Annotated in this window: 105 protein-coding genes, 4 tRNA genes and 2 pseudogenes (1 of these 111 only partly in view); 58 read left to right on the top strand and 53 right to left on the bottom strand. The window is 58.9% G+C overall.

Annotated features, from left to right (window positions below; genetic code table 11):
• Window positions 1-800: the 5' portion of an MFS transporter gene (locus tag ACVWYU_RS10390; RefSeq protein WP_457372644.1), read on the bottom strand. 439 nt of this gene lie to the left of the window's left edge; only the first 800 of its 1239 coding nucleotides appear in the window; it begins with the start codon at window positions 798-800; its stop codon lies beyond the left edge, outside the window.
• 361 nt (window positions 801-1161) lie between these two features.
• Between ACVWYU_RS10390 and ACVWYU_RS10385 the strand changes: the two genes are divergently transcribed.
• The 3 genes from ACVWYU_RS10385 to ACVWYU_RS10375 all read left to right on the top strand — a co-directional run bounded on the left by ACVWYU_RS10385 (window position 1162) and on the right by ACVWYU_RS10375 (window position 3863).
• Complete coding sequence (locus ACVWYU_RS10385; protein WP_247254660.1) at window positions 1162-2598, top strand: cytochrome ubiquinol oxidase subunit I; 1437 nt, start codon at window positions 1162-1164, stop codon at window positions 2596-2598.
• Between the two features lie 3 nt (window positions 2599-2601).
• Window positions 2602-3609, top strand: a complete 1008-nt coding sequence (gene cydB, locus ACVWYU_RS10380) for a cytochrome d ubiquinol oxidase subunit II (RefSeq protein ID WP_247254661.1) — start codon at window positions 2602-2604, stop codon at window positions 3607-3609.
• Window positions 3610-3695: 86 nt separating this feature from the next.
• Entirely contained in the window at window positions 3696-3863 is a 168-nt protein-coding gene (locus tag ACVWYU_RS10375) for a DUF2474 domain-containing protein (protein ID WP_090325347.1), read from the top strand.
• A 75-nt stretch (window positions 3864-3938) separates the two neighbouring features.
• Here ACVWYU_RS10375 and ACVWYU_RS10370 read toward each other — a convergent pair whose 3' ends face one another.
• Both ACVWYU_RS10370 and ACVWYU_RS10365 read right to left on the bottom strand, forming a co-directional pair.
• A complete protein-coding gene (locus ACVWYU_RS10370; protein ID WP_457372643.1) occupies window positions 3939-5063 on the bottom strand; it encodes a methyltransferase in 1125 nt (374 codons plus the stop codon).
• 162 nt (window positions 5064-5225) lie between these two features.
• Entirely contained in the window at window positions 5226-5957 is a 732-nt protein-coding gene (locus tag ACVWYU_RS10365; RefSeq protein ID WP_457372642.1) for a helix-turn-helix transcriptional regulator, read from the bottom strand.
• A 355-nt stretch (window positions 5958-6312) separates the two neighbouring features.
• Here ACVWYU_RS10365 and ACVWYU_RS10360 point away from each other — a divergent pair, with 355 nt between their 5' ends.
• A complete protein-coding gene (locus ACVWYU_RS10360; protein ID WP_457372641.1) occupies window positions 6313-7089 on the top strand; it encodes a ferredoxin--NADP reductase in 777 nt (258 codons plus the stop codon).
• A 45-nt stretch (window positions 7090-7134) separates the two neighbouring features.
• Here the strand turns inward: ACVWYU_RS10360 and mscL are convergent, their stop codons facing one another.
• Window positions 7135-7548 carry a large-conductance mechanosensitive channel protein MscL gene (mscL, locus tag ACVWYU_RS10355; protein ID WP_090325334.1) on the bottom strand — a complete coding sequence of 138 codons (414 nt, stop codon included), beginning with the start codon at window positions 7546-7548 and terminating at the stop codon, window positions 7135-7137.
• A 595-nt stretch (window positions 7549-8143) separates the two neighbouring features.
• On the opposite strand from mscL, the gene radA reads away from it, so the two are divergent.
• Window positions 8144-9511 (top strand): DNA repair protein RadA, encoded by a 1368-nt coding sequence (gene radA / locus ACVWYU_RS10350; protein WP_247254665.1) that lies wholly within the window; start codon window positions 8144-8146, stop codon window positions 9509-9511.
• Between the two features lie 55 nt (window positions 9512-9566).
• Here radA and ACVWYU_RS10345 read toward each other — a convergent pair whose 3' ends face one another.
• On the bottom strand, window positions 9567-9935 hold the full coding sequence (locus tag ACVWYU_RS10345; RefSeq protein WP_457372640.1) for a PilZ domain-containing protein: 369 nt from the start codon (window positions 9933-9935) through the stop codon (window positions 9567-9569).
• Window positions 9936-10093: 158 nt separating this feature from the next.
• Between ACVWYU_RS10345 and ACVWYU_RS10340 the strand changes: the two genes are divergently transcribed.
• From ACVWYU_RS10340 to yjiA, 3 genes are all read left to right on the top strand, one after another.
• Window positions 10094-12160 (top strand): carbon starvation CstA family protein, encoded by a 2067-nt coding sequence (locus ACVWYU_RS10340; protein ID WP_457372639.1) that lies wholly within the window; start codon window positions 10094-10096, stop codon window positions 12158-12160.
• 14 nt (window positions 12161-12174) lie between these two features.
• Window positions 12175-12372 (top strand): YbdD/YjiX family protein, encoded by a 198-nt coding sequence (locus ACVWYU_RS10335; protein WP_007937254.1) that lies wholly within the window; start codon window positions 12175-12177, stop codon window positions 12370-12372.
• A gap of 162 nt (window positions 12373-12534) precedes the next feature.
• Window positions 12535-13506 carry a GTPase gene (yjiA, locus tag ACVWYU_RS10330; protein WP_457372638.1) on the top strand — a complete coding sequence of 324 codons (972 nt, stop codon included), beginning with the start codon at window positions 12535-12537 and terminating at the stop codon, window positions 13504-13506.
• A gap of 95 nt (window positions 13507-13601) precedes the next feature.
• On the opposite strand, the gene ACVWYU_RS10325 is transcribed toward yjiA, so the two are convergent.
• From ACVWYU_RS10325 to ACVWYU_RS10300, 6 genes and pseudogenes are all read right to left on the bottom strand, one after another.
• Entirely contained in the window at window positions 13602-14309 is a 708-nt protein-coding gene (locus ACVWYU_RS10325; RefSeq protein ID WP_457372637.1) for a GntR family transcriptional regulator, read from the bottom strand.
• A 25-nt stretch (window positions 14310-14334) separates the two neighbouring features.
• The gene (locus ACVWYU_RS10320) at window positions 14335-15039 is read right to left on the bottom strand and encodes a FadR/GntR family transcriptional regulator (protein WP_457372636.1); all 705 of its coding nucleotides are present in this window, start codon (window positions 15037-15039) and stop codon (window positions 14335-14337) included.
• A gap of 119 nt (window positions 15040-15158) precedes the next feature.
• Window positions 15159-16419 (bottom strand): annotated as a pseudogene (locus ACVWYU_RS10315) (C4-dicarboxylate transporter DctA); the annotation flags it as partial.
• A 323-nt stretch (window positions 16420-16742) separates the two neighbouring features.
• Window positions 16743-17306 carry a hypothetical protein gene (locus tag ACVWYU_RS10310; RefSeq protein WP_247254671.1) on the bottom strand — a complete coding sequence of 188 codons (564 nt, stop codon included), beginning with the start codon at window positions 17304-17306 and terminating at the stop codon, window positions 16743-16745.
• Between the two features lie 226 nt (window positions 17307-17532).
• A complete protein-coding gene (gene glyA, locus ACVWYU_RS10305) occupies window positions 17533-18786 on the bottom strand; it encodes a serine hydroxymethyltransferase (protein ID WP_090325318.1) in 1254 nt (417 codons plus the stop codon).
• 240 nt (window positions 18787-19026) lie between these two features.
• On the bottom strand, window positions 19027-22875 hold the full coding sequence (locus ACVWYU_RS10300; protein WP_457372635.1) for a sensor domain-containing protein: 3849 nt from the start codon (window positions 22873-22875) through the stop codon (window positions 19027-19029).
• Window positions 22876-23161: 286 nt separating this feature from the next.
• Here ACVWYU_RS10300 and ettA point away from each other — a divergent pair, with 286 nt between their 5' ends.
• Together ettA and gdhA are read left to right on the top strand one after the other, a co-directional pair.
• The gene (gene ettA, locus ACVWYU_RS10295) at window positions 23162-24826 is read left to right on the top strand and encodes an energy-dependent translational throttle protein EttA (RefSeq protein ID WP_047533499.1); all 1665 of its coding nucleotides are present in this window, start codon (window positions 23162-23164) and stop codon (window positions 24824-24826) included.
• A 372-nt stretch (window positions 24827-25198) separates the two neighbouring features.
• Window positions 25199-26536, top strand: a complete 1338-nt coding sequence (gene gdhA, locus ACVWYU_RS10290; RefSeq protein ID WP_248915576.1) for an NADP-specific glutamate dehydrogenase — start codon at window positions 25199-25201, stop codon at window positions 26534-26536.
• Here the strand turns inward: gdhA and ACVWYU_RS10285 are convergent.
• From ACVWYU_RS10285 to ACVWYU_RS10275, 3 genes are all read right to left on the bottom strand, one after another.
• Window positions 26533-27027: a GreA/GreB family elongation factor gene (locus ACVWYU_RS10285; protein ID WP_457372634.1), complete on the bottom strand. Its 495-nt coding sequence runs from the start codon at window positions 27025-27027 to the stop codon at window positions 26533-26535. The two genes, gdhA and ACVWYU_RS10285, sit on opposite strands and share 4 nt — an antisense overlap.
• 134 nt (window positions 27028-27161) lie before the next feature.
• Window positions 27162-29015 (bottom strand): Lnb N-terminal periplasmic domain-containing protein, encoded by a 1854-nt coding sequence (locus ACVWYU_RS10280; RefSeq protein WP_457372633.1) that lies wholly within the window; start codon window positions 29013-29015, stop codon window positions 27162-27164.
• Window positions 29016-29109: 94 nt separating this feature from the next.
• Complete coding sequence (locus tag ACVWYU_RS10275) at window positions 29110-29598, bottom strand: DUF3015 domain-containing protein (RefSeq protein WP_090325302.1); 489 nt, start codon at window positions 29596-29598, stop codon at window positions 29110-29112.
• Between the two features lie 279 nt (window positions 29599-29877).
• Here ACVWYU_RS10275 and ACVWYU_RS10270 point away from each other — a divergent pair, with 279 nt between their 5' ends.
• Window positions 29878-32316 carry a Lon protease family protein gene (locus ACVWYU_RS10270; protein ID WP_247254675.1) on the top strand — a complete coding sequence of 813 codons (2439 nt, stop codon included), beginning with the start codon at window positions 29878-29880 and terminating at the stop codon, window positions 32314-32316.
• Between the two features lie 319 nt (window positions 32317-32635).
• A complete protein-coding gene (locus ACVWYU_RS10265; RefSeq protein WP_047533476.1) occupies window positions 32636-32977 on the top strand; it encodes a PA4575 family protein in 342 nt (113 codons plus the stop codon).
• A gap of 3 nt (window positions 32978-32980) precedes the next feature.
• Here the strand turns inward: ACVWYU_RS10265 and ACVWYU_RS10260 are convergent, their stop codons facing one another.
• Window positions 32981-34810 carry a hypothetical protein gene (locus ACVWYU_RS10260; RefSeq protein WP_457372632.1) on the bottom strand — a complete coding sequence of 610 codons (1830 nt, stop codon included), beginning with the start codon at window positions 34808-34810 and terminating at the stop codon, window positions 32981-32983.
• A 170-nt stretch (window positions 34811-34980) separates the two neighbouring features.
• Here ACVWYU_RS10260 and ACVWYU_RS10255 point away from each other — a divergent pair, with 170 nt between their 5' ends.
• The 3 genes from ACVWYU_RS10255 to ACVWYU_RS10245 all read left to right on the top strand — a co-directional run bounded on the left by ACVWYU_RS10255 (window position 34981) and on the right by ACVWYU_RS10245 (window position 36642).
• Window positions 34981-35469, top strand: a complete 489-nt coding sequence (locus tag ACVWYU_RS10255) for a TIGR00645 family protein (protein ID WP_090325297.1) — start codon at window positions 34981-34983, stop codon at window positions 35467-35469.
• Window positions 35470-35591: 122 nt separating this feature from the next.
• A complete protein-coding gene (locus tag ACVWYU_RS10250) occupies window positions 35592-35903 on the top strand; it encodes a DUF6482 family protein (RefSeq protein WP_090325295.1) in 312 nt (103 codons plus the stop codon).
• 121 nt (window positions 35904-36024) lie between these two features.
• Entirely contained in the window at window positions 36025-36642 is a 618-nt protein-coding gene (locus ACVWYU_RS10245) for an FKBP-type peptidyl-prolyl cis-trans isomerase (protein WP_090325294.1), read from the top strand.
• A 129-nt stretch (window positions 36643-36771) separates the two neighbouring features.
• On the opposite strand, the gene ACVWYU_RS10240 is transcribed toward ACVWYU_RS10245, so the two are convergent.
• The 3 genes from ACVWYU_RS10240 to ACVWYU_RS10230 form a co-directional block, all read right to left on the bottom strand.
• A complete protein-coding gene (locus tag ACVWYU_RS10240) occupies window positions 36772-37029 on the bottom strand; it encodes a PA4570 family protein (protein WP_090325293.1) in 258 nt (85 codons plus the stop codon).
• 197 nt (window positions 37030-37226) lie between these two features.
• Window positions 37227-37568, bottom strand: coding sequence for a zinc ribbon domain-containing protein YjdM (locus tag ACVWYU_RS10235; RefSeq protein WP_090325292.1), 342 nt, complete (start codon window positions 37566-37568; stop codon window positions 37227-37229).
• Window positions 37569-37771: 203 nt separating this feature from the next.
• Window positions 37772-38740: a polyprenyl synthetase family protein gene (locus ACVWYU_RS10230; protein ID WP_090325291.1), complete on the bottom strand. Its 969-nt coding sequence runs from the start codon at window positions 38738-38740 to the stop codon at window positions 37772-37774.
• A 240-nt stretch (window positions 38741-38980) separates the two neighbouring features.
• Here ACVWYU_RS10230 and rplU point away from each other — a divergent pair, with 240 nt between their 5' ends.
• The 5 genes from rplU to ACVWYU_RS10205 all read left to right on the top strand — a co-directional run bounded on the left by rplU (window position 38981) and on the right by ACVWYU_RS10205 (window position 42737).
• Window positions 38981-39295 (top strand): 50S ribosomal protein L21, encoded by a 315-nt coding sequence (gene rplU, locus ACVWYU_RS10225; protein ID WP_007950961.1) that lies wholly within the window; start codon window positions 38981-38983, stop codon window positions 39293-39295.
• Between the two features lie 35 nt (window positions 39296-39330).
• Window positions 39331-39588, top strand: a complete 258-nt coding sequence (gene rpmA / locus ACVWYU_RS10220; RefSeq protein ID WP_003281574.1) for a 50S ribosomal protein L27 — start codon at window positions 39331-39333, stop codon at window positions 39586-39588.
• A 195-nt stretch (window positions 39589-39783) separates the two neighbouring features.
• Complete coding sequence (gene cgtA / locus ACVWYU_RS10215; protein WP_077047081.1) at window positions 39784-41007, top strand: Obg family GTPase CgtA; 1224 nt, start codon at window positions 39784-39786, stop codon at window positions 41005-41007.
• Window positions 41008-41141: 134 nt separating this feature from the next.
• The gene (gene proB / locus ACVWYU_RS10210) at window positions 41142-42260 is read left to right on the top strand and encodes a glutamate 5-kinase (RefSeq protein ID WP_090325289.1); all 1119 of its coding nucleotides are present in this window, start codon (window positions 41142-41144) and stop codon (window positions 42258-42260) included.
• 12 nt (window positions 42261-42272) lie between these two features.
• Window positions 42273-42737, top strand: coding sequence for a CreA family protein (locus ACVWYU_RS10205; protein WP_008022496.1), 465 nt, complete (start codon window positions 42273-42275; stop codon window positions 42735-42737).
• Window positions 42738-42861: 124 nt separating this feature from the next.
• Here ACVWYU_RS10205 and rpsT read toward each other — a convergent pair whose 3' ends face one another.
• Window positions 42862-43140, bottom strand: coding sequence for a 30S ribosomal protein S20 (gene rpsT, locus ACVWYU_RS10200; protein WP_007970922.1), 279 nt, complete (start codon window positions 43138-43140; stop codon window positions 42862-42864).
• Between the two features lie 252 nt (window positions 43141-43392).
• Between rpsT and murJ the strand changes: the two genes are divergently transcribed.
• Window positions 43393-44931 (top strand): murein biosynthesis integral membrane protein MurJ, encoded by a 1539-nt coding sequence (gene murJ, locus ACVWYU_RS10195; protein ID WP_457372631.1) that lies wholly within the window; start codon window positions 43393-43395, stop codon window positions 44929-44931.
• Here murJ and ACVWYU_RS10190 read toward each other — a convergent pair.
• A complete protein-coding gene (locus tag ACVWYU_RS10190) occupies window positions 44878-45144 on the bottom strand; it encodes a hypothetical protein (protein ID WP_457372713.1) in 267 nt (88 codons plus the stop codon). The two genes, murJ and ACVWYU_RS10190, sit on opposite strands and share 54 nt — an antisense overlap.
• Here ACVWYU_RS10190 and ribF point away from each other — a divergent pair.
• The 5 genes from ribF (at window position 45061) to ispH (ending at window position 50886) form a co-directional block, all read left to right on the top strand.
• Window positions 45061-46011 (top strand): bifunctional riboflavin kinase/FAD synthetase, encoded by a 951-nt coding sequence (ribF, locus tag ACVWYU_RS10185; protein ID WP_008058292.1) that lies wholly within the window; start codon window positions 45061-45063, stop codon window positions 46009-46011. The genes ACVWYU_RS10190 and ribF overlap by 84 nt on opposite strands.
• A complete protein-coding gene (gene ileS, locus ACVWYU_RS10180) occupies window positions 46012-48843 on the top strand; it encodes an isoleucine--tRNA ligase (protein ID WP_457372630.1) in 2832 nt (943 codons plus the stop codon).
• Complete coding sequence (gene lspA, locus ACVWYU_RS10175; RefSeq protein ID WP_090325278.1) at window positions 48836-49348, top strand: signal peptidase II; 513 nt, start codon at window positions 48836-48838, stop codon at window positions 49346-49348. Before ileS ends, lspA begins: the two co-directional genes overlap by 8 nt.
• Before the next feature lie 7 nt (window positions 49349-49355).
• Window positions 49356-49793, top strand: a complete 438-nt coding sequence (gene fkpB / locus ACVWYU_RS10170; RefSeq protein ID WP_174552507.1) for an FKBP-type peptidyl-prolyl cis-trans isomerase — start codon at window positions 49356-49358, stop codon at window positions 49791-49793.
• A gap of 145 nt (window positions 49794-49938) precedes the next feature.
• On the top strand, window positions 49939-50886 hold the full coding sequence (gene ispH / locus ACVWYU_RS10165) for a 4-hydroxy-3-methylbut-2-enyl diphosphate reductase (RefSeq protein ID WP_090325275.1): 948 nt from the start codon (window positions 49939-49941) through the stop codon (window positions 50884-50886).
• Here ispH and ACVWYU_RS10160 read toward each other — a convergent pair.
• The gene (locus ACVWYU_RS10160) at window positions 50855-51406 is read right to left on the bottom strand and encodes a GspH/FimT family pseudopilin (protein WP_457372629.1); all 552 of its coding nucleotides are present in this window, start codon (window positions 51404-51406) and stop codon (window positions 50855-50857) included. The two genes, ispH and ACVWYU_RS10160, sit on opposite strands and share 32 nt — an antisense overlap.
• 130 nt (window positions 51407-51536) lie before the next feature.
• Here ACVWYU_RS10160 and ACVWYU_RS10155 point away from each other — a divergent pair, with 130 nt between their 5' ends.
• From ACVWYU_RS10155 to thiO, 7 genes are read left to right on the top strand one after another with little or no spacing between them, the layout of a single operon-like run.
• Window positions 51537-52010 (top strand): GspH/FimT family pseudopilin, encoded by a 474-nt coding sequence (locus ACVWYU_RS10155; protein ID WP_090325271.1) that lies wholly within the window; start codon window positions 51537-51539, stop codon window positions 52008-52010.
• Window positions 52007-52456, top strand: a complete 450-nt coding sequence (pilV, locus tag ACVWYU_RS10150) for a type IV pilus modification protein PilV (protein ID WP_390957305.1) — start codon at window positions 52007-52009, stop codon at window positions 52454-52456. Before ACVWYU_RS10155 ends, pilV begins: the two co-directional genes overlap by 4 nt.
• The gene (locus ACVWYU_RS10145; RefSeq protein WP_457372628.1) at window positions 52453-53166 is read left to right on the top strand and encodes a prepilin-type N-terminal cleavage/methylation domain-containing protein; all 714 of its coding nucleotides are present in this window, start codon (window positions 52453-52455) and stop codon (window positions 53164-53166) included. The genes pilV and ACVWYU_RS10145 overlap by 4 nt, the downstream gene beginning before the upstream one ends.
• An 11-nt stretch (window positions 53167-53177) precedes the next feature.
• Window positions 53178-53657 (top strand): pilus assembly PilX family protein, encoded by a 480-nt coding sequence (locus ACVWYU_RS10140; protein WP_457372627.1) that lies wholly within the window; start codon window positions 53178-53180, stop codon window positions 53655-53657.
• Window positions 53644-54060: a hypothetical protein gene (locus ACVWYU_RS10135; RefSeq protein WP_457372626.1), complete on the top strand. Its 417-nt coding sequence runs from the start codon at window positions 53644-53646 to the stop codon at window positions 54058-54060. Before ACVWYU_RS10140 ends, ACVWYU_RS10135 begins: the two co-directional genes overlap by 14 nt.
• Before the next feature lie 14 nt (window positions 54061-54074).
• Window positions 54075-54476 carry a type IV pilin protein gene (locus ACVWYU_RS10130; protein WP_457372625.1) on the top strand — a complete coding sequence of 134 codons (402 nt, stop codon included), beginning with the start codon at window positions 54075-54077 and terminating at the stop codon, window positions 54474-54476.
• 57 nt (window positions 54477-54533) lie between these two features.
• Complete coding sequence (thiO, locus tag ACVWYU_RS10125) at window positions 54534-55634, top strand: glycine oxidase ThiO (RefSeq protein ID WP_457372624.1); 1101 nt, start codon at window positions 54534-54536, stop codon at window positions 55632-55634.
• Between the two features lie 18 nt (window positions 55635-55652).
• On the opposite strand, the gene ACVWYU_RS10120 is transcribed toward thiO, so the two are convergent.
• From ACVWYU_RS10120 to ACVWYU_RS10105, 4 genes are all read right to left on the bottom strand, one after another.
• A complete protein-coding gene (locus ACVWYU_RS10120) occupies window positions 55653-56990 on the bottom strand; it encodes a sigma-54-dependent transcriptional regulator (RefSeq protein ID WP_457372623.1) in 1338 nt (445 codons plus the stop codon).
• Entirely contained in the window at window positions 56987-58576 is a 1590-nt protein-coding gene (locus ACVWYU_RS10115) for an ATP-binding protein (RefSeq protein WP_457372622.1), read from the bottom strand. The genes ACVWYU_RS10120 and ACVWYU_RS10115 overlap by 4 nt, the downstream gene beginning before the upstream one ends.
• The gene (locus ACVWYU_RS10110) at window positions 58566-58799 is read right to left on the bottom strand and encodes a PP0621 family protein (protein ID WP_090325254.1); all 234 of its coding nucleotides are present in this window, start codon (window positions 58797-58799) and stop codon (window positions 58566-58568) included. Before ACVWYU_RS10110 ends, ACVWYU_RS10115 begins: the two co-directional genes overlap by 11 nt.
• A 135-nt stretch (window positions 58800-58934) precedes the next feature.
• Window positions 58935-59957: an outer membrane protein assembly factor BamD gene (locus ACVWYU_RS10105; RefSeq protein WP_390957298.1), complete on the bottom strand. Its 1023-nt coding sequence runs from the start codon at window positions 59955-59957 to the stop codon at window positions 58935-58937.
• A gap of 151 nt (window positions 59958-60108) precedes the next feature.
• Here ACVWYU_RS10105 and rluD point away from each other — a divergent pair, with 151 nt between their 5' ends.
• From rluD to ACVWYU_RS10060, 9 genes and pseudogenes are all read left to right on the top strand, one after another.
• Window positions 60109-61071, top strand: a complete 963-nt coding sequence (gene rluD, locus ACVWYU_RS10100; protein WP_090325250.1) for a 23S rRNA pseudouridine(1911/1915/1917) synthase RluD — start codon at window positions 60109-60111, stop codon at window positions 61069-61071.
• The gene (gene pgeF, locus ACVWYU_RS10095; RefSeq protein WP_090325248.1) at window positions 61068-61787 is read left to right on the top strand and encodes a peptidoglycan editing factor PgeF; all 720 of its coding nucleotides are present in this window, start codon (window positions 61068-61070) and stop codon (window positions 61785-61787) included. Before rluD ends, pgeF begins: the two co-directional genes overlap by 4 nt.
• A gap of 179 nt (window positions 61788-61966) precedes the next feature.
• Window positions 61967-64531, top strand: coding sequence for an ATP-dependent chaperone ClpB (gene clpB, locus ACVWYU_RS10090; RefSeq protein ID WP_090325246.1), 2565 nt, complete (start codon window positions 61967-61969; stop codon window positions 64529-64531).
• 401 nt (window positions 64532-64932) lie between these two features.
• Window positions 64933-65008, top strand: a tRNA-Asn gene (locus tag ACVWYU_RS10085).
• 9 nt (window positions 65009-65017) lie between these two features.
• Window positions 65018-65094, top strand: a tRNA-Pro gene (locus ACVWYU_RS10080).
• A gap of 5 nt (window positions 65095-65099) precedes the next feature.
• Window positions 65100-65175 (top strand) — tRNA-Lys (locus tag ACVWYU_RS10075).
• Between the two features lie 95 nt (window positions 65176-65270).
• Window positions 65271-65347, top strand: a tRNA-Pro gene (locus tag ACVWYU_RS10070).
• A gap of 145 nt (window positions 65348-65492) precedes the next feature.
• Window positions 65493-66263 (top strand): annotated as a pseudogene (locus ACVWYU_RS10065) (MCP four helix bundle domain-containing protein); the annotation flags it as partial.
• Window positions 66255-67118: a methyl-accepting chemotaxis protein gene (locus ACVWYU_RS10060; protein WP_457372711.1), complete on the top strand. Its 864-nt coding sequence runs from the start codon at window positions 66255-66257 to the stop codon at window positions 67116-67118. The pseudogene ACVWYU_RS10065 and the gene ACVWYU_RS10060, both read left to right, overlap by 9 nt.
• Before the next feature lie 119 nt (window positions 67119-67237).
• Here ACVWYU_RS10060 and ACVWYU_RS10055 read toward each other — a convergent pair whose 3' ends face one another.
• The 4 genes from ACVWYU_RS10055 to ACVWYU_RS10040 are packed head-to-tail and all read right to left on the bottom strand — an operon-like array spanning window position 67238 to window position 69975.
• Window positions 67238-68536: an NAD(P)/FAD-dependent oxidoreductase gene (locus ACVWYU_RS10055; RefSeq protein ID WP_247254691.1), complete on the bottom strand. Its 1299-nt coding sequence runs from the start codon at window positions 68534-68536 to the stop codon at window positions 67238-67240.
• Window positions 68537-68596: 60 nt separating this feature from the next.
• Entirely contained in the window at window positions 68597-68770 is a 174-nt protein-coding gene (locus ACVWYU_RS10050; RefSeq protein ID WP_047533382.1) for a DUF3094 family protein, read from the bottom strand.
• Between the two features lie 54 nt (window positions 68771-68824).
• Window positions 68825-69352, bottom strand: coding sequence for an MOSC domain-containing protein (locus ACVWYU_RS10045; RefSeq protein WP_457372621.1), 528 nt, complete (start codon window positions 69350-69352; stop codon window positions 68825-68827).
• Window positions 69349-69975: a DUF1780 domain-containing protein gene (locus ACVWYU_RS10040; RefSeq protein WP_090325235.1), complete on the bottom strand. Its 627-nt coding sequence runs from the start codon at window positions 69973-69975 to the stop codon at window positions 69349-69351. Before ACVWYU_RS10040 ends, ACVWYU_RS10045 begins: the two co-directional genes overlap by 4 nt.
• Before the next feature lie 127 nt (window positions 69976-70102).
• On the opposite strand from ACVWYU_RS10040, the gene ACVWYU_RS10035 reads away from it, so the two are divergent.
• From ACVWYU_RS10035 to ACVWYU_RS10025, 3 genes are all read left to right on the top strand, one after another.
• The gene (locus ACVWYU_RS10035) at window positions 70103-70570 is read left to right on the top strand and encodes an FAD/FMN-containing dehydrogenase (RefSeq protein ID WP_457372620.1); all 468 of its coding nucleotides are present in this window, start codon (window positions 70103-70105) and stop codon (window positions 70568-70570) included.
• On the top strand, window positions 70567-71256 hold the full coding sequence (locus ACVWYU_RS10030) for an energy-coupling factor ABC transporter permease (protein WP_247254694.1): 690 nt from the start codon (window positions 70567-70569) through the stop codon (window positions 71254-71256). Before ACVWYU_RS10035 ends, ACVWYU_RS10030 begins: the two co-directional genes overlap by 4 nt.
• 63 nt (window positions 71257-71319) lie before the next feature.
• Window positions 71320-71535, top strand: coding sequence for a hypothetical protein (locus ACVWYU_RS10025; RefSeq protein ID WP_047533370.1), 216 nt, complete (start codon window positions 71320-71322; stop codon window positions 71533-71535).
• A gap of 9 nt (window positions 71536-71544) precedes the next feature.
• Here ACVWYU_RS10025 and yacG read toward each other — a convergent pair whose 3' ends face one another.
• Genes yacG through ACVWYU_RS10005 form a run of 4 tightly spaced genes read right to left on the bottom strand, consistent with a single transcriptional unit; the run spans window position 71545 to window position 74453 of the window.
• Window positions 71545-71745, bottom strand: coding sequence for a DNA gyrase inhibitor YacG (yacG, locus tag ACVWYU_RS10020; RefSeq protein ID WP_008058361.1), 201 nt, complete (start codon window positions 71743-71745; stop codon window positions 71545-71547).
• Complete coding sequence (coaE, locus tag ACVWYU_RS10015; RefSeq protein WP_248915557.1) at window positions 71742-72365, bottom strand: dephospho-CoA kinase; 624 nt, start codon at window positions 72363-72365, stop codon at window positions 71742-71744. The genes yacG and coaE overlap by 4 nt, the downstream gene beginning before the upstream one ends.
• Window positions 72362-73234, bottom strand: a complete 873-nt coding sequence (locus ACVWYU_RS10010) for a prepilin peptidase (protein WP_457372619.1) — start codon at window positions 73232-73234, stop codon at window positions 72362-72364. Before ACVWYU_RS10010 ends, coaE begins: the two co-directional genes overlap by 4 nt.
• Window position 73235: 1 nt before the next feature.
• The gene (locus ACVWYU_RS10005) at window positions 73236-74453 is read right to left on the bottom strand and encodes a type II secretion system F family protein (protein ID WP_457372618.1); all 1218 of its coding nucleotides are present in this window, start codon (window positions 74451-74453) and stop codon (window positions 73236-73238) included.
• A 420-nt stretch (window positions 74454-74873) separates the two neighbouring features.
• On the opposite strand from ACVWYU_RS10005, the gene ACVWYU_RS10000 reads away from it, so the two are divergent.
• Both ACVWYU_RS10000 and ACVWYU_RS09995 read left to right on the top strand, forming a co-directional pair.
• Entirely contained in the window at window positions 74874-75293 is a 420-nt protein-coding gene (locus ACVWYU_RS10000) for a pilin (protein ID WP_457372617.1), read from the top strand.
• Window positions 75294-75601: 308 nt separating this feature from the next.
• Complete coding sequence (locus ACVWYU_RS09995; RefSeq protein ID WP_090325225.1) at window positions 75602-75955, top strand: BON domain-containing protein; 354 nt, start codon at window positions 75602-75604, stop codon at window positions 75953-75955.
• Between the two features lie 189 nt (window positions 75956-76144).
• Here the strand turns inward: ACVWYU_RS09995 and ACVWYU_RS09990 are convergent, their stop codons facing one another.
• The 15 genes from ACVWYU_RS09990 to dksA form a co-directional block, all read right to left on the bottom strand.
• On the bottom strand, window positions 76145-79099 hold the full coding sequence (locus ACVWYU_RS09990; protein ID WP_457372616.1) for a DUF748 domain-containing protein: 2955 nt from the start codon (window positions 79097-79099) through the stop codon (window positions 76145-76147).
• A gap of 93 nt (window positions 79100-79192) precedes the next feature.
• Window positions 79193-80209 carry a class I SAM-dependent rRNA methyltransferase gene (locus ACVWYU_RS09985; protein ID WP_090325220.1) on the bottom strand — a complete coding sequence of 339 codons (1017 nt, stop codon included), beginning with the start codon at window positions 80207-80209 and terminating at the stop codon, window positions 79193-79195.
• A gap of 82 nt (window positions 80210-80291) precedes the next feature.
• Complete coding sequence (locus ACVWYU_RS09980) at window positions 80292-81164, bottom strand: oxygenase MpaB family protein (RefSeq protein WP_457372615.1); 873 nt, start codon at window positions 81162-81164, stop codon at window positions 80292-80294.
• 54 nt (window positions 81165-81218) lie between these two features.
• Window positions 81219-83156, bottom strand: a complete 1938-nt coding sequence (acs, locus tag ACVWYU_RS09975; protein ID WP_457372614.1) for an acetate--CoA ligase — start codon at window positions 83154-83156, stop codon at window positions 81219-81221.
• Between the two features lie 207 nt (window positions 83157-83363).
• Window positions 83364-85028, bottom strand: coding sequence for a glucose-6-phosphate isomerase (gene pgi, locus ACVWYU_RS09970; RefSeq protein ID WP_247254703.1), 1665 nt, complete (start codon window positions 85026-85028; stop codon window positions 83364-83366).
• Between the two features lie 244 nt (window positions 85029-85272).
• Window positions 85273-85653: an aspartate 1-decarboxylase gene (gene panD, locus ACVWYU_RS09965; protein WP_008153310.1), complete on the bottom strand. Its 381-nt coding sequence runs from the start codon at window positions 85651-85653 to the stop codon at window positions 85273-85275.
• Between the two features lie 133 nt (window positions 85654-85786).
• Window positions 85787-86647, bottom strand: a complete 861-nt coding sequence (panC, locus tag ACVWYU_RS09960) for a pantoate--beta-alanine ligase (RefSeq protein ID WP_247254704.1) — start codon at window positions 86645-86647, stop codon at window positions 85787-85789.
• The gene (panB, locus tag ACVWYU_RS09955) at window positions 86644-87444 is read right to left on the bottom strand and encodes a 3-methyl-2-oxobutanoate hydroxymethyltransferase (RefSeq protein ID WP_247254705.1); all 801 of its coding nucleotides are present in this window, start codon (window positions 87442-87444) and stop codon (window positions 86644-86646) included. Before panB ends, panC begins: the two co-directional genes overlap by 4 nt.
• Before the next feature lie 298 nt (window positions 87445-87742).
• Window positions 87743-88228, bottom strand: a complete 486-nt coding sequence (gene folK, locus ACVWYU_RS09950; RefSeq protein ID WP_090325203.1) for a 2-amino-4-hydroxy-6-hydroxymethyldihydropteridine diphosphokinase — start codon at window positions 88226-88228, stop codon at window positions 87743-87745.
• A gap of 3 nt (window positions 88229-88231) precedes the next feature.
• Window positions 88232-89632, bottom strand: coding sequence for a polynucleotide adenylyltransferase PcnB (locus ACVWYU_RS09945; protein WP_162493940.1), 1401 nt, complete (start codon window positions 89630-89632; stop codon window positions 88232-88234).
• Window positions 89633-90341: 709 nt separating this feature from the next.
• Window positions 90342-91778 carry a sigma-54-dependent transcriptional regulator gene (locus tag ACVWYU_RS09940; protein WP_090325198.1) on the bottom strand — a complete coding sequence of 479 codons (1437 nt, stop codon included), beginning with the start codon at window positions 91776-91778 and terminating at the stop codon, window positions 90342-90344.
• Window positions 91779-91800: 22 nt separating this feature from the next.
• The gene (locus ACVWYU_RS09935; protein WP_162493939.1) at window positions 91801-94755 is read right to left on the bottom strand and encodes a sensor histidine kinase; all 2955 of its coding nucleotides are present in this window, start codon (window positions 94753-94755) and stop codon (window positions 91801-91803) included.
• Window positions 94739-94915: a hypothetical protein gene (locus ACVWYU_RS09930; protein ID WP_003176118.1), complete on the bottom strand. Its 177-nt coding sequence runs from the start codon at window positions 94913-94915 to the stop codon at window positions 94739-94741. The genes ACVWYU_RS09935 and ACVWYU_RS09930 overlap by 17 nt, the downstream gene beginning before the upstream one ends.
• A 77-nt stretch (window positions 94916-94992) precedes the next feature.
• Entirely contained in the window at window positions 94993-95889 is an 897-nt protein-coding gene (gene gluQRS, locus ACVWYU_RS09925) for a tRNA glutamyl-Q(34) synthetase GluQRS (protein ID WP_457372613.1), read from the bottom strand.
• Between the two features lie 192 nt (window positions 95890-96081).
• A complete protein-coding gene (gene dksA, locus ACVWYU_RS09920; RefSeq protein WP_390957286.1) occupies window positions 96082-96525 on the bottom strand; it encodes an RNA polymerase-binding protein DksA in 444 nt (147 codons plus the stop codon).
• A 334-nt stretch (window positions 96526-96859) separates the two neighbouring features.
• Here dksA and ACVWYU_RS09915 point away from each other — a divergent pair, with 334 nt between their 5' ends.
• On the top strand, window positions 96860-98032 hold the full coding sequence (locus tag ACVWYU_RS09915; RefSeq protein ID WP_457372612.1) for a pyridoxal phosphate-dependent aminotransferase: 1173 nt from the start codon (window positions 96860-96862) through the stop codon (window positions 98030-98032).
• Window positions 98032-98751, top strand: coding sequence for a DNA/RNA nuclease SfsA (sfsA, locus tag ACVWYU_RS09910; RefSeq protein ID WP_457372611.1), 720 nt, complete (start codon window positions 98032-98034; stop codon window positions 98749-98751). The genes ACVWYU_RS09915 and sfsA overlap by 1 nt, the downstream gene beginning before the upstream one ends.
• Here the strand turns inward: sfsA and ACVWYU_RS09905 are convergent.
• The 5 genes from ACVWYU_RS09905 to ACVWYU_RS09885 form a co-directional block, all read right to left on the bottom strand.
• Window positions 98741-99058, bottom strand: a complete 318-nt coding sequence (locus tag ACVWYU_RS09905) for a Rieske (2Fe-2S) protein (protein ID WP_457372610.1) — start codon at window positions 99056-99058, stop codon at window positions 98741-98743. The genes sfsA and ACVWYU_RS09905 overlap by 11 nt on opposite strands.
• A 338-nt stretch (window positions 99059-99396) precedes the next feature.
• A complete protein-coding gene (locus ACVWYU_RS09900; RefSeq protein ID WP_457372609.1) occupies window positions 99397-100197 on the bottom strand; it encodes a Crp/Fnr family transcriptional regulator in 801 nt (266 codons plus the stop codon).
• 15 nt (window positions 100198-100212) lie between these two features.
• Complete coding sequence (locus ACVWYU_RS09895) at window positions 100213-100485, bottom strand: TfoX/Sxy family protein (protein WP_003228231.1); 273 nt, start codon at window positions 100483-100485, stop codon at window positions 100213-100215.
• A 243-nt stretch (window positions 100486-100728) separates the two neighbouring features.
• On the bottom strand, window positions 100729-101073 hold the full coding sequence (locus ACVWYU_RS09890; RefSeq protein WP_090325191.1) for a pentapeptide repeat-containing protein: 345 nt from the start codon (window positions 101071-101073) through the stop codon (window positions 100729-100731).
• Between the two features lie 91 nt (window positions 101074-101164).
• A complete protein-coding gene (locus ACVWYU_RS09885; protein WP_390957281.1) occupies window positions 101165-102721 on the bottom strand; it encodes a bifunctional aminoglycoside phosphotransferase/ATP-binding protein in 1557 nt (518 codons plus the stop codon).
• A gap of 115 nt (window positions 102722-102836) precedes the next feature.
• Here ACVWYU_RS09885 and mrcB point away from each other — a divergent pair, with 115 nt between their 5' ends.
• From mrcB to msrQ, 9 genes are all read left to right on the top strand, one after another.
• On the top strand, window positions 102837-105161 hold the full coding sequence (gene mrcB, locus ACVWYU_RS09880; RefSeq protein ID WP_247254711.1) for a penicillin-binding protein 1B: 2325 nt from the start codon (window positions 102837-102839) through the stop codon (window positions 105159-105161).
• Window positions 105162-105177: 16 nt separating this feature from the next.
• Complete coding sequence (locus ACVWYU_RS09875; protein WP_390957279.1) at window positions 105178-105912, top strand: tetratricopeptide repeat protein; 735 nt, start codon at window positions 105178-105180, stop codon at window positions 105910-105912.
• Window positions 105912-106247, top strand: a complete 336-nt coding sequence (locus tag ACVWYU_RS09870; protein WP_090325182.1) for a YqcC family protein — start codon at window positions 105912-105914, stop codon at window positions 106245-106247. Before ACVWYU_RS09875 ends, ACVWYU_RS09870 begins: the two co-directional genes overlap by 1 nt.
• A gap of 458 nt (window positions 106248-106705) precedes the next feature.
• Window positions 106706-108430, top strand: a complete 1725-nt coding sequence (locus tag ACVWYU_RS09865) for an acetolactate synthase 3 large subunit (RefSeq protein ID WP_090327543.1) — start codon at window positions 106706-106708, stop codon at window positions 108428-108430.
• Between the two features lie 2 nt (window positions 108431-108432).
• Entirely contained in the window at window positions 108433-108924 is a 492-nt protein-coding gene (gene ilvN / locus ACVWYU_RS09860; RefSeq protein WP_003205610.1) for an acetolactate synthase small subunit, read from the top strand.
• A gap of 48 nt (window positions 108925-108972) precedes the next feature.
• Window positions 108973-109989, top strand: a complete 1017-nt coding sequence (ilvC, locus tag ACVWYU_RS09855; protein WP_003228216.1) for a ketol-acid reductoisomerase — start codon at window positions 108973-108975, stop codon at window positions 109987-109989.
• Window positions 109990-110134: 145 nt separating this feature from the next.
• Window positions 110135-110992, top strand: a complete 858-nt coding sequence (pssA, locus tag ACVWYU_RS09850) for a CDP-diacylglycerol--serine O-phosphatidyltransferase (RefSeq protein ID WP_047533271.1) — start codon at window positions 110135-110137, stop codon at window positions 110990-110992.
• A gap of 63 nt (window positions 110993-111055) precedes the next feature.
• On the top strand, window positions 111056-112069 hold the full coding sequence (gene msrP, locus ACVWYU_RS09845) for a protein-methionine-sulfoxide reductase catalytic subunit MsrP (protein WP_090325181.1): 1014 nt from the start codon (window positions 111056-111058) through the stop codon (window positions 112067-112069).
• Window positions 112069-112689, top strand: a complete 621-nt coding sequence (gene msrQ, locus ACVWYU_RS09840; protein ID WP_457372608.1) for a protein-methionine-sulfoxide reductase heme-binding subunit MsrQ — start codon at window positions 112069-112071, stop codon at window positions 112687-112689. Before msrP ends, msrQ begins: the two co-directional genes overlap by 1 nt.
• Window positions 112690-112782 lie beyond the last annotated feature (93 nt).

The following is a 112782-nucleotide window of genomic DNA, read 5'->3' as shown; positions in this document are numbered from 1 at the left end:
GCACCCACCGCAGGCGCCGAACGCAGTAGACCCAGGCCCCACGGGCCGGTCAGCAGAATGTCCTTGGCAAAAACCGGCAGCAACGCCGTCGCGCCACCCAGCAGGACGGCAAACAGGTCCAGGGAGATGGCCCCGAGAATGTCCGGGCGACTGCGAATGAAGCGAATTCCGGCCAGTAACGAATCAAGGGTGGCTTTGCCCTTGTTCAGCAGCGTCTGACGGGCGGGCAGGTTGAGCATCAGCGAGCAGGCAATGAGGTAAAGGATCACCGTCGGGCCATAGACCCAGACACTGCCAAACGCATAGAGCAAACCACCGAGGGCCGGGGCGACGATGGTTGCCGACTGCTGGGCCGATTGGGCGGCGGCGACGGCCCGGGGAAACAAGGCCCCGGGCACGATGCTCGGCAGCAAGGCCTGGGTGGTCGGCATCTCGAAGGAGCGCGCGGCACCGAGCAGGAACGCGAGGATGAAGATCATTTCCCGGGTGACATGGTCGGTCGCGCTGCCGATCGCCAGCGACAGGGCAATCAGCGCTTGCACGGACTGGCAAATCGCCGCGACCTTGCGCCGGTCGTAGCGGTCCGCCACATGCCCGGTGTGCAGCATGAACAGCACGCGCGGCGCGAACTCCACCAGCCCGACCAGACCCAGGTCAAGCACGTTGCCGGTCAGTTGGTACAGGTTCCAGCCGATGGCCACCGTGAGCATTTGAAAGCCGCTGGCGGTAAAGATCCGGGCCAGCCAGAACGCGATGAATGGGCGGTGATGACGTAACAGCAAGGGCTCTTGGCTGGGCATCTGGAGGCAGATCTGGGTGTGGGAAAGGGAGAGATTATCATCAAGCTGTAACAGGAAGTTGCCATCTCGGGAAATTTAGTTAGCTAGACACCGATTCGTCGGGCTCGCCCCGGTGAGGCAACTTGTCACGCGGCAAAAGACCACGCGGTTCATCCCCGCAAATGGGACTACTCTTTCAACGTTGCTTGATCCAGATCAACACCCTCGAAAGGAATTGATCCTGTGACCAGAACGCCAGACTCCCTGCGTTGCGATGCTGGTAAAAAAAAGAACGAATTCGAATTCGCCGCACTCCATACCCGTGGGAACCGTGGATGCAGGCTTCGCGCCGGCAGCCGTACTACCTGACAGAGGAAGACTTATGTTCGGTTTAGAGGCTCTTGATCTCGCCCGAATTCAGTTCGCGTTCACCATCTCGTTCCACATCCTGTTTCCTGCCATCACCATTGGTCTGGCGAGTTACCTGGCGGTACTCGAAGGCTTGTGGCTGAAAACCCACAACGACACTTACCGCGACCTCTACCACTTCTGGTCGAAGATCTTTGCGGTCAACTTCGGCATGGGCGTGGTTTCGGGTCTGGTCATGGCGTATCAGTTCGGCACCAACTGGAGCCGTTTCTCGGACTTCGCCGGGTCAGTGACCGGACCGTTGCTGACCTATGAAGTGCTGACGGCCTTCTTCCTTGAAGCCGGTTTCCTCGGCGTCATGCTGTTTGGCTGGAACAAGGTGGGCCGCGGTCTGCACTTCTTCGCCACGGTCATGGTCGCCATCGGCACCTTGATTTCGACCTTCTGGATTCTCGCGTCCAACAGCTGGATGCAGACCCCGCAGGGCTTCGAGATCATCAACGGCCAGGTCATTCCGACCGACTGGCTGGCGGTGATCTTCAACCCGTCATTCCCGTATCGCCTGATGCACATGGCCACGGCGGCGTTCGTGGCAACGGCCTTCTTCGTCGGCTCCTCGGCGGCCTGGCATTTGCTGCGCGGCAAAGACAACCCGGCGATCCGCACCATGCTCTCGATGGCCATGTGGATGGCGCTGATCGTGGCGCCGATTCAGGCGGTCATCGGTGACTTCCACGGCCTCAACACGCTCGAGCATCAGCCGGCCAAAATCGCCGCGATCGAGGGCCACTGGGAAAACAAAGGCAACGAGGCGACGCCGCTGATCCTGTTCGGCTGGCCGGACATGAAAGAAGAGAAGACCAAATTCGCCGTCGAGATTCCGTACCTCGGCAGCTTGATCCTGACCCACTCCCTGGACAAACAGGTACCCGCGCTCAAGGAGTTCCCGCCTGAAGACCGGCCGAATTCGACCATCGTCTTCTGGTCGTTCCGGGTCATGGTTGGCCTGGGCTTCCTGATGATCTTCACCGGGTTGTGGAGCCTGTGGCTGCGCAAGCGCGACACGCTCTATACCTCGCGGCCGTTCCTGTACCTGGCGTTGTGGATGGGGCCGTCCGGCCTGATCGCGATTCTCGCCGGCTGGTTCACCACTGAAATCGGTCGTCAGCCTTGGGTGGTCTACGGCCTGATGCGTACGGCGGATGCGTCGTCCAACCATAGCTTCATGCAGATGAGCATCACCCTGATCCTGTTTGTCGTGGTGTATTTCGCCCTGTTCGGTGCCGGTCTGGGCTACATGATGCGCCTGGTGCGCAAAGGGCCGAAGATCGACGAAGGCAAGGAGACCAACGAAGGGGGGCCTGGCCAGAAACGCACACCGGCACGTCCGCTGTCCGCAGCCGACGATGAATACGCCGATGCCGACCGCACCGCGACCAAGGAGGTTTGAATCATGGGTATTGATCTTCCGCTGATCTGGGCCGTGATCATCATCTTCGGCATCATGATGTACGTGATCATGGACGGCTTCGACCTGGGGATCGGGATTCTCTTCCCGTTCATCCCCGGCAAAAGTGACCGCGACGTGATGATGAACACCGTCGCTCCGGTCTGGGACGGCAATGAAACCTGGCTGGTATTGGGGGGCGCCGCGTTGTTCGGAGCATTCCCGCTGGCTTACTCGGTAGTGCTCTCGGCGTTGTACCTGCCGTTGATGTTCATGCTGATCGGTTTGATTTTCCGCGGTGTGGCCTTCGAGTTCCGCTTCAAGGCCAGGGACGACAAGCGCCACCTGTGGGACAAGGCGTTCATCGGTGGTTCGGTGGCGGCAACCTTCTTCCAGGGCGTGGCGCTGGGGGCGTTCATCGATGGCTTGCCGGTGGTCAATCGTCAGTTCGCCGGAGGGTCACTGGACTGGCTGACGCCGTTCACCCTGTTCTGCGGGGCTGCACTGGTAGTGGCCTATGCATTGCTCGGCTGCACCTGGTTGATCATGAAGACCGAGGGCAAGTTGCAGGAACAAATGCATGACCTGGCGCGACCCCTGGCGTTCGTATTGCTGGCGGTGATTGGTATCGTCAGCATCTGGACGCCACTGGCCCATGCCGAGATTGCGGCGCGCTGGTTCACGTTGCCTAACCTGTTCTGGTTCCTGCCGGTGCCGATCCTGGTATTGGTGACCTTGTACGGCCTGATCCGCGCGGTGGCCCGTAATGCGCACTACACGCCGTTCCTGCTGACGCTGGTGTTGATCTTCCTCGGTTACAGCGGCCTGGGTATCAGCCTGTGGCCGAATATCGTGCCACCGTCGATCTCGATCTGGGACGCCGCGGCACCGCCGCAGAGCCAGGGCTTCATGCTGGTGGGCACGCTGTTCATCATTCCGTTCATCCTCGGGTACACCTTCTGGAGCTATTACGTGTTTCGCGGCAAGGTCACCCATGAAGACGGTTACCACTAGGCTTTTGTTGCGCGGATTTGTGGGAGCGAGATTGTTCGCGATGGCGCCATGACTGGCGCCACCCACCTTGATTGGAGGTTTAGGCCATGAGCAACAAACATTCCCTGCACGACATCGAGCAAGCGGAAAAAAAGCCGCTGTGGCAGCGGCTCGGCTGGTTGGCCCTGATCTGGGCGGGAAGTGTCGGCGCATTGTTTATCGTCGCCAGCCTGATGCGGATGTTCATGAACGCCGCCGGCCTGACCACACACTGAATACCTGACATCCCATCCCGCAGCCTTGCGGCGCGGATTTACAACCCTCCGATGGAGGGTTTTTTTTGCGCCTGGTTATTTGCGGGCCTTGAGAATCACGAATTTCGGCGTGGCAGCTACTTGCTCGACCCCACGGAACAACCGCGCGAGCTTGCTGTGATACCCCAGGTGACGGTTGCCGACGATGTATAACGCACCGCCTGTCACCAGGGCTTCCCGGGCCTGCTGGAACATCCGCCAGGCCAGGAAATCGCCGACAACTTGCTGCTGGTGAAACGGTGGATTGCACAACACCACGTCCAGCGATTGAGGTTCCTGCCCGGCCAGACCATCGCCCGCGCGTACAACCACATCGCGCTCGCCCAGTGCGGCGCGCCAGTTTTCGGCGGCCGATTGCACAGCCATGAACGACTCATCGACCAGGGTGTAATGGGCCTCGGGGTTTTGCAGGGCGCTGGCGATCGCCAGAACGCCGTTACCGCAACCGAGGTCGGCGACCCGTGCGCTGCCGAGGTTCTTCGGCAGGTGTGGCAGAAACGTCCGCGTGCCGATGTCCAGGCCTTCACGGCAGAACACGTTGGCGTGGTTGAGCAGTTCGATGGCCGGTGCATCGAGTCGATAGCGAGTCGGGTAGGGCGATACCACAGAGACTTTTGCTTCAGTCGTGGCGATCAGCAGCCGTGCTTTCTTCACCGCCAGGGACGCCTGCACCGGGCCGATGTAGCGCTCCAGCAGATCGCCCGCAGCACGCGGCAGGTGTTTGATCATCGCGCCCGCGATCACCTGGGTACCCGGAGCCAATTGGTCTTGCAGGCGGATCAGTTGTTCTTCCAGCAGGGCCAGGGTCTTAGGTACCCGGACCAGTACCCGGTCAAAGGGCCCCTTGAGCGCTTCACTGGCGGGTATGTGCGGTACGCCGTCAAATGGCAGGCCATTGCGTGCCAGGTTCTTTTCAAGACCCTGAAAGGCCAGGAATGAGTCGCCGCTGCTGGTGACGTTGACTTTGCCCGCCAGGCTGGCTGCCAATGCACCGAAACTGTCGTTCAGCACCAGAACCCGCGTCTCGGCCGAGGGTTGCTGTTCGGCCAGATGGTTGAGCAGGTACTCATCGGCCGCATCAAAGGCTTGCAGCGGTTCGTTCTGCTGTTCGGGTTGGCGGATCAGGTCGAGGCTGGCGAAGGGTGTTTCGAGCAAGGGCATGGGGCGGGGCTCTGGGTAATCAACGGGTATCCCGCGGCCCAGAAGCGTCTTGGCGGGCGGGGCCAACCGAGCGGACTGCGTCGTGGAATTTCACACGTCATCACTCAGGAAGGACCGCGAATGGTACGTTTTTTTGTGTCGGAATACTCGCAGGTTTTCGAATCAGGGCGCTGCATCTTTATTGAGGTAACCGGCCTTGGCCGCAGCGATGACGGCTGAAACCTTGTTATTGACCTCGAATTTGCGGATGGCTTCCTGGACATGAAAATTGATCGTCCGCGGGCTGAGATTGAGAATCCGGGCGCTCTCATAGGCCGTCTTGCCATCTGCCGCCAGTTTCAAGACGTCGATTTCCCGTAGCGATAATTGCGGCACGTACTGTGTAGCCGACGTCTTGGGCAGGGTTTGCGCAACCAGCCTATGCAGGTGATGGCAGATGAACGCGGAAGCGCCGAGATTTTCGTACAGCTCCAACGCTGTGATCGGACTGTGGCTTCGCACCAGGCTCAAAATGCTGAACAGACCGCTTTCGTCGTCGTGAATGGCTTGTGACCAGCCGTGTTGAAGTCCTTCTTGTTCAAGGGTGTCCCAGAGATGGGGGGCGTTGGCAAACAGCTCTTCGCTCCAGAGGATTGGTAATTCAGATTGATTGCAATGCGCCACTACTGGATCAATGCCTGCCAGTTTTCTTTGTTCGTAATCAGCGTTCCAGTCTGATGGATAATTGTTCAACCGCAGAGCACTCAGTCGTTCGGTGTTAGAGGTATAACTGGTTGAAAAGCCGAAGAATTTGAAACCGAAGTTTTTCGCGAAGTTCAGTGATATCCGGTAGGCCGTATCAAGATCGGCTGTGGTCGACAGGTAGTTGAGTTGAGACGTCTTCCATCTCTCCATAATGCGGCTCCTGTTTTCGATGGGGCTGGTGTATGGCGGATGATTGGATCCAAAGTGGCGAGCCCACGAAATTGTAGGGTAATTCCTACAGTGGTGGTGATAATATTTTGTTTTGTTTAATTCATGAGAGTTTTTGGTTTGGTTCTAACGCTGTTGGTGTAAGAGGCGCATTACACTGTTTGGTCATCATATGTGTGCTGTAATTTAAAGGCGCTTTTAGATGGCGTGTTATTTAAACAAGTTGTGTAAATTGTATGTTGAGAGTAGTTGCTCTAAAAAGGCACTACAAAACATAGGTGTATAGGGCGTGCACTTTGCGAGACACTGGGCCATCTGTTGAATGGAGCCCCCCCCCATGACCGTCAGTGACGAGAAATTCACTCGCCAGACCCTCCTCGACGTTCAGCCGTTGACGCCGAATCTGTTCACCCTGCGGGCTACGCGGGATCCGGGGTTTCGCTTCCGCGCGGGGCAATTTGCCCGGCTCGGCGTGACCAAGGCTGACGGCAGCACGGTCTGGCGCGCCTATTCGATGGTGTCCTCACCCTTTGATGAGTTCCTGGAGTTTTTCTCCATTGTTGTGCCGGGAGGCGAGTTCACCAGCGAGCTCAGCCGATTGGGTGTCGGCGATACACTGCTGGTCGATCGCCAGGCCTTTGGTTACCTGACGCTTGATCGCTTCGTTGACGGGCGTGATCTGTGGCTGTTATCCACAGGCACGGGGCTGGCGCCGTTTCTGTCGATCCTGCAGGACTTCGAGGTCTGGGAAAAATTCGAGCGGATCATCCTGGTCTACAGCGTCCGTGAGTCACGGGAGCTGGCTTATCAAGACCTTATCGCGGGGCTGGCGCAGCGTGAGTACCTGGCGGAATTCGCGCACAAACTGCAGCTTATTAACACGGTGACTCGCGAACAGCATCCGGGCGTCTTGAACGGGCGTATTACAACCCTGATCGAAGATGGAGAGTTGGAGCGGGCCGCTGGCGTGGCCCTTTCGCCCGAACACTCGCGGGTGATGCTTTGCGGTAATCCGCAGATGATCGATGACACGCGCAAATTGCTCAAACAGCGCGGTATGCACTTGAGCCTCAGCCGGCGACCTGGCCAGGTGGCCGTGGAAAATTTCTGGTAAAAAAAACGGCGCCTCAAGGGCGCCGATTTCATTCAGTGGAAGCGTTCAAGGCCGGTTGTTCTGGGCCTTGAGCAGATCTCGGATCTCGCCCAGCAACACTTCTTCCTTGGTCGGAACCGGCGGCACGGTTGGCGCGACCGCCTCTTCGCGTTTCAAGTGGTTAATGGCTTTGACACCCATGAAGATCGCGAAAGCGACAATGAGGAAGTCGATCAGGCTCTGGATGAATTTACCGTAGGCCAATACCACCGCCGGGACGTTACCCTCGGCCGCCTTGAGCGTAATGGCCAGGTCACTGAAGTCCACCCCACCGATCAACAGCCCGATTGGTGGCATGATCACATCACCGACAAATGACGTGACGATCTTGCCGAAGGCGGCACCGATGATGATACCAACGGCCATGTCGACCACATTGCCCTTGACCGCGAAGGCCTTGAACTCACTTATCACGCCCATAGGTTATTTCCTTGTTACAGATGAGGTTGGTGAACGCAGTGTAAATCAGCAAAACGCATCTTGCTCGAAACGCCTGCTTACAAGTGCTGCCTGCTGTCGACCGGATCGACGCCAAAAAGTTTGAAAATGCCATCATCGCAGCGAGAGCGAAAAAGGGTTTCGAGGCTTTCTTGCGGTCGATCTGTTGCGCCGATTTATCGTACAGGTGTGGAAAGTTGGGAATGGGAAGCGGCGGGATTGAGCATGGAAATATGAATTAATTTTTACTTGAGGTTTGGTGGTTTTTGAAGTTTGAGCAGGCGTGTTGAAGGGAGGAAGCAAAGATTAAGTAAATGGTTGGTGCATTTTTTGTTTGGTGTGCTGCAAGAGTTTTATGTGTGTGTTGTACGTTGTTTTGCTGGTTGTAGTGGGTGTGTACAAGCTTATATACGAAGTTGACGGTTGATTTTAAAAAAGTTGTACAGGTTTTTAGTTAACTACATAGTTACATGTATTAACCCATTCTCAAAAGTTGTAGACGGTGACTCGGCGGACGCCAGCGCCGCACTGATGCGCGTCACCTGGGTTATCATCGCGATTTTTGCCGGGGGTTCCGATGGCCAAGGCCAAGCGCATGTATGGCTGCACCGAGTGCGGCTCAACGTTCCCCAAGTGGGCCGGCCAGTGTGGCGAGTGCGGCGCCTGGAACACGCTGACTGAAACCATGGTGGAAAGCGGCGGGGCGGCAGCGCCCAGCGGTCGTACCGGTTGGGCGGGGCAACAGGCACAGATCAAGACCCTGGCCGAAGTCAGCGTGGAGGAAATTCCGCGTTTTTCCACGGCGTCCAGTGAGCTGGATCGGGTGTTGGGCGGTGGTCTGGTGGACGGTTCGGTGGTGCTGATCGGCGGTGATCCCGGCATCGGCAAATCGACGATCCTGCTGCAAACCTTGTGCAACCTGGCCAAAAGCATGCCGGCACTTTACGTCACCGGCGAAGAATCCCAGCAGCAAGTGGCCATGCGCGCCCGACGCCTTGGGTTGCCTCAGGATCGGTTGCGGGTCATGACCGAGACCTGTATCGAAACCATTATCGCCACGGCTCGCCAGGAAAAGCCCAAGGTGATGGTGATCGACTCGATCCAGACGATTTTCACCGAGCAGTTGCAATCGGCTCCGGGGGGCGTGTCCCAGGTTCGTGAAAGCGCCGCATTGCTGGTGCGTTATGCCAAGCAGAGCGGCACGGCGATTTTCCTGGTCGGCCACGTCACCAAGGAGGGTGCATTGGCGGGGCCTCGCGTTTTGGAACACATGGTCGACACCGTGCTGTATTTCGAAGGCGAATCCGATGGGCGTTTGCGCTTGCTGCGGGCGGTTAAAAACCGTTTCGGTGCGGTGAACGAACTGGGCGTGTTCGGCATGACTGACAAAGGCCTGAAAGAAGTCTCCAACCCTTCGGCGATTTTTCTGACCCGTGCTCAGGAAGAAGTCCCGGGCAGTGTGGTCATGGCAACGTGGGAGGGCACCCGACCCATGCTGGTCGAAGTCCAGGCGCTGGTGGATGACAGCCATCTGGCCAACCCGCGCCGGGTAACCCTGGGACTGGATCAGAATCGTCTGGCGATGTTGTTGGCGGTGTTGCATCGTCATGGCGGAATTCCCACCCACGACCAGGATGTATTCCTTAACGTTGTCGGTGGTGTGAAAGTGTTGGAAACGGCTTCCGATCTGGCGTTGATGGCCGCGGTCATGTCCAGCTTGCGCAACCGGCCGTTGCCTCATGATCTGCTGGTATTCGGTGAGGTGGGGCTGTCCGGTGAAGTGCGTCCGGTACCGAGCGGCCAGGAGCGTCTGAAAGAAGCCGCCAAGCACGGCTTCAAGCGCGCCATCGTGCCCAAGGGCAACGCGCCGAAAGAGGCGCCGGCCGGTCTGCAGATTATTGCTGTGACCCGTCTGGAGCAGGCGCTGGACGCACTCTTCGAATAAGTTTCCGGGCTGGACTTGATCCCTGTGAAGCAAGCTTCGGGATGGTGCCGGTTCGTCAGATTTCGATCAGGGCACCCAACTCTCGTTCAAGTTCGGCTTCGTCAGCCAGGTTGAGCTCGATCACCCGCCGCAGGCGCTCAATGGATTCCAGGCTGATATGCCGGCAGACAAAGCCGAGCTGGCCTTTGTCTTCGTGGGTCAACTCGACATCCATGGCAATGTCGGTGTCTTCGGACAGATGAATGTCGACGAAAAATTCCTGCTGCGGATTGCCCAGCCACGGGGTGGGCCGTTCGATCAGCAAGCCCTTGAGTGACAGGTCGATCAGCTTTACCGGCCAGGTGCATTCACCCTGACGGAGCTCGGTTCGTGCATCGAACGCAATACGTTTGAAGCGGCGGCGGTCGGCAGGGTGGTTGCTCATGGCGCAATCCTCGTTAGGTTCGCTGACTATAGACCCGCCGTACGCAAGGCTGCCAGCGAGAGGGGCGGCTAGACCAATGTCGGGGTATGACCTTTGCCGTCAGGAGGTCTAAACTCGGGGTGGCTGTCTTTCTTGTCCACTCTGGCCGGAATAATAAAATGAAAAATAATAATAGCCCGCTACGCCATCTACCCTGGCTGGTGCTGGCAATCATAGGTGCGTGCGCCCTGGGTGTCGTGGCATTGCGCCGAGGGGAGGCGATCAACGCCTTGTGGATTGTGGTCGCTGCCGTGGCCATTTATCTGGTTGCGTATCGCTACTACAGTCTGTTTATCGCTAACAACGTCATGCAACTCGATGCGCGACGGGCCACTCCCGCCGTGCTCAACAACGACGGTCTGGATTACGTCCCCACCAATAAACACATCCTTTTCGGTCACCACTTCGCGGCCATTGCCGGCGCAGGTCCGCTGGTCGGTCCGGTGCTGGCGGCGCAGATGGGCTACCTGCCCGGAACGCTGTGGCTGATCGCCGGCGTGGTGCTGGCTGGCGCCGTGCAGGACTTCATGGTCCTGTTCATGTCCACCCGCCGCAACGGCCGTTCCCTGGGCGACATGGTCCGTGAAGAAATGGGCCGCATTCCCGGGACTATCGCGCTGTTCGGCTGCTTCCTGATCATGATCATCATCCTCGCGGTGCTGGCGCTGATCGTGGTCAAGGCCCTGGCCGAAAGTCCATGGGGTATTTTCACGGTGATGGCGACCATCCCGATCGCGATGTTCATGGGCATCTACATGCGTTACATCCGCCCGGGCCGCATCGGTGAAATCTCGGTGATTGGCGTGGTCCTGCTGCTGGGTTCGATCTGGCTGGGCGGGCAGATTGCCGCCGATCCGGTGTGGGCCAAGGCGTTTTCCTTCACCGGTATCCAGATCACCTGGATGCTGATCGGTTACGGTTTCGTCGCAGCGGTGCTGCCGGTGTGGCTGATTCTGGCGCCACGGGATTACCTGTCGACCTTCCTCAAGATCGGCACCATCGTCGCCCTGGCGATTGGCATCCTGATCACCATGCCCGAGCTGAAAATGCCGGCAGTGACCCAGTTCATCGACGGCACCGGGCCGGTGTGGAAGGGCGGTCTGTTCCCGTTCCTGTTCATCACCATCGCCTGTGGCGCGGTGTCCGGTTTCCACGCATTGATCGCTTCGGGCACCACGCCGAAGCTGCTGGATAACGAAACCAATGCCCGCTACATCGGTTACGGCGGCATGCTGATGGAGTCTTTCGTCGCCATCATGGCCATGGTCGCCGCCTCGGTGATCGAGCCAGGCGTGTATTTCGCCATGAACAGCCCGACCGCCGTGGTCGGTGGTGAGGTCGTGGCCGTTGCGCAAACCGTCAGCAGCTGGGGCTTCGCCATCACGCCGGACGCCCTGCAAGCAGTGGCCAAGGACATCGGTGAGACCACCATCCTGGCCCGCGCCGGTGGTGCGCCGACCCTGGCGGTCGGCATCGCGCAGATCCTGCACAGCGTGCTGCCGGGTGAAAACACCATGGCGTTCTGGTACCACTTCGCGATCCTGTTCGAAGCCTTGTTCATCCTGACGGCGGTCGACGCTGGCACCCGTGCCGGGCGGTTCATGCTGCAGGACCTGCTGGGTTCCTTCGTGCCGGCGCTGCGCCGCACGGAATCCTGGACCGCCAACCTGATCGCGACCGCCGGTTGCGTGGCGATGTGGGGCTGGCTGTTGTACCAGGGCGTGATTGATCCATTGGGTGGTATCAACACCTTGTGGCCGCTGTTCGGCATCTCCAACCAGATGCTGGCCGGTATCGCGCTGATGCTTGGTACCGTCGTGCTGATCAAGATGAAACGCCAGCGCTACATTTGGGTGACCTTGTTGCCGGCGGCATGGCTGCTGATCTGCACCACCACGGCCGGCTTCATCAAGCTGTTCGACGCCAACCCGGCGATCGGCTTCCTGTCGCTGGCGAAAAAATACAGCGATGCGCTGGCCAATGGTCAGATTCTCGCCCCGGCCAAGGACATCACGCAGATGCAGCATGTGGTTTTCAACGCCTACACCAACGCCACACTGACCGCGCTGTTCCTGTTCGTGGTGTTCAGTATCCTGTTCTATGCGCTCAAGGTTGGCATTGCTGCCTGGGGTAAAAAAGAACGCACGGATAAAGAATCGCCATTCCAGGCGCTGCCGGATGCTTGATCGAGGATTGCAGCATGTTCAATGACCTGAGTCGCCTCGGTAAATACCTCGGTCAGGCCGCGCGCCTGATGGTCGGCATGCCCGACTACGACAACTACGTCGAGCATATGCAAACCAAACACCCGGACAAACCGGTGATGAGCTACGAGGCGTTCTTCCGCGAACGCCAGGAAGCCCGTTACGGTGGCAAGGGTGGGCCGAAGTGCTGTTGATCCGGAAGGCGGGTTAACGGCAAATCCTGTGGGAGCGAGCTTGCTCGCGATGGCGGACTGTCAATCAACAGTGATGTTGAATGTTAAGCCGCCATCGCGAGCAAGCTCGCTCCCACTTTTGTTTTGTGTTGTTTATCAGTTTTGTGAAACAGGAGATCAATTTTGTCCTCTCCCATCCCCGTCACGATCCTTAGTGGCTTCCTCGGCGCCGGCAAGACCACATTGCTGCGCCATCTGCTCAAAGCCGAACACGGCCTGAAAATCGCCGTGATCGAAAATGAATTCAGCGATGCCGGTATCGATACCCAACTGTTGGGCGACGAGCCGGTGCAAGTCATGACGCTGTCCAACGGCTGCGTCTGCTGCACGATCCATACTGACCTGACCAAAGCGTTGTATCTGCTGCTTGAACGCCTGGACAGCGGTGATATCGCTTTCGATCGTCTGGTGATCGAATGCACCGGACTGGCCGATCCGGCTCCGGTGGCGCAAACCTTCTTCATCGACGAAGAACTGCGCGAGCGTTACATCCTTGACGGCATCATCACCCTGGTCGACGCGGCGCATGCCGAGCTGCACCTGACCCAGACCATTGCCCAGGCGCAGATCGGTTTCGCCGATCGACTGCTGGTGAGCAAGCGTGACCTGGTGGACGACGCGACATTCAACGCGTTGAGCGAGCGCCTGACCCGGATCAATCGTCGCGCTCCGATTCGTGTGGTTGATCACGGCAAGATCGACCTTGCCGAGTTGCTTGATGTGCGCGGTTTCAATCTCAATGCCGACCTCGGGGGTGGCGTGAGTTTGCGGCCCGTGACCAAGGCGCCGTCCATCGACCGCATTTCCAGCCTGGTGCTGCGCACCGACAAACCGCTGGATATCGACAAGCTCAGCGAGTTCATGAACGAACTGCTGGAAGACCACGGCAAGCAATTGCTGCGCTACAAAGGCGTGTTGAACATCCTTGGCGAACCGCGACGCATGGTGTTTCAGGGCGTGCTCAAGCTTTACGGCTTCGACTGGGACACTGAATGGGCCGAGGACGAATTGCGCGAGAGCGTGATCGTATTCATTGCCGATGATTTGCCGGAAGAGAAAATCCGTGAGGGGTTTGCGCGGGTGGCGGTGCAGTAAGGGCTGCCATGTTCGGTGAGGCTGATGTCGCTATCGCGAGCCGGCCTCGCTCCCGCCATTTCAAATGTGGGAGCGCGCGTGCTCGCGATGGCGATCTAACCGGCAACACGATTCTGGCGGGAGATCGGTTGTGCATTGAGCAACACCGCCTCCAGATGATCCAGGTGCTGGCTCAGCAAACGCTCGGCTTTCCGGGTGTCCCCCAGTTCGACCGCTTGCAGAATCCCTTGATGGACCTGCCAGACGCAATAACCCTCCAACGGCGTATCAAACTGCGCAATCGCCAGTGAAGTGAGCGGCACCAGACTGCCGAGAAAATGCGCCAGTGGCGCATTGCCCGCCATTTCAGCCAACTGCAAATGAAACTCCCCGGACAAGCGAATCGCCGGGCCGCGCGCGGTGCATTGGCGCTCGCTATCGACCAGCGCGTGCAGACGTTTCAGCTGTTCTGGCAGCGGTCGCTGACAGGCCAGTCTGACCAGCGTCAGCTCGGTCAGGCGCCGTGCGTGCAGGGTTTGCCGAGTCTGCTCGGCATCGGGCGCGGCGACACGGGGGCGATGGTTGGCGCGCAGGATGATGATTTGCTGATGGGACAGCCGCGTCAGCACGTTACGAACTTCACTGCGTCGAACGTCGAACATCTGGCCCAGGCCGTCCTCGGTGAAGCGACTGCCAGGCAGGAGGCGCTGTTCGAGAATGGCGTCGAAGATCCGTGAATAAAGATCCTGTGCTGAGGGCTTCCCGACATTTGTTCCAGGGAAGGGCAGGGCGACGAGTGTTTGCGGTGAAGCGAAGCTGTTCATGGCCTGTCTCCAGTTCGAAGCGGTTTCAACTGCCGAAGTTGTCTTCCGGGATGTTCAATTCGATGCCCATCCGCTGGCCTTCACGAATAATGTGCCGACGCATCTCGGCGCTGGCCTGGGCGCTGTTCTTGCTGCGGATCGCGCGCACCACGGCTTCGTTCTCTTCGAGGCGTTCAGCCAGATGTTCCGGGGAGTTGCGCAGCACTTCGGCGCTTTGCTTGAGGGCGTTGCTGGTCTGCTGCACCACGCTCTGGAAGATCGGGTTGGATGTCAGCGTGAAGAGCTCTTCGTGGAACGCGATGTAGGCGTTGACCCCGGCCTCGCTGTCGTTGGCTTCCAGGGCTTCGCGCATGTCCATCAGGGTCAGGCGCAATTGCCCGACTTCCTTGCTGCTGATCGATTGCGCCACCAGGCCGACGATGAACGGCTCAAGGGTGTAGCGCAGTTGCAGCACGTCTTCCAGGCTTGCCGTAGCGACGGCGCTGTCGTGGCTTTGGCTGTCGCTGAGATTGGTCTCCAGCACCACCACGCCTTTGCCCGGCATGGAACGCACCAGACCGAGGGTTTCCAGGACGATGACCGCCTCACGCAGGCTCGGGCGACTGATGCCCAGTTGTTCGGCCAGTTCACGTTGTCCCGGCAACATTTCGCCGGAACGCCACTGACCGCGGGCCAGCGCGGCCCGAAGTTTTTCCACGACTGAATTTACAACGGTCGACGAGGTAATCACTGTTCGCTCCATGAGCATCGAAAGTAGTAGGGGCGTACCGGCCCGGTGGACCGGCACAGCGTTGATTCAGAATTCCTGCTGATGCGCCGAAGCGGCCGGTTTTCGCGGCTGGAAGGTATAACCCACCTGGCCGGAAAGCACCTTGTTCGCCCGTTGCACATCGATGTCTTTTTCCCAGCGGGCAATGGCCACGGTTGCCACGCAGTTGCCGATCAGGTTGGTCAGCGCCCGGCCGATGCCCATGAACCAGTCCACGGCCAGCACCAGCACCAGGCCCACCACCGGTATGGCCGGGATTGCCGTCAGGGTGGCCGCCAGAATGACCAGTGCCGAACCTGGGATGCCATGCGCGCCTTTGGACGTGATCAGCGACACCAGCAGAATGGTCAGCAGGTCGGTCATGGCCAGCGGTGTGCCGGTGGCGTTGGCGATGAACACGATGGCCAGGGTCAGGTAGATCGAGAAACCGTCGAGGTTGAATGAATAGCCGGTAGGTATCACCAGCCCGACCGTCGAACTGCCAATCCCCAGGTGCTCAAGCTTGCGCATGATTTGCGGGAGCACGGCGTCGGACGAAGCAGTGCCCATGACGATCAGCAGTTCCTCGCGCAGATATTTGAGCAGCGGCCACATTCTCAGGCCGGACAAGCGCATCACCAGGCCCAGGATCAACGCCACGAAGGCCGTGCAGGTCAGGTAAAACAAGCCGACCAGGCTGCCCAGGTGCTGCAGCGAATCGAGGCCATATTTGCTGGTGGTAAAGGCGATGGCGCCGAACACGCCAATCGGCGCCAGGCGCACGATCATGCCCATGATGCGAAAGATCACATGGCTGAGTTCATTGATCAGCCGCGAAATGCCCGACGCCGCTTCGCCCACCAGATTCAACGCGCTGCCGAACAGTACCGAAAACAGCAGGACTTGCAGAATGTTGTTGTCCGCAAAGGCACCGATCACCGAGGTCGGAATCAGGTCCATCAAAAACTGCGTGGTGGTGTGCATGTGCTGGCCGCGCTGGGCGATGTCACCCATGTCGGCAGCGGAAAGCTGATCCAGATGAATGTTCGCACCGCTGCCGATCCCGGTGCTGAAAGCGAACACCAAGCCAATCACCAGGGCGATGGTGGTCAGCACTTCAAAGTAGATCACCGATTTGAGGCCGATGCGCCCGACCTTCTTCAGGTCGCCGGCACCGCTGATGCCGCTGACCACCACGCAAAACACGATCAGGCCGATGAGCATTTTGATCAGCTTGATAAACCCGTCACCGAGGGGCTTGAGCTGAGCGGAGTATTCAGGGAGGGCCAGCCCGCAGACGATGCCGAGCACCAGTCCGAGAACCACTTGGAGGAAGATTGAACGCGAGCACCATTTGAGCATGGGAGGAATCCTGGTCGGTGTCCTGGCCGTCGTCCGCAAAAGCCGATCGACGTCAGCACTTAATTATTGTGGTCTTACCGGTATGTCCAGTGCAGGGCCAGTCTAGGCACTGAATGCGGATGATCGCAAGTAAAAATTGAGTAATTGGCTTTACCGGTCTTACCAGTTGAGCGCAATGCTCTGGTTTTGAGCGGTTGGCAGAAAAAATCGGCAATGGCTGCCGATTTTTCAGGGGGCGGTCGAGGTGGCATCGCGTGTCAGCCTCCGAATCCCATCAGTCGATGGTGCTCCAGAGGCGCTCTTTTCAAACATTGAAGGGCGTTTCAGGACGAGGTGTGAGCTACGTTTCTTTGAATAATGCTCAGGATGAAAGTTATCTTTGAACGCTCTTCGGTTTTGCCAAGATAAACATAGGGCGAGCCATTTAGTTTGAGTCCACCCCAGTAGTGTTTGTTTTTTATCTTGAGTGAAACGGCTGAGTGAGTGTGTCGCAGATTGTCCAATGTAACAGGGTTGCCTTGTTGGTTGAGGAGGGTAAAGACTGTCGGCTCATCAGCGTCGGGGTCAATGGCTCCAAAAGTATCCAGCGACTTTTCACAGATGATGTGATTGTAATATTCGCCTGTATTTTTTATTGAGAGTATGTAGCCATCGGCCGTATGCCGGAAGTGCAGCGTCAATGGCTTCACCTCACCGATCTTCTCGTTGGGGCATATGCCAAGCCGGCTGGAGTGATTCTGGGTCTGCGGCTTGCCGGTAAAGAAGCCGCCGCTGAAGTGTTTGATGGTGGCCATGGCCGGTTTGCCATGGAGTTCTTCGAGTAGGTTTACTTTATGGTCAAACATTCTCAATGTGGCGATGAAAGATTTTTCGGTATTGCTATTCATGATGTAACCCGTTCATTAAGTTTGTTGGATGAAGCGGGTTTCAGGTTAAGTAGTTTTTATTGGTTTTTGGAATTGCGTGTGTTGCAAGGATTTAAATGGGGGGATATTGAAACAGGCGGTCTGAGTTGCTTGGGGTGTTTTATTAAATGTGTTGCTTGTATGTATTCTGGCAATAAAAAACCGGCCATCTCTGGCCGGTTCTTTTACTGCGGTCTAGCGGGGCTTATCAAGCACCGTATACCGGCAGCTTCTTGCAGATGGCTTTGACTTTCTCACGAACGGCGTCGATCACCGCTTCGTTGTTCAGATCAGCCAGGATGTCGCAGATCCAGCCAGCCAGTTCCTTGCACTCTGCTTCCTTGAAGCCACGAGTGGTCACGGCCGGAGTGCCGAAGCGCAGGCCGGAGGTCACGAACGGGGAGCGTGGGTCGTTCGGCACGGAGTTTTTGTTCACGGTGATGAACGCCTTGCCCAGAGCGGCGTCGGCGTCTTTACCGGAGATTTCCTGCTTGATCAGCGACAGCAGGAACAGGTGGTTTTCAGTGCCGCCGGACACGACGTCAAAACCGCGCTCGATGAACACGCCGGCCATGGCCTTGGCGTTTTTCACCACTTGTTGCTGGTAAGCCTTGAACTCAGGCTGCAGCGCTTCCTTGAAGCAGATCGCCTTGGCAGCGATCACGTGCTCCAGCGGACCACCCTGGGCGCCAGGGAACACGGCGGAGTTCAGCTTTTTCTCGATGTCGGCGTTGGCGCGAGCCAGGATCAGGCCGCCACGTGGACCGCGCAGGGTCTTGTGGGTGGTGGTGGTCACGACGTCAGCGAATGGAACCGGGTTCGGGTAGACGCCAGCGGCGACCAGACCGGCCACGTGGGCCATGTCGACGAACAGGTAGGCGCCCACCTTGTCGGCGATGGCACGGAAACGCGGGAAGTCCAGAACCTGCGAGTAGGCAGAGAAACCGGCCACGATCATTTTCGGCTTGTGCTCAACCGCCAGGCGCTCGACTTCGTCGTAGTCGATCAGGCCGTTGGCGTCGATGCCGTACTGGATGGCGTTGTACAGCTTGCCGGAGGACGAAACGCTGGCACCGTGGGTCAGGTGACCACCGTGGGCCAGGCTCATGCCCAGGATGGTGTCGCCAGCCGACAGCAGGGCCAGGTAAACAGCGGCGTTGGCCTGGGAGCCAGCGTGTGGCTGGACGTTGGCGTAATCGGCGCCGAACAGCTCTTTTGCACGGTCGATGGCCAGTTGCTCGACCACGTCGACGTACTCGCAACCACCGTAGTAGCGCTTGCCCGGGTAGCCTTCGGCGTACTTGTTGGTCAGTACCGAGCCTTGAGCTTCCATCACCGCAGGGCTGGTGTAGTTTTCCGAAGCGATCAGCTCAATGTGCTCTTCCTGGCGCTGAGCTTCTTGCTCCATGGCGGCAAAGAGATCGGCGTCGTACTTGGCAATAGTCAAATCACGGCTGAACATGGCGGTCCTCAAGGATCGGGGGCGGAAAAGGGGGGCATTCTAACCCAACGGGTTTTAGATGGCATATGAAACGACATCATGTCGCAGACAAGTGGGCTTCATGACGGGATCAGCGGTGAATCTGCCGGCCTCTTCGCGAGCAGGCTCGCTCCCACAGGGTCTTCAGTTGTGCGTGAACACCGAAAATCCATGGTGAGAGCGAGCCTGCTCGCGACAGGGCATCAGCAGCACCGAAAGACTTCAGTCAAACATGTACAGCGCATCATTGCTGAACTGCAGTTCAAACTTGTTGGCCGGCATCGGGTGGCCGAACAGGTAGCCCTGGACCTCATCGCAACCGTGCTCCCTCAGGAAATCCAGCTGCTCGTGGGTTTCCACGCCTTCGGCGATCACCGCCAGGTTGAGGCTGTGAGCCATGGCGATGATTGCCCGGGCGATCTGTGCATCTTGTTCACCCGACGGCAGGCCGTCGACGAAGGTGCGGTCGATTTTCAGCACATCGATCGGGAACTGCTTGAGGTAATTGAGCGATGAGTAACCCGTGCCGAAGTCGTCGACCGCAATGCTCAGCCCGAGATTTTTCAGGCCGTCGAGGATCTGCATGGCCTCGCTGACTTCGCGCATCAGGATACTCTCGGTCAGCTCCAGCTCCAGGCACGCCGGCGGCAGGCCGGTTTCCTTGAGAATGGTGGCGATCCGCGTGCCGAGCTGACCATCGGAGAACTGCCGGGCGGAAATGTTCACCGAGACCTTCGGCACACGCACCTTGGCCAGGTGCCAGTTCTTCAACTGACGGCAAGCCTCGCTGATTACCCAGTCGCCGACATCCACCACCAGGCCGAGCTCTTCGAGCACCGGGATGAAGTCCCCCGGCGGTACCAGGCCGCGTCGCGGGTGACGCCAGCGCAGCAGCGCTTCGGCTCCGGTCAGGCGCTTGCCGTCGCCGCTGAATTGCGGCTGGTAATACAGCACGAATTCGTTCTGTTCCAGGGCGTGGCGCAAATCGCTTTCCAGCTCCAGACGCTCCAGGGCACTGGCGTTCATGTCCGCCTGGTAGAACTGAAAGTTGTTCTTGCCACGTTCCTTGGCGTGGTACATCGCGGTATCGGCGTTCTTCATCAACTGGCTGAGTTCGTTACCGTCCTGCGGGCTGAGGGCAATACCGATACTGGCGGTGACGAAGAACTCGCGACCTTCGAGCACGAAGGGTTTCACCAGGCTGGCGAGAATCTGTTCGGCCACATGAATCGCCCGGTTCAAGGCGATCTGGCGATTGGCCCGCGGTTGCAGGAGCAAGGTGAACTCGTCGCCGCCCATCCGCGCCACGGTGTCGTCATCGTCGACGCAACCCAGCAGGCGCGTGGCCATTTCCTTGAGCATGCGATCGCCGGCGGCGTGGCCCAAGGAGTCATTGATCGGCTTGAAGCGGTCAAGGTCGAGGAACATCAGCACCACCCAGGACTTCTGCCGTTCCGCCGCTTGCAATGCGGTGTGCAGGCGATCCTGGAACAATGTGCGGTTGGGCAGGTGTGTCAGGGCGTCGTAATAGGCGAGGCGGTGAATCCGCTGTTCGCTGGCCTTGCGCTCGCTGATGTCGGTGAAGAAGCATACGTAACTGGCCAGGTCGCCTTCATCATCAAGCACCGCCGTGATGCCGACCCAGGCCGGATAGTGCTCACCATTGCGGCGCTTGAGCCAGACTTCACCTTCCCAGGTGCTGTGCTGGCTCAGTTGCTTGAGGACGTAACGCAGATGGGCTTCCTGTTGTTCGTCGACGGTCAGCATGTTGGGCAACTGGTCGAGTACTTGCTCCACGGCATAACCGCTGACGCGGCTGAACGCCTCGTTGGCCTGGACGATATAGCCGGCCGGGTCGGTGATCAGGATCGCCGAGGTCGAGTGTTCGAAAACCGTGGCCGCCATGCGCAGGTCTTTCTCGGCGCGGCGTTGCTGGCTGATGTCGCGACCCACCCCGAGCACACCCTCAAAAGCACCATGCTCGTCCCAGACCAGCACTAGCCGCAACTCGATGGGAATCTTGCGCCCGTCGGCCCGCAGGCAGTCGAAGAGGAACAATTGGGTTTGTACCTGGCTGCGCAACAGTGCCAGTTGATCGGGTTTATCCAGTGCTTTGCTGACCCGGTCCATGAGATTGAAAATGCCGGCCAGTTGCTGCGGGTTGGCGATGGTCGATTGCCAGCCGTTCTGGAAAATCCACTCGACGTCATAGCCCAGCACGGCGTGCACCGACGGGCTGACGTAGTTGAGTACCAGGCGGCTGTCAGTGGAGAAAATCACGTCGCTGATGCTTTCGGCGAGCATCCGGTAACGCTGTTCGCTGTCGCGAAGGGACTCGCTGGCCTCGAGCTGGTCGGTGATGTCCTTGGCGACGCCGATGATTCGCGTGACCTGGTCGTGCTTGTCCCGCGCCAGAGCCTGCTCGCGTATCTCAAAACGCCGCCATTGGCCGTCGCGGTGACGGAAGCGCAACTGACACTGCATCAGCTGGCGGTAGCCGGCCTGCCTTTGGGTCTGACGCGAGCGGCGGTAGAAGTCGGCGTCGTCGGGGTGCAGGAGGACTTCCCAGAAGTACTCGCCCATCTGTTGCAGCTCGGTGCGGTTATAGCCCAGCGTCTGCCCCAGGTGGTGGTTGCTGAAGATCATCCGCTGGCTGATCACTTCCTGCACGTACAGGTGATCGGGCACGGTACGCACCACGTCGGACCAGAACCCTTCGCGCTCCAGCAGCGACAGCTCGACGAGCTTGCGGCTGGTGATGTCGGTGATGCTCAGGATCACCGCGTTATGGTCCTCGGGATTTTCCGGCAGGCGCAGCACCAGCCACAGGTGCTGGTCACGACCACCGGCGTCCTGGAGTTTGATTTCCAGTTCCAGCTGTTTCTGCTGGTTCAGGACCGCCTGGAGCACCTGATTGCCGATGGCACTGCCCTCAAGTGGATTGCCATCGACCAGCAATTTCCAGGCTTGATCGGGCGTGGTGACGTTGAGCAGTTGCAGGGCGACCTGGTTGACCTCGGTAATGCGCAGCTCCTGCAGCAATTGCTGGCGTTGCTCCGGGACTGCCAGCCAGGCTTGCAGCTGCTCGTTGCTCTGCAATTGGGCCCTGTCGAACAGGGACTTGAGGCCGGACATGTCGAGCACACACAACGCCACGCCGGTGCCTTCGAAAATCTCCTGATAACGTCGCCGGCCTTCGTGCAACTGACGCTGACGGCGGCGCATGTTGAGCAGGGCGATAAAAGGCAACATGGAGAAGGCCAGGCCCAGCAGGCATTTGCCGATGAACGCCGGCAGCAGTTCTTCGAGCACACGCTGCCGATCGAACAGGCCGCGCATTTGCCAGTCGCTGCTGCTCAGCGGCACGGTCAGCACGCTGTTGGCCAGATCGTCCTGGGTCAGCATTCCCGGATTGATCAAAGGCAGCGCTTCATCGCGGCTGATGATCTGGTGATTGAAGCGGTTTTCCACCAGCCACTGCGGACGGCCATACGCTTCATTCAGTTTGGTCAGGGATGAAAAAAACGTCGGTTTGAAGCGCAAGGCCCAGTAGCCACGAGTACTACCGCTGGCCTGGTGCAACAGCAGATGCACCACCGAGCCGTCGATGGCATTACTGAAGTAATGGGGCTGGGCACTGCTGCGGCGTACCAGTTCGCTCAGGTAATCGGCGTCTTCGCTATTGGGCGCGCTGTCAGTGAGGATGGTTCCGGACGGGCTGAGCAAGGTCAGGCTGATCAGGTCGGGCAAGGATTTCTGCAGCTTGCGCAGCAGCTCCTGCTGTTCGTCGGTGCTTTGCGGTTGTTCGACGATCGGTAGCAGATTCAGAGCGATCTGCGCGTTGAGCGCCATATTCAGACTGACCTGTGCGGCCAGGTCAGCGGTGTAATCGATGGTGTATTGACGCTGGGTTTTCTGGGTTTCGCGCAGTTGATCCAGCAGCTGCCAGAACAGCAGGGCGAGCAGCAACAGCACAAGCATCGCCAGCGCGCCTTTGAGTGTTCCGGGCAGGGTCGCGCCGGGCGCCGTTGTCGGTGCGCTGGTGGTCAGGGACGGAGGAACGTTGGACAAACTTAAATCCTGCGGTTTGGCTGGACTGGCGCGACGTGCACTATAAGCCGGACGCCCGAAGGGCGGCTAGCATGCCTTGAGTTGTGGCAAAGTGCCAGCCCCGCTCGGCTGGACGGCCATCTGTCATTGAGGTAGCTTTGCGGGTTACGCGGGAGCGTTCCAGCTCCTAAAATCAGACTTTTTTCAGCGCGCACGCCTTGGTCTCCATCAAGCGGACGACGCGCACGGTCTGGCCAGGCATCGTCTGCGCTTTAATCATTCATCTGTCACTGACCCTAGGTTCTCCATGGCTCAATACGTATTCACCATGCATCGGCTGGGCAAAGTTGTGCCACCGAAGCGGGAAATCCTGAAAAACATCTCCCTGTCCTTCTTTCCTGGCGCCAAGATCGGCGTGCTCGGCCTCAACGGTTCGGGTAAGTCCACGCTGCTGAAAATCATGGCGGGCGTCGACACCGAGTTCGACGGTGAAGCCCGTCCGATGCCGGACCTGAACATCGGCTACCTGCCGCAGGAACCGCAGCTCGATCCGACCAAGACGGTGCGTGAAGTGGTCGAGGAAGCCGTCAGCGTGATCAAGGACGCGCAAGCGCGTCTGGATGAGGTCTACGCCGCCTACGCCGACCCGGATGCCGACTTCGACAAACTGGCTGCCGAACAGGCCAAGCTCGAAGCAATCTTGCAGGCCAGCGACGGTCACAACCTGGAGCGCCAACTGGAAGTCGCTGCCGATGCGCTGCGTCTGCCGGCCTGGGATGCCAAAGTCGAACACCTGTCCGGTGGTGAAAAGCGTCGTGTGGCACTGTGCCGCCTGCTGCTGTCCGCCCCGGACATGCTGCTGCTCGACGAACCGACCAACCACCTGGACGCCGATTCCGTCGCCTGGCTGGAGCACTTCCTGCACGACTTCCCGGGCACCGTGGTCGCGATCACGCACGACCGTTACTTCCTGGACAACGTGGCTGGCTGGATCCTCGAACTCGACCGCGGCGCGGGCATTCCTTACGAGGGCAACTATTCGGGCTGGCTGGAAGCCAAGTCCGATCGTCTGGCCCAGGAGTCCAAGCAGCAGTCGGCTCACGAAAAGGCCATGAAGGAAGAGCTGGAATGGGTGCGTAAAGGCGCCAAGGCCCGCCAGTCGAAGTCCAAGGCTCGTCTGCAACGCTTCGAAGAAATGCAATCGCAGGAATTCCAGAAGCGCAGCGAAACCAACGAGATCTACATCCCGGCCGGTCCGCGCCTGGGCGACAAGGTCATCGAGTTCAAGAACGTCACCAAGGGCTACGGCGATCGCGTGTTGATCGACAACCTGTCGTTCTCCATGCCTAAAGGCGCCATCGTCGGTGTGATCGGTGGTAACGGTGCCGGTAAATCGACGCTGTTCCGCATGCTGATGGGCAAGGAAACGCCGGATTCGGGCACCATCGAAGTTGGTGAGACCGTGCAACTGGCGTGCGTCGACCAGAGCCGCGAAGACCTGGACGGCAGCAAGACCGTGTTCCAGCAAATCTCCGATGGTTCCGACCAGATCCGCATCGGCAACTACGAGATCCCGTCGCGTACCTACGTCGGTCGCTTCAACTTCAAGGGTGGCGATCAGCAGAAGTTCGTCAAGGACCTGTCCGGTGGTGAGCGCGGTCGCTTGCACCTGGCCCTGACCCTGAAAGAGGGCGGCAACGTCCTGCTGCTCGACGAACCGTCCAACGACCTCGACGTTGAAACCCTGCGCTCCCTCGAAGAAGCCCTGTTGGACTTCCCGGGCGCTGCCATTGTGATCTCTCACGATCGGTGGTTCCTGGACCGCGTCGCCACTCACATCCTGGCGTACGAAGACGACTCGCAAGCGGTGTTCTTCGAAGGCAACTACACCGAGTACGAAGCCGATCGCAAAAAACGCCTCGGCGAAGCCGCTGCCCAGCCGCATCGGGTACGGCACAAGAAGCTGGCCTGATTCGGGTCGGTGGCATGAAAAAGCGGAGCCTTCGGGCTCCGTTTTTTTTGCCCGGTTTTTTTCAGCGGGACCGAGTTTGATTCATCGCTGGCAAGCCAGCTCCCACAGGGTTTGTGTTGTACCCGGAATGTGTGACCGCCGCTGAAACTGTGGGAGCTGGCTTGCCAGCGATGGCGGTATAACTGTTGGTGCAAAGCTTGAATTTGATCTCACCATTCGGGTGCAAAAAAGGCCCGAAATTTCTCCTGATTTATATCCTGTGCACCATTTAATTTCATAAACGCGACATTTTGCACTGTTCTTGTGCGCGAATCGTTTGTTACAGTCCGGCCCAATCTCTTCCAACGACAAAAAATTTGCCGAGACTTTTCCATGACCGAATCCGTCGAATCCTTCCTTGCCCGCCTGAAAAAACGCGACCCGGATCAGCCTGAATTCCACCAGGCCGTGGAGGAGGTTTTGCGTAGTTTGTGGCCGTTCCTTGAAGCCAATCCACGTTATTTGACCTCGGGCATTCTGGAGCGGATTTGCGAGCCGGAGCGGGCGATCGTCTTTCGGGTTTCCTGGGTCGATGATCAGGGCAAGGTCCAGGTCAATCGCGGTTTCCGTATCCAGATGAACAGCGCCATCGGCCCGTACAAAGGCGGCCTGCGTTTCCATCCGTCGGTGAATCTCGGGGTATTGAAGTTCCTGGCCTTCGAACAGACCTTCAAGAACTCGCTGACGTCATTGCCCATGGGCGGTGGCAAGGGTGGCTCGGACTTCGACCCTAAAGGTAAAAGCGATGCGGAGGTCATGCGCTTCTGCCAGGCCTTCATGAGCGAGCTGTATCGCCACATCGGTGCTGACGTTGATGTGCCGGCCGGGGACATCGGCGTCGGCGCTCGAGAAATCGGTTTCCTGTTCGGCCAGTTCAAACGCCTGAGCAACCAGTTCACCAGCGTGCTGACCGGCAAAGGCCCGAGTTACGGCGGCAGCCTGATTCGCCCGGAAGCCACGGGTTTCGGTTGTGTGTACTTCGCCGAGGAAATGCTCAAGCGTCGCGGTGAAACCGTCGAAGGCAAGCGCGTGGCGATTTCCGGGTCGGGTAACGTGGCGCAGTACGCCGCGCGCAAGGTCATGGACCTGGGTGGCAAGGTGATTTCACTGTCCGATTCCGAAGGCACGCTGTACTGCGAAAGCGGTTTGACCGAAGCGCAATGGCAAGCGGTGCTGGAACTGAAAAACGTCCAGCGTGGGCGCATCAGCGAATTGGCTGGCCGTTTTGGCCTGGAATTTCTCGCCGGGCAGCGCCCTTGGGGGCTGAGTTGCGACATCGCCTTGCCGTGCGCCACGCAAAATGAACTGGATGCCGAGGCGGCCCGTGCGCTGCTGCGCAATGGCTGCACCTGTGTGGCGGAAGGGGCGAACATGCCGACCACCCTGGAGGCGGTGGATCTGTTTATCGAAGCGGGCATTTTGTTCGCACCGGGCAAGGCGTCGAACGCCGGTGGTGTTGCGGTGAGCGGGCTGGAGATGTCGCAGAACGCAATGCGCCTGCTGTGGACCGGTGGTGAAGTGGACAGCAAGCTGCACGCGATCATGCAATCGATCCACCATGCCTGCGTGCATTACGGGGAAGAGAACGGCCAGGTCAACTATGTCAAAGGCGCGAACATCGCCGGCTTCGTCAAAGTCGCCGATGCCATGCTCGCCCAGGGCGTGGTTTAAGCCGGTTCGATGCGGATGATTTCAATCAGTTGATCGCCAGCCGGGCGTTGCCACAGCACCTCGTCGCCGAGTTGCGCCCCGAGCAACGCCCGGCCCAGCGGCGACGCCCAGTTGATCAGGCCGACCGTCGCATCGGCCTGATCCTCGCCCACTATTTGCACCGTTTGCTCGTAGTTGTGCTCGTCCGCAAACGTCACCCGGCTGCCGATCTGCACTGTCTTCTTTGAGCTGGCGGGTGGCACCACTTGAGCGCTTTGCAGGCGCTGGATGAAATACCTCAAGTCGCGCTGAAGATCAGCTTCGCGCTGCTTGTCGGCCAGGTCACCCTGGGCGTTCAGCTCTCCCAGCAGGGTTTGCAGTTCGGCGACTTTTTCCTGCAACTGGGTCAGGCCGGAGGGGGTGACGTAGTTGGGCTGCGCGCTGACCTGTCGTTCGACCGGCTGATCGGCTTGTGCAGCGGCATTAACTTCATTGACGAAGGCGCGACTCATGGTTTTTCTCCCGGTATAGGATTTGGGCCATGGTTGCAGGCTTTTAGTTTCGAGGGATGTCTGTCAGCGACCTGTGGCGAATGACATCACCGGGTGGCACGTTCATTCCGACAGGATGACGCCTTGTGTTTGACCTAGTAGTGATACCACTTCACCTCCAGCATCACTTCGTTCTCGGGCGTGGCCAATTGGCTGAATTCGCGCTGGGCACTCAGGCGTAATCCCAGGTTTCGCGACAATTCCCATTGCTGGTTCAGGCTCAGGCCACGGCGCACTTCGCCGTTGGTGAAGTAATCACCCTTGGCCTCCAGGCTGAAGTGACCCAGCGGGTTTTTCCACAGCACGCCGGTGTTGAAACCTGCTGCGGGGGCAATAAAGCCGGCGAAGTCATTGTTGTGCTCCAGGCGCACGGTACCCAGGGCAAAACCCAGCGTCTCGTCGCCCAGTTGCCAGGTACCACCGCCGCCGCCGTTAACGTGGCTCACCAGGGTTTGGTCGCCATGTTTGCCCGGCACCCGTTCCAGTCCACCGGTGACCTGCCACGACAGGGGCTGCAGCAACTCGTTGCGCGGGGTCAGGGAGCGGATGGTCGCCAGATCCAGTTGCTGCAACTGCCAGTCATTGCCTTCGTACTGGCGCAATTTGAGCTGGAGGATTTCGATCTGCGCGCCGAGAGGGAAGCTTTCGGCGTTGTCATTGAGGTCGTGATAGGCCATGCGCAAGCCGTATTCACCAAACGCCTTGTCGCCCCGGGTGCCGAGGCCGGCTTGCCAGGTGCGCGATTCGTGACCGTCTTCCGGCAGGCCGGGTTGCGGGATGTCCAGTTCCGGTGCCGGGTTCTGGTTGATCGCCCGCAGCAGTTCAAAGCTGCGCTGTGCCCGCACGGGGTCGCGCTCCTGGCCATTGGCCCGGTAACGCTCGAGTCGGTAGGCGGCATCGATGACCAGCGCCTGTCGGTCGCGGGGCTTTGCCTTGAACGCCGGATCCTGTAACTGTTTTTGGTCGGCGCTGATCTTCAGCACCCATTGTTGTTCTTCGGCTGTCAGCGGCTCGGCGCGGCTCAGCAGTTCCCGCTCACGGGATGGCCGATATTGAATGGACTCCACCAGCCCGGCCTTTTTCACCGCCTTGACGGTGTCTGTCGGAATGGCCGTCAGGGGGAATTGCTCGGTCAGGCGCAGGCTCGGGCGAGCCACTTGCAGCAGCTCCAGCAGGCGATAGGAACAGTTTTCGTCGAAGAAAAAATAGTCGAACTTGATCTGTTTCAGTTCCCAGACGTGCTCGACCATGCGTGCGGTTTCTGCCTGGGTCAGGTTCAGGCGGTATTCCCACAGGTCACGGTTTTCCAGGCTGCGGTATTCCGAGAGTTTTTCCTGGTACGGTACCAGCGCAAACAGGCCCGGATACCCGCCCATCAGGCCTTTCCACGCATAGAGGATGCTGTTGTCCGAGCCTTCGATGTAAGCACCGAAGTTGATCGCGTAGCTGAGCAGCGAGGTCTTGTCGCTCTGTACGTCAGCCTGATCGATACGCAGCAGGGTGTGGCCGAACATCGATGAAGGACTGTTCAGGTACGCAGCCGGAAAAATCATCACCGTGCTGTGGGGCGAAACGTCCTTGAACCACTGTTTGAATTCAGCGCAGTCCAGGGTCGGCAGGTCCGTCAGGTTGAGCTGTGCTTTCAGCCAGCGGGTGCGGGCCGGGTAAACGCATTGGGCATGCTGTTCGCCAGCACTGGCCGGGGCATACAGCGCTTGTACGGTGGCCGCCAGTTCGTGATCCGGATGTTCATTGCCATCGGTGGCGAGGAAGAATTTTTTGTCACTGACGTAGCTGCGCCAGCCGCCGAGCTTGGCGGTTTCGTAATGACCCAGGGAAATCCAGAAAGGATCGTTGGCCAGTTGCTGCAAACGTTGTGGATCGACATTAGGCGCGGCGGACAGCGGGGCGCACACACAGAGCGCCAGCCAGGCAAGGCGTTTGAGCATAAGTGGCAACTTAATTCGAAAAAAACAAAGACCCAAGAGGGGCAGGTCCAAAAAACAAAACCCGCTTCCCAAAGGAAGCGGGGTCCCTTCGAGCTTAAGCTTGAGTCGCGTACTTGGCCAGACGAGGGTCGTTTTTCAGAACGGCCAGGGTGTTGGTATGCACATCTTCAGCGGTCACGTCGGCCTTGCTGAAGATCTGCTGGAAGTGTTCGTGAGTGACGGCGGCGAAATGCGCACGGTCTTCCGGCGCCACGCCCAGTACCACAGCGTATGTGGTCAGCGCTTCGCCCTGACCTTTAGCCATGTCTTCGGACAGCTCGTTCATCATGCCATTCATGGCAAACCAGGATTTGCCGCCATAGGTCAGCGCCGCGTTGGTCGCGCAACCGTTGGTACCGGAAGTCATGCCGAAGGTTGCGTTACCGGAGGTTCCGTTGGTGGTGGATGCCAGGAAGTGAGCAGGAGTGCCACGCTGACCTTCGAACAGCATGTTGCCCCAACCGCAATCCGGACCGCCTGGCGCCTGAGCCATGGCGTTGAGGGATGCAACGGTGAAGAGAGTACCGAGAAGAATCCGTTTCATAGCTTTGTTCTCTTTTAGATGCGTACCAATGGAAAAGGGGGTGTGGCCCGTTCCGGCGCCAGTTGGGCCGGTTATTAGTCCAGCCGCGCAGTTTGGAGTTTAGGCAGGATCACGGGGTTCCGTGATTTTTTGCAAAACAATCGACGGATTCGGTGATTTCGCGTGGCTCTGCGTCGCGGTTTCGACTTGTCTATGCTTTGGCCTGAGGCGCTCCTTGCCAGTCGGGCATGGGCAGCGCCAGAATGCCGCTATCTGCCCCGCCTGATGTAAGGAAGCCCGATGCCTGATCCTGTTGCTGCCAGCTTGCGTCTAGCGCCTGAAGCGCTGACCCGTCCGTTTTCCGCTGAACAGTTCAGCTTCTCTACCACTAATGATCTGGAGCCCTTCCGCGGTGTGCTTGGCCAGGAACGTGCGGTCGAAGCCTTGCAGTTCGGTGTGGCCATGCCACGCCCCGGTTACAACGTGTTCGTCATGGGTGAACCCGGCACCGGCCGGTTTTCGTTCGTCAAACGCTATCTGAAGGCCGAAGCCAAACGCCAGCAGACCCCGGCGGACTGGGTCTACGTCAATAATTTCGATGAGCCACGCGAGCCTCGCGCACTTGAATTGCCGTCGGGCACTGCCGGCGCCTTCATCGGTGACATCAACGGTTTGATCGACAACCTGCTGGCGACCTTTCCAGCGGTGTTCGAGCACCCGTCCTATCAACAAAAGAAAAGCGCCATCGACCGCGCATTCAACCAGCGCTACGACAAGGCGCTGGATGTCATCGAGCGCCTGGCGCTGGAGAAGGACGTCGCGCTCTATCGCGACAGCAGCAACATCGCCTTCACGCCGATGGCCGAGGGCAAGGCGCTGGACGAGGCGGAATTCGCCCAGTTGCCGGAAGCCGAGCGTGATCGCTTCCACGATGATATTTCAGCGCTGGAAGAGCGTTTGAACGAGGAACTGGCCAGTCTGCCGCAATGGAAGCGCGAGTCGAGCAATCAGCTGCGTCACCTCAATGAAGAAACCATCACCCTGGCCCTGCAGCCATTGCTCTCTCCATTGTCGGAGAAATACGCAGAGAACGCGGCCGTGTGCGGTTACCTGCAAGCCATGCAGGTGTACCTGCTCAAAACCGTGGTCGAGCAACTGGTGGACGACAGCAAGACGGACGCCGTCGCCCGCAAACTGCTGGAAGAACAATACGCGCCGAGCCTGGTGGTCGGTCATGCCTCCAGCGGCGGTGCGCCAGTGGTGTTTGAACCGCACCCGACTTACGAAAACCTGTTTGGTCGCATCGAATACAGCACTGACCAGGGCGCGCTGTACACGACTTACCGGCAGCTGCGGCCGGGTGCGTTGCACCGGGCCAACGGCGGTTTCCTGATCCTTGAAGCGGAAAAAATGCTCAGCGAGCCGTTTGTGTGGGACGCGCTGAAGCGCGCTCTGCAATCGCGCAAGCTGAAGATGGAATCGCCGCTTGGCGAACTGGGGCGCCTGGCCACCGTGACCCTGACCCCGCAAAACATTCCGTTGCAGGTCAAAGTCGTAATCATCGGTGCCCGCCAGCTCTATTACACGCTGCAGGACCTCGATCCGGACTTCCAGGAGATGTTCCGTGTCCTGGTGGATTTCGATGAAGATATCCCGATGGTCGACGAGAGCCTGGAGCAGTTCGCCCAGTTGCTCAAAACCCGCACTTCGGAAGAAGGCATGGCGCCGTTGACTGCCGATGCGGTGGCGCGGCTGGCGACTTACAGCGCGCGCCTCGCTGAGCACCAGGGGCGTTTGTCGGCGCGCATCGGCGATCTGTTCCAGTTGGTCAGCGAAGCGGATTTCATCCGTCACCTGGCGGGCGACGAAATGACCGATGCCGGCCATATCGAGCGTGCGCTCAAGGCCAAGGCCACCCGTACCGGGCGTGTGTCGGCGCGGATTCTCGACGACATGCTGGCCGGGATCATCCTGATCGACACCGACGGCGCGGCCGTCGGCAAGTGCAATGGCTTGACGGTGCTGGAAGTCGGCGATTCCGCCTTTGGTGTACCGGCACGGATTTCCGCCACGGTGTATCCGGGCGGCAGCGGTATCGTCGACATCGAGCGTGAGGTCAACCTCGGTCAGCCGATTCACTCCAAAGGCGTGATGATCCTCACCGGTTACCTGGGTAGTCGCTACGCCCAGGAATTCCCGTTGGCAATTTCCGCGAGTATCGCGCTGGAACAATCCTACGGTTACGTCGACGGCGACAGTGCCTCGCTGGGTGAGGCGTGCACGCTGATCTCGGCCCTGTCGAAAACGCCGCTCAAGCAGTGTTTTGCGATCACCGGCTCCATCAACCAGTTCGGTGAAGTGCAGGCGGTGGGCGGGGTCAACGAGAAGATCGAAGGTTTCTTCCGTCTCTGCGAGGCCCGCGGATTGACTGGCGAGCAGGGCGCGATCATTCCCCATGCCAACGTCGCGACGCTGATGCTCGACGAGAAAGTGCTGGCGGCGGTGCGCGCGGGGCTGTTTCACGTTTACGCTGTGCGCCAGGCGGACGAGGCGCTGAGCCTGCTGGTCGGCGAGCCGGCGGGCGAGCCGGATGAGAACGGCGAGTTCCCTGAAGGCAGTGTCAACGCGCGGGTGGTTGAACGCTTGCGGGTCATTGCGGAAATGATCAGCGAAGACGATCTCAAGGAAGCCGAGAAAGAAGCGGCGCAGGAGGCGCTGGTCGAAGCCAAACCGGCCTGATACAAAACAATCCATGGATTAAACCGGTCCACTGCGGGAGCGAGCCTGCTCGCGATGACGGATTCACATTCAGCATGTTTGTTGACTGTCAGTCTGTTATCGCGAGCAGGCTCGTTCCCACATTTGTTTGTGCGTATCCCAAAGTGCCATCACTCTGGCGTCAATATTCACACTATGACCATTCGGCGCCTTCTGGTCTCACTTGACGTGCTAGTCAGACTTTTCTTCTATTATCTGCTCAAGGATATCGACAGTAATCACTGGATCGAGACAGCCTTCCCGTGGGGGCTGAATACCGGATCTAACGAGGGTCGCCGCCATGTCGCGCAACCTCTGCCTCACCCGTCAATGCCTGGGTCTTGTGACCCGTATCGAATGCGCCATCAAGCCGTTAGCAGGCGATACGGGCATGTGGACCTTACTCTTCGCCGCCGGAATGGCGGGCGAGCAACCATCAGCCATCAAGGCTCAAGGCCCGTTTCATGGCCCATTTGTCGCTGAGTCGATACTCGATACCATCGTTGAAAGCCTGACCCTGCACGGCTATGAACTGGCCGATGACCCGCAGATCTGGTGCCTGCATCTGCAAGCCCAGTTGCGGGAAATCAACGGTGGTCGTTGCCGTAGCGTCGGTGGCTTCGAGTTCCGGCCCGAGCACTAATCGCTATTGGACCAGATGGGACGTGTCGGCCTTGTCGAGCTTGACCTCGAAACCATATTGCACAGTGGCGAGGTCAGTTCGCTGATAGGTTTCCAGCTGCGTGGGTTGCCCGTAGAAGTAATGCACGGCAAATAATCCAGGACCTTCCGGGCTCGCATCGTGATTGACCGCCAGAATTTCCTTCAGGTAGTTGCCGGTGTCATCCTTGGCGAAAAAACGCCAGTCCTGATCGGGAAACACTTTCAGATCCACCACCAGCGCATTGCCCTTTAGCTCAAGCCCCTTGGGCAACTGATGGGCGTCGACGGTCTTTTTTTCGACCGTCGCCAGGAACAGCGGCATGGAGCCCACCACATAGGCCGGAGTTTCCGGAAACAGGTTCAGGTCGTAGGTGATCGTGCCGCGTAGCGGATCGACCTGGTAAGCCTCGGCCGGCAGTTCGATGGGCTCGTCGCGTTTGCCGCGACTGTCCTCGGTGAAGAAACTGACGGGGCTGTCGCCGGGATTGAAGGACGAGCCAAGCAGTTCATCGTTGAAACTTCTCAGGTGACTGAATTCGACCCGTGCAGCGCTGGGGTCATCCACTGATTGGCTAATGCTGACACCTTTCTTGAGCTGTTCCTCGGTCAGCGTCGCGCCTTTGAGCCAGGTCGTGGCCTGGTCGTCATACACCACCACCGGCAGGCTCAATGGCTGGATGGTTTTCTCCGTGGTGTTGCGGTCGAAGCGACGGACCGGCAGGTTCAAATCCTTGCGAGTCACGGTGGCGCCGGAAAAATCCAGCAGGCTGACTTCGAGGGTTTCGATCGGCCCATTGAAATACACCTTCGAGTAATGACGGGTCTGCTTCTTCTCAAAGGCGCGCTGTTCTTCGTCGAGCTGTTTGCCGAATGCTTCGCTCCAGGTCTTCTGCTGCTGCATTTTTGCCAGCTGTTGTTGGTAGAAGGCAATTTGCGTGGGGGTTTCGTTGATCGAGCCCGAGCGCGTGAGGAACTGTCCGGTGGTGTCCCTGGCCTGGACGATCAGAGGATTGAGCGGGGTGTCGCCGATTTCCGGCGCAAGCGGCGCGCTGTTGTTGAATTCTATTTCGGCGTAGTTATGGGCCAATTTGAGCAGGGTGACGCTGAGGTTGTCATCGGTGCGAGTCTGGCCCACGTCCTTTTTCGTCAGGTTGAAGCTGTGGAGCCGGCGCGGCGCAATGACTTCCAGCTTGCCCTGCAGGCTTACCGGTTGCGGCTGGTTCTTGTGGTCGATGTCCAGGCCTTCGATGAACGGGTAGGTGACCGTGAGGTCATCGGGGTTGTTCAGGCTGGAGCTCGACGGGCTCAACTGAATGCCCGGATCGGTTTCCGACCATTCGGGCTGAAAGGTTATGACACGCTTGTTGCTCAGCGTGACCGACTGCCATTCCAGCCCATGGGGAAACAGAAACGCTGCTGGTGCGTTGAAGTTGAAGGGAAAGACCGGTTGCAGGTCGGTGAGGTAGTCGGAACTGGAGTCTTTGCGCAGCACAAAGAGGCCGTTGACGTAGGTGTCGACCAGGGCCTGGGGCGTGGAGTAGTGCTTGAGTACGGCGAGGGCGTCCTCGCCGTATTCGGTTTCAATGGGTTTGCGGTTGAGCTTGAGTTGCGCGCGCTCCAGCAGTAACAGCGAGCCGCCCAGCTCAGCCACGGCATCCTTGAGTTTCGGGTCGGTGATGGCGTCCAGGGATTTTTCGAACTGCGCGGTCCTTTCCTCGAGACTGACCTGACGCTTCTCTTCGCCGGGTGAGCAGGCGCCCAACAACAGGGCCAGGCAAATTCCAGCACTCGTCAAAGGTAGTCGCACATCCATTTCCACTCTTCCTGTCCGATATCACGGGGCTGTCAACAGTTTGGACACTAGCAGAAAAACTTTGATACACACGCGCAGGTGGCGGATTTCCCAACGGTTTCTGGCTGCTTTTGGGTAAAGACAGGCGACTGTTATACTCGCGGCCATTTTCAAACCACGTGTGAGATTCAATGGAACGCTTTGTCGAAAATGCAATGTATGCATCCCGCTGGCTGCTGGCGCCGATCTACTTCGGTCTGTCCCTGGGACTGTTGGCGCTGGCACTGAAATTTTTCCAGGAAGTCTTCCACGTCATTCCCAACGTCTTTTCGATGGCCGAGTCGGACCTGATCCTGGTGCTGCTGTCGTTGATCGACATGGCGCTGGTGGGCGGTTTGCTGGTGATGGTGATGATTTCCGGTTACGAGAACTTCGTTTCCCAACTGGATATCGACGACCACAAGGAAAAGCTCAACTGGCTGGGCACCATGGATTCGTCTTCGTTGAAGATGAAAGTGGCCGCTTCCATCGTGGCCATTTCCTCCATCCACTTGCTGCGGATTTTCATGGACGCCAAGAACGTCGACCCCGAGCATTTGAAGTGGTACGTGATCATTCACATGACATTTGTGGTGTCGGCCTTTGCCATGGGTTACCTGGACAAGCTGACCAAGCACTGACACCGGGCAAGCCGCAACGAATTTCGCCAAAACAGACGGGCGGCATCGTTTGTGGCTTGTACTTTGACGCGCCGAGGCATATCCCTGTAGAGGTCTTGGCTCGCCCCTGTGTGAGGTGCTTCATGAACCTGCAAGAGTTGAATGCCTATGCCGTCGCCGGGAAGGTCGATGAGCTGAACCTGATTTCGATGGAAGGTGGAATTTACTTGCTGGAAGCGCGCATGCATGGCGCGGCGTATCCGTTGAGCGATGCTCGCGGACAGATGTTTCACCTGCGTTCGGTCGAGCATGCCCGTGAAGTGCTGCACTCCTTTCCCGAGTTGCCGTTCAACCTTGTGCACACTTCGGTTCATGATGAAATGTGCGGGTTCAGTGCCAGCGCCGAGGAAAGTCTGAAGGTGCCGATCAGCTTCCGTTCCATAAAGCAGGGCTGACGTCCCTCATCAACTCCATGGCATCTGTGCTAGTCTGCTGGCCCTTTTGATTCCGGGCGCTCCGGGACGCGCTGTGCACGCACGGCAAGTTTCCGGGCCGTCCGCACAGCGGAGCAGTGTCATGTCCGAAGTAAATCTGTCCACCGACGAAACCCGCGTCAGCTACGGTATTGGCCGTCAGCTGGGCGACCAGCTGCGTGACAACCCGCCACCGGGCGTTAGCCTGGACGCGATCCTGGCCGGTCTGACCGACGCATTCGCCGGTAAGCCAAGCCGCGTGGGTCAGGAAGAGATGTCCGCCAGCTTCAAGGTTATCCGCGAAATCATGCAAGCCGAAGCGGCAGCCAAAGCCGAAGCGGCCGCTGGCGAAGGCCTGGCCTTCCTGGCCGAAAACGCCAAGCGTGACGGTATCACCACCCTGGCTTCCGGCCTGCAGTTCGAAGTTCTGACTGCTGGCGAAGGCGCCAAGCCATCCCGTGAAGACACCGTGCGTACCCACTACCACGGCACCCTGATCGACGGCACTGTGTTCGACAGCTCCTACGAGCGTGGCCAGCCTGCAGAATTCCCGGTTGGCGGCGTGATTGCTGGCTGGACCGAAGCCCTGCAACTGATGAATGCCGGCAGCAAATGGCGTCTGTACGTGCCAAGCGAACTGGCTTACGGCGCTCAAGGCGTTGGCAGCATTCCGCCGCACAGCGTTCTGGTGTTCGATGTCGAGCTGCTCGACGTTCTGTAATACCCGCTGATTACCTGTAGGAGCGAGCCTGCTCGCGATGGACGTCAACGATAAGGCGGGCTGCCTGAATGCTCGCGTTGTCAGAACAACCATCGCGAACGAGCTCGCTCCTACAGTGTTTTACGTATTTCATACTTCGATTTTTGTGTGCGGTTCACTGGTCGGGCGCAAGGCCCGGGCATAGCAGAACAGAAACAGATTACGCACCAGCTCCTTCAGTACCAGCGGCTCGCTGCAACTCAGGCCGTTGAAGTCCAGGTCGCCCTGATCCTGAAGTTCGCTCAAGGCCTCTTCTTCAAGCACCGCACAGACTTCCCCGGTTTCCCGATGCAGGATTCGAAGGTAAGGGTGTGGGCGATCCAGCCACGCATCGATTAAATAAGTCATGTCTCACCTCCATTGATTGGCTTTATGAGAATAATTCTTATTAATTAAATAGCAAGCGTCTATCGACGGATTGTGGTTTTTCCCGGGCAAAGAGTGCGCAAGTCAACACGGCTGGCGCCTGACTATTGCGAGAGAGGGCGGGACGGGGGAGGGCGAAGCACCATCCCACGCTGGGCGCGGGATGGAATACAGCGGAATCAGACTTTTCTGACGAACTCGGATTTGAGTTTCATCGGGCCGATACCGTCGATCTTGCAGTCGATGTCGTGATCGCCATCGCACAGGCGGATGTTCTTGACCTTGGTGCCGACCTTGACCACCAGGGACGTGCCCTTGACCTTGAGGTCCTTGATCACGGTGATGGTATCGCCGTCCTGCAGGACATTGCCGACCGAATCCTTTTTGACGGTGTCATCGGACGTGGCTTCGGCTTCACCGCTGGCGGACCATTCGTGGGCGCACTCGGGGCAAATCAGCTGGGCGCCGTCTTCGTAGGTGTATTCGGAATTGCATTTCGGGCAGGGTGGCAACGTGCTCACTAAGGCTCCTTTGGATTCAGGATCGCTAAAAAGCGCACATTGTATAGGGTTTTAGGCGGGAGAGGGCACAGCGCAGGAAAACCTGTGGGGGAACAAACTCGTGGGAGCGAGCTTGCTTGCGATTCGGTACTTACATTCAACATTGTTGTTGTCTGAAAGGACGCTATCGCGAGCAAGCTCGCTCACAGTGTTTTGCAGTGGTGTCAGTGCGTGCGGGCGACCGCAAACTCACTCAGCTCGACCAGGGCATCGCGGTACTCGCTGGCAGGCAGCGCCTCGAGGCATTTGATCGCGCGGGCCACGTAATCGCGGGCCAGTTGCGCGGTGTATTCCAGGGAGCCTGAGGCTTCCACCGCTTCGCGGATGCTTTCCAGGTCTTCGATACCGCCTTTCTGGATCGCCTTGCGCACGAGTGCCGCCTGTTCCGGCGTGCCTTCGCGCATGGTGTAGATCAGTGGCAGGGTCGGCTTGCCTTCGGCCAGATCGTCACCGACGTTCTTGCCCAGGGCTTCTGCATCGCCCTTGTAGTCCAGCAGGTCGTCGACCAGCTGGAAGGCTACCCCCAGGTGATCGCCGAACGTGCGCATGGCTTCGGCCTGCTCCGGCGTGGCTCCGCACAGGGCTGCGGCGCTGTGGGTCGAGGCCTCGAAGAGCATCGCGGTCTTGCCACGGATGACTTCCATGTAGATTTCTTCGGTGGTGCTGGCGTCACGGACCTTGGACAGCTGCAGCACTTCGCCTTCGGCGATGATGCGGGTGGCTTGCGAGAGGATCTTCATCACTGGCATGGAGCCCAGCTCGACCATCATTTCGAAGGAGCGCGAATACAGGAAGTCGCCCACCAGCACGCTGGGAGCATTGCCCCACATGGCGTTGGCGGTCGAGCGGCCACGGCGCATGCCGGACATGTCGACCACGTCGTCGTGCAGCAGGGTCGCGGTGTGCAGGAATTCGATGGTGGCTGCCAGCAGGCGCAGGTCATCGCCTTCGCGACCCAGGGCCTTGCCGCACAGCAGCACTAATAAAGGACGAAGGCGTTTGCCGCCGGCCGAGGTGATGTAATCGCCGATTTTCGATACCAGCGGCACTCGGGAAGTCAGCTGCTTCTTGATGATGCCGTCGACGGCGCTAAAATCGTCCGCCACCGCGCGGTAAAAAGCTTGGGGTTGCATCAGCGACAGTTGCTCCAGAAGGGTTGCGCGGCATGCTAGGACCCACGTCGGCAGGTGTCAAGGCGCGATGGACGGCCTATTGCAAGGCGCTCGTGCCTTGCGTACAATCGCGCACCCTGAACTTCCTGGGCAGCACCTGCCTTACGCAATTGCAATCGGGCCTTCCAGCCCTATGCAGCCATGCCAGCCAATACCTCTTCTTATAAAGAGCTGGGTGAGCAGGATTATCGGAGAAATACCATGTCTTATGCAGTAATCGTTACTGGCGGCAAGCAGTACAAAGTCGCCCCAGGTGAATACCTGAAGATCGAAAAACTGGAAGTCGCTACCGGCGAATCCGTTACCTTTGATCGCGTTCTGTTGGTTGCCAACGGTGACGACGTGAATATCGGCGCTCCAGTTGTTGCTGGCGCTACCGTTGTGGCTGAAGTGATCTCCCAAGGTCGTCACGATAAAGTCCGCATCATCAAGTTCCGTCGCCGTAAGCACCACATGAAGCGTATGGGCCACCGCCAGTGGTACACCGAGATCAAAATCACCGGTATTCAGGCTTAATTACAGCCTAATTCCTCACTAGGAGAATTGAACTCATGGCACACAAAAAAGCTGGTGGTAGTACCCGTAACGGTCGCGACTCAGAAGCCAAACGCCTTGGCGTGAAGATGTATGGCGGCCAGGCTATCAAAGCAGGCAACATCATCGTGCGTCAGCGCGGCACCCAATTCCACGCTGGCTACGGCGTTGGCATGGGTAAAGATCACACTCTCTTCGCTAAAGTCGAAGGCGTGATCAAGTTCGAAGTAAAAGGCGCCTTCGGTCGTCGTTACGTGAGCGTAGTCGCAGCTTAATTGCGCGATCGCTGGAAAAGCCCTGTCTCGCGACGGGGCTTTTTCGTTTGTGGGGTGAGTCTCTTGCAAAACTGTTTGTATGGGCTGCCGGCGCTGGTTTTTGCGGTCGTTGATTGAGGTCGCTGCGCTCATTTTTGCAAGAGTCTTATGTCTTAGTGTTTTTCGGCTCGTCCGTATGGCGAGAGGCGTTGTGTTATGAAGTTTGTTGATGAAGTATCGATTCGAGTAAAGGCCGGCGACGGCGGTAACGGTTGCATGAGTTTCCGGCGCGAAAAATTCATCGAGAACGGTGGTCCGAACGGTGGTGATGGTGGTGATGGCGGCTCGGTCTACATGATCGCCGACGAAAACCTCAATACCCTGGTGGATTACCGTTATACCCGGCACTTCGATGCCGAGCGTGGCTCCAACGGCGGCAGCACCGATTGCACCGGCAAGAAGGGTGAGGATCTGGTTCTGCGCGTACCGGTCGGCACCACCGTGATCGATTCCGCAACCCAGGAAGTGATTGGCGATCTGACCAAGGCTGGCCAGAAGTTGCTGGTGGCCCATGGCGGCTGGCACGGTCTGGGTAACACGCGCTTCAAGTCCAGTACCAACCGTGCGCCACGCCAGACGACGCCGGGCAAGCCGGGCGAGCAGCGTGATCTCAAGCTGGAAATGAAAGTGCTGGCGGACGTGGGGCTGCTGGGCTTGCCGAACGCTGGCAAAAGTACCTTTATCCGTTCGGTCTCGGCGGCCAAGCCGAAAGTTGCCGACTACCCGTTCACCACGCTGGTGCCAAACCTCGGTGTGGTCAGTGTTGACCGCTGGAAGAGCTTCGTGGTCGCGGACATTCCGGGTCTGATCGAAGGTGCTTCCGACGGTGCTGGTCTGGGGATTCGCTTCCTCAAGCACTTGTCGCGTACCCGTTTGTTGCTGCACCTCGTCGATATGGCGCCGCTGGATGACACCAGTGCTCCAGACGCCGCTGAAGTCATCGTCAACGAGTTGACCAAGTTCAGCCCGTCCCTGGCAGAGCGTGATCGTTGGTTGATCCTGAACAAGTGCGACCAGATTCTTGAAGAAGAGCATGATGCGCGCGTCAAGGAAATCGTTGATCGCCTGGAGTGGACCGGTCCGGTCTATGTGATCTCGGCCATCGCCAAGCAAAACACCGAGCGCTTGTGCCACGACATCATGCGTTATCTGGAGGATCGTGCTGATCGTCTGGCTAACGATCCGGCCTACAAGGAAGAGTTGGCCGACCTCGATCAGCGCATCGAAGATGAGGCGCGTGCCCAGTTGCAAGCGCTGGACGATCAGCGTGCCCTGCGTCGTAGCGGCGTGAAGTCGGTCCACGACATCGGCGACGATGATTGGGATGAAGAAGACGTGGATGACGAAGACGGTCCGGAAATCATTTACGTGCGTGACTGATCCGTTGCGATAAACTTAAGCGCCGCTCAATTGAGCGGCGTTTTGGTATCTGGAAATCAGTTGGTCGCGAATAGCCACGAATAACGTCATGGGCAGTGCCAGGTCGCGCTGCCCTCAAGCTAAGGTTGAAGATGATGCGGAGCAAGGTGACAGGTGCGCGGCGTTGGGTCGTGAAGATCGGCAGCGCTTTGCTGACGGCGGACGGCAAGGGCCTGGATCGCGCGGCAATGGGTGTCTGGGTTGAGCAGATGGTGGCCTTGCATGAGGCTGGAGTCGAGCTGGTGCTGGTGTCCTCCGGGGCCGTGGCGGCCGGCATGAGCCGTCTGGGCTGGACGGCGCGACCCAGTGCAATGCACGAGCTACAGGCCGCCGCTGCAATCGGCCAGATGGGGCTGGTGCAGGCCTGGGAATCGAGCTTCGCCGAGCATGGTCGGCACACTGCGCAGATTCTCCTGACCCACGACGACCTGTCCGACCGCAAGCGCTACCTGAATGCCCGCAGTACCTTGCGTGCGCTGGTGGAGCTGAAGGTTATTCCGGTGATCAACGAGAACGACACCGTGGTGACCGACGAAATCCGTTTCGGCGACAACGATACGTTGGCGGCGCTGGTGGCCAACCTGGTCGAGGCGGATCTGCTGGTGATCCTGACCGATCGCGATGGCATGTTTGACGCCGACCCGCGCAACAATCCCGATGCCCAGTTGATTTACGAGGCGCGTGCCGATGATCCGGCGCTCGATGCAGTGGCGGGTGGTACCGGTGGTGCGCTGGGGCGCGGCGGCATGCAGACCAAATTGCGCGCGGCGCGTCTGGCGGCGCGTTCCGGTGCCCATACGATCATCGTTGGCGGGCGCCTTGAGCGCGTGCTGGATCGCCTGAAGGCGGGTGAGCGCATCGGTACCTTGCTCTCGCCTGAGCGCGGTATGCTGGCGGCGCGCAAGCAGTGGCTGGCCGGGCATCTGCAGACCCGTGGCACATTGGTGTTGGATGAAGGGGCGGTGACGGCTCTGTCCCAGGGCAACAAAAGCTTGCTGCCAGTCGGGGTCAAGCTGGTTCAGGGCAGCTTCCGTCGCGGCGAGATGGTGGTGTGCGTGGCGCCGGACGGTCGTGAAATCGCTCGTGGCCTGGCCAACTACAGTGCACTGGAAGCACAAAAAATCATCGGTCAGTCGTCCGAGGCGATTGTCGGTCTATTGGGTTACATGGCGGAGCCGGAGCTGGTTCACCGCGATAACCTGATTCTGGTCTGAAGGAATACCTGAATGCGCGTGGCAAAAGGATTGTTGGGATTGTTGTTGGCGATGCCATTATTGGCTTCGGCCGAGGAAATCGGTCAGGTGTCGACGGTGTTCAAGTTCGTAGGGCCCAATGACCGGATTGTGGTCGAGGCATTTGATGATCCCAAGGTCGATGGTGTCACCTGCTACTTGTCCCGTGCCAAGACTGGCGGTGTGAAAGGCGGTCTTGGATTGGCCGAGGATCGCGCCGAGGCTTCGATTGCGTGTCGGCAGGTCGGGCCGATCAGCTTCAAAGGTGAGTTGAAGGATGGCGATGAGGTCTTTAAGGAGCGCACTTCGCTGGTCTTCAAGACCATGCAGGTGGTGCGTTTCCTCGACAAGAAGCGCAATACGCTGGTGTATCTGGTGTACAGCGACCGCTTGATCGAGGGTAGTCCGCAGAATGCCGTCACAGCGATTCCGATTCTTCCTTGGGCGCACGCCCAGTAATTCCACGCAAATCAAACTGTGGGGGCGGGCAAGTCCGCTCCTGCATTTTTTAAAGCGTCGAATTCATCAAATCGCAGACAATAAAAAACCGACCCTGAGGTCGGTTTTTTAATGAGCGTGTCGCTTAGGCAGCAGCGGCAACGTTCAGGGCCTTGACGTGGCCATTCAGGCGGCTCTTATGACGAGCAGCCTTGTTCTTGTGGATGATGCCTTTATCGGCCATGCGGTCGATAACTGGCACAGCCAGAACGTAAGCAGCTTGTGCTTTAGCAGCGTCTTTTGCGTCGATGGCCTTAACTACATTCTTGATGTAGGTACGAACCATGGAACGCAGGCTGGCGTTGTGGCTGCGACGCTTCTCAGCCTGTTTTGCACGTTTTTTGGCGGAAGGTGAGTTGGCCACCGTCGAGCTCCTCGAAAGACTTTTTAGGAAATAGCAAACAAAATAGGCCGCGAATCATGCCGATGAAGAGAAGTCTTGTCAAGGGCGCTTGAAACGTTCCGCTAAGTGGTAGGTATGAAGTGGCGGGATATTTATTTCCGGCGCTTGACCTGTAAACTCGCGAGCTTTGGCTCTGTGCTGTTGCGGCGCGGAGTATCGCATAAGTAGGCGCGTAGTTCGCCTGCTGTTTATCGACAGGCACAAACTCTTTCAATGAATCTGCTCAAATCGTTGGCCGCCGTCAGCTCTATCACGATGCTTTCCCGGATCCTGGGCTTCGTTCGTGACACCCTCATTGCACGTATTTTTGGCGCGGGAATGGCGACCGACGCCTTCTTCATTGCCTTCAAATTGCCCAATCTGTTGCGGCGTATCTTCGCGGAGGGCGCGTTCTCCCAGGCTTTTGTGCCGATTCTTGCCGAATATAAAAGCCAGAAGGGCGAGGAGGCGACGCGAACGTTCATTGCTTACGTCTCGGGTCTGCTGACGCTGGTGCTGGCCCTGGTGACCGCGTTGGGGATGATTGCCGCGCCGTGGGTCATCTGGGTGACTGCGCCGGGTTTTACCAATACGCCGGAAAAATTCGAGCTGACTTCCAGTCTGCTGCGGGTGACCTTTCCCTACATTTTGCTGATTTCCCTGTCCTCGCTGGCGGGCGCGATCCTCAACACCTGGAACCGCTTTTCGGTGCCGGCCTTTGTGCCGACCCTGCTGAACGTCAGCATGATCATCTTTGCGGTGTTCCTGACGCCGTACTTCGATCCGCCGGTAATGGCGCTCGGCTGGGCGGTACTGGCCGGGGGGCTGGCGCAGTTGCTGTATCAACTGCCGCACCTGAAAAAAATCGGAATGCTGGTGCTGCCGCGCCTGAATCTGCGTGATACCGGCGTCTGGCGAGTCATGAAACAGATGCTGCCGGCGATTCTCGGGGTGTCCGTGAGTCAGATCTCGCTGATCATCAACACCATTTTTGCTTCGTTCCTGGTCGCCGGTTCCGTGTCCTGGATGTACTACGCCGACCGTTTGATGGAGTTGCCCTCCGGCGTGCTGGGCGTGGCATTGGGTACGATTCTGCTGCCGACCCTGGCCAAGACCTACGCCAACAAGGATCGCCATGAATATTCGCGAATCCTCGACTGGGGCCTGCGCCTGTGCTTCGTGTTGGTGCTGCCTTGCTCCCTGGCGTTGGGGATTCTGGCCGAGCCGTTGACGGTTTCACTGTTCCAGTACGGTCAATTCAATGCGTTTGATGCTGCCATGACCCAGCGCGCGCTGATCGCCTATTCGGTCGGGTTGCTCGGCATTATTGTGATTAAAGTGCTGGCGCCGGGCTTTTATGCGCAACAGAACATCCGCACGCCGGTAAAGATCGCAATTTTTACCCTGATCGTCACTCAGCTGTTCAACCTCATGCTGATCGGTCCGTTGGCTCACGCTGGTCTCGCGCTCGCCATCAGTGCCGGTGCCTGTATCAATGCCGGGCTGTTGTTCTATCAACTGCGCAAGCAGCAGATGTACCAGCCGCAACCGGGCTGGGCCAAGTTCGGCCTGAAGCTGGTGATCGCGGTGGCGGTGATGTCAGGGGTGCTGTTGGGGGCGATGCACTTCATGCCGGCCTGGGATCAAGGGCATATGCTCGAACGGTTCCTGCGTCTGGGGGTATTGGTGGTCGCCGGTGTGGTGGCGTATTTCGGCATGTTAGTGTTGATGGGTTTCCGTTTGCGTGACTTCAATCGCAAGGCATTGGGCTGAAGCCAAGGCCTCGGTAAACACGGGCGGGCCGGCGTTTTTGTCGGCTTGATCACTTTGGGATACGGTGTTGCCTGTCGTCGGCCGCCGGGTGTGGTTATAATCGACCACTTTATGAGCAAGAAGCGCGTTATGCAGCTGGTTCGAGGCCTCCACAATCTGCGCCCCCAGCATCGGGGCTGTGTCGCCACTATAGGCAACTTTGACGGTGTACATCGTGGTCACCAGGCTATCCTGGCGCGACTGCGTGAGCGTGCGCTGGAGTTGGGCGTGCCCAGCTGCGTGGTGATTTTCGAGCCGCAGCCGCGCGAGTTTTTCGCGCCGGATACGGCGCCGGCCCGTCTGGCCCGTCTGCGCGACAAACTGCAACTGCTCGCTGCCGAAGGCGTTGACCGGGTCTTGTGTCTCGCCTTCAACCAGCGTCTGAGCAAGCTCAGCGCCAGCGAGTTCGTCGACACCATTCTGGTGGATGGCCTGGGCGTGCAGCATCTTGAAGTCGGCGACGACTTCCGTTTCGGCTGTGACCGGGTAGGCGACTTCGATTTCCTGCAACAGGCCGGCGTCATGCAGGGTTTTACCGTCGAAGCGGCGCAGACTGTCGAGCTTGACGGTATCCGGGTCAGCAGCACACAGGTGCGTAATGCGCTGGCTGCTGCTGATTTTGCCCTTGCCGAACGTCTGCTCGGTCGCCCGTACCGGATTGCCGGTCGCGTGCTGCATGGCCAGAAACTGGCGCGTCAGTTGGGTACGCCAACGGCCAACATTCAACTCAAGCGCCGTCGCGTGCCGTTTACCGGGGTCTACCTGGTCAGCGTCGATCTCGACGGCAAGACCTGGCCCGGCGTCGCCAACATCGGCGTTCGACCTACGGTCCAGGGAGATGGCAAAGCCCACCTCGAAGTACATCTTTTAGATTTTGCCGGCGATCTGTATGACCGGCGTATGACGGTGGTTTTCCACCAAAAGCTGCGTGAAGAGCAGCGTTTCGCCTCTCTGGAGGCGCTTAAGACGGCGATCAATGCGGATGTCGCCGCCGCCCGTGCCCTTTCGCACCTAGCGCCAATCGCTAATGAAGAGCCTTAAATGACCGACTATAAAGCCACGCTAAACCTTCCGGACACCGCCTTCCCAATGAAGGCCGGCCTGCCACAGCGCGAACCGCAGATTCTGCAGCGCTGGGACAGTATTGGCCTGTACGGAAAGTTGCGCGAGATTGGCAAGGATCGTCCGAAGTTCGTACTGCACGACGGTCCTCCGTACGCCAACGGCACGATTCACATCGGTCATGCGCTGAACAAGATTCTCAAGGACATGATCATCCGTTCGAAGACCCTGTCGGGCTTCGACGCGCCTTATGTTCCGGGCTGGGACTGCCACGGTCTGCCGATCGAGCACAAAGTCGAAGTGACCCACGGCAAGAACCTGGGCGCGGACAAGACCCGCGAACTCTGCCGTGCCTACGCCACCGAGCAGATCGAAGGCCAGAAATCCGAATTCATCCGTCTGGGCGTGTTGGGCGATTTCGCCAACCCGTACAAGACCATGGACTTCAAGAACGAGGCTGGTGAAATCCGTGCCCTGGCTGAAATCGTCAAGGGCGGTTTCGTGTTCAAGGGCCTCAAGCCTGTGAACTGGTGCTTTGATTGCGGCTCGGCCCTGGCCGAAGCGGAAGTCGAGTACGAGAACAAGAAGTCCTCGACCATCGACGTGGCCTTCCCGATTGCCGATGAAGCCAGGCTGGCTGCCGCGTTCGGTCTGTCATCGATGGCCAAACCGGCTTCGATCGTGATCTGGACCACCACCCCGTGGACCATTCCAGCCAACCAGGCACTGAACGTTCACCCGGAATTCAACTACGCCCTGGTCGACGTCGGCGACAAATTGCTGGTGCTGGCTGAAGAGCTGGTCGAGTCGTGCCTGGCGCGCTACTCGCTGGAAGGCTCGGTGATTGCCACCGCCACCGGTTCCGCCCTTGAGCTGATCAACTTCCGTCACCCGTTCTACGACCGCCTGTCGCCGGTTTATCTGGCCGAGTACGTGGAATTGGGCGCCGGCACCGGCGTGGTTCACTCCGCACCGGCCTACGGCGTCGACGACTTCGTGACCTGCAAGAAATACGGCATGGTCAACGACGACATCCTCAACCCGGTACAAAGCAACGGCGTCTACGCGACTTCGCTGGAGTTCTTCGGCGGCCAGTTCATCTGGAAGGCCAACCCGGCCATCGTCGACAAGCTGACCGAAGTCGGTGCGCTGCTGCACACCACTGTTATCGAACACAGCTACATGCACTGCTGGCGCCACAAGACCCCGCTGATCTACCGCGCCACCGCGCAGTGGTTCATCGGCATGGACAAGCAGCCGGCCACCGGCGATACCCTGCGCCAGCGCTCGCTCAAAGCCATTGAAGACACCAAGTTCGTTCCGGCCTGGGGTCAGGCGCGCCTGCACTCGATGATCGCCAACCGTCCGGACTGGTGTATCTCCCGTCAGCGCAACTGGGGCGTGCCGATCCCGTTCTTCCTGAACAAGGAAAGCGGTGAGTTGCACCCACGTACCGTCGAACTGATGGAAGAAGTCGCCAAACGCGTCGAAGTCGAAGGCATCGAGGCCTGGTTCAAGCTGGACGCCGCCGAGTTGCTCGGTGACGAAGCGCCGCAGTACGACAAGATCAGCGACACCCTGGACGTCTGGTTCGACTCGGGCACCACCCATTGGCACGTCCTGCGCGGTTCGCACCCGATGGGCCATGAAAACGGTCCACGCGCCGACCTGTACCTGGAAGGTTCGGACCAGCACCGCGGCTGGTTTCACTCGTCGCTGCTGACCGGTTGCGCCATCGATAACCACGCGCCGTACCGCGAGCTGCTGACCCACGGTTTCACCGTCGACGAGTCCGGTCGCAAAATGTCCAAGTCCCTGGGCAACGTGATCGCACCGCAGAAAGTCAACGACACCTTGGGCGCCGACATCATGCGTCTGTGGGTTGCGTCTACCGATTACTCGGGCGAAATGGCGGTTTCCGAGCAGATCCTGCAGCGCAGTGCGGACGCCTACCGGCGTATTCGTAACACCGCGCGTTTCCTGCTCTCGAACCTGACCGGCTTCAACCCGGCCACCGACCTGCTGCCAGCCGAAGAAATGCTGGCCCTGGACCGTTGGGCCGTGGATCGCACCTTGCTGCTGCAGCGTGAGTTGCAAGAGCACTACGGCGAATACCGCTTCTGGAACGTCTACTCCAAGATCCACAACTTCTGCGTGCAGGAGCTGGGCGGTTTCTACCTGGACATCATCAAGGACCGCCAGTACACCACAGGCGCCGACAGCAAGGCCCGTCGTTCGTGCCAGACCGCGCTGTTCCACATCTCTGAAGCGCTGGTGCGCTGGATCGCGCCGATCCTGGCGTTCACCGCTGACGAACTGTGGCAATACCTGCCGGGTGAGCGCAACGAATCGGTAATGCTCAATACCTGGTACGAAGGCCTGAGCGAACTGCCGGAAGGTTTCGAGCTCGGTCGCGCCTACTGGGATCGCATCATGGAAGTGAAGGTTGCGGTCAACAAAGAGATGGAAATCCAGCGTGCGGCGAAAGCCGTTGGTGGCAACCTGCAGGCCGAAGTGACGCTGTTCGCCGAAGACGCACTAAGCGCTGACCTGGCCAAATTGAGCAATGAACTGCGTTTCGTACTGATCACCTCCACCGCCAGCGTCGCACCGTTCGTGCAGGCTCCGGCCGATGCCGTAGTCACCGAAGTGAGCGGCTTGAAGTTGAAAATCGTCAAGTCGGCCTTCGCCAAGTGCGCCCGTTGCTGGCACTGCCGTGAAGACGTCGGCGTGAATCCGGAGCATCCGGAGATCTGCGGTCGTTGCGTCGACAACATCAGCGGCGCTGGCGAGGTTCGCCACTATGCCTAATGCCGTTGGCCGTTTCGGACGGCTGAGCTGGCTCTGGTTGAGTTTGCTGGTCCTGGTCATCGACCAGGCCAGCAAGTTCTACTTTGAAGGCAAGCTTGCGATGTACCAGCAAATCGTGGTGATCCCCGATTACTTCAGCTGGACCTTGGCCTACAACACTGGCGCGGCGTTCAGCTTCCTGGCTGACAGCTCCGGTTGGCAGCGCTGGCTGTTTGCATTGATCGCTGTGGTGGTCAGTGCGGTGCTGGTGGTCTGGCTCAAACGCCTGGGACGTAACGAAACCTGGCTGGCCATCGCCCTGGCGCTGGTGCTCGGTGGTGCGTTGGGCAATCTGTATGACCGCATTGCCCTGGGGCATGTGATCGATTTCATCCTGGTGCATTGGCAGAACCGCTGGTATTTCCCGGCGTTCAACTTTGCCGACAGTGCAATTACCGTCGGTGCCGTGATGCTGGCACTGGATATGTTCAAAAGTAAGAAGACCGGAGAAGCCGTTCATGACTGAACAGGTATTGGCTGAGCAACGCATCGGCCAGAACACGGAAGTCACCTTGCATTTCGCATTGCGCCTGGAGAATGGCGATACGGTGGACAGCACCTTCGATAAGGCCCCGGCGACCTTCAAGGTCGGTGACGGCAACCTGTTGCCAGGTTTCGAGGCGGCATTGTTCGGTTTTAAGGCAGGCGACAAGCGTAATCTGAGCATCGAGCCGGAAAACGCCTTTGGCCAGCCCAATCCGCAAAACGTACAGGTCATTCCGCGCTCGCAGTTCCAGGACATGGAGCTGTCTCCAGGCTTGCTGGTGATCTTCAACGATGCGGCCAATACTGAATTGCCAGGTGTGGTGAAAGAGTTCGACGACACGCAAGTGACCATCGACTTCAATCACCCGCTGGCAGGCAAGACGCTGACCTTTGACGTGGAAATCATTTCCGTCAAAGCGCTCTGAGGCATTACGGGGCGACTCCAGTTGCCACCGGAACCTGTGGGAGCGAGCTTGCTCGCGATGAGTGCCTGACATTCCGCCATCGCGGGCAAGCCCGCTCCCACAGTTTGTTTATCATTGTTTTCGCGCGTAAGACACGAGGCACAGCATGCAAATCAAACTCGCCAACCCCCGTGGCTTCTGCGCCGGTGTGGACCGCGCGATCGAAATCGTCAACCGCGCACTGGAAGTCTTCGGTCCGCCGATCTACGTGCGCCACGAAGTGGTCCATAACAAGTTCGTCGTCGAAGACCTGCGCGCGCGCGGGGCGATTTTCGTCGAGGAACTGGATCAGGTGCCGGACGATGTGATCGTGATCTTCAGTGCCCATGGTGTTTCCCAAGCCGTTCGCACTGAAGCGGCCGGCCGGGGCCTGAAAGTGTTCGACGCCACCTGCCCACTGGTGACCAAGGTGCATATCGAAGTGGCGCGCTATAGCCGCGACGGTCGCGAATGCATTCTCATCGGCCACGCCGGCCACCCGGAAGTCGAAGGCACCATGGGGCAATACGACGCCAGCAATGGTGGTGCGATCTATCTGGTCGAAGATGAAAAGGACGTCGCCGAACTGCAAGTGCGCAACCCCGAGAAACTGGCATTCGTCACCCAGACGACCCTGTCCATGGACGATACCAGTCGTGTCATCGACGCTCTGCGTAAGCGTTTCCCGGCCATCGGTGGCCCTCGCAAGGACGACATCTGCTACGCCACGCAAAACCGTCAGGATGCGGTCAAGCAACTGGCCGACGAATGCGATGTCGTGTTGGTGGTTGGCAGTCCCAACAGCTCCAACTCCAATCGCCTGCGTGAACTCGCCGAACGCATGGCGACCCCGGCTTACCTGATTGATGGTGCTGAAGACCTGCAAAAAAGCTGGTTTGACGGCGTCGAGCGCATCGGCATCACGGCCGGTGCTTCTGCACCGGAAGTCCTGGTGCGTGGCGTGATCCAGCAGTTGCAAGCCTGGGGGGCTACCGGTGCTGATGAACTGGCCGGTCGCGAGGAGAACATCACGTTCTCCATGCCTAAAGAGTTACGCGTTCGTTCCCTGCTCTGATTCCGCTCCCTCCTGCGCATAATGCCTGTTCAGCTTTTTCGCTGCGCAGGCTGACGCGGCCGCTGGACGCCAGCACCACCTGGTGCCGGCTCATCGGTTCGCGGCTGGCACAGACGTGTAATGTCCCCGATTGCAAACCTTTTTTCACCGGTTCGCCCAAATGGCTGAAGCGAATCGACGTCCTGAGATGTTGATTGCCGAACACCGGCACTCGCGTGCCGCTGCGATGCTCCATCAGTAGCGGATTACTGCTGTCCTCATGCCCCTTGCCGCTGACATCCAGAACGATTCGCCAGCCCTGGCTCCAGTCATCGTTTATGCCGTGAATGACGACAGACTGGTTTCGTGTGATCGCAGCAACTCTTGCGCTACGCATGCCGCTGGCAAGTGACTTCGCTGCCTCCTCGCGATAGGCCGATTCTGACAGTGCCGCAAACGCCGGACTGACCAGGTGCAGAACAATCCCGACAATTGTCAGTCCCATGAGCAGTTCGATCAGGCTGAAACCGCGCTGATGCATGACATCTCCCTCCCTGAAGTTTTCTCACCCGAGCGATCCGTGCGCGGGCGATGGCAGTGCAACCGGGTTTTGGCGGTCGCATGTTCTGGCGAGCAATTGCAGGTATAGCCAATGGCAGCAGAGGGCACCGATGGAACATCGTTCAAATGGTTTCACGTTGCTGGAATTGCTGGTGGGGATTGCGATCTTTCTGGCCCTGATCACCCTGGCTGTACCGGCGTTTACGCGTTCGGCGCAAATCACCAGGGCCGATACCGAGATCGGTGATCTGCGACGAGTCCTGAACTTCGCGCGACTGGAGGCAATCAATCGCGGCGTGACCACTCGCGTGCGCCCAACAATGGATGGCAGCGTATGGACCGGGGAGTTGTCGGTGTATGACGGTATCGGCACGCCGGCGAATGTATTGCGGGTTGTGCCGGCAATGAGCAGTGACGCGACTCTGACGCTAACCTCGGGTGTGTCGGCCATCGATTTCAACAATCTGGGAGGGCTGGCATCACCGTCCACCGCGGTGGTGATCAGTTATGTATTGGGCAGGCAAAACAGGACGCTGAACCTGTGTTTGAACGGACGAATTCTATTGGGTGGAAGTTGCGGATGAGGCAATGGAGCAAAGCTGCACAGGAGGGCATGACGCTGATCGAAGTCCTGGTTGCCTTGTTGATTCTGAGTGTGGGTCTGTTGGGGGCGGCGGCATTGCAATTGAATGCGCTCAAGTACACGGACAGTGCGCGCATGACCAGCCAGGCCAGTTTTATCGCCTACGACATGATGGACCGCATTCGCGCCAACGCTGCTGCCGACTACACCATTACGCCACCGGCCTCGGGCAATCTGAACGTCGCCCGGGACCAGGATCTCTACGATTTCACCCGCAACATCATCAGTTTTGGCGGCGCCACTGCGACCGGCAACATCAGCCTCAATCAGGGCGTGTATACCATCACCATTAACTGGGACGACTCGCGGGCCGCCAACAACGCCGATTCCCGTCGCAGCTTCGTTCTGAGCAGCCGAGCCACTGTCGACCCGGTGGTCACGCCATGAAGGGATCCAGTCGAGGGTTCGGTCTGATCGAATTGCTCATCGCCCTGGCGTTGAGCCTGGTTGTGGTGTTGGGTGTGGTGCAGGTGTTCATCGCCGCCAAAAACACCTACGTCAGTCAGAACGCCGCCGCAGCCATGCAGGAAGATGCGCGTTTCGTGCTGAGCAAAATGATTCAGGAAATCCGTATGGTCGGCATGTTCGGCTGTCTGGAGACCATTACCGCGGACAGTTCGGCGGGTGATTTCAATGCCAGCCGGATAACACCGATCAGCTGGGACAATGCCAGCCAAAGCCTGACGCTGGTCACGGCGGATGTCGGCAGTAACGGTGGAACGCCGACATGGACCGTGGTCTCCGATTGTCGGACCAGTGCGAAGGCTTACAGCGAGTCGCGTTCGCCTGGTCCAGGCCAACTGGCATTTCCGATCCGGCGCATAGCCTATGGCTTGAGAAATGATCAGCTGACGATTGCCGTTGGCAGTGGCGCACAGCGCCGACAGACGCTGGTGGATAACGTCAAAGCCTTCGACGTGAGCTTCGGCATTGCCAGCTCGGCTACTGATATCGCCGCGTCCAGCTATAGCAGCAATCCATCTGATCCGGCGCGCATTCGCAGCGTGCGGCTGAGCCTGACGCTCTTCGATCCTCACCATCGGGTGAGCGATCAAACCTTCAACGTGGTTGCCGCTCTGCGCAATCGCTTGCCATGAAGGGAAGGGCGATGATTTTTTCATCCGTGATTTCTTATCGCCAGCGTGGCATGGCGTTGCTGGTCAGTCTGGTATTCCTGTTGTTGCTGACGCTGATAGGTGTCTCTTCGATGCAGAACGCCACCTTGCAGGAAAAAATGGCCGGTAGCGTGAGCTTGCGCAATCAGTCGTTTCAAGGCGCCGAGGCTGCCTTGCGAGTGGGCGAGAGTGCGGTTCGGCGGGACAGTTATGCGCTGCCGATTTGCAGCGGTGGCCTTCAATGCGCGCCACCGGCCGAGTCGTCGACCATTACTTCTGCGGGTTTCAACGCCAACTCCGGAGTGATGTGGGTGGCGTCGGGAAAGGGCTTTTATGGCGTGCAAAACATCGGCGTCACCCGCGACGCCGTGAATGTGCCGATCAATACACAGGCAACCTTGTATCGGATAACGGCGGTAGGCATCGCGGGGTATTCTCGCAGTGTGGTGGAGAGTATCTATGCCAAGTACTGAGCGACTTGCCAGGTTCTCGCCGCTGCTGTGCGGTGTCATCGTAGCGCTGAACCTGTCGGTGCCGGCCCAGGCCATCACGCTGCCGGATTCACCGGCACTGGACCGGCGAACCTGTCTGGCCAATGGCAACTGGTACGGTTTCTATCGCAACAATCATGGCCTGATACCCGTCTGCCTCAAGCTACCTGAGGCGATCAGCGCTAAGATGCTCGACAGCAACGACGATGGCGTGGTCGACAGCAACGATAGGCTTTCGGACGGCGTGACCTTCATTGGAGAGAATTCGACCCCGGACGCCGACGGCAGTGACGCGGCTGCGCACGAATCCACTGGCGACGACACCCCAGGGATGGAAAAATCCGCCGGCGGCAGCCGCCGCATCATGTGGCGACAAATACAGTAAGTGAGAGTTGAGGCATGCACAGATCCAACCGCGGTTTTACCCTGATCGAAATCATGATCGTGATTGCGATCATCGGGATTGTCATGACCATTGCTGCCCCGAGTTTCACCGAATACCTGAACAAGGGCCGCCGGACCGAAATAGCCAGTCTGCTGACCGAGCAGACACAAATCCTTGAGCGTTTCTATTCGCAAAAGAATGTCTACACCGATGCCACCGGTCTGAGCGCCGGCAACGACTACTACACCATTATCCCGACCCTGACTGATCAGACTTTCCTGCTGACCGCGGTGCGCAAGCCTGGTACGAGCATGGCTGCGGACAAGTGCGGAGATTTCACTATGACCAATACCGGTGTCCATGGCATGGTCAACGCCACGGCCGGCCTGACCACCAAGGATTGCTGGGGTCGCTGAGTTTCCTTTTCGGACGCCCCTTTGCGTCCACTGTCTATTTATCGGTTGGATCAGAACATGAGCACGCAACAGCAAGTGGTGATTGTCGGCGGCGGGGTAATCGGTCTGCTGACGGCATTCAATCTCGCGTCCGAAGTGCAGAGCGTTGTGCTGCTGGACCGCTCGAACGTGGGCCAGGAATCATCCTGGGCAGGCGGCGGGATCGTTTCTCCGCTTTATCCTTGGCGTTATAGCCCGGCGGTCACGGCACTGGCCCATTGGTCCCAGGATTTTTATCCGCAGTTGGGTGAGCGCCTGTTTGCTGCCACCGGGGTTGATCCCGAGGTGCATATCACCGGTCTGTACTGGCTGGATCTGGATGACGAGGCCGAGGCGCTGGCCTGGGCTGCGCGGGAGAACCGTCCGTTACGGGTCGTGGATATCTCGGCGGCGCACGATGCGGTACCGGTGCTCGGTGGTGGTTTCTCACGGGCGATCTACATGGCCGATGTGGCCAACGTGCGCAATCCACGCCTGGTGAAGTCGCTCAGGGCGGCGTTGCTGGCGCTGCCGAACGTGACGATCCACGAGCAATGCGAAGTCAGCGGGTTTATCCGTGAAGGCGATACAGTCGTTGGCGTGCATACCTCGACAGGGAGTGTCCATGCGGATCAAGTGGTCCTGACGGCGGGCGCCTGGAGCGGCGACTTGCTCAAGGGCCTCGGACTGGCGTTGCCGGTCGAGCCAGTAAAGGGTCAGATGATTCTCTACAAGTGCGCGGCTGACTTTCTGCCGAGCATGGTGCTGGCCAAGGGGCGTTACGCGATTCCGCGGCGCGACGGGCACATTCTGGTTGGCAGCACCCTGGAACATGAAGGCTACGACAAGACGCCGACTGAATCGGCCCTCGAGAGCCTCAAGGCGTCGGCGGTGGAGCTGATTCCAGCGTTGGCGGATGCTGAAGTGGTGGGGCATTGGGCCGGATTACGCCCAGGTTCGCCGGAGGGTATTCCTTACATTGGTCGGGTGCCGGGTTTTGAGGGGTTGTGGCTCAACTGCGGGCACTACCGTAACGGGCTGGTACTGGCACCGGCGTCGTGTCAGTTGTTTGCTGATGTGATGCTGGGGCGTGAGCCGATTATTGATCCTGTCCCCTATGCGCCGACCGGGCGGATCTGAGGCCAGTACAAGAGCCGCTCAATCCAGGCCGAATTTCTTCAATCGGTAGCGCATCGACCGAAACGATAAATTCAACCGCTGAGCTGCTGCCGTGCGGTTCCAGCGGGTTTCTTCCAGGGCCTGGAGAATGAGCTGGCGCTCGACGTTTTCCAGGTACGCTTCCAGGTTGTCGATCTGTGTCAGGTCGCGCAAGCCCGCTTCAGCGGCGCAGTTGCCCTCGGCCAGGCGCAGGTCGCTGGCCTCGATCTGTTTGTTTTCGCACAGGGTGTGGGCTCGTTCGAGCATGTTTTCAAGTTCGCGCACATTGCCTGGAAAGCGGTAGTTTTTCAGCGCGTCGAGGGCTTGCGGGTGGAGTTTTGCCGCCGGTTGCCCGGTGTCGGCGGCCAGGCGCATGAGCACATGGCTGGCAAGTGGTTCTATGTCGTCGCGGCGCTCGCGCAGGGGCGGAACCCGCAGTTCAATGACATTCAAGCGATAGTACAAATCCTGCCGAAAGCGTTCGGCAGCGACTTCGGCAGAGAGATCCTTGTGGGTGGCGCAGAGGATGCGCACATCGACCATCTCTTCCTGTTGCCCGCCGACGCTGCGTACGGCTTTCTCCTGAATCGCGCGTAGCAGTTTGACCTGCATCGGCAACGGCAGATCAGCCACTTCGTCGAGGAACAGGGTGCCGCCGTGGGCCGCCTGGAACAGTCCGGGTTTGTCTTCAATGGCACCGCTGAAGCTGCCTTTGCGATGGCCGAAAAACTCGCTCTCCATCAGTTCCGATGGAATCGCCCCACAGTTGACTGGCACAAAGGGGCGGTGGCCCCGCGGTCCTCGCTCATGGATCAGGCGCGCGACCAATTCCTTGCCGCTGCCTGACTCGCCGCTGATGTACACCGGCGCCTGGCTGCGCGCCAGTTTGTCGATCTGCTTGCGCAGGTCGCGCATGGGCAACGAATCGCCCAGCAGGCGACGATCGATGGCATTGCCGGGAACAGCAAGCAGCAAGGCGCTGGTGACCAGTTCCCGCAGGCGGCCAAGGTCCACCGGTTTGCTCAGGAAGTCGAAGGCGCCGGCCTTCAGTGCATTGATCGCCGTTTCGACATTGCCGAAGGCGGTGATCATGGCCACCGGAACTTGCGGGTAACGTTGCTGGATGTGCTGCACCAGCTCAAGACCGGTACCGTCCGGCAAACGCATGTCGGTCAGGCACAGGTCGAACGTTTCGCGCTTGAGCAGACCCAGGGCCTCGCCAACATTGCGGGCGCCGCAGGTGTGGAGTTTCATCCGTCCCAGGGTAATTTCAAGGAGTTCGCGGATGTCCGGTTCGTCGTCGACGATCAGGACTTTTTGCCGTGGTCTCTTGTTCAACCTTGTTTCCGTCCGTGAGCAAAGGTAATGCGAAAGCAGCCGCCCTCCTGGCGTGGCTTGAAGTCCAGGCGGGCCTGATTGCTTTCGCACAGCTCACGGGACAGGTAGAGACCCAGGCCAGTGCCATTCTGACGGGTGGTGAAGAAGGGTTCGAACAGGTGTGCTTGATCATCCGAGGGCACGCCAGGACCGTCATCGACAATTTCCAGGATCGGCAACTGGCTATTTGGATCGATGAACAATTCAAGCCAGACCTGCGCCTGCTCGCGGTGCAAGCCACTGTGGCGCCAGGCGTTGCCCACCAGGTTGTCGAGAACCTGCCGCAATTGGTCGGGATCCATCAGCGTCTTGAAGTCCGCGCCAGTGATGTGCAAGTGAATCTGCTGACGCCCGGTTGCTGCCTCGCGGGTTTCGCCCACGAACCGTTCCAGCCACGGCATCAAGTCGAGCCGTTGCGGTAGAGTTTGCTGGCGGCGGGACAGTTGCAGGACGTTTTCAATTACCCGATTCATTCGCTCAGAGTGGTCTTGAATAATCTGCGTCAGACGCCGATCCCCGCTGTTCAGTTCCTCCGATTCTTGCAATAGCTGCGCAGCATGACTGATGGCGCCCAGCGGGTTGCGGATTTCATGGGCGATGCCGGCGGTCAGGCGACCAAGGGCGACCAGCTTCAATTGTTGTGCCTGCTGCGTGATCTGGGCGAGATCTTCGAGAAAGACCAGGGTCCGGCGGTTCGGGCCGGTGTCCAGGGCGATGAAGCTTGGGCGCAGCTCCAGACCGCTGTTGGTGATCTTCACGCTGTGGGGGCGCAGCGTCGGATTGTTGCGCCAAATGTCCAGGCGCTCGACCAGGGAAGGGCAGTGCTCGTCAATCAGATGGCCCTCCAGACCCTCGCAACCGAACAGTGCCAAGGCGCTGTGGTTGGCAAGCTGTACCCGTCTGTGCTCGTCGAGCACCAGAATTCCGGTGCGCATGCGTTGCAGGATCAGTGCATTGAGGGTTTCCAGGCCGATGACTTCACTGGCTCTTTGTTCGGCGAGGTTTTCGCTGAATTCCAGGCGTCGGGTGAGTCCTTGCACGAACAAGGCCGCTGCAAAGCACAGGGTGCCGAGGATGCCGACCTGCGCGTAATCGCTGGGGCTGGCGGGATGGCTGAAGCTCAGCAGGATACTCAAGCCGACGATGCCGAGCGCACCGACCGCCGCGATCAGCAAGCCGATTCGCTCTCGCAACAGGGTGTTGCTGATGGCCACGGACACGATCAACAGGTTGCCAATGGCACTGGCCACACCGCCCGCGGCATAGAACAGAGCGCACAGCAGCAGGACGTCAACCAACGCCAGGCTGAACAATTGCGCCGGACGACGGGTGTTCTCGAAGAACACCACCAGCAGAATGTTCAGTATCAGGTACAGCCAGCTGCCGCCGCGCAGCAACGCGTCGTGGCTGGACGTCAGCAACTGATTGTCCATGTCGCTGGAAATCAACAGCACCAGGATGATGCCGACGCTCAAACGGTAGAGGTGATACAGGCGCAGCAGTCGCTGGGCCCGGTTGCTGCCGGTATGGGGTGCCTCAGCGGTCACTGGAACCGGGGCCTTGCTCCAGGTGAGCCTGGCTGCAGTACCACTTTTGTTGAAGGCTTAGCGCCCGGTCGCGGGGCAGGTGCACGCCGCAATGGGCGCAGCGGACCATGGGAGCCGCTTCCAGCTCGGCAGGGGACTTGGGAGAGGACGCCTGGCGCTTGTTCTTGCGCCAGAACCATATCGCCGCAACTATCAGGGCGATCCAGAATAATTTACCAAGCATGGTGAGCTGCTTTTTTGTTGATGAGCCGGCAGTTTAGCCCGGTACATCACGGGCGCACAGCGTAATGCTCTGCACAAAAAACGGCGTAATAAAAAAGGGAGACTCGAGAGTCTCCCTTTTGGCCCTGGCGGGGTGTCAGTCGAACACGCCGAAGGTCATGTAGCTGAACCACGAACGGTCGCTGTTGTTGCCTTCGGCTTCGTGATTCTGTTCTTTGATCACATCGTCACTGGAATCTTTAGGCTTGAGTTCGCTCGGAATCGCATCCTTGGCGTCCTGGAACTGCTTCTGCACGTCTTGGTTGGCGCGGGTTTCTCCCGGTGGCAGCGGAGGGCGGGACTCGATCAGGCCCAAGGTCGCCTTGCTCAACCACGAACGGTTGTCAGCTTCGGCTACCGACGGCACGAACTGGCCGTCGACCAGGCTAGGATGGTTCGGGTAGTTGAGCTTCAAGGTTTCGAGACTGGTGGCGGCCAGCTCATCCAGGTGCAGGCGCTGGTAGGCTTCGGTCATCACTGCCAGGCCGTCGCCGACCGAAGGCGTTTCCTGGAAGTTTTCCACCACGTAACGGCCACGGTTCGCGGCGGCCACATAGGCCTGACGGGTCAGGTAGTAGTTGGCCACGTGAATTTCATAGGCCGCCAGCAGGTTGCGCAGGTAGATCATGCGCTGCTTGGCATCCGGTGCGTAACGGCTGTTCGGGAAGCGGCTGGTCAGCTGGGCGAACTCGTTGTAGGAGTCGCGGGCGGCGCCCGGGTCACGCTTGGTCATGTCCAGGGGCAGGAAGCGTGCCAGCAGGCCGACGTCCTGGTCGAAAGAAGTCAGGCCCTTGAGGTAGTAGGCGTAATCGACGTTCGGATGTTGTGGGTGCAGGCGAATGAAACGCTCGGCGGCGGCTTTGGCAGCCTCTGGCTCGCTGTTCTTGTAGTTGGCGTAGATGAGCTCGAGTTGAGCCTGATCGGCATAACGACCGAACGGATAACGCGATTCCAGAGCCTTCAGCTTGGCAGTGGCGCTGGTGTAGCTATTGTTGTCCAGATCGGCCTGGGCCTGTTGGTACAACTCGACTTCACTCAGGTTTTCGTCTACGACTTCCTTCGATGAGCAAGCAGCGGTCAATGCGAGGATGGCGATCAGCAGCAGGTGTTTCACTTGCATGGCGGCTTGCGTCCCTATGACGGCCGCTGTCTTGGGCGTGGCCGTCCTGTTATGATGAGCGCCCCGTTGAATAGCCTCGGGGCAAAAGACGCCGTATTTAACCACAAGCGCGCAGCCGAAACCAAAGGCTGTGCCGACGCCTAGTCTGAGCATGTCCGATAAAATTGAACTTCGCGCAGAGGTGCCGTCCGAATTGGGCGGCCAACGCCTCGATCAAGTCGCCGCACAATTATTCGCTGAGCACTCGCGCTCGCGCCTTTCCGCCTGGATCAAAGACGGCCGCCTGACTGTGGATGGGGCGGTTATCCGCCCGCGAGACATCGTTCACGGCGGCGCCATTCTTGAACTCACTGCCGAGCAGGAAGCTCAGGGCGAATGGGTCGCTCAAGACATTGCCCTGGATATCGTCTATGAAGACGACGACATCCTGGTGATCAACAAGCCTGCGGGCCTGGTGGTGCACCCGGCAGCCGGTCACGCCGATGGCACCTTGCTCAACGCCTTGCTGCACCATGTGCCGGACATTATCAATGTGCCGCGCGCCGGTATCGTGCACCGTCTGGACAAGGACACCACCGGTCTGATGGTGGTGGCCAAGACCATTCAGGCGCAAACGCAACTGGTGACTCAGTTGCAGAGCCGCAGTGTCAGCCGGATCTACGAGTGCATCGTGATTGGCGTGGTGACGGCTGGCGGCAAGATCAATGCGCCGATCGGTCGTCATGGTCAGCAGCGCCAGCGCATGGCGGTGATGGAAGGGGGCAAGCAAGCCGTCAGCCATTACCGTGTGCTCGAGCGTTTCCGCTCCCACACTCACGTGCGGGTGAAGCTGGAAACCGGTCGTACGCACCAGATTCGCGTGCACATGGCGCACATCAACTTCCCGTTGGTCGGAGATCCTGCCTACGGCGGTCGTTTCCGTATTCCACCGGCAGCCAACCCGACGATGGTCGAATCCTTGAAAAACTTCCCGCGTCAGGCGCTGCATGCGCGCTTCCTGGAGCTGGATCATCCGACCACCGGTCAACGCATGAGCTGGGAATCGCCATTGCCGGAAGATTTCGTCTGGTTGCTGACCCTGCTCAAGCAAGACCGCGAGGCGTTCATCGGATGAGTGACTGGCTGATTCCTGACTGGCCCGCGCCGGCCGGGGTCAAGGCCTGTGTGACCACCCGTGCGGGCGGCGTCAGTCAGGCGCCGTTCGACAGCCTCAACCTTGGCGATCACGTTGACGACAGTCCTGAAGCTGTCGCCGAAAATCGCCGTCGCCTCACCGATCATTTCTCCATTCAACCGGCCTGGCTGCAACAGGTCCACGGCATTGTCGTGGCCCATGCCGACCCGAGCCAGGTGGTCACTGCCGACGCCAGTTGGACGGCGACGCCCGGCATCGCTTGCGCGGCCATGACTGCCGACTGCCTGCCAGCGTTGTTTTGCGACCGCGCCGGCACTCGCGTCGCGGCGGCCCATGCCGGTTGGCGCGGGTTGGCGGCTGGCGTGCTGGAAGCCACTCTCGACAGCCTGGACGTGCCACCCGCCGACGTATTGGTATGGCTCGGCCCGGCCATCGGCCCGCAAGCCTTCGAAGTCGGCCCGGAAGTGCGCGAAACCTTCGTTCAGCAATTGCCGCAAGCAGCGGATGCTTTCGTGCCAAGCGTAAACGCCGGCAAATTCATGGCCGACATCTATAGGTTGGCGCGTTTGCGTTTGGCAGCCCGCGGTGTCACCGCCGTTTATGGTGGCGGTTTCTGCACCGTGACCGATCAACGCTTCTTTTCTTATCGCCGTGCGTCCCGCACCGGCCGGTTTGCCTCCCTTATCTGGCTGTAGTGCCCTGAATAAAGAGTGCTGTTACTCGTAAGGCAGGGCACCACGCTAGACTTGTCTGATCTGCATCAACATCACGACGCTTGAATCTCCCAGAATCGACCGCATCTATTGTGCTATCTGGCAGGTTTCTTCATTCAGGATGTTTTATAGGTCCGGCCTGCTCAAAAGGAAGGTGACCCATGCGTATAGACCGTTTAACCAGCAAATTGCAGTTAGCCTTGTCCGACGCCCAATCCCTGGCCGTCGGTCTCGACCATCCGGCCATTGAACCGGCGCACTTGATGCAGGCCCTGCTTGAGCAGCAGGGTGGTTCGATCAAACCTCTGTTGATGCAAACAGGCTTCGACATCAACAGCCTGCGTAAAGAGCTGACCAAAGAGCTCGACCAGCTGCCGAAAATCCAGAACCCGACCGGCGACGTCAACATGTCGCAGGATCTGGCGCGCCTGCTCAATCAGGCCGATCGGCTGGCCCAGCAGAAGGGCGACCAGTTCATCTCCAGCGAGCTGGTGCTGCTTGCTGCCATGGACGAGAACAGCAAGCTCGGCAAATTGTTGCTCGGCCAGGGCGTGAGCAAGAAAGCCCTGGAAAATGCGATCAACAACCTGCGCGGTGGCGAGGCGGTCAATGATCCTAACCACGAAGAGTCGCGTCAGGCGCTGGATAAGTACACGGTCGACCTGACCAAGCGCGCCGAAGAGGGCAAGCTGGATCCGGTGATTGGCCGTGACGACGAAATTCGCCGGACCATTCAGGTGCTGCAACGCCGCACCAAGAACAATCCGGTATTGATCGGTGAGCCTGGGGTCGGCAAGACCGCCATCGCTGAAGGTCTGGCCCAGCGCATCATCAACGGCGAAGTGCCGGACGGCCTCAAGGGCAAGCGCCTGCTGTCCCTGGACATGGGGGCGTTGATTGCCGGCGCCAAGTATCGCGGCGAATTCGAAGAACGCCTGAAGTCCCTGCTCAATGAACTGTCGAAGCAGGAAGGTCAGATCATTCTGTTCATCGACGAATTGCACACCATGGTCGGCGCCGGCAAGGGCGAAGGTTCGATGGACGCGGGCAACATGCTCAAGCCGGCATTGGCTCGCGGTGAACTGCATTGCGTCGGCGCAACCACACTCAATGAGTACCGCCAATATATAGAGAAGGACGCCGCCCTCGAGCGACGCTTCCAGAAAGTGTTGGTGGACGAGCCGAGTGAAGAAGACACCATCGCGATCCTGCGGGGCCTGAAAGAGCGTTACGAGGTTCACCACAAGGTGGCGATCACCGACGGTGCGATTATCGCGGCGGCCAAGCTCAGCCACCGCTATATCACTGACCGCCAGTTGCCGGACAAGGCCATCGACCTGATCGATGAAGCCGCCAGCCGCATCCGCATGGAGATCGACTCCAAGCCGGAAGTGCTGGACCGCCTGGAACGTCGCTTGATTCAGTTGAAGGTGGAATCCCAGGCGCTGAAGAAAGAAAGCGATGACGCGGCGAAGAAACGTCTGGAAAAACTCCAGGAAGAAATCGTTCGCCTTGAGCGTGAGTACTCGGATCTCGAAGAAATCTGGAACTCGGAAAAGGCCGAGGTTCAGGGCTCTGCGCAGATTCAGCAAAAAATCGAACAGTCCCGTCAGGAACTGGAAACCGCGCGCCGCAAAGGCGACCTGAACCGCATGGCCGAGTTGCAGTACGGGGTGATCCCGGACCTGGAGCGCAGTCTGCAGATGGTCGACCAGCATGGCAAAAGCGAAAACCAGTTGCTGCGCAGCAAGGTGACTGAAGAAGAGATCGCGGAAGTCGTGTCGAAATGGACCGGGATTCCTGTGTCGAAAATGCTCGAAGGCGAGCGCGACAAGCTGATGAAGATGGAAAGCCTGTTGCACCAGCGCGTGATCGGCCAGGACGAAGCGGTGGTCGCGGTCTCCAACGCGGTGCGGCGTTCCCGTGCCGGTTTGGCCGACCCGAATCGCCCGAGTGGTTCGTTCATGTTCCTCGGCCCGACCGGTGTCGGTAAAACCGAGCTGTGCAAGGCACTGGCGGAGTTCCTCTTTGATACTGAAGAGGCGATGGTGCGCATTGATATGTCCGAGTTCATGGAGAAGCATTCCGTGGCTCGCCTGATCGGTGCTCCACCGGGCTACGTAGGCTATGAGGAGGGCGGTTACCTGACCGAGGCGGTGCGTCGCAAGCCTTATTCGGTGATCCTGCTGGACGAGGTCGAGAAGGCGCATCCGGATGTGTTCAACATCTTGCTGCAAGTGCTCGAGGATGGGCGGTTGACTGACAGCCATGGCCGCACGGTGGATTTTAAAAATACCGTGATTGTCATGACGTCCAACCTGGGCTCGGTGCAGATCCAGGAATTGGTCGGTGATCGCGAGGCCCAGCGTGCAGCGGTAATGGACGCGATTTCCTCGCACTTCCGGCCGGAGTTCATCAACCGGGTCGACGAAGTGGTGATCTTCGAGCCTTTGGCGCGGGATCAGATTGCCGGCATTACCGAGATCCAGTTGGGGCGTCTGCGCAGTCGCCTGACCGAGCGGGAACTGAAGCTGGAACTCAGCCCTGAGGCCATGGATAAGCTGATCGCGGTAGGCTACGACCCGGTTTATGGCGCTCGCCCGCTGAAACGAGCGATCCAGCGCTGGATCGAAAACCCGCTGGCTCAGTTGATTCTGTCGGGTCGTTTCATGCCCGGCGACACTGCCAAGGGCGTTGTGGAGAACGACGAAATCGTCTTCGTTTGATCCACTGCAGGAGCGAGCCAGCTCGCGATGGTCGTTAACGATAACGCGTGTTATCTGGCTAAACGCAGCGCTCAAGAGTTCTTCGCGAGCAAGCTGGCTTCTACAAAAACGCGTAACTGAACAGGAGGCCTCGCATTGCGAGGCCTTTTTTTCGTTAGGCTGTTGAACTTAAAGGAAAAGGCTTGTAAAGTGCGCCCCGCAGTCAGTCACCCGCCAGGGTTTCCGCTCCCCAAGCAGGAATCCAAAATAAGTTGCAAATCATTAACTTGAAAGCAATTTAGGGGGTTGACAGAGGTGCTGAAGATTGTAGAATAGCGCGCCTCAGACACACGAACGCAGCGATGCGAACGAGTCGAAGAGAACGCAGTAAAGCTTCACCGTTGTAAATTGAAATATGTAGTTCCGTGATAGCTCAGTCGGTAGAGCAAATGACTGTTAATCATTGGGTCCCAGGTTCGAGTCCTGGTCACGGAGCCAATTTCAAACCGGGGTATAGCGCAGTCCGGTAGCGCGCCTGCTTTGGGAGCAGGATGTCAGGAGTTCGAATCCCCTTACCCCGACCATTTTTGGGTCGTTAGCTCAGTTGGTAGAGCAGTTGGCTTTTAACCAATTGGTCGTAGGTTCGAATCCCACACGACCCACCATTTTTGAAACCAGTTAAGTCTGGGATCAAATCTTAAGATCAGACGCCAAAAGCTCTGTTCGCAGAAGGCGCCTTTCAAAGGTGCCTTTTTTTTACCGGGGTATAGCGCAGTCCGGTAGCGCGCCTGCTTTGGGAGCAGGATGTCAGGAGTTCGAATCCCCTTACCCCGACCATACTAAAAATCCTCGTATCGAAAGATACGGGGATTTTTTTTTGCCTGCGAAAAAGCATTTCGTTTCAAGTCATCGTACAACTTGCCGATAACGAGCTGTCGGGGCACAGCCCCCGCTCAAGCCAACAACAAGAAAGGCGCTCGTTATGTTTCTTCGACAGTTGAATATTGCCCCACGTGCTGCGTTGGGTTTCGCCTTGATTGCGGTGCTGGTGGCGCTGCTCGGAATATTTGCGCTGGGGCAAATGTCGAGCATCCGCGAGAGTGAGGTGGCGGTGGAGAAACAGTGGCTGCCGAGTATTCGTGGTGGCGACGAGATCCGCGAGATCATGCTGCGCATCCGCACGATTTCCCTGCGCATGGCCCTGGATCAGGACCCGAAGAACATTGCGCAATACCGCAGCCAAATGGATACCCGCGACAAGGAACTGAGCGAAAAGATTGCCGCCTACGACAAGCTGGTCACCACGTCTGAAGGCAAGGCGCTGTACGAGCAGTTCAAAAATACCTTTGCGGCCTATCGCGCTGGCATTGCCCAGTCGTTCACCCTGGCTGAACAGGGGCGTCGTGACGAATTGACCAAACTGTTGCTGGTGGACATGAAGACTGTGGTCGACGGTTCCGGCAAGCAACTCAGTGATCTGGCTGAACTGTTTACCAGACAAGTCGCGGCGGAAAGCGACAAGTCCAAAGATCACTACGAAACCTCACGCACCATTGTGAGTGTGTTCATCGCCCTGGCGGCATTGGCCACGGTTGGCCTGGCCATGTTGCTGACCCGTAGCATCGTGCGCCCCCTGAGTGACGCTGTGAACGCTGCAGAGCATGTGGCGCAGGGCGATCTGACCCGGCCGATCGAAACCCATGGCAATGACGAAGTCAGTCGTTTGCTCAAAGCGTTGGCGACCATGCAGCAAAACCTGCGGGACACCCTGCAGGGTATCAGCGGATCGGCCACGCAATTGGCCACGGCCGCCGATGAGTTGAGTGCCGTGACCCTCGATAGCACCCAGGGCCTGCAACAGCAGAACAACGAGATTGAGCAAGCGGCTACGGCGGTCAATGAAATGACCATTGCTGTTGAAGAGGTTGCGCGCAACGCGGTCTCCACGTCCGATGCCACCCGCCAGTCCAGTGAGTCGGCGCATCAAGGGCAAGAGAGAGTCAGCGAAACCGCCAGTGCGATCAGTGCACTGGCCGACGACGTGCAGAGTACCGGTGCGCTGGTGCAATCGCTGGCCAATCAATCCCAGGATATCGGCAAGGTGCTGGATGTGATTCGCGCCATCGCCGAACAAACCAACTTGCTGGCGCTCAACGCGGCCATTGAAGCCGCACGCGCGGGCGAGAGCGGTCGCGGGTTTGCGGTGGTGGCCGATGAAGTGCGCGCGTTGGCCTATCGCACGCAGCAATCGACCCAGGAAATCGAACAGATGGTGCAGGGCATGCGCAATGGTTCGAGCCTGGCCCTGGAGGCCATGAACGCCAGCGCCTCCCGTGCCGCCAGCACGCTGGTGCTGGCCGAGAGGGCAGGTGAAGCGCTGCAAACCATCACGGCGTCGGTGCATCAGATTCACGAGCGAAACCTGGTGATCGCCAGTGCGGCCGAGGAGCAGGCCCAAGTGGCGCGTGAGGTCGATCGCAATCTGGTGAATATCCGTGACCTGTCTGTGCGTTCGGCTGCCGGGGCCGATCAGACCAGCGCATCGAGCCATGAACTGTCGCAGTTGGCGAATGCCCTGCAGGGGATGGTGCGGCGCTTCCGGGTGTAATGTTCCCGGAAAAAATGTGGGAGCGAGCCTGCTCGCGAAAGCGGTATGACATTCAGCGCATTAGTTGAATGTTAAACCGTCATCGCGAGCAGGCTCACTCCCACAGTGGTTGTGCGGTATCAGTGCAACTTGAGCCGTGGCTCGGTGCCGCGTCCGATCTTGCTGCCCAGCATCAGCATTGCCGTGCGGAACGGCCCGTACAGCGCCATCTGGTGCATGCGGTACAGCGACACGTAAAACATCCGCGCCAGCCATCCTTCAAGCATCACGCTGCCGGTGAGATTGCCCATCAAGTTACCCACCGCAGAAAACCGCGACAGCGAGATCAGCGAGCCGTAATCGGTGTACTTGTACTCAGGCAATGCCTTGCCTTCAATCCGCAGTTTCAGCGACTTGGCCAGCAGCGACGCCTGTTGATGCGCAGCTTGCGCGCGCGGCGGCACGTTGCGGTCGGTGCCCGGTTGCGGGCAGGCCGCGCAGTCACCGAAGGCGAAGATATTCTCGTCACGGGTGGTTTGCAGGGTCGGCAACACTTGCAGTTGATTGATGCGGTTGGTTTCCAGGCCGTCGATGTCCTTGAGGAAGCCCGGTGCACGAATGCCGGCGGCCCAGACTTTCAGGCTGGCGTTGATGACTTTGCCATCGACGGTGATCAGGCTGTCCGCCGTCACTTCGCTGACCGCAGCGTTGGTCATGACATTGACCCCGAGCTTCTCGAGGGTTTTATGCACAGGCCCGCCAATTCGCTCTGGCAGCGCCGGCAGAACCCGTGGCCCGGCCTCGATCAGGGTGATGTGCATGTTTTCCGGCTTGATCCGGTCCAGGCCATAGGCCGCCAGTTCGTGGGCCGCATTGTGCAGTTCGGCGGCCAGTTCGACCCCGGTGGCACCGGCGCCGACGATGGCAACGCTGATCTGTTCGACCTTGTCGGTCTGCCCGGCATGCGCGCGCAGGTAGTGGTTGAGCAACTGCTGGTGGAAGCGCTCGGCCTGTTTGCGGGTGTCGAGGAACAGGCAATGCTGGGCCGCGCCCTGAGTGCCGAAATCGTTGGTCGTGCTGCCGACGGAAATCACCAGCGAGTCGTAAGCCACCTCCCGCGCCGGAACCAGCTCCAGGCCGGCTTCGTCATAAGTGGCGGCCAGCTGGATTTTCTTCTGTGTGCGATCGAGCCCGCTCATGCGCCCCAACTGGAACTCGAAGTGGTTCCATTTTGCCTGGGCAACATAATTGAGTTCGTCTTCGGAAGAATTCAGGGAACCGGCCGCCACTTCGTGCAGCAGCGGTTTCCAGATGTGGGTCAGATTCGCGTCGACCAGCATTACACTGGCGATGCCGCGTTTACCCAGAGTCTTACCCAGACGGGTAGCCAACTCCAGACCGCCGGCGCCGCCGCCAACGATGACAATACGATGAGTCATGGGGATATCTCGCAAGGCTAAAGGAAATCAGTGCAGTCAACCGAGCGAGCGCGAAGCGGCTCATAGCGTCAGGTAACTGATAAGTCGGCTCAACAAGCCCAGACCAATGGTCACGGCCAACACCAGCACAAGGAGCATCCACGGCCGGAAGGGCCGGCGCTCGACTCGGTGCTGGGACAGATGCAGGTACTCTTCGACATGCTTCTGGTCGTCGGGGTTCAGGCGGCTGGTCATATCGGGCCTCGTCAGGGGTAGACGTTGCTGAGTGTGTAGAGGTTACAGATTGATTTAACGAACGTTGAACGGAGCATAGCCGCTGTCCGGAATCGGCTCGACGCTCACCGTGTCGTCCAGGCGAATGATTCCACTTTGTAACACTCGGGCAGTGATTCCGCCATGTCCGCGAACGGCCTGAAAGGTCCCGGGGCCGAGGCTGTTTTGCAGGCGTGCGCAAGGCTGGCACCAGCCAGTGGTTTCGAAAATGGCCTGGCCGATTTTGAAGCGACGCCCCTTGAGGCTGAACAGGTTGATGCCGCTGATAACCAGATTGCGCCGTAACTCACCAGGCAACACCGGTTTGTCAGGCGGACGGCCCATCAGCGAGCTGATCACCGCCAGATGCTCCCATTGAATCAACGTCACTTGCCGTGCATTGCGTACACCCGGCCGGGCTCGATCACCGGTCAAGCCAGCCTCCAGTCGCGCTTCCACGGCCTCCAGTTCGATCATCCGCACGTGAGGTTGTGGGCGCACGCCAATCCAGCGTACGCGACCGATTTGCGGGACTTCGGCGATCAGTTCCTGCAATGGGCTCACAGACTGATCCCGACGTCGAAAACAATGCTGCGCCCCAGGTTGCTGCGCAGGAAATCCGGAGCATCGGGATGCGCAAACAGTACCCGGGCGAAAGTCGGCCCCACCAGTGACAGTGAGCGCCAGCCTTGGCGCAAGTATTCGGTGGGCGGCGGGAAATGGCTGTTGAGGTCCAGCACTTCGCGCTTGAGGCTGGCAAAGGCGATGATGTCCAGTTCGCCCAGATCCATGCCGCGTTCTTTGTAGTTGTGCGCTTTTTTGCGCAAGGTCGGCGCCAGTCGCAGCAAGAATTCGTTGGCCGGGATGCGCCGCGGCTTGGCCTCGCGCCGTACCAGCTGGCTCAGGGAGAACGCGCTGCGTCGACGTTGCAGCTCATCGCGCCATTCGTCGTTGAGACGCCGGCCTTCGTCGAGAACGAAGAACACCTCGAAACTGGCATCGCGAAACAACACGTCCGGCGGCTCGCCGGCCGGGGCGAATTCGTCGGCACGATAAGAAATGTTCAAGCCTTGCAGCAGGCGCTGGCAGACCCAACGCTCCCGCTCCCATTTGCGGGCATTGGACAGGAACGCGTTGGCTTGCTCGGCCGCGATGGTCAGCAGGCGTAAGTAATCTGAGTCATCCATAGGCCCAAGCTTAGCGTTCAATTGCGACAAGCAGAAAGCGTTAAGCGGTAAACCGCGTGACTGGGCACTCGGAAACGGCGGTGTAGACTGATGGCCACCACTCGTACGATCGACCAAGGGGTTGAATGTGAAATATTGGACGGTGTTGTTGCTCGGGCTTCTACCCCTCTGGGCCAATGCGCTCGAGGTCGGCGAGCATGTGGCGCCCTGGACGCTGCTTGATCAGTTCGATCAGGCCTTTACCCTCGATAATCGCACGCAGACGCTGCTGGTGGCTCGCAGCATGGAGGGGGCCAAGTTGGTCAACGCTGCGTTGCAAGGCCAGCCCAAAGGCTATCTGGAGGCTCGCCATGCCGTGTTTCTCGCGGATATTCAGCGCATGCCACGGCTGATCGCCAAAATGTTCGCCGTACCGGCCATGCGCGATTACTCCTACCGGGTGATGCTGGACCGCGATGGCCGCGTTGCTCCGAGGTATCCCGGTGCCGTGGATCAAGTGCTGTGGTTACAGCTCAAGGACGGCCAGTTGGTGGCGCAGCACGAGTACGCCACGGCTGCGCAGTTGCGTGAGGCATTGGAGGCGTCTCGCCCATGATCGGCGCCGAGCTGCTGTCATCGCAAAGTCTGACAGTCGGCTGGCTGATTTATGTGCCGGTGTTGCTCTGGGCAATCTGGCGTGCGCCCTGGGTCGAGCTATTCACCGACAGCCGTCGCCAGCACTTACTGTTCGGCACGGTGTTCGCGCTGTTCATGTTGTGGCTGGTGCGGCGGGATTTCGATACCGGCGTGTCCTATCACTTCATCGGCATGACGGCGGTGACGCTATTGCTGGACTGGCCGCTGGCTATCGTCGGCGGGCTGGTGGCGCAGTTGGGGCTGGTGGCGCTCGGGCGACAGGATTTGATGGCGGTCGGGGTCAATGGCGCGTTGCTGATCCTGTTGCCGGTGCTGGTGACCGAGTGCTGCGCGATCCTGGTGGAGCGTGCTCAGCCGCGAAATCCCTTTGTGTATATCTTCGTGTCCGGTTTTTTTGCGGCGGCCCTGTCGGCGTTGCTGTGCCTGCTGTTGGCGTTGTGGCTGCTGTGGTTCGACGAGCGCTTTGAGATGCCGTACTGGCTGGAGGATTTTGTCGGGTACCTGTGGTTGCTGATTTTTCCCGAGGCTTTTATCAACGGCATGGTGGTCAGCGCATTGGTGGTGTTCTGCCCGGAATGGCTGGAGACCTTCAACCGCACACGCTACCTTTCGGCGCCCTGGAAGGATGACGATCCGAAGTCTTGACTCACATCAAACCCTGAGAACGCTGACGATCCCATGCTCGGCAAAACTTTCAGGAGTTTCGTCATGAGTGTTTACGAGTGGGCAAGGCAGGAGTTGCGCCAGAGTCTGGATTCGGCGCAAGCCGAGGGATTTGATCCCGGGTTGAGCCTGCGCGCCTTGCTCAGTGCCGTGGTGCAGCAAAGCAAGGCGGTACGCAGTGCGGAGGATTTGGCCGACGAGCTGCATTTCCTGGCGGAAAACCTCGACGACGGTCAGGACTACGGCTTCATGCGCCCCTGACGACGGTCATCAGTGACGCGGATCGAAATCGCCGCTGAACAACTCGTCCTCGGCATCGGGGGCCACTGGGATCTTGTGTTCTTCCGACGCCCAGGCGCCCAGGTCGATCAGTTTGCAACGGTCTGAACAGAACGGACGGAATTTGCTCTCGGGACTCCATTCGACAGGGGCGCCGCAAGTCGGGCATTCGACGGTTGGGGTTTGGCTCATGACTGGCCTCCACGCAAAGTAAGGTAAAAGTGATGCAGGCGTTCAACCTCGCTGTGCAGCCAGGCGAGGTCGCGGTCGTTGACCACCACCTCGTTGGCATGTCGTAGGCGATCCTGGCGGCTGGATTGGGCTTTGAGGATCGCCTGGACCTGCTGCTCGCTTGTCTGGTCACGCAGCAGAGTGCGTTCGATCTGAAGTTGTTCGGGGGCATCGATCACCAGCACCCGTTGAGTCATGGCGTACTGCCCGGACTCGATCAACAGCGGCGAAACCAGAATCGCGTAAGGCGATTTTGCCAGCGCCAGATGATGAGCGATTTCCTCGGCGATCAGCGGATGCAGCAACGCTTCGAGCCAGCGGCGTTCTTCCGGCACTTCGAAGATCAGTTTGCGCAGCGCGGCGCGATCCAGTTGTCCGTCGGCCAGCAACACGCCCGGGCCGAAATGCTCGGCGATCTTCGCCAGCGCCGGCCGTCCCGGTTCGACCACCCAGCGGGCAGCATGATCGGCATCGACCACATGCACGCCGAGGTCGATGAAATGTTGGGCCGCCGCGCTTTTTCCGCTGCCGATGCCGCCGGTGAGGCCGAGAATCCAGGGTTTTTCCACAGGGGTATTCATTTCAAACCGACAAACTGCCAATAGAAGTCGGTTATTTGAACACCCCAGAGCAAGGCAATCCAGCCAGCAATGGCCAGATAGGGCCCAAAGGGGATCGGTGTCGAGGTTTTTGCCTTGCGCAGGCGCAAGCAAATCAAGCCAATCACCGCGCCTGCGAGGGACGAAAGCAGGATAGTGAGCGGCAATATCTGCCAGCCACCCCAGGCGCCAAACATCGCCAACAATTTGAAATCGCCATAGCCCATGCCGTCCTTGCCGGTGATCAGTTTGAACAACCAAAACACCGACCACAGCGCCATATAGCCGACGACCGCGCCCCACAATGCATCCTGCAACGGTACGAACAGACCCAGACTGTTGACGATCAGCCCCAGCCACATCAGCGGCAGCACCAGCACGTCCGGTAACAGTTGATGCCTGGCGTCGATCAGGCTCATGGCCAGCAGTCCCCAGGTCAGCAGCAGAGTCATGCAGGCTGCCCAGCCGAAGCCGAAGTGCCAGGCGATGAATGCCGACACCAGGCTGCAGGCGAGCTCGGTCAGCGGGTAGCGTTTGCTGATCGGTGCCGCACAGGCCGAACAGCGTCCGCGCAGCAGAACGAAACTGAGCAGCGGAATGTTTTCCCAGGCCCGAATCCGGTGACCGCAGTGCGGGCACTGGGAGTGGGGGAGCAGCAGGTTGTAGGTCGGCAGCGGTGTTTCGCCGGGAAGCCCGAGAATGTCATGGGCCTGCATGCGCCACTCGCGCTCGAGCATTTTCGGCAGGCGCCAGATCAGCACATTGAGAAAGCTGCCGACGAGCAGGCCGATCACCCCGGCGATGACGACAAAGGCTAGCGGGTAGTGGGCAAGAATTTCGTTCAGGGGCATATCAGATCGCTGAGCCGAGTTGGAAGATGGGCAGGTACATTGCGACGACCAGGCCACCGACGATAACACCCAGCACCACCATGATGAACGGTTCCATCAGACTGGTGAGGTTATCGACCATATGATCGACGTCGTCCTCGTAGAAACCCGCGACCTTGTCGAGCATGCCGTCCAGCGTACCGGACTCCTCGCCTATGGCGGTCATCTGGATGACCATGTTCGGAAAGATACCGGAAGTACGCATGGCGAAATTCAGCTGCATGCCCGTCGAGACATCCTGCCTGATGCGTTGCACGGCGCGCTTGAACACGATATTGCCGGTCGCGCCAGCCACCGACTCCAGCGCTTCAACCAACGGCACGCCAGCGGCGAACGTGGTCGACAGCGTACGGGCGAAGCGGGCCACGGCGGATTTGTACATCAAGGTGCCCACCAGCGGCAGTTTCAACAACCCGGTGTCCATTCGGTCGCGAAAAGCCTGGGACGTCCTCAAGGCATGACGAATGGCGAACAACGCCACGATCATGACCCCGAGCATCATCCACCAGCTGTCCTGCATGAACCGCGACAAGCCAATGACCATCACGGTGAAGGCGGGCAACTCGGCTCCGAATCCCTGGAATACCGACTGGAATTGCGGGACCACTTTGACCAGAAGAATCCCGGTGACGATGATCGCGACGAACACCACCATCAGCGGGTAGGTCATGGCTTTCTTGATCTTGGACTTGAGGCTTTCGCTCTTTTCCTTATAAGTCGCCACCCGTTCCAACAGCGTATCCAGCGCTCCGGCCTGTTCGCCGGCGTCCACCAGATTGCAGTACAACTCATCGAAATACCGGGGCTTTTTGCGCAGGGCCGCGGCAAAGCTGTTGCCTGCCGCGACGTCCTGTTTCACGTCGTCCACCAGCGTGCGCATGGCCGGGTTATCGAAGCCTTCGCCGATGATGTCGAACGACTGCAGTAACGGCACCCCGGCTTTCATCATGGTTGCCATTTGCCGGGTGAACAGGGCGATGTCCTGGGCCTTGATGCGTTTGCCCAGACTGAGCAGCGACGGGGTTTTCTTGCGGACCTTACCGGGATTGATGCCTTGCTTGCGCAATTTCGCCTTGATCAGCGCCGGGTTCTGTCCGCTCAGCTCGCCGGTTATTCGGGCACCTTTGCGATCGGTGCCTTCCCAGGCATACACACTGATTTTTGCTGCTTTGACCGCCATGTTCAGTCCTTGGTGACTTGCCACTTCATGAATCCCGATTCGCCCGTTGTAGCCATCGTTGCAGTGTTCGCACCGGACTGGCTCATAGATCGTGAATGTGCCGATGCGTTCCTCGGGACAACTTTCTTGAGCCGGGCCTCGCGGGGGAGTTTCCGCCGGCCGGGGCCGATTGCCTGACCAGATCGTAGAAGGCGATGCCATGCATTGAAGTACCCGGGGCGCGATCTAGAGCCTAGTCAAACGGTGGAACCAGACCACCAGGGGTAGGTGACAAAAACTGTCAGATAGTGCGGATTCTGGGAGTAGGAAAGGGTGTTGGGCGGGTCGTGCACCCCGCCAACAGAGGGCACGGTGCCTGGCATGGGCTGTGCTCTAACAGCTTCAGATCATGAGAATTCGACTCATGCATGGAGGCTGTCAATGAACCAACAAAAAGGCTTTACCCTGATTGAGCTACTGATCGTGGTCGCAATCATCGGGATTCTGGCAACGTTCGCGATTCCTGCGTATTCCAAATACCAGGCCCGGGCCAAGGTGACGGCGGGGCTGGCGGAGATTTCGGCCTTGAAGGTGCCGTTCGAAGATGTCATCAATCAAGGCGACGATCCGGATCTGAAGACGGTGGGGGGCACGCCGACCACCTCCAATTGCACAACGACAGCGTCCGGTAAAGCGGCGGATGGCACAGGCACTATTGGCTGCAGAATCGTGAATGCACCCGGCCCGGTGCTGAACAAAACCATTACCCTGACGCGTACCCTGACGGGGTGGACGTGCGCCACCACGGTCGATCAGGACTATGCACCCAAAGGCTGCACGGGCGTTGCCCCGAAAGTCTGATCCATGACCTGATTGCCAGTACCCCGCCTTTCGCGGGGTATTTTTTTGTCCTGTTTTATACAAACCAGGTCTTCAGGAAAACCCGCGTTAATTCATGGCCTTAGGCCTGCGGTAAAACCCGCAACTTGCATGTAGGGAATTTCGAAGTCATGCATTTTGCATGATTCCGGAAATTTACGTTTTTTATAAGTTATTGATTTATATGCATTTATTGTTTATTTCAAAGTTGGCACAGCGTTCGCAATATCTCTGGTAACCCTGCTGAAAAGAAATCCAGCAGACTTTCCAGAAAAACAGGAGTTACTCGTATGAAGAAGTTCGCTATCGCTGCCGCTACTGTAACCGCGCTGACCCTGACCATGGCCAATGCTGCATTTGCACAGACTCAAGCCACCCAGGCACCCATGACGCTGGCGGCCGGTGAAATGACCAAAGCCGAGGAAGCTACTTCCGATACCTGGATTACAACCAAAGTCAAAAGTGACCTGCTCACCGAAAAAGGTATTCCTGGCACCGACATCAAGGTTGAAACCAACAAAGGCGTCGTGTCCCTGTCATCCACCGTTGCGGTGACTGACGCTCAGAAAGCCACTGCCGTGGCGATCACCAAGAAAATCAAAGGCGTCAAAGCGGTCTCCGCTGACGGCCTCAAAGCCGAGTAAGGCACGACTTCTCGCCTGGACTGGGAGAAGGCGCGGCAGGCGGGCCGAGTGATACGCCTGTCGCATCTGAGGAGTTCATGCGAACGGCCATAAGGATGTGGCCATTACAGGCCCCGGCATTCGTGTCGGGGCCTGTTCTATTGTGGCGCTGCACATTAACTGGAGATCAGTTCTCGCGTTAATTTTCCTTCACTCGGCGTCCAGATGCAGGGGCGTAACGACCTTGCCGTCCTTTTCCGCTTCGCCCAGTTGGGCATCGATAAAGTACACGCGGTCATCGGCGAGTTGGCACTTGTCGACCAGATAATCCTTGATGGCGCTGGCGCGATCCTGCCCCAACTGGCGCAACAGCACGTCGCTTGTACTCCAGAATTTGATCACGTCAGCGCGCATTTTCGCCGTGCGCTCCTCTTTGCCCAAGTCCTTCCATTCGGCGGGTGGCTGGGTTTTCAGGCGGGTGCGATAAATCCCTTCCAGCAGCGCGCCTTTCTCGTTATCCGGCACTACGAGCATCGAAGCCTGGGCCGGCACTTTGTCACCGCGGCGCTGGAGCATTTTGTAGTAGTTGTACTGGTATTCCCGTTCCAGTCGCTGTTCGGCGATCAACGGGCCGTCGCTGCTTTGCGCCGCCGTGCCTTCAATTTCCAGACGCAGGGCAGGACGCTCCTTGAGCGCGTTGGACAGTTTGACCAGCGCCGCTTCAGTGTCCTTGCTCAGGTCGCTGGAACCAGGGGCAAAAGACACACTCCCCAAGTCTTCCGAGCCACCGCCGCTGACCAGCCCGCCAATCAGCTTGAAGGGCGCCGCCGCGGCTTTCACGATCAGGTTGCGCAAGGACTGCCAGACGATGGGCATGATGCTGAACTGCGGGTTATTGAGGTCGCCAGTGACCGGCAGCTCGATGGAAATCTTGCCATCGACGTCCTTGAGCAAGGCAATCGCCAGTTTCAGCGGCAGGCTCACGGCGTCGGGGCTGTCGACCTTTTCGCCCAGTTGCAGTTGTTCGACCACCACTTTGTTTTCGGCCTTGAGCTGGCCTTTGGTGATCAGGTAATGCAGATCAAGATTGAGTCGGCCCTTGCGGATACGGTAACCGGCGAACTTGCCGGAGTAGGGCGTCAGCGTGGTCAGTTCCACGCGTTTGAAGCTGGTGGCGATGTCGAGGCTGGCCATCGGGTCGAACGGATTGACCGCGCCCTTGATGGTCACCGGTGCATAGCGGTCGACCTTGCCCTTGACGTCGACACTGGCGGGCTTGGCCTGGCGGCTGTCGATGGTGCCGATTTGCCCGTTGAGTTGTTGGATGGCGGTTGCAAAGTTCGGCGTCAGGCTGAAGTCGGCGAAGTTGGCCGAGCCGTCATTGATGGCAATCCCGCCGATATGGATGCCCAGTGGCTTGTCCTTGCTGGCGGCGGGTTTGGCGGCGGCAGGCCTGGCACCGGAATCAGCCGGCTGCGGAATCAACAAGTCATCGATGTTGGTGGTGCGGTCATCGTTGATCATGAAGCGTACATAAGGCTGCATCAGGTTGATCTTGTCGATCGACAGGCTGTCACCGTGTTGATAGTTCAGGCCTTCGACCATGACCTGCTGCCATTTGAGAAAGTCGCGGGTTTTCAGGGTGTCGAGCGTATGCAGCTGATCGACCTGGGCGCGCCCGGTAACGCTGAACGCCAAGGGTTCAGTGCTTTTCAGATTGACCGCCAGATCGCTGCCAAGCATGCCGCTGCGCAGTTCCAGGCGTATGAAAGGAGTGATGTAGGACTGGGCGACCCGCAGGTCGATGTCCTTGGTCTGGACGTTGAGTCTGGCGCTGATCGGGGCCAGATTGACCTCACCGTCTGCCAGAAGCTTGCCTTGCTTGCCCACGCCAGTGTCGAGCTTGAGGGTAAAAGGCGAGCCGTTGAGACTGTCGAACTTCTGCAGGTCGAGATTCAGTGGTCCCAATTCCAGCGCGACGGCCGGTTGTGCCTTGCGGTCGGCCAGATGCACCTGATAGTCGCGCAGTTGCACGTCGTTGAGCAGGACCTGCCACGGTTTGCTCGGTGGAGCAGGGGCCGGCTTGGGTGAATCGGCGGCTGCCGGCGTGCTGGCCGGTTCGGCGTTGGCCTTGGCGGCCGGTTTGGACGGCTGGCTGGCGAACAGCTTCTGCCAATCGAGTTGACCATCCGCTTCGAGGGCCGCCCAGGTTTCCAGCTTGTGGCTGCGGATTTTGCCGACCACTACCTGCTGCTTGGCCAGGTCCAGGGTGGTATCGCTGACGTCCAGCCGCTCAAGCTTCACCAGCGGCCGGCCATCCGGGGCCTTGATGGCGAAAGGTGCAACACTGACCGCGACATTGCTCAGCAGTAATTCGGTCTGCTTTGACAAGTTGAGTTTGTAGTCGGTGCTGAGATTGACCACCCCGCTTTCGAGGTCCAGGGGCACCGCGTCGCGCACGTAGGGCCAGAAGGACTTCATCTTGCCGTCAGTGATTTTCAGCTTACCTTCGGAGGCAATCGGGATCAGGCTGAAGTTACCCGTCCAGTCGACCTGCCCCCCGCCCGGGCCGATGGCGACCAATGTCATGTCGGCACTGTCTTCGGGGCGGGTACTGAGGTGTTTAAGCTCGAAATCGAGTTTGTCGTAGAGAAATTCGATGGGCTCGCTGGGGCGTTCATCCTTGAAGTGCACGACACCGCCGGCCAGATTGATCCGGTCTATGCGCAGCGGAAACGGTTTGGCATTGGGATCGGCAGGCGTCGGTTCGCTCTGTGGCAGTTTGAACAAGCCGAGCAGGTTGAGTTTGCCGTCCTTGCCGAAGAGGATCTCGGTCTTGGATTTTTCCAGTTCGATATCGGACAGATGCAGCGTCCTGGTCCAGAGGCTATCGAGCTGCAGGTTGGCGTACAGGCGTTCGAAGCCGACCTGCTCCTTGCCGGGCTCGCCGATACTCAAGCCCCAAAGGGTCACTTCGAGGCTGAACGGGTTGATTTCGATCCGCTGAAGGGTGGCGGGCATCGTGGCGTAGTTGGCCAGTTGTTGGTTGGCAACCCGCAGCGCGATGCCCGGTAAAATCAGAAAGCCCAGCAGACTGTAGAGGGCCAGAGCAGTCAACAAGGCGCCGATGGCGCGAATCAATCCTTTGTACATGTGTGGCTTCATCTGTCTGAATCGGAGTGCCTTGGAGTATGGCACGCGTTTCCGGTTCCGAAGCAAACAGCCCGTTCAGCATCTTTCAGATTTGTCTTACACGGATCAAAGCTGCAGGATCAGGGTTTTCAGCGGCGGTTGTTGATCCATGGACGGGAAATCGGCACCGGGTTTCATCACCGTCCACTCACGTACCGGCCGCCCGGCTTTCTCGGCGCAGCGCAGGACTTGTTCGCGCCAGTCGTCCATGCTGACCTTGGCCAGGTTGTTGCAGCAGATCAGCACGCCATTGTCGGCAGTGGTCAGCAATGCCGGCTTCAGCAGGCTTTGATAGTCGCGCAGCAGGTCGACGGTGCCGAAAGCACTCTTGGCCCAGGCTGGCGGATCAAGCAGGACCAGATCGTACTGGCGCTGTTCCAGGCGCTGATAGCTCGGCAGTTTCTGCCCGCGTCGCTGGCTGATCGGCAGGCCGGCCAATTGGCGGATGGCGGGGAAATAATCGGACTGAATGAACGTCATGGTCGGCAATTGCGGGTTGAGCAGGCCATTTTCACGACCGACGGCCAGATTGCCTTCGGCGAAGTCCAGATTGCACACCTCGCTGGCGCCACCGGCCGCGGCGCTGAGGCCGACCCCACAGGTGTAGGCGAACAGGTTCAGCACACTTTTGTTTTTGCTGTGGTCCTTGACCCAGCCGCGCGTGTTGCGCAGGTCGAGGAACAGCAAAGGGTCTTGTCCGGCGTGGCGTCCGCGGACCCGGTAATTGAGCCCCCATTCGTGGCCGACCAGATCTTGCAGCGCCGCTTCGTCGGCGCGGTAGACGGTGTCTTCGCGATCGATACGCGAGTTGCCACGGGAGCGGTCGTTGTAGACCAGCAGCAGGTCGAGGCCCATATGTTGGTTGACGATTTCATGCAGTTGCAGCAGCGCTTCGCGTTCCAGAGACTGGTGGAAACTTTGCACCAATAGTTGCGGGCCGTAGCGGTCAATCGTCAGGCCCCCGGCGCCTTCCTGGCTGCCATGGAACAGGCGATAGCAGTCGGTGCCTTGCTGGTGCAGTTCGGCCAGCAGGTCCTGGCGATATTCAAGGGCGGCGCGCAGCGCCTGATTCAAGGAAGACATGCTGGGCGCCTTGCAGGAGGGAATTGGGCGCGGGAGTTTAACAGTTACTGAGCTTCAAGCTTCAAGCTTGCAGCTCTGAGCATCAGGTCAACAGCCCCATGCGCCGTTTGGCGCGCTGCACCGAGCCATTACGCACCGCCCAGCGCAGCATCGGCGCACTGCGGTTGACGCTGGCGCGGATCAGTTTGCGTTGCAACGGGCTCTGGCTGACGCCGAGCATGTCACTGGCCCAGTCCGGCAGCAGGTCGATCCCGGCCTGCATCATCATCCCCCCGAAAGGCTTGGCCAGACGGCTGGGAGACGGGGCGTTCAACAGTAACCGCAACACTTCGCGACTGCGTTCGTCGCAGAGCAATTGCGGGCGGATGCGTTCAAGGTATTCGGCAACTTCCAGTCGGGAACGCGGCACATCACGGGCCCCCAGGCGTTCGGCGACCAATGCGATTTCTGCGTAATAGCGATCCTGATCGACCAGGGACAGATGCGGGTTGCGATAGCGCAGGTGCGCGGCCAGGAAGTTGCTGACCTCGGCCACATGCACCCAGGTCAGCAGGTCGGGGTCGCTGGCGGCATAGGGACGACCATCCGGCGCCGTGCCGGTCACTTGCAGATGAATGGTGCGGACTTTCTCGATCAGCCAGTCGGCGTCCTGTCGCGAACCGAAAGTGGTGCCGGAAATGAACTGTCCGGTGCGGCGCAGGCGGCCGAGCATGTCCTCGCGAAAATTCGAATGGTCCCAGACACCGGCCAGGGCCAGCGGGTGCAGGGCTTGTAGCATCAGGGCGCTGATACCGCCGATCAGCATGCTGCTGAAGTCGCCGTGCACTTGCCAACTCACCGAGTCAGGCCCGAACAGGCCCGGATCGCCTTTGGGGTTTTCCAGGTCGAGCTTGCCCAGGGACAGGCCGGTGAGGCTCATGATTTGGCTTTCGATACGGCTGCGAATGAATTCCATGGGGGCTCAGTCAGTTTCTGCAGGAGCGAGCAAGCTCGCTCCTGCAAAGGCACGTTATTGGTTCAGGCGCTTGTCGATCAAGCCTTGCACCACGCTTGGGTCGGCCAGGGTCGAGGTATCCCCCAGGCTGTCCAGTTCGTTGCAGGCGATCTTGCGCAGGATACGCCGCATGATCTTGCCCGAACGGGTTTTCGGCAAGGCGGGCGCCCACTGGATCAGATCCGGTTTGGCGAAGCTGCCGATTTCCTTGCTGACGTGGGCCAGCAGTTCCTTTTTCAGGTCATCGCTGGGGTCGGTGCCGTTCATGGGGGTGACGAAGGCGTAGATGCCCTGGCCCTTGACGTCATGGGGATAACCGACCACGGCGGCTTCGGCAATGCTGTCGTGCAGCACCAGGGCGCTTTCCACCTCGGCGGTGCCGATGCGGTGCCCGGAAACGTTGATCACATCGTCGATACGCCCGGTGATCCAGTAGTCGCCATCCTCGTCGCGACGTGCGCCGTCGCCGGTGAAGTAGTAGCCGGGATAGGGTTTGAAGTAGGTGTCGACCATTCGTTGCGGGTCGCGGTAGACGCTGCGGATCTGTGCCGGCCAGCTCGACTTTATGGCCAGCACGCCGCTGCCGGCACCTTTGATTTCCTTGCCATGCTCGTCGAGCAGCACCGGTTGCACGCCGAACATCGGCTGGGTGGCGCAGCCGGGTTTGATTCGTTGCGCGCTGACCAGCGGGCTGAGCATGATGCCGCCGGTTTCGGTCTGCCACCAGGTGTCGACGATCGGGCAACGCTCTTCGCCGACCACATGGAAGTACCATTCCCAGGCTTCCGGGTTGATGGGCTCACCCACGGTGCCGAGCAGTCTGACGCTGGCGCGGGAGGTTTCCTTCAGCGGTTCTGGACCTTCACGCATCAAGGCGCGCAGGGCAGTGGGGGCGGTGTAGAAGATGTTGACTTTGTGTTTATCGATCACTTGCCAGAAGCGAGAAGTGCTCGGATAGCTCGGTACCCCTTCGAAGATCAGCGTGGTCGCGCCGTTGGCCAACGGGCCGTAGACGATGTAGCTGTGACCGGTCACCCAGCCGACATCGGCGGTGCACCAGAAAACCTCACCGTCGCGGTAGTCCAGCACGTATTTGAAGGTCATTGCCGCTTGCAGCAGGTAGCCACCCGTGGTGTGCAACACCCCCTTGGGTTTGCCGGTGCTGCCGGAGGTGTAGAGGATGAACAATGCATCTTCGGCGTCCATCGGTTCGGGTGGGCAGTCGTCGGTGACATCGCGCAACGCCTGGTGGTACCAGATATCCCGGCCTTCGACCCAGTTCACCTGATTCTGTGTGCGTTCGACCACCACCACTGTGCTGACGTCAGGGCAACTCTGCAGCGCTTTGTCGACATTCTGTTTGAGTGGCACGAACTTGCCGCCACGCACGCCCTCATCGGCGGTGATTACGGTGCGGCAATCGGCGTCGAGTATCCGGTCGCGCAACGAATCGGGGGAGAAACCGCCGAACACCACGGAGTGCACGGCACCGATTCGCGTGCAGGCAAGCATGGCGAACGCCGCTTCGGGAATCATCGGCATGTAGATGCATACCCGGTCGCCTTTTTTCACGCCACGGCTTTTGAGCACGTTGGCCAGGCGACAGACGTTGTGATGCAGTTTTTTGTAGGTGATCTGTGTGGATTCGGCGGGATCGTCGCCTTCCCAGATAATCGCAGTTTGATCGCCACGCTTTTCCAGATGACGGTCGATGCAGTTGTAGCTGACGTTCAACTGGCCGCCGGCAAACCAGCTGGCCTCGCCGGTTTTCAAGTCATAGCGCTGGACGGTCTGCCACGGTGCGCTCCAGTCGAGAAAGCGGTTGGCCTGTTCGGCCCAGAAAGTGCTGGGGTGTTCAATGGATTCGCGGTACAGGCGATGGTAGTCGTCCTGACTCAACTGTGCAGCCCGGCGGACGGCATCGGCTTTGGGAAACGTGCTGATATCGAACATGACGGTTCCTTATTCTTGTTTTGCGACAAAGATAAAGATGCGCCGAGAGACCAAAGGGTTCAAGAGGGGAGCTGTGCGACCCTCGCAGGAGCTGGCTTGCCAGCGAAAGCGGTGTGACAGTCAGCATTCATTTGACTGACCGACCCTCTTCGCTGGCAAGCCAGCTCCCACAGGGAATGGGGGGCATTGTTGCCCCCCTCCATCAAATCAACCGCGGTGACGACCACGGAAGTAGTTGATCAAGCCTTGGGTGGACGCGTCGTCAGCCGGAGACTCTTCGCTGCCAACCAGACGGTTGTAGACGCCTTTGCCCAACTCCTTGCCCAGCTCCACGCCCCACTGGTCGAAGGCGTTGATGCCCCAGATCACGCTTTGTACGAAGACCTTGTGCTCGTACATCGCCACCAGTGCACCGAGGCGGCGCGGGCTGATGCGCTCGACCACCAGGGTGTTGCTCGGACGGTTGCCCGGGATCACTTTGTGGGGCGCGAGTCTTTGCACTTCGGCTTCGCTCATGCCCTTGTCACGCAGCTCGGCTTGCGCCTCGGCGAGGGTTTTGCCGAGCATCAGCGCCTGGCTTTGCGACAGGCAGTTGGCGTACAGCCACTGGTGGTGGTCGGCCACCGGGTTGAAGCTGACGATCGGCACGATGAAGTCGGCCGGAATCAATTGGGTGCCCTGGTGCAGCAACTGGTGGTAAGCGTGCTGACCGTTGCAACCCACGCCGCCCCAGATCACCGGCCCGGTATCGGTCGAAACGGCGCTGCCGTCCTGACGCACGCTCTTGCCGTTGGATTCCATGTCCAGCTGTTGCAAGTGCTTGGTGATGTTGCGCAGGTAATGGTCGTACGGCAGGATCGCGTGGCTCTGTGCTCCCCAGAAATTGCCATACCACACGCCGAGCAAGGCCAGCAGCACTGGCATGTTCTGTTCGAACGGCGCGGTCAGGAAGTGCTGGTCCATGGTGTAGGCACCGGACAGCAGCTCCTTGAAGTTCGACATACCGATGGCCAGTGCGATCGGCAGACCAATGGCCGACCACAGCGAGTAACGTCCGCCAACCCAGTCCCACATCGGGAAGATGTTCTCTTCGCGGATACCGAACGCCACGGCGGCGGCGTTGTTGCTCGACACCGCGATGAAGTGACGATGCAGCTCGGCTTCCGAGCCACCCTGAGCCAGGTACCAGGCGCGGGCGGCCTGGGCGTTTTTCAGGGTTTCGAGGGTGTTGAAGGATTTCGACGAGACGATGAACAGCGTGGTTTCGGCGCGCAACTTCATGGCCAGTTCGTGGAACTCACTGCCGTCGATGTTCGCCAGGTAGTGGCAGCGCACGCCTTTCTGGGCGTAGGCCAGCAGTGCCTCGGACACCAGCTCAGGGCCGAGGAACGAGCCACCGATACCGATGTTTACCACGTCAGTGATTGGCTTCTCGGTGTAACCGCGCCACAGGCCGTCGTGGATACGGCCGACGAGGTCAGTGATCTGGTTCAGCACCTTGTGCACTTCCGGCATCACGTTGACGCCATTGACCGACAACTTGTCGCCAACCGGGCGGCGCAGCGCGGTGTGCAGGGCAGGGCGGCCTTCGGAGGCGTTGACGATTTCGCCGTCGAACAGCGACTTGATCGCGCCCTTGAGGTCGACTTCGTTGGCCAGACCCACCAGCAGATTGCGGGTCTCGGCATTGATCAGGTTTTTCGAGTAATCGAGAAACAGTCCGCAGCTGCTGAGGGTGAATTGAGTAAAGCGCTGCGGGTCGGCATTGAAGGCCTCGCGCATGCTGAAATCCTGCATGGCCTGGCGGTGGTCATTCAACGCTTGCCAGGCGGGCAGAGCGGTAACGTCATGAGGGGTGCGGTAATACGCCATCGCTGCTGGTTTCCTTTTTACTTGAACTGCCTTTATGACACTGAAAGTCCCGGAATGTCCCGGCCACACTTGGGCGAGTCCGGTCAGCCTGCGTAGGCACGATTGAATAGCGCAGGCCGGTAACAGTAAACCTCGCGGGGGTGCTCTGTCTTGGCTTTGTCTGACCTGCGACCGGTACTTTTTTATACCGATACGGCAGGCCAGGGCAACAGGCGGGTTTTTCAGTGCGGAGAATAGTGGGTGGTCAGGCGACCTGAACCGGAATGGCATTGCTTGTGTGGCTCAGTTCATTGCCCGGCGCCATGTAGAGCATGCGCGGTTTGAAGTTGAGCAATTCGGCTTCGCTGTAGTGGGCGTAAGCGCAGATGATCACACGATCGCCGACCTTGGCCTTGTGCGCGGCGGCACCGTTGACCGAGATCATGCGCGACCCTTCTTCGCCACGAATGGCGTAGGTGGTGAAGCGCTCGCCGTTGTCGATGTTGTAAATCTGGATCTGTTCGTACTCACGAATGCCGGACAGGTCCAGCCATTCACCATCGATGGCGCAAGAGCCTTCGTAGTCGAGTACTGCGTGGGTGACTTCGGCGCGATGCAGCTTGGCTTTGAGCATGATGGCGTGCATGAGTGTTTCCCGGGTCGGATCGAACGGCGGGCAGTTTGCCTGATGGCGTTGGGGGCGGCAATACGGTGAGCAAAGTCACGGCCAGCCCTTGCAGGAGCCGAGCAAGCTCGGCTCCTGCAAGGTTTTGCAGTTCTTAAGCTGGCGTATCGAGATTCAGGTGCAGGTTATCGATCAACCGCGTCGTGCCCAGGAAGGCCGCCACCAGAATCACCAGGTCCCGATCCTCGGGCGTTGCCGGACGCAATGTCAGCGCATGGCGGATTTCCAGGTAATCCGGACGCAGGCCGGCGGCTTCGAGCTGCTGCAGTTTTGCCTGGATCAGGGCCGGGTAGTCGCGCTCACCCTGCTTGATCGACTCGGCGATCTCGCTCAGCGTGCGGTACACCACCGGCGCAACGGCCCGCTGTTCTTCGCTGAGGAAACCGTTGCGCGACGACAGCGCCAGGCCGTCGGCCGCTCGAACGGTCGGCTCGCCAATGATCTGGATCGGCATGTTCAGGTCGTGGACCAGCGCACGAATCACCGCCAGTTGCTGGAAGTCTTTCTGGCCGAAGATCGCCAGGTCAGGCTGGACCATGTTGAACAGTTTGCTGACCACCGTCGCCACGCCCTCGAAATGCCCCGGACGGCTGGCGCCGCACAAGCCTTCGGACAGTTGCGGGACGCTGACACGGGTCTGGCCGGCCATGCCGTCGGGGTACATCTCCTCGACGGTAGGTGCAAACAGCAAATGACAACCGGCCTGGAGCAGTTTTTCCTGATCGGCCGCGAGGGTGCGCGGGTACTTGTCGAGGTCTTCGCCGGCGCCGAACTGCAACGGGTTGACGAAAATGCTCGCTACCACGAAATCTGCCCGTTGCGAGGCTTTGGTAATCAGTGCGATATGACCGCTGTGCAGGTTGCCCATGGTCGGCACAAAAGCGATGCGCTTGCCTTCGCTGCGTGCGCGAGCCACTGCGGCTCGCAGTTCGCGTACGGTTTTTACGGTGTTCATGCAGAGAATCCGTGTTCGATGCCAGGGAAGGTTGCGGCTTTGACTTCAGTGACGTAGGCACTCAAGGCTGCGTGGATGCTTTCCTGGCCGGCCATGAAATTCTTCACGAATTTGGGTACGCGGCCGGTCATGGACAGGCCCAGCATGTCGTGCAAGACCAGTACCTGACCGTCGGTACCATGGCCGGCGCCAATACCGATCACCGGAATTTTTACCGCCTGGGTGATTTCTTCCGCCAGTTCGCTGGGAACGCATTCGAGCAGCAGCATTGCCGCGCCAGCCTGTTCCAGCGAGATCGCATCGGCACGCATCTGCCGTGCCTGGTTTTCGTTGCGGCCCTGGACTTTGTAACCGCCGAGGATGTTGACCGATTGCGGCGTCAGACCCATGTGCGCGCACACCGGGATGCCGCGTTCGGCGAGCAGGCGAATCGAATCCGCCAGCCACAACGCGCCTTCGACCTTGATCATGTGCGCGCCAGCCTGCATCAGCAGCGCGCTGTTGGCCATGGCCTGTTCGGTGGTGGCATAGGCCATGAACGGCAGGTCGGCGAGGATCAACGCATCGGTGTTACCGCGTTTGACCGCAGCCACGTGATAAGCCATTTCTGCGGTGGTGACCGGCAGGGTGCTGTCGTGGCCCTGCAAAACCATGCCGAGGGAGTCGCCCACCAGCAAAACTTCAACGCCAGCCTGATTGCAGGCGTGGGCGAAGGTCGCGTCATAGCAGGTCAGCATGGTGATTTTTTCACCTTTTTGCTTAAGACCTTGCAGCGTGGTCAGGGTGATGGCTGGCATGAAAAGTTCCTCATTCAGGCGCTGTGGAAACTACTGCGAGTAACGCGCGTGATTCTTCGTTAAATACAGGCGCACGTTCTTTTGTCGTGCTTGTAAGGCCTGGATTGCGCCCTTCAACGCCGTGTTGACGGCAACGGGACGCCTATAGTCGTGAGGAGAACTCGGGAAGTCAATTGGGTGTGTTACCGCATTGTTACGTCTGGGGTGTTACCGGGGTAACTGATGCGATTCAGCAAATTCTGTAGGACCGATACCAGACCAATGTGGGAACGGGCTCGCGCCCACTAGGGTATTTCGGTCAATTCGGGGACAGCCGTTCCAGGCCGACGAACGGGCAGGCGGCGAGCAATCCGCTGAGGTCGCGACCATCGGCCAAACGCAGATCGGCTGGCGCCAACTCCGCCAGCGGATACAGGACAAAGGCCCGTTCCTGCAGGTGATAGTGCGGCACCTTGAGGCGGGGTTCATCGATCAGTCGATCGCCGAACAGCACGATATCGAGATCCAGGGTGCGCGGTCCCCAGCGTTCAAGGCGCTCGCGGCCCTGTTCGTTCTCGATGGCTTGCAATGCATCCAGCAGATCCAGCGGCGCCAAATCAGTGTCGAGGGCGGCGACGGCGTTGGTGTAGCGCGGTTGGCCGGGGAGCAGCGAATCGCTTTGATAAAACCCCGAGACACCGACCAGCTCCGATTGCGGCAGCCGTGCCAGCGCAGCGACGGCGCTGCGCAACTGTTCGGCGGGGGCCGCCAGATTGCTGCCCATGCCGATGTAGATGCGTTCCATGGATTATTCGCCCGTGGTGCTCGAAGCGCCTGCAGCGCGCTTGCGTTTGGAACCGCCACTGCGGCGACGCTTGCGCGGTGCGCCGGTGCCTTCGTCCTTGCCGCTGAGGTCACGGATCATGTCGCGACGTTCGCTTTCATTGGCGTCCTGATAATCCGTCCACCATTCGCCCAGGCCATCGGTCTGCTCGCCCGCGCTTTCGCGCAACAGCAGGAAGTCGTAACCGGCACGGAACCGCGGGTTGTCCAGCAGCAGGTCGGCGCGTTTGCCGCTGCGACGTGGCAGGCGCTCCTGCATGTCCCAGATTTCGCGGATCGGCATGGTGAAGCGTTTTGGAATGGCGATGCGCTGGCATTGTTCGGCGATCAACTCGTGAGCCGCTTCCTGCATCGCCGGAATGGGCGGCATGCCACGTTCCTGCAGGCGCAGCACCCGTGCCGGCAACGCAGGCCAAAGCAGTGCTGCAAACAGGAAGGCCGGAGTTACCGGTTTGTTCTGCTTGATGCGCAGGTCGGTATTGATCAGCGCTTCGCTGATCAGGGTGTGGGTGTAGGTCGGGTTGTATTCGAGCGCTTCGGCACTGGCCGGGAACAGCGGGTCGAACAGTTGCAGGTCGACCAGCATCTCGAAGGTGTCCGCGGCATGGCCGGAGAGGAACAGCTTGAGCACTTCTTCGAACAGGCGGGCTGAAGGGATTTCACGCAGCATCGGTGCCAGATCGCGAATTGGCAGCGCGCTGTGCTTTTCGATGCCGAAATTCAGCTTGGCGGCGAAACGCACGGCCCGCAGCATGCGCACCGGGTCTTCCTGGTAGCGTTGCTTCGGATCGCCGATCAGACGGATCAGGTGATTGCGAATGTCGTGCACGCCGTTGGCGTAGTCGAGGATGCGCTCGCTGACCGGATCGTAATACAGGGCGTTGATGGTGAAGTCGCGGCGTTGCGCGTCTTCTTCCAGGGTGCCATAGACGTTATCGCGCAGGATGCGCCCGCTCTCGTTGCGGGAGGACTGGTTACTGTCTTCCTCTTCATCGTTTTGCGGGTGATTGGCGCGGAAGGTCGCGACTTCGATGATTTCTCGGCCGAAGTGGATATGCACCAGTTTGAACCGGCGACCGATGATCCGCGCGTTGCGAAATTCGGCCCGTACCTGTTCGGGGGTGGCACTGGTGGCGACGTCGAAGTCTTTCGGCGTGATGCCGAGCAGCATGTCGCGCACACAACCGCCGACCAGGTACGCCTGGTAGCCGGCGCCCTGCAGGCGTTCGACGATATTCACCGCATAACGGCTGAATTGAGCCTTTTGCAGCGAGTGTTGGCCGCTGTTGAGCACTTCAGGCGTGCTGCGGATGTGTTGCGTACGACGCAGGGGAGTACGGAATGACTGGAACAGCTTCTTCAGCATGGGATGCACTGTTTGAAGGAATGTTCGGCCAAAAACAAAGAATGACCGCATGATGGGCGGGGATTCTAGCATTTAGTCGGGGGATGGTGTAGGAAGCTGCGAAAGCGCTTGAAGGAGATGTCGTAGTCTGGCTTGAAGCCAGAAACTACAAGGGGAGCCGAAGCTCCCCAAGAAGTAGTTGCATGCTCTGTTTTTGTTATTGGTTTCGGGCTTTTTGTTTTTGTTAAGTGCCCTCGCCATGAAGTCTTCCTTCATGACCCTCCCAATCGGGAGCCAAGAGCAAACGGATTGCTTTGGTCGCTGTGTTGCAGTGATCTTACGATCCAACCAGTACAGGCTCTGTCTTAAGACAGTTTTTTGTTGTTCTCGGCCTGGTCGTGGGGCAAGCCCCAAATACAACGCCTCTCCAAAAGAATCAGTTAGCTGCGCCTCTCGCCGTCTTGTTTTTATTGTGCGTGAGTCGATTCGTCTTATTTTTATTGTCTTGTGCATTGCTTGTTATTGTTCTTGTACCAAACATATAGCAGGGTGCGTGCCAACTTTTGCAAACCCCAGCAAAACAAGGGCTTGGCCGTACTGATGGGGTTTGTGGAGACCAAAAAAAGCCGGGGCTTCGTTACCGTAAGCCCCGGCTTCTGTTACGTGAAAAACCTGAGGTAACAGTTTTTTCACAAAATCATGTGTTACCCGCACATGAGACAGGTGGGGTTCAGCTTTCGCTGGCTACCCCGGTCTTGCGCCGTGGGATGCCCAGGCGCTGACGACGCTCCCACAGGCATTTGCGGCTGACCCCGAGTTTGCGGGCCAGCTCGGTTTCGGTCATGTGGTCCTGGTGTTCGAGGACGAAGTGCTGGAAGTAGTCTTCCAGGGACAGGTCTTCGGTCGGCTCGTGGCTGTTGTTGGCCGCCGTGTTGCCTTGTTGCGGTGCCAGGCCGATGAATTCGTCGTCTTCGAGATCGCTCAACTCGATGTCGATGCCCAGCAGCTCGGCGGAAATCTCCGGGCTTTCGCACAGGATGACGGCGCGCTCGACGGCGTTTTCCAGCTCACGAACGTTGCCCGGCCACGAGTAGTGGCGAATGGCTTGCTCGGCATCCGGGGCAAACTTCAGGTCGGTGCGGTTGATCCGCGCGCTCTGCCGCGCCAGGAACGCATTGGCGATTTCGTTGACGTCGGCACCGCGCTCGCGCAGGGCCGGCAGTTTCAGGGCGATCACGTGGAGGCGGTAATACAGGTCTTCACGGAACTGACCGATCTTCGCCAGGCTCTTGAGATCGCGGTGAGTCGCGGCGATCAGGCGCACATCGACTTTCTGCGACTGTACCGAGCCCACCCGGCGAATTTCACCTTCCTGCAATACGCGCAGCAGGCGGGCCTGGGCTTCAAGCGGCAGTTCGCCGATTTCGTCAAGGAACAGGGTGCCGCCGTCCGCTGCTTCCACGAGGCCGGCACGCCCGGCGCTTGCACCGGTAAACGCGCCTTTTTCGTGGCCGAACAGCTCGGATTCGATCAGGCTTTCCGGAATGGCTGCACAGTTCACCGAGATCATCGGCGCCTTGGCGCGTTTCGACAGGTTGTGCAGGGCGCGCGCCACCAGCTCTTTACCGGTGCCGGACTCACCCTGGATCAGGACATTGGAATCGGTAGGCGCCACTTTGCGGATCTTGCCATACAGATCCTGCATCGGCGGGCACGAACCGATGATGCCGATTTCGCCGTTGCTGTTGTCGATACCCGGTTTCGCCGCGCCGTTGGCGACTTTGCCGGCAACCGGCTCACCGCTGGTCTGTGTCGATTGGCGGTCACGCAGGATACGCGCGACGGCCTGGAGCATTTCGTCGTGATCGAAAGGCTTGGCGATGTAGTCCACCGCGCCCATCTTCATCGAGTCGACCGCCGAGCGCAGGCTGGCGTAGCTGGTCATGATCAGCACCGGAGTGCCTTGGCCGAGTTTGATCAGTTCGGTGCCAGGAGCGCCTGGCAAGCGCAGGTCACTGACGATCAGGTCGAACGTGGGAATGGTAAAGCGTTCTTGTGCTTCCTGCACTGAACCGGCTTCGCTGACCTGGTACTGGTTACGTTCCAGCAGGCGGCGCAAGGCGGAGCGGATGATGGTTTCGTCTTCGACGATCAAAATGTGCGGCATTGATTCGATACTCTCGACGGTCTCAGTTCACAGCGGACGTCGCTTCGACATGACGCGGTAATGTCACCCGGATACGGGTGCCGCGTTGGCTCTGAACATCAGCCGGGCTGTCGATGGTGATTTGTCCATAATGCTCTTCAACGATGGAATAGACCAGTGCAAGGCCCAGACCGGTACCTTCACCAGGGTCCTTGGTGGTGAAGAAGGGTTCGAACAATCGGTCCATGATGCTCGATGGTATTCCGCTGCCTTCGTCTTCCACGATCAGGTCGACCGTGTGTTCGCCGGCTTCGCTTTTGACGCGCACCGCGCTGCCCGGGGGCGAGGCATCGCGTGCGTTTGAGAGCAGGTTGATCAATACCTGGGCCAGCCGCTGCGGGTCGCCTTCGACCCAGTGGTCCGGATCGCACAGGTTGTAGAACTGCACTTCGAAATTGCGTCTGTTCAGGGCCAGCAGGCCGATGGCGTCCTGGGCGACTTCGGCCAGACAGACGGGTTCGTCGCTGTGCTGATGACTGCCGGCATGGGCGAAGCTCATCAACGACTGCACGATGCGCGACACGCGTTTGGTCTGTTCGAGGATCTGACCACTGATCTCCTTGAGTTCACCGTCTTCCTCGCGCTCTTCGCGCAGATTCTGCGCCAGGCAGGCGATGCCGGTGATCGGGTTGCCGATTTCATGGGCCACGCCAGCCGCGAGACGACCGATGCTGGCCAGGCGCTCCGAATGCACCAGTTTGTCTTCGAGCATCTGGGTTTCGGTGAGGTCTTCCACCAGCAGCACCAGGCCGCTGTTACCGGGCGCGAGGGGCTCGTCGATCGCCGCTTTGTGCAGGTTCAGCCAGCGGGTTTGGCCGTCGAGGGCCAAATGCTGCTTGTGCAAGTGTTCGTCCGGCACGTTGATGAAGCCTTGCAGCAATTCTCTCCATGGGTCGGCAATGGTACCCAGGCGCGAACCGACCACACGTTGCGCGGCGATCCCGGTCAATTCCTCCATGGCTTTGTTCCACATGAGGATTTCCTGGTCCTTGGCCAGGGAGCACACGCCCATTGGCAATTCCTGCAGGGTCTGGCGGTGATAGCGGCGCAGGGCGTCGAGCTCGGCGGCCAGGCCGGTCAGGCGGGAGTGGTAGTCCTCGAGACGGCTTTCGATGAAGTGGATGTCTTCGGTGACGTAGTTTTCACCGCCAGCCTTGTAAGGCAGGAACGTTTCGACCATGTCCTGGGCCACGCTCGGGCCCATCAGGCCCGAGAGGTTGGCTTCGATCCGGTCACGCAAGCGGCGCAAGGCATAAGGCCGTCGCTCGTCGAAAGGCAGATAGAGGTCGCGCAGGGCTTGCTCGACCTCCTTCTGCGCGGCCTTGGCGCCCAGGGGCTTGGCCAGTTGCGTGGCGAATTCCTGGGGGGAGGCGGCGTGCAGTTCACGGCGCTGCGGGCGACGCACGTTGTCCACGGCGCAGGCCTCGGCAGCGCTGGCTTCTTCGGTGCTGGCGTTGGTGAACAGCGAGATGAGGGTGAACATCAGTACGTTGGCCGCCAGCGAGGCGATTGCGGCCATGTGCCAGCTGGTATCGTCCAGCACGTAGATCATGTTCAGCAGCGGAATGTAGAAGCCCTGCAGGTTGCCGACCAGCGGCAGCAGCATGGTCACCAGCCAGACCAGAATCCCCGCCAGCAACCCGGCGATGAAACCGCGGCGGTTGGCGGTCGGCCAGTACAGGACCGACAGTACGCCTGGCAGGAACTGCAAGGTGGCCACAAAGGCGACGATGCCAAGGTTGGCCAGGTCCTGTTCGGCGCCCAGCAGCAGGTAGAAGCCGTAGCCAGCCATGATGATCGCGACGATCAGCGCCCGGCGCGTCCACTTCAGCCAGCGGTAGATATTGCCTTCGGCCGGTGGCTGATACAGCGGCAGTACCAGGTGGTTCAGCGCCATCCCTGATAGCGCCAGGGTGGTCACGATGATCAGGCCGCTGGCGGCAGACAACCCACCGACATACGCCAGCAACGCCAGGGCCTTGCTGTTGGCGGCGATGCCGATACCCAGCGTGAAGTATTCCGGGTTGGTGGTGGCACCGAGTTTCAGGCCCGCCCACAGAATCAGCGGTACGGCCAGGCTCATCAGCAGCAGGAACAGCGGCAGCCCCCAACTGGCGCTGACCAGCGAGCGCGGATTGAGGTTTTCGGTGAAGGTCATGTGGTACATGTGCGGCATCACGATCGCCGAAGCGAAGAACACCAGCAGCAGCGTGCGCCATGGGCCTTCCTGCAGCGGTGTGTGCAGGGCCGCGAGGGCGGTCTGGTTTTGCAGCAGCCACAGTTCGAGCTGTTGCGGGCCGTCGAATACGCCATAAAGCGCATACAGGCCGACGCCACCGATGGCGATCAGCTTGATCACCGATTCGAAGGCAATCGCGAACACCAGGCCTTCATGTTTCTCGCGAGTGGCAATGTGCCGGGAGCCGAAGAAAATCGTGAACAGCGTGATCAGGGCGCAAAAGCTCAGTGCCACGCGATGCTGAACCGGTTCGCGGGTGAGGATACCGATGGAGTCGGCCACCGCCTGAATCTGCAACGCCAGCAATGGCAGCACGCCGATCAGCATGAAAATCGTGGTCAGCGCACCGGCCCAGGTGCTGCGGAAGCGAAACGCGAACAGGTCCGCCAGGGACGACAGCTGATAGGTGCGGGTGATCTTCAGGATCGGATACAGCAACACCGGCGCCAGCAGAAACGCCCCGGACACCCCGAGATAGCTGGACAGGAATCCATATCCGTACTGATAGGCCAGGCCCACGGTGCCGTAAAACGCCCAGGCACTGGCGTACACGCCCAGCGACAGGGTGTAGGTGAGCGGGTGGCGAATGATCGCCCGCGGGATCATGCCTCGTTCGCTGATCCAGGCCACGCCGAACAGCACCGCCAGGTACGCGGCGCTGATCAGGATCATCTGGGTCAGGCTAAAGCTCATCGGCATCTTTTTGGCTCTGCAGGATGAAGGTCACGACGATCAGAATCAGCCAGAGCAAATAAGGGCGGTACCAGGCGCCAGTGGCGTCGATCCACCAATCCATGATGGCCGGGGAAAACAGATAAATCCCCACTACCAGGAGCAGGACCAAGCGATAGATGTACATCCCGGCCTCTCTTTTTTATGCGCGTGCCCGAAAACGTGCGGCGATGGTAACGGATGGGCGCGCCACTGCAAGCAAGATCACTGTAGCTGTGCCTCGGGCAAGCTTAGTGTGCGCGGGATCAGCAGGGCATCCCAGTGGGTGATGCCCCAGTTCAGCACTTCCCGTGGTGTGGCGTAAGCCAGTTCTTTGCCAGGGTTCTGCCCGAGTGCACGCAAGGCGCGCAGCAATAAAGGCGTGGCCTGATCGGCCGTGAGCGGTGGCGAGCGATAGGATTTGCCCAGTTTGTTGCCATCGGGCTGGGTAATCAGCGGGATGTGCAGGTAACGCGGTTGCCGCAGGCCGAGCAACTCCTGCAGATACAGCTGGCGCGGGGTGGAGTCGAGCAGGTCGGCGCCGCGCACGATATCAGTGATGCCTTGCCAGGCATCGTCCAGCACCACGGCCAGTTGATAAGCGTAAAGCCCGTCGCGGCGGCGGATCACGAAGTCACCGACGTCCCGGCCCAGGTGTTGGTGAAATGCTCCCTGCACCCGGTCGATGAAGTGGTAGTCCAGTTCAGGGACGCGTATCCGGATCGCCGCATCTTCAGTGCCATGCCCGGCATTACGACACAGTCCAGGATAAATGCCGTGATACGGTTCCAGTTGCTTGCGCGAGCAGGTGCAGGCGTAAGCCAGACCTTGATTGAACAGGCGATTGAGCACTTCGGCGTAGGCGTCGTGACGGTCGCTCTGGCGGACCATCTCGCCGTCCCACTCAAACCCGTAACTCTCCAGGGCCTTGAGGATCGCCGCCTGAGCCCCGGGCTCTTCACGGGGAGGATCGAGGTCTTCCATGCGCATCAGCCAGCGGCCCCCGACCGAGCGTGCATCGAGGTACGAGGCCAGCGCGGCGACCAGTGAACCGAAATGCAAATGGCCACTGGGCGTGGGGGCAAAGCGCCCGATGTAGGTGGGGGAGGTGATGACGGTCATATGGGCGATGTTATTTGGTCGGGAGAGGTGCATATCAAGCTGCAGGAGCGAGCTTGATCGCGAAAAAACGTCTGCACACCGCGAGTCGTCAAGCGGCGCGCATTATCGTTGTCGTCCATTGCGAGCAAGCTCGCTCCTGTACAGAAACAAAAACGGAGCGTTCGCACGCTCCGTTTTTCGTTCAAGTCGCAATTACTTGCCGACTTGCTTTTCCTTGATTTCCGCCAGGGTCTTGCAGTCGACACACATGTCGGCGGTAGGGCGGGCTTCCAGTCGCTTGACGCCAATTTCGACGCCACATTTTTCGCACCAGCCGTATTCTTCGTCTTCGATCAACTGAAGCGTCTTGTCGATCTTCTTGATCAACTTGCGCTCACGATCGCGGGCTCGAAGTTCGAGAGCGAACTCTTCTTCCTGGCTGGCACGGTCTGCCGGGTCAGGGAAGTTGGCTGCTTCGTCCTTCATGTGGTCCACAGTCTTGTCGACACCTTCCATCAGTTCTTTTTTCCACTGATTCAGAACCTTGGTGAAGTGCTTGCGCATGGGCTCGCCCATGTACTCTTCGCCAGCTTTCTGAACATAGGGCTCGAAGCCGCTGATCGTCTGATTCGCTTGTTGCTTTGCTTGGGTGGACATGAAATAGACCGCCTCTACTCTTGTAATCCATCTGCGCAGGATTGCTCCATCACCGGCACCCGCCGGCCCTGCGGCTGCAAGCGGGCGAACTTACCAGATCAAATCAGGCCGCGCTACTCCCGGATGTCGAGCCTGCGGCCCGTGGGGCTTGCAAATACTGGCAAAGCGCTGTCTGGTGGCTCTGGAACGCTGCTCAATTAATGATTTTAGTCAAACCTGGGATACTCGTTTGAGTCGTTTTCGACCAAGGTTGTATGGGGTCTGACCGCTTTAGGTTCTCGCTCGTTCCTGCGCTTGGGTAGAATCGATTCTTTTCCCCGTTGAAGGAAGGCCAATGGCTCAGTCCTACAGTGCCCGCAGTCGTGCGATCGAACCTTTCCATGTCATGGCGTTGCTGGCGCGTGCCAATGAATTGCAAGCGGCCGGTCATGATGTGATTCACCTTGAAATCGGTGAGCCAGACTTCACCACTGCCGAGCCGATCATTCGCGCCGGCCAGGCCGCTCTGACAGCGGGCAAGACCCGTTACACCGCCGCGCGGGGCATTCCCGAATTGCGTGAGGCCATTTCAGGTTTTTATCAGGAGCGTTATGGCCTGAATATCGACCCGCGGCGGATTCTCATTACCCCCGGCGGCTCCGGCGCGCTGTTGCTCGCCAGCGCCCTGCTGGTCGATCCGGGCAAGCATTGGCTGCTGGCGGACCCGGGTTATCCGTGCAACCGGCATTTCCTGCGCCTGGTGGAAGGCGCCGCGCAGCTTGTCCCAGTAGGTCCTGAGGTGCGTTATCAACTGACTCCGGGCCTGGTCGAGCGGCATTGGGATCACGACAGCGTGGGTGCATTGGTCGCGTCGCCGGCCAACCCGACGGGGACGATCCTGACCCGTGACGAACTGGCCGCGCTGTCGACTTCGATCAAGGAGCGTCATGGACATCTGGTGGTGGATGAGATCTACCACGGTCTGACGTATGGCACCGATGCAGCCAGTGTGCTGGAAGTCGACGACAGCGCCTTTGTGCTTAATAGTTTTTCGAAATATTTCGGCATGACCGGTTGGCGCCTTGGCTGGCTGGTGGCGCCTGATGCAGCGGTCGGCGAGTTGGAAAAACTTGCCCAGAATCTCTACATCAGCGCACCGAGCATGGCGCAACACGCTGCGCTGGCCTGCTTCGAGCCGGCAACCATCGCGATTCTGGAAGAGCGCCGTGCCGAATTCGGTCGTCGTCGGGATTTCCTGCTGCCTGCCTTGAGGGAATTAGGTTTCGGAATTGCCGTGGAGCCGGAAGGGGCCTTCTACTTGTACGCCGATATCAGCAAGTTCGGCGGTGATGCCTTCTCGTTCTGTCGGCATTTCCTGGAAACTGAGCATGTGGCGTTTACGCCGGGACTGGATTTCGGTCGCTATCAAGCCGGGCATCATGTGCGCTTTGCCTATACCCAAAGCCTGGAACGCTTGCACGAAGCGGTCGAGCGGATCGGTCGCGGTTTGCGGAGTTGGCAAGGCTGATGCGTTTTCATCCGCCCCTCGAAGAAGGTCGACTGATTCGTCGATACAAGCGTTTTCTCGCCGATATCGAGACCGTTCGCGGCGAGTTGCTGACCATTCACTGTCCCAATACCGGTTCTATGCTCAATTGCCAGGTTGAAGGCGGTCAGGTCTGGTTCAGTCGCTCCAATGACCCCAGGCGCAAGTTGCCGGGCACATGGGAAATTGGCGAAACCCCGCACGGGCGTCAGTTTTGTGTGAATACAGCACGGGCCAACGGGCTGATCGAAGAGGCGCTTCGCGCCGGAGTCATCGCTGAGCTGGATGGCTTTACCGAGCTTAAGCGCGAAGTGGCCTACGGCCAGGAAAGCAGTCGGATCGACTTTCGCCTTGATTACCCAAGTGGGCCGGCTTACGTGGAAGTCAAAAGTGTCACCTTGGGCTTCGAGGGCTCATCGGTTGCGGCGTTTCCCGATGCGGTGACGCAGCGCGGGGCCAAGCATTTGCGCGAATTGGCTCATCTGGCTCGGGACGGAATCCGGGCGGTGCAGTTGTACTGCGTGAACCTGACCGGTATCGATGCCGTGCGCCCGGCTGAAGAGATCGATTCGGCTTACGCCGCGGCGTTGCGTGAGGCCGTGGCGTGTGGGGTCGAGGTGCTGGCTTACGGTGTGCGATTGACTCACGAGGAAATGGTGGTCGATCGGCGTCTTGAGGTTTTGCTCGGCATTAAAGGCTGATCCAGATGCCTTGTGCGTTCTCGCGGCAATCCACGCGGGTCAGGGATTGTCCGGCGCAAGGGCCGGACACGCATTCGCCGTCCTCGATCAGAAACAGGGCGCCGTGAGTGGCGCACTGGATCAAGCTGTTGCTGGGGTCGAGAAACTGGTCTGGGGTCCATTCCAGTCCAACACCACGGTGCGGGCAGCGATTGATATAGACGTAGACCTGACCGCAGCGGCGCACGGCAAAGAGCTTCTGGCCGTCGATTTCGAACCCGCGACTGCAGGCGTCGGCCAGTTCGGCGCCGGCACAAAGAAATTTCATGTCCATCCTCGGTTTTCGTCGTTCGTGTGCAGATATGCCCAAGCCGACGTTCAAAAATGAAAGCAACGGGTCAAGCGACGCATGTCGGTGCCGGAAGCGGTGGCCCGATGCCTAGGATACCGGGTGGTTGCTGCTTTCTCCCAGGCAAAAAAAGACCCGGCATGAGCCGGGTCAAATAACCGTGATTAGCCTGATGAGGAGATAATCCGAGAGTCCGAACCAAGGGCTTTTCAGAATATCGACCAGTCTCGCGACCAGTTGCGGTAATAATATCGATTCTCATTATCAAGTCAACTGGTCATTTCTGATTGGTTTGAGTTCCGCCAGTCATTTGAGCCTTAATTTGTCGTTTTCTGTGCAGTCAACTGTGTCACCTGCTTGTTAAGCAGATCGATTCGTCGGGCCATGCTTTCGATCAGGCTCCCGGCGATTTTTGGATTGCTCTGGGCCAGGCTCATAAACTGATCCTTGGGGATGCGCATGATGGTGCTCGGCTCACTGCTGACAATGCTGGCGTTGCGTCTTTCGCCGGTGAATACCGCCATGGCACCGAAAATTTCATCTTTAGGCACATCGCCGACTTTCTGTCCGTCGACAAACGCCTCGGCATGACCCTCAATGATGACAAAGACATGGTCCGCCTCGTCGCCTTGCCGGATAAGCACTTCGCCACTGGATACCCGTTGAAAGCCGTTGGTGCTGCGAAACTCCGGCTGTTTCAGGCGGGCTATGGCGTCTGACAGCAAGGCGGTCTGCCCCGCCATGTACTGCAAGAACAGTTCCGAGCGCTGAGGGTCGGCATAGATGTGCCGGAAAACCGCTGATCGCTGGTAGGGCGTCAGCGTCAGCGGGTTATCACTGCGCAAACGACAGCGCGGCAATTCCATATCCTGGCGCAAGCCGATCAGGTCGCCCTCGTGCAGATAGAACAGGGCGCGATTGTCGACGCATCCATGTAACAGCCCGTTTTGCAAAATGAACAGTTGATCACCGGGTAATGCGGCGCCAAGGTCTTCGACAACGGAAAATGCCAACGATGGGCCGCAAGGGGCCAAGCCTTCGAGTAGTCGAGCGGGAATATTCTGCAGTCGGTTGATCAGTGCGTCGGCGTATGCCGGTTGTTCCCCAAGTAGGTACATGGCGAGCAGACTCGTTCAGTTCTTGTGGCGTGACGAGATGGCTTCCAGCTGTTTGTTCAAGGCGTCCTTGCGTTCGGCGGGAATGTCGTTCCAGTGTACGTCCATCAAGGCGCCTTCAATCGCGTACAACAACACCTTCGACGCACGGAATCCGCGCGTACGCACGGCCCGGTAAGCGTCCACCGCCCCCAGGCGACGCAAGTCCGAAGCGCTGTGGATGCCCACGGCATGCAGCCACTGCGCCGACGTCTTGCCAAGATTCTTCAGGTGTTGCAGTTCATCATTCATCAAGCCTCCTTGCGATGGCCGAATGGTGCGTGGGCAAGCTTCTGAGGAGTGTAGCCATCAGTAGGAAAAGCGTTATGGTTTGGTCGATTTCGACGTAAACGCTTCTAAGCGGCAGATATCTGCAAGGCCATGAACTTCAGTGAGTCCAGCGGGAAAAGGGGCGGAACAGGCAGGAATTTCGGTTAATTAGTCCGCAGTCCAGCGCAAAGCGGGGGCGCCGGACTTGTCAGTTTACGCAGGCGATCAGCGAGTGCGGTAGCGCAGGCGAGTCCCGAAATTCATCGACATCAGAATCTCGTCAGCACTCAGCTCTGGCGGAAAGTAGGCGCCGGAGATCTGTGCATGAGCCAGGCTCGCACCTTCAAGCGAAGCGTTACGAAAGTCGATGCCGCGCAGGTCGGCGGAGCGGAAATAGGCATCGGTAAAGTCGACGCCGTCGGCGTTCAACTCACGCAGGTCGAGGCCACGGAAGTCACCACCCACCATATCGATAGGTCCATCCTTTGGGCGTTCTTTGTTGAAGCCGATGATGTCGTCTTTGTGCAGCAGGGCATAAAGCGGGGTGTCGAGAAGCTTCGGCTGGCTCATGGCATGTCACCTGTTGGTTTTATGACGCCAGTATAGTGCCACTATTTGGCAGCCGTGAAGCCTGTGATGGCTTCACGGCTGAATTACTTTCTTACAGCCCCGGCAGGCGTTGGCGAATCTGTGCGACAACGGTGTCCAGGGTCCCGCTTTCATTGGTCTGGATACGTTTGCTGCAGAGGATTTCCGCAGGAGTCAGTGCTTCGCGACTGGCTTGTTGGGCTTCGATCACGGCCAGAGTGGCGTCAGACGGGTCGTTTTTATCTGCCTGGCGCAGGGCCAGCCAGCTTTCGATCACGGCCTGTGGTGCGTTGCAGTCGAGAATCAGGAAAGGCGTGCCAGTGGCTTCGGCGACTTTCGCTGCGCTGTCGCGTTGAGCACGCTTGAGGTACGTGGCATCGATCACTACCGGAAAGCCTGCGTGCAGGATCACATTGGCGATTTCATGCAGGCGGTTGTAGGTCGCTGCGCTTGCGTCGGCACTATAAATGCCGGCCTGCAGGTCGTTCGGTACGGTCTGTTCGCCGAACAGGCGTTTGCGTTCTACATCCGAACGCAAGCGAATCGCCCCCAGCGCTTCCACCAGGCGCATGGCCACATGGCTTTTGCCGACGGCGGAAACGCCGTGGGTGATGGCCATGAAGCGCGAAGGAATGGTGCTGTAGCTTTCCGCCAGGTTGGCGTAGTTACGGTACTGACGCAGGGTGGTAGCGCGCTGTACTGCGGTGGCGTCGGCCGGCATGCTGAACAGGGCAACCTTGGCGCGAACCAGTGCACGGTATGCTTTATAGAAGTTCAGCAGCTCCAGGCCCTGGTAATCACCTGTCAGTTCCAGGTATTGGCTGATAAAACGCCGTGCCAGGCTCTTCAGGCCCCGGTCCTCAAGGTCCATCGCCAGGAAACCGGTGTCGGCATACACGTCAGTGAAGCGGAACGGTTCATTGAATTCGATGCAGTCAAAGATCACGACGTTGCCGTCGATCACGGTGGCGTTACCCAGGTGGATATCACCGTGGCATTCACGGATGAACCCGTCGGCCTTGCGCTGGGCAAACAGCGGTTTGAGGCGTTCGAAGCTGGTTTCAGCCCAGGCTTGCAAAGCTTCCAGTTGCAGGAGGTCGGTCTTGTCGCTGAGGAATGGGCGAATTTGCTCGAAGTTTTGCCGCACCGGTGCCATGACGCTGTCTGGTGTACCCGCTTCATGTTCGGCGGGGACCTTCGGTGAGCTGAGGTGGAACCCGGCGATTTGCGCAGCCATCGCGTCGATGTGTGCCGGTGTCAGCTCGCCATTGGCTTGCAGGGTGCTGAGCAACTGGCTTTGCGGGAACTGACGCATTTTCAGGGCGTATTCGATGACCGGGCCATCGCCACCCAGTTGCGGGGCCTCGGCGCTGCCGGTGATCGGCAGCACTTCAAGGTACAGATCATGGGTCAGGCGCTGGTTGAGGCGCAGCTCTTCGCCGCAGAAATGCTTGCGGGCCTCAAGGCTGGTGAAGTCGAGGAAGCCGAAATTCACCGGTTTCTTCACTTTATAGGCATAAGGGCCGGTGAGCAGTACCCAGGAAATGTGGGTCTCGATAAGCTGGAACCCCTCTACAGGATGCGGATAGAGGGCCGGGTTTTGCAGGGCGGCGATCAGGGACTGGCTCACAGGCGATCCTTCAGAGTCTGGAAAAATACAGGCCGTCATTATGGCGGCTGGCCAGCCTAACGCAATGTCGGAGGGCTCCTGTTGAGTATGAATAAAGTGCGTATAATCCGCCGCCATGACTCGTACCCGATCTCCCCGTACCCCTAAAAAACCACCCTCCAGAGGCCTGCGCCCCTGGCTGGGCTGGGCCCTTAAACTCAGCCTGGTCGGCCTTGTGGTCCTGGCCGGATTCGCGGTTTACCTCGATGCCATCGTGCAGGAGAAGTTCTCCGGCAAGCGCTGGACCATTCCGGCCAAGGTATACGCGCGTCCACTCGAGCTGTTCGTCGGACAAAAGCTGAGTCGGGATGACTTCCTCACCGAGCTCGATGCCTTGGGGTATCGTCGTGAAAGTGTGGCTAATGGCCCGGGCGCGGCCTCGGTCAACGGCAATACCGTCGATCTGAATACCCGCGGCTTCCAGTTCTATGAGGGCATGGAGCAGCCGCAACCGGTACGTGTGCGTTTTTCCGGCGATTACGTCGCCGAATTGTCTTCGACCAACGGTGCAAAATTGTCGGTGGTGCGTCTTGAGCCATTGTTGATTGGCGGCTTGTACCCGAAAAATCTTGAAGACCGGATCCTGATCAAGATCGACCAGGTTCCACCGTACTTGCTCGACACCCTGGTGGCCGTTGAGGACCGGGACTACTATCACCACTTTGGTGTATCGCCGAAGTCGATCGCTCGTGCGATCTGGGTCAACGGCTCGTCCGGGCGCATGCGCCAGGGCGGCAGTACCCTGACGCAACAATTGGTCAAGAACTTCTACCTGACCAACGAGCGCAGCCTGAGCCGAAAGCTGACTGAAGCCATGATGGCGATGCTGCTTGAGTTGCATTACGACAAGCGTGAAATCCTCGAGGCATACCTGAACGAGGTGTTCATCGGTCAGGACGGCCAGCGTGCGGTGCATGGTTTTGGTCTGGCCAGCCAGTTCTTCTTCAGTCAGCCGTTGTCAGAACTCAAATTGCACCAGGTGGCGTTGCTGGTGGGCATGGTCAAGGGGCCGTCGTCCTACAATCCGCGCCGCTACCCGGAACGTGCCCTTGAGCGTCGCAACCTGGTGCTTGATGTCCTGCAGGAGCAGGGCGTTGCCACGGCCGAGCAAGTCGAAGCCGCGAAGAAGATGCCGTTGGGCGTGACCAAGCGTGGCAGCCTCGCGGACAGCTCATTCCCCGGTTTCCTTGATCTGGTCAAGCGTCAGCTGCGTGAAGACTATCGCGAGGAAGACCTGACCGAAGAAGGTCTGCGCATTTTCACCAGCTTCGACCCGATCCTGCAGATGAAAGCCGAAGCATCGGTCAATGACACCTTCAAACGCCTGGCCGGGCGCAAGGGTTCCGATGATGTGGAGGCGGCCATGGTCGTCACCAACCCGGAAACCGGCGAAGTCCAGGCCATGATTGGCAGTCGTCAGGCCAGTTTTGCCGGTTTCAACCGTGCTCTGGATGCGGTTCGCCCTGTCGGCTCGTTGATCAAGCCGGCGGTTTATCTGACGGCGCTGGAAAAACCGAGCCAGTACACCTTGACCAGTTGGCTGTCAGACGAATCCTTCTCGGTCAAGGGTGCGGACGGTCAGGTCTGGAAACCGCAGAACTATGATCGTCGTTCCCACGGTACGGTTTTCCTTTATCAGGGCCTGGCGCATTCCTACAACTTGTCGACCGCACGTCTCGGCTTGGCGGTGGGGGTGCCGAATGTACTGAAGACATTGGGGCGCCTGGGTATCAGTCGCGAATTCCCGGCATTCCCGTCGATGTTGCTGGGTGCAGGCGGCATGACGCCGATCGAAGTCGCGACCATGTACCAGACGCTGGCCAACGGAGGCTTCAATACGCCGATGCGCGGGATTCGCAGTGTTCTGACTGCCGAAGGCGAGCCGCTCAAGCGATATCCGTTCCAGATTCAGCAGCGTTTCGACCCGGGTTCCATTTACCTGATCCAGAGCGCCATGCAGCGTGTCATGCGTGAAGGCACCGGCAGCTCTGTCTACAACGTGTTGCCGAAAACCCTGACCCTCGCAGGCAAGACCGGCACCAGTAACGATTCGCGGGACAGTTGGTTTGCCGGTTTCAGCCAGGACTTGCTAGCAGTGGTGTGGTTGGGGCGCGATGACAACGGCAAGACGCCATTCACCGGTGCTACCGGTGCCTTGCAGGTCTGGACCAGCTTCATGCGCAAGGCCGATCCGCTGCCACTGGACATGCCGCAGCCGGATAACGTCGTACAAGCCTGGGTCGATTCGCGCACGGGACAAGGCTCTGATGCCAACTGCCCAGGCGCTGTACAGATGCCGTATATTCGCGGCAGCGAACCGCCTCCCGGCGCTGCTTGCGGTGGCGAAAGCCCCACTACCGGCGAAACGGTGATGGATTGGGTCAAGGGCTGGATGAATTAAGCAAAGAGGGTATCAAGTGAACAAGTGGTTGATTCCAGCGGTTGCCGCCGTGGCTTTGCTCAGCGGTTGCTCCACCGTACAACGTGGCTCGATTCCGGTAGAGGACTCTGGCACCGCCGTTTCCAACAGCGAGCGAATCTCGACCAATGGCGGTTTCCGTCAGACGACGGTGAAACGCCCTGTGCAAACCCGTCCTCAGGAAATTCCGCAAGGCGATACCGGTGTTGTCGTGATGGTGCCAGGTGGCGGTGCAACGACGTCAACGCCGATCAGCACCACACCGATTACGCCAGGCCCGATTACGCCGGGGCCGATTGATGCCGCGCCGGTTCAGTCCGCGCCGATCAATCAGGGCAGTTACAGCATGCCGCCGACGCCGAGCGGGATTCCTTCGGCCAGCTCCGGTGGTCTGTCTGCCGATGAGCAACTGGACGGTCCTGTTCTGGCCCTGTTGACGACTGCGCAGCAGCAACAGTCCAGCGGTGATCTCAATGGTGCCTCGTCGAGTCTTGAACGCGCCCAGCGTGTTGCGCCGCGGGAGCCGCAAGTGCTTTATCGTCTGGCGCAAGTGCGCATGGCTCAAGGTGACGCGCCGCAGGCTGAGCAATTTGCCCGTCGTGGCCTGACCTTCGCCAATGGTCGCCCGGCACTGCAGGCAAACCTGTGGGAACTGATCGCCCAGGCCCGTGAGAAACAGGGTGACTCCGCGGGTGCCGCACTGGCGCGTCAGAAGGCCAAGGTAGCGTCGTGATGGACGAGCGTTTTCTTAAAATCGCCGATCAGTTACTGCTGATCGAGCGTGAGTTGCGGATTCAGGGCTGGTGGGACGATGTGCCGCCATCCCAGGAAGCACTTTCCAGCGTCGAGCCGTTCTCGGTCGATACGCTGGATTTCGAGCAGTGGCTGCAATGGATCTTCCTGCCGCGCATGAAAATGATTCTGGAGCAGGGGCTGCCCTTGCCGAACGCTTCGGGGATTCAGGAGATGGCCGAAATGGTCTTCGCTTCCCGTAATGTCCAGGGCAAGGACCGGCAGTTGCAGGCATTGCTCAAAGAGTTCGATTTGCTGATCACCGCTTCTCGCTGATTCCGATCCCTTTTAGCAGTCGGGTTTGCTCTCGTTGAGGGCAAGCCTGGTTCCTGCATGTCGGCTGGCAGCCTCGGGTTGCGCAATTGAAACTAACGCACGTGCAGTTTCACGGTTTTTTCTTGCTTTCTCATGTGCTTAGTTCAATAAAGCACATAGACGACTTGACTTGCAGGGGACGAAACAGAAGAATCCAAAGTCCGCTGTAGAGGGACTGCCAGAAGCAGACCCACTCGGTAGATCATGAGGCGCACATCCGCGCCGACCTGTTACACCCGCAACGCGTTACCTCGCGCTGGGTGGGAAAGGCCCGCAACACTTGGGACGATCCCAATACTTGCTCAGTCAGTGCTGACGTAGTCGGCGACCACCGTCGCTCATGCTCTGCTGGGAAGTAAACCTATTAAGACCCGTCCTATATATGTGGGCGGTATTCTGGCGTTTTAGAGGTGAACAACGTGGAGCTTTTATCTGGCGGTGAAATGATCGTCCGCTTTTTGCGTGACGAGGGCGTCAAATATATCTATGGGTACCCGGGTGGTGCCGCACTGCATATCTACGATGCATTGTTTAAAGAACCTTCCGTTCAACATATCCTCGTGCGCCATGAGCAGGCAGCCACTCACATGGCTGATGGCTATGCGCGTGCCACCGGCAAGGCTGGCGTTGTACTGGTGACCTCCGGTCCTGGCGCAACCAACGTCATTACCGGTATTGCCACGGCATACATGGACTCCATTCCGATGGTGATTCTGACCGCTCAGGTGCCAAGCACCATGGTCGGCACCGATGCATTCCAGGAAACCGACATGATCGGTATCTCCCGGCCGATCGTGAAACACAGCTTCATGATCAAGCATCCATCGGAAATTCCGGAAGTCATGAAGAAGGCCTTCTACCTGGCGCAATCCGGTCGTCCGGGCCCGGTAGTGGTCGATATCCCGAAAGACATGACCAACCCGGCCGAGAAGTTCGAATACGTCTTCCCGAAAAAAGCCAAGCTGCGTTCCTACAGCCCGGCAGTGCGTGGTCATTCGGGCCAGATCCGCAAAGCCGTGGAAATGCTGTTGGCAGCCAAGCGGCCGATCATCTATGCCGGTGGCGGCGTCATCATGGGTAACGGCTCCGCGCCGTTGACCGAGTTGGCGCAACTGCTGAACGCACCGGTGACCAATACCTTGATGGGCCTGGGTGCCTATCCGGGTAACGACCGTCAGTTCCTCGGCATGCTCGGCATGCACGGCAGCTACACCGCAAACCTGGCGATGCACCATGCTGATGTGATCCTTGCCGTCGGCGCGCGTTTCGACGATCGCGTCATCAACGGTGCGTCGAAGTTTTGCCCGAACGCCAAGATCATTCACATCGACATCGACCCGGCTTCGATCTCCAAGACCATCAAGGCCGATGTTCCTATCGTTGGTCCGGTGGAAAGCGTACTGACCGAAATGGTCGCTACCTTCAAGGAAATCGGCGAGACCCCGAACAAGGAAGCGGTCGCTACCTGGTGGAAGCAGGTTGAAGAGTGGCGTGGTGATCGCGACATGTTCCCTTACAACAAGGGCGATGGCAGCATCATCAAGCCGCAGACTGTGATCGAAACCCTGAGCGAAGTGACCCATGGCGATGCCTATGTGTCCTCCGACGTGGGTCAGCATCAGATGTACGCGGCCCAGTACTACCGCTTCAACAAGCCGAATCGCTGGATCAACTCCGGCGGCCTGGGCACGATGGGCTTCGGTTTGCCTGCGGCGATGGGTGTGAAACTGAACTTCCCGGATGCTGATGTCGCCTGTGTGACCGGTGAAGGCAGCATCCAGATGAACATTCAGGAGCTCTCGACCTGTCTGCAGCATGGCCTGCCACTGAAGATCATCCTGCTGAACAACGGCGTGCTCGGCATGGTCCGCCAATGGCAGGACATGAGCTACGGCGCACGTCATTCGCATTCCTACATGGAATCGTTGCCGGACTTCGTCAAGTTGGCTGAAGCCTACGGTCACGTTGGAATGCGCATCACGGACTTGAAGGATTTGAAGCCGATGATGGAAGAAGCGTTTGCCATGAAAGATCGCCTGGTGTTCCTTGATATCAAGGTAGATGCCAACGAGCACGTCTACCCGATGCAGATCAAAGACGGCTCCATGCGCGATATGTGGCTGAGCAAGACGGAGCGTACTTAATCATGCGGCACATTATTTCCTTGCTTCTGGAAAACGAACCCGGCGCTTTGTCTCGCGTAGTCGGCCTGTTCTCGCAGCGCAACTACAACATCGAAAGCCTGACCGTGGCGCCAACCGAGGACCCGACCCTGTCGCGTCTGACGCTGACCACTGTCGGCCACGATGAGATCATCGAGCAGATCACCAAGAACCTGAACAAACTGATCGAAGTGGTAAAACTGGTCGACCTGTCGGAAAGTGCTCACATCGAGCGCGAACTGATGCTGGTCAAGGTCAAGGCCACCGGTGCCCAGCGTGCCGAGATCAAGCGCACTACCGATATTTACCGTGGACAGATCGTCGATGTCAGCGCCAGCGTGTATACCGTTCAATTGACCGGTACCAGCGACAAGCTCGACAGCTTCATTCAGTCCATCGGCACCGCCTCGATCCTGGAAACTGTACGCAGTGGCGTCACCGGGATTGCGCGCGGCGACAAAGTACTCAGCATCTAAACCAAATTAGCGAATGGCCTGAACGGCCTGGATATATAGGGGAAATTCATGAAAGTTTTCTACGATAAAGACTGCGACCTGTCGATCATCCAGGGCAAGAAAGTTGCCATCATCGGTTACGGTTCCCAAGGCCACGCTCAAGCGTGCAACCTGAAAGACTCCGGCGTTGACGTTACCGTTGGTCTGCGTAAAGGTTCGGCCACCGTTGCCAAAGCCGAAGCTCACGGCCTGAAAGTGACCGACGTTGCCTCCGCTGTTGCGGCGGCCGACCTGGTTATGATCCTGACCCCGGACGAGTTCCAGTCTTCCCTGTACAAGAACGAAATCGAGCCGAACATCAAGAAAGGCGCAACCCTGGCCTTCTCCCACGGCTTCGCGATCCACTACAACCAGGTTGTGCCACGTGCTGACCTCGACGTGATCATGATCGCGCCGAAGGCTCCGGGCCACACCGTACGTTCCGAGTTCGTGAAGGGCGGCGGTATCCCTGACCTGATCGCTATCTACCAGGACGCGTCGGGCAACGCCAAAAACGTTGCTCTGTCTTATGCTGCAGGCGTTGGTGGTGGTCGTACCGGCATCATCGAAACCACCTTCAAGGACGAGACCGAAACCGACCTGTTCGGCGAACAAGCCGTTCTGTGCGGCGGTACTGTTGAACTGGTCAAGGCTGGTTTCGAAACGCTGGTTGAAGCTGGTTATGCGCCAGAAATGGCCTACTTCGAATGCCTGCACGAACTGAAGCTGATCGTTGACCTCATGTACGAAGGCGGTATCGCCAACATGAACTACTCGATCTCCAACAACGCCGAATACGGCGAGTACGTGACCGGCCCGGAAGTTATCAACGCCGAATCCCGTCAGGCCATGCGCAACGCCCTGAAACGTATTCAGGACGGCGAATACGCCAAGATGTTCATCAGCGAAGGTGCTACCGGCTATCCTTCGATGACCGCCAAGCGTCGCAACAACGCCGCTCACGGTATCGAAATCATCGGCGAGCAACTGCGCTCCATGATGCCGTGGATCGGTGCCAACAAGATCGTCGACAAAGCTAAAAACTAAGTCACGCCCTTGTACGAAAAACGCGGCCCAGGCCGCGTTTTTTCGTTTGGCGGGCCTGTTCTGGTATAAAGCTGCATCGTTTGCGATGCGAACCGTTACCGCAGACGTCTGTCGAAACTTTCCACCCCGTTGCAAGGTATTGTCCATGAGCGAACGTCCCGAAGAGCCAAACCAGGCTTCTGACGCCGAAAGCCTGCTGCCCATCGATGAGCATGTTGAAGAAGGGCATGACGCTGAAGGCCGTAAAGTCCGGCATCGTGGTATCTATCTTCTGCCGAATCTGTTCACCACTGCGAATCTGTTCGCAGGGTTTTACTCCATCATCAACTCCATGAGTGCCCAGAGCGCCCTGAGTGCGGGTGATTCGATTGGAGCGAGCAAATATTTTGCTTTCGCAGCCATCGCGATTTTCGTCGCCATGGTGCTTGACGGTCTCGACGGCCGTGTTGCGCGCATGACCAATACCCAGAGTGCCTTCGGTGCCGAGTACGACTCGCTATCGGATATGGTTGCTTTCGGTGTGGCGCCGGCTTTACTGGCATTTGGTTGGGCGCTGGGCGACATGGGCAAGGTCGGATGGATGGTTGCCTTCATCTATGTAGCAGGCGCGGCATTGCGTCTGGCGCGTTTCAATACCCAGGTCGGCACCGCCGATAAGCGCTATTTCATCGGTCTGGCCAGTCCGGCTGCCGCTGGCGTGGTGGCGGGGATTGTCTGGGCGTTCAGCGACTACGGTATCCAGGGCTCCAAGATGTCCTTCCTGGTGGCGTTAATGGTCGCGGCTGCGGGTATGCTGATGGTCAGCAATATCAAGTACAACAGCTTCAAGGAGCTGGACCTGAAGGGGCGGGTGCCTTTCGTGGCAATCCTGGCTGTGGTGTTGGTATTTGCCGTGGTGTTCAGTGATCCACCGCGCATCCTGCTGCTGGTTTTCCTCGCTTACGCCGCTTCCGGTCCGGTTCAGTACTTGTTACATCTTCGTCGGCGCAAAAGCGTCGAGTGATGTAATTTCCCTCATACTCCGCAGTCTGTTGGTGCATCTGTTCTCCAATACTGCGGAGTAGCCATGCTGATCAAAATATCCAAAGCGTCTGACTGCCATGAGTCGGACGTCACGCCTGAATCCCTTTATCTCTCTCGACGCCATGTATTAGGGGCTGCCGTTGGCGGTTTGGCCCTGAGCGGACTGCCTCGCTGGGCTGGTGCCGATGAGGCGGTGCGCTATGAAGATGTCGAACCTGGTAAGGCGCCTTCCTGGTTCAGCGAAAAACTACCTTCCGTCCGCTGGGGGGCGGTCACCGTCAAGGATGAGGCGATCACGCCCTTCAAGGATGCCACCCATTACAACAACTTCTATGAGTTTGGTGCCGACAAAGGTGATCCGGCAGCCAATGCCGGCGCGTTGAAGACTGAGCCCTGGACTGTGGTGGTGGATGGTGAAGTGGGTAAGCCGGGGCGCTATGCACTGGAAGACTTCATGCGGCCTTACCAGTTGGAAGAACGAATCTACCGCCTTCGCTGTGTGGAAGCCTGGTCGATGGTCATTCCATGGATCGGCTTTCCCATCTCGGCGTTGCTCAAGCAGGTAGAGCCAACATCAAAAGCCAAATTCATTCGCTTCGAAACTCTGCAGGATCCCAAGAGCATGCCAGGGCAGCGATCCGGATTTGCGTTGATCGAATGGCCCTATGTAGAAGGGCTTCGCTTGGATGAGGCGATGAACCCGTTAGCGATTCTGGCGGTGGGGATGTACGGGCGTGAATTGCCGAGTCAGAACGGTGCGCCGTTGCGTCTGGTAGTGCCCTGGAAATACGGTTTCAAAAGCATCAAGTCGATTGTGCGGATCAGTCTGGTCGGTGAGCAGCCCAAGACGACCTGGCAGAGTATTGCTCCCGACGAATATGGCTTCTATGCGAACGTGAATCCTTCGGTTGACCATCCGCGCTGGACACAGGCTCGTGAGCGGCGCTTGCCGAGTGGTCTTTTCAAACCCAACGTGCGTGATACGCAAATGTTCAATGGCTACGCTGATGAAGTGGCGTCTCTATATAGCGGGCTCGATTTGAGGAAGAACTACTGATGCGGTATCCGCTTTGGCGTCTCGGCGTCTTTGTTGCCGCATTGGTGTGGCCCCTGTTCTGGTTGTATCAAGCCTGGACTGATGTGCTTGGCCCGGACCCGGGAAAAGTGCTGGTCGACCGTTTGGGCTTGGGGGCTCTTGTTCTTCTGCTCATTACATTAAGCATGACGCCTCTGCAGAAGTTCACCGGTTGGGCGGGATGGATTGCGGTCAGGCGACAACTGGGTTTGTGGTGTTTTGCTTATGTAGTCCTGCATTTGAGTGCTTATCTGGCATTCATCCTCGGATTTGATTGGTCGCAGTTGGGCGTCGAATTATGCAAGCGTCCATACATTATTGTCGGAGCGCTGGGATTTCTGTGCTTGTTGATATTGGCAATGACTTCCAATCGATACACTCAGCGGCGTCTGGGGGCGCGCTGGAAGAAATTGCATCGCCTGGTTTATGCGGTTCTTATGTTTGGATTGCTTCATATGCTCTGGATAGTGCGCGCTGATCTGAAGGAGTGGGCTATTTATGCTGCAATGGGTGCGTTGCTATTAGTGTTGCGGCTACCGCCCGTAACCCGGCGAATCCCACGTTTTATGATAAAAAAGGCCTCTTCTGCCAAAAAAGCGTAATCAGTGCTTGACGGCAGATTCTGGAGGCCTATAATTCGCCCCACTTCCGGCGCAGTCGAAACGGAAAACTCCTTGATAAACAATGAGTTATGA

It is taken from the genome of Pseudomonas sp. TE12234 (genome assembly GCF_054061835.1).
The sequence above is the reverse complement of the archived record's forward strand: the minus strand, read 5'-3'. Positions and strand labels throughout refer to the sequence as shown.

Coding starts and splice junctions, on each gene's coding strand:
- ACVWYU_RS10385 (WP_247254660.1), top strand. CDS start 1,162: ATGTTCGGTTTAGAGGCTCTTGATCTCGCCCGAATTCAGTTCGCGTTC.
- cydB (WP_247254661.1), top strand. CDS start 2,602: ATGGGTATTGATCTTCCGCTGATCTGGGCCGTGATCATCATCTTCGGC.
- ACVWYU_RS10375 (WP_090325347.1), top strand. CDS start 3,696: ATGAGCAACAAACATTCCCTGCACGACATCGAGCAAGCGGAAAAAAAG.
- ACVWYU_RS10370 (WP_457372643.1), bottom strand. CDS start 5,063: ATGCCCTTGCTCGAAACACCCTTCGCCAGCCTCGACCTGATCCGCCAA.
- ACVWYU_RS10365 (WP_457372642.1), bottom strand. CDS start 5,957: ATGGAGAGATGGAAGACGTCTCAACTCAACTACCTGTCGACCACAGCC.
- ACVWYU_RS10360 (WP_457372641.1), top strand. CDS start 6,313: ATGACCGTCAGTGACGAGAAATTCACTCGCCAGACCCTCCTCGACGTT.
- mscL (WP_090325334.1), bottom strand. CDS start 7,548: ATGGGCGTGATAAGTGAGTTCAAGGCCTTCGCGGTCAAGGGCAATGTG.
- radA (WP_247254665.1), top strand. CDS start 8,144: ATGGCCAAGGCCAAGCGCATGTATGGCTGCACCGAGTGCGGCTCAACG.
- ACVWYU_RS10345 (WP_457372640.1), bottom strand. CDS start 9,935: ATGAGCAACCACCCTGCCGACCGCCGCCGCTTCAAACGTATTGCGTTC.
- ACVWYU_RS10340 (WP_457372639.1), top strand. CDS start 10,094: ATGAAAAATAATAATAGCCCGCTACGCCATCTACCCTGGCTGGTGCTG.
- ACVWYU_RS10335 (WP_007937254.1), top strand. CDS start 12,175: ATGTTCAATGACCTGAGTCGCCTCGGTAAATACCTCGGTCAGGCCGCG.
- ACVWYU_RS10325 (WP_457372637.1), bottom strand. CDS start 14,309: ATGAACAGCTTCGCTTCACCGCAAACACTCGTCGCCCTGCCCTTCCCT.
- ACVWYU_RS10310 (WP_247254671.1), bottom strand. CDS start 17,306: ATGAATAGCAATACCGAAAAATCTTTCATCGCCACATTGAGAATGTTT.
- glyA (WP_090325318.1), bottom strand. CDS start 18,786: ATGTTCAGCCGTGATTTGACTATTGCCAAGTACGACGCCGATCTCTTT.
- ettA (WP_047533499.1), top strand. CDS start 23,162: ATGGCTCAATACGTATTCACCATGCATCGGCTGGGCAAAGTTGTGCCA.
- gdhA (WP_248915576.1), top strand. CDS start 25,199: ATGACCGAATCCGTCGAATCCTTCCTTGCCCGCCTGAAAAAACGCGAC.
- ACVWYU_RS10285 (WP_457372634.1), bottom strand. CDS start 27,027: ATGAGTCGCGCCTTCGTCAATGAAGTTAATGCCGCTGCACAAGCCGAT.
- ACVWYU_RS10280 (WP_457372633.1), bottom strand. CDS start 29,015: ATGCTCAAACGCCTTGCCTGGCTGGCGCTCTGTGTGTGCGCCCCGCTG.
- ACVWYU_RS10275 (WP_090325302.1), bottom strand. CDS start 29,598: ATGAAACGGATTCTTCTCGGTACTCTCTTCACCGTTGCATCCCTCAAC.
- ACVWYU_RS10270 (WP_247254675.1), top strand. CDS start 29,878: ATGCCTGATCCTGTTGCTGCCAGCTTGCGTCTAGCGCCTGAAGCGCTG.
- ACVWYU_RS10265 (WP_047533476.1), top strand. CDS start 32,636: ATGTCGCGCAACCTCTGCCTCACCCGTCAATGCCTGGGTCTTGTGACC.
- ACVWYU_RS10260 (WP_457372632.1), bottom strand. CDS start 34,810: ATGGATGTGCGACTACCTTTGACGAGTGCTGGAATTTGCCTGGCCCTG.
- ACVWYU_RS10255 (WP_090325297.1), top strand. CDS start 34,981: ATGGAACGCTTTGTCGAAAATGCAATGTATGCATCCCGCTGGCTGCTG.
- ACVWYU_RS10250 (WP_090325295.1), top strand. CDS start 35,592: ATGAACCTGCAAGAGTTGAATGCCTATGCCGTCGCCGGGAAGGTCGAT.
- ACVWYU_RS10245 (WP_090325294.1), top strand. CDS start 36,025: ATGTCCGAAGTAAATCTGTCCACCGACGAAACCCGCGTCAGCTACGGT.
- ACVWYU_RS10240 (WP_090325293.1), bottom strand. CDS start 37,029: ATGACTTATTTAATCGATGCGTGGCTGGATCGCCCACACCCTTACCTT.
- ACVWYU_RS10230 (WP_090325291.1), bottom strand. CDS start 38,740: ATGCAACCCCAAGCTTTTTACCGCGCGGTGGCGGACGATTTTAGCGCC.
- rplU (WP_007950961.1), top strand. CDS start 38,981: ATGTCTTATGCAGTAATCGTTACTGGCGGCAAGCAGTACAAAGTCGCC.
- rpmA (WP_003281574.1), top strand. CDS start 39,331: ATGGCACACAAAAAAGCTGGTGGTAGTACCCGTAACGGTCGCGACTCA.
- cgtA (WP_077047081.1), top strand. CDS start 39,784: ATGAAGTTTGTTGATGAAGTATCGATTCGAGTAAAGGCCGGCGACGGC.
- proB (WP_090325289.1), top strand. CDS start 41,142: ATGCGGAGCAAGGTGACAGGTGCGCGGCGTTGGGTCGTGAAGATCGGC.
- ACVWYU_RS10205 (WP_008022496.1), top strand. CDS start 42,273: ATGCGCGTGGCAAAAGGATTGTTGGGATTGTTGTTGGCGATGCCATTA.
- murJ (WP_457372631.1), top strand. CDS start 43,393: ATGAATCTGCTCAAATCGTTGGCCGCCGTCAGCTCTATCACGATGCTT.
- ribF (WP_008058292.1), top strand. CDS start 45,061: ATGCAGCTGGTTCGAGGCCTCCACAATCTGCGCCCCCAGCATCGGGGC.
- ACVWYU_RS10190 (WP_457372713.1), bottom strand. CDS start 45,144: ATGTACACCGTCAAAGTTGCCTATAGTGGCGACACAGCCCCGATGCTG.
- ileS (WP_457372630.1), top strand. CDS start 46,012: ATGACCGACTATAAAGCCACGCTAAACCTTCCGGACACCGCCTTCCCA.
- lspA (WP_090325278.1), top strand. CDS start 48,836: ATGCCTAATGCCGTTGGCCGTTTCGGACGGCTGAGCTGGCTCTGGTTG.
- ispH (WP_090325275.1), top strand. CDS start 49,939: ATGCAAATCAAACTCGCCAACCCCCGTGGCTTCTGCGCCGGTGTGGAC.
- ACVWYU_RS10160 (WP_457372629.1), bottom strand. CDS start 51,406: ATGCATCAGCGCGGTTTCAGCCTGATCGAACTGCTCATGGGACTGACA.
- ACVWYU_RS10155 (WP_090325271.1), top strand. CDS start 51,537: ATGGAACATCGTTCAAATGGTTTCACGTTGCTGGAATTGCTGGTGGGG.
- pilV (WP_390957305.1), top strand. CDS start 52,007: ATGAGGCAATGGAGCAAAGCTGCACAGGAGGGCATGACGCTGATCGAA.
- ACVWYU_RS10145 (WP_457372628.1), top strand. CDS start 52,453: ATGAAGGGATCCAGTCGAGGGTTCGGTCTGATCGAATTGCTCATCGCC.
- ACVWYU_RS10140 (WP_457372627.1), top strand. CDS start 53,178: ATGATTTTTTCATCCGTGATTTCTTATCGCCAGCGTGGCATGGCGTTG.
- ACVWYU_RS10135 (WP_457372626.1), top strand. CDS start 53,644: ATGCCAAGTACTGAGCGACTTGCCAGGTTCTCGCCGCTGCTGTGCGGT.
- ACVWYU_RS10130 (WP_457372625.1), top strand. CDS start 54,075: ATGCACAGATCCAACCGCGGTTTTACCCTGATCGAAATCATGATCGTG.
- thiO (WP_457372624.1), top strand. CDS start 54,534: ATGAGCACGCAACAGCAAGTGGTGATTGTCGGCGGCGGGGTAATCGGT.
- ACVWYU_RS10110 (WP_090325254.1), bottom strand. CDS start 58,799: ATGCTTGGTAAATTATTCTGGATCGCCCTGATAGTTGCGGCGATATGG.
- ACVWYU_RS10105 (WP_390957298.1), bottom strand. CDS start 59,957: ATGCAAGTGAAACACCTGCTGCTGATCGCCATCCTCGCATTGACCGCT.
- rluD (WP_090325250.1), top strand. CDS start 60,109: ATGTCCGATAAAATTGAACTTCGCGCAGAGGTGCCGTCCGAATTGGGC.
- pgeF (WP_090325248.1), top strand. CDS start 61,068: ATGAGTGACTGGCTGATTCCTGACTGGCCCGCGCCGGCCGGGGTCAAG.
- clpB (WP_090325246.1), top strand. CDS start 61,967: ATGCGTATAGACCGTTTAACCAGCAAATTGCAGTTAGCCTTGTCCGAC.
- ACVWYU_RS10060 (WP_457372711.1), top strand. CDS start 66,255: ATGCAGCAAAACCTGCGGGACACCCTGCAGGGTATCAGCGGATCGGCC.
- ACVWYU_RS10055 (WP_247254691.1), bottom strand. CDS start 68,536: ATGACTCATCGTATTGTCATCGTTGGCGGCGGCGCCGGCGGTCTGGAG.
- ACVWYU_RS10050 (WP_047533382.1), bottom strand. CDS start 68,770: ATGACCAGCCGCCTGAACCCCGACGACCAGAAGCATGTCGAAGAGTAC.
- ACVWYU_RS10040 (WP_090325235.1), bottom strand. CDS start 69,975: ATGGATGACTCAGATTACTTACGCCTGCTGACCATCGCGGCCGAGCAA.
- ACVWYU_RS10030 (WP_247254694.1), top strand. CDS start 70,567: ATGATCGGCGCCGAGCTGCTGTCATCGCAAAGTCTGACAGTCGGCTGG.
- ACVWYU_RS10025 (WP_047533370.1), top strand. CDS start 71,320: ATGAGTGTTTACGAGTGGGCAAGGCAGGAGTTGCGCCAGAGTCTGGAT.
- yacG (WP_008058361.1), bottom strand. CDS start 71,745: ATGAGCCAAACCCCAACCGTCGAATGCCCGACTTGCGGCGCCCCTGTC.
- coaE (WP_248915557.1), bottom strand. CDS start 72,365: ATGAATACCCCTGTGGAAAAACCCTGGATTCTCGGCCTCACCGGCGGC.
- ACVWYU_RS10010 (WP_457372619.1), bottom strand. CDS start 73,234: ATGCCCCTGAACGAAATTCTTGCCCACTACCCGCTAGCCTTTGTCGTC.
- ACVWYU_RS10005 (WP_457372618.1), bottom strand. CDS start 74,453: ATGGCGGTCAAAGCAGCAAAAATCAGTGTGTATGCCTGGGAAGGCACC.
- ACVWYU_RS10000 (WP_457372617.1), top strand. CDS start 74,874: ATGAACCAACAAAAAGGCTTTACCCTGATTGAGCTACTGATCGTGGTC.
- ACVWYU_RS09995 (WP_090325225.1), top strand. CDS start 75,602: ATGAAGAAGTTCGCTATCGCTGCCGCTACTGTAACCGCGCTGACCCTG.
- ACVWYU_RS09990 (WP_457372616.1), bottom strand. CDS start 79,099: ATGAAGCCACACATGTACAAAGGATTGATTCGCGCCATCGGCGCCTTG.
- ACVWYU_RS09985 (WP_090325220.1), bottom strand. CDS start 80,209: ATGTCTTCCTTGAATCAGGCGCTGCGCGCCGCCCTTGAATATCGCCAG.
- ACVWYU_RS09980 (WP_457372615.1), bottom strand. CDS start 81,164: ATGGAATTCATTCGCAGCCGTATCGAAAGCCAAATCATGAGCCTCACC.
- acs (WP_457372614.1), bottom strand. CDS start 83,156: ATGTTCGATATCAGCACGTTTCCCAAAGCCGATGCCGTCCGCCGGGCT.
- pgi (WP_247254703.1), bottom strand. CDS start 85,028: ATGGCGTATTACCGCACCCCTCATGACGTTACCGCTCTGCCCGCCTGG.
- panD (WP_008153310.1), bottom strand. CDS start 85,653: ATGCACGCCATCATGCTCAAAGCCAAGCTGCATCGCGCCGAAGTCACC.
- panC (WP_247254704.1), bottom strand. CDS start 86,647: ATGAACACCGTAAAAACCGTACGCGAACTGCGAGCCGCAGTGGCTCGC.
- panB (WP_247254705.1), bottom strand. CDS start 87,444: ATGCCAGCCATCACCCTGACCACGCTGCAAGGTCTTAAGCAAAAAGGT.
- folK (WP_090325203.1), bottom strand. CDS start 88,228: ATGGAACGCATCTACATCGGCATGGGCAGCAATCTGGCGGCCCCCGCC.
- ACVWYU_RS09945 (WP_162493940.1), bottom strand. CDS start 89,632: ATGCTGAAGAAGCTGTTCCAGTCATTCCGTACTCCCCTGCGTCGTACG.
- ACVWYU_RS09940 (WP_090325198.1), bottom strand. CDS start 91,778: ATGCCGCACATTTTGATCGTCGAAGACGAAACCATCATCCGCTCCGCC.
- ACVWYU_RS09935 (WP_162493939.1), bottom strand. CDS start 94,755: ATGCCGATGAGCTTTAGCCTGACCCAGATGATCCTGATCAGCGCCGCG.
- ACVWYU_RS09930 (WP_003176118.1), bottom strand. CDS start 94,915: ATGTACATCTATCGCTTGGTCCTGCTCCTGGTAGTGGGGATTTATCTG.
- gluQRS (WP_457372613.1), bottom strand. CDS start 95,889: ATGACCGTCATCACCTCCCCCACCTACATCGGGCGCTTTGCCCCCACG.
- dksA (WP_390957286.1), bottom strand. CDS start 96,525: ATGTCCACCCAAGCAAAGCAACAAGCGAATCAGACGATCAGCGGCTTC.
- ACVWYU_RS09915 (WP_457372612.1), top strand. CDS start 96,860: ATGGCTCAGTCCTACAGTGCCCGCAGTCGTGCGATCGAACCTTTCCAT.
- sfsA (WP_457372611.1), top strand. CDS start 98,032: ATGCGTTTTCATCCGCCCCTCGAAGAAGGTCGACTGATTCGTCGATAC.
- ACVWYU_RS09905 (WP_457372610.1), bottom strand. CDS start 99,058: ATGAAATTTCTTTGTGCCGGCGCCGAACTGGCCGACGCCTGCAGTCGC.
- ACVWYU_RS09900 (WP_457372609.1), bottom strand. CDS start 100,197: ATGTACCTACTTGGGGAACAACCGGCATACGCCGACGCACTGATCAAC.
- ACVWYU_RS09895 (WP_003228231.1), bottom strand. CDS start 100,485: ATGAATGATGAACTGCAACACCTGAAGAATCTTGGCAAGACGTCGGCG.
- ACVWYU_RS09890 (WP_090325191.1), bottom strand. CDS start 101,073: ATGAGCCAGCCGAAGCTTCTCGACACCCCGCTTTATGCCCTGCTGCAC.
- mrcB (WP_247254711.1), top strand. CDS start 102,837: ATGACTCGTACCCGATCTCCCCGTACCCCTAAAAAACCACCCTCCAGA.
- ACVWYU_RS09870 (WP_090325182.1), top strand. CDS start 105,912: ATGGACGAGCGTTTTCTTAAAATCGCCGATCAGTTACTGCTGATCGAG.
- ilvN (WP_003205610.1), top strand. CDS start 108,433: ATGCGGCACATTATTTCCTTGCTTCTGGAAAACGAACCCGGCGCTTTG.
- ilvC (WP_003228216.1), top strand. CDS start 108,973: ATGAAAGTTTTCTACGATAAAGACTGCGACCTGTCGATCATCCAGGGC.
- pssA (WP_047533271.1), top strand. CDS start 110,135: ATGAGCGAACGTCCCGAAGAGCCAAACCAGGCTTCTGACGCCGAAAGC.
- msrP (WP_090325181.1), top strand. CDS start 111,056: ATGCTGATCAAAATATCCAAAGCGTCTGACTGCCATGAGTCGGACGTC.
- msrQ (WP_457372608.1), top strand. CDS start 112,069: ATGCGGTATCCGCTTTGGCGTCTCGGCGTCTTTGTTGCCGCATTGGTG.